Origin of the sequence: Cobetia sp. MC34, from assembly GCF_018340035.1 — a bacterium.
In the GTDB taxonomy this organism is placed as follows: Bacteria; Pseudomonadota; Gammaproteobacteria; order Pseudomonadales; family Halomonadaceae; genus Cobetia; species Cobetia amphilecti.
Map to the genome: position 1 here is coordinate 1 of NZ_JADPPY010000016.1, position 83,119 is coordinate 83,119.

General features: G+C 62.4%; 73 protein-coding genes and 4 pseudogenes. 39 read left to right on the forward strand and 38 right to left on the reverse strand.

Annotated features, from left to right (window positions below; translation table 11 throughout):
* Positions 1–126: 126 nt before the first annotated feature.
* A pseudogene (locus tag IZU87_RS10230) lies at positions 127–906 on the forward strand (EAL domain-containing protein).
* 331 nt (positions 907–1,237) lie between these two features.
* On the opposite strand, the gene IZU87_RS10235 reads toward IZU87_RS10230, so the two are convergent.
* From IZU87_RS10235 to IZU87_RS10245, 3 genes are all read right to left on the reverse strand, one after another.
* Positions 1,238–1,477 (reverse strand): hypothetical protein, encoded by a 240-nt coding sequence (locus IZU87_RS10235; RefSeq protein WP_159055708.1) that lies wholly within the window; start codon positions 1,475–1,477, stop codon positions 1,238–1,240.
* A gap of 143 nt (positions 1,478–1,620) precedes the next feature.
* Positions 1,621–1,830 carry a hypothetical protein gene (locus IZU87_RS10240; protein ID WP_131432200.1) on the reverse strand — a complete coding sequence of 70 codons (210 nt, stop codon included), beginning with the start codon at positions 1,828–1,830 and terminating at the stop codon, positions 1,621–1,623.
* A gap of 52 nt (positions 1,831–1,882) precedes the next feature.
* Positions 1,883–2,323 (reverse strand): arsenate reductase/protein-tyrosine-phosphatase family protein, encoded by a 441-nt coding sequence (locus IZU87_RS10245; RefSeq protein WP_043336039.1) that lies wholly within the window; start codon positions 2,321–2,323, stop codon positions 1,883–1,885.
* Positions 2,324–2,685: 362 nt separating this feature from the next.
* Between IZU87_RS10245 and IZU87_RS10250 the strand changes: the two genes are divergently transcribed.
* On the forward strand, positions 2,686–4,068 hold the full coding sequence (locus IZU87_RS10250; protein ID WP_213114428.1) for an NAD-dependent succinate-semialdehyde dehydrogenase: 1,383 nt from the start codon (positions 2,686–2,688) through the stop codon (positions 4,066–4,068).
* Between the two features lie 219 nt (positions 4,069–4,287).
* On the opposite strand, the gene IZU87_RS10255 is transcribed toward IZU87_RS10250, so the two are convergent.
* Positions 4,288–5,337, reverse strand: coding sequence for a cation diffusion facilitator family transporter (locus IZU87_RS10255; RefSeq protein ID WP_213114429.1), 1,050 nt, complete (start codon positions 5,335–5,337; stop codon positions 4,288–4,290).
* Between the two features lie 189 nt (positions 5,338–5,526).
* Between IZU87_RS10255 and IZU87_RS10260 the strand changes: the two genes are divergently transcribed.
* The 4 genes from IZU87_RS10260 (at position 5,527) to IZU87_RS10275 (ending at position 9,127) form a co-directional block, all read left to right on the forward strand.
* Complete coding sequence (locus tag IZU87_RS10260) at positions 5,527–6,456, forward strand: DMT family transporter (protein WP_131432204.1); 930 nt, start codon at positions 5,527–5,529, stop codon at positions 6,454–6,456.
* Between the two features lie 95 nt (positions 6,457–6,551).
* On the forward strand, positions 6,552–7,658 hold the full coding sequence (locus IZU87_RS10265; protein WP_213114430.1) for an endonuclease/exonuclease/phosphatase family protein: 1,107 nt from the start codon (positions 6,552–6,554) through the stop codon (positions 7,656–7,658).
* An 87-nt stretch (positions 7,659–7,745) separates the two neighbouring features.
* Positions 7,746–8,510 carry a YiiX/YebB-like N1pC/P60 family cysteine hydrolase gene (locus IZU87_RS10270; RefSeq protein ID WP_213114431.1) on the forward strand — a complete coding sequence of 255 codons (765 nt, stop codon included), beginning with the start codon at positions 7,746–7,748 and terminating at the stop codon, positions 8,508–8,510.
* Between the two features lie 116 nt (positions 8,511–8,626).
* On the forward strand, positions 8,627–9,127 hold the full coding sequence (locus IZU87_RS10275; RefSeq protein ID WP_213114432.1) for a YehS family protein: 501 nt from the start codon (positions 8,627–8,629) through the stop codon (positions 9,125–9,127).
* Between the two features lie 89 nt (positions 9,128–9,216).
* Here IZU87_RS10275 and IZU87_RS10280 read toward each other — a convergent pair whose 3' ends face one another.
* From IZU87_RS10280 to IZU87_RS10300, 5 genes are all read right to left on the reverse strand, one after another.
* Entirely contained in the window at positions 9,217–9,552 is a 336-nt protein-coding gene (locus IZU87_RS10280) for a metalloregulator ArsR/SmtB family transcription factor (RefSeq protein ID WP_283248893.1), read from the reverse strand.
* 27 nt (positions 9,553–9,579) lie between these two features.
* Positions 9,580–9,993, reverse strand: coding sequence for an arsenate reductase ArsC (locus IZU87_RS10285; protein WP_107334619.1), 414 nt, complete (start codon positions 9,991–9,993; stop codon positions 9,580–9,582).
* Positions 9,994–10,278: 285 nt separating this feature from the next.
* Positions 10,279–11,295, reverse strand: coding sequence for a substrate-binding domain-containing protein (locus tag IZU87_RS10290; protein WP_107334618.1), 1,017 nt, complete (start codon positions 11,293–11,295; stop codon positions 10,279–10,281).
* 510 nt (positions 11,296–11,805) lie between these two features.
* Positions 11,806–12,669: a PA4780 family RIO1-like protein kinase gene (locus IZU87_RS10295; protein WP_054557253.1), complete on the reverse strand. Its 864-nt coding sequence runs from the start codon at positions 12,667–12,669 to the stop codon at positions 11,806–11,808.
* 148 nt (positions 12,670–12,817) lie between these two features.
* Positions 12,818–13,903 carry an NAD(P)-dependent alcohol dehydrogenase gene (locus IZU87_RS10300; RefSeq protein WP_192839212.1) on the reverse strand — a complete coding sequence of 362 codons (1,086 nt, stop codon included), beginning with the start codon at positions 13,901–13,903 and terminating at the stop codon, positions 12,818–12,820.
* Between the two features lie 329 nt (positions 13,904–14,232).
* Between IZU87_RS10300 and IZU87_RS10305 the strand changes: the two genes are divergently transcribed.
* The 3 genes from IZU87_RS10305 to IZU87_RS10315 all read left to right on the forward strand — a co-directional run bounded on the left by IZU87_RS10305 (position 14,233) and on the right by IZU87_RS10315 (position 16,727).
* Positions 14,233–14,421 (forward strand): PFL_1563 family small protein, encoded by a 189-nt coding sequence (locus tag IZU87_RS10305; protein ID WP_084589604.1) that lies wholly within the window; start codon positions 14,233–14,235, stop codon positions 14,419–14,421.
* Positions 14,422–14,626: 205 nt separating this feature from the next.
* Positions 14,627–15,184, forward strand: coding sequence for a LabA-like NYN domain-containing protein (locus IZU87_RS10310; protein ID WP_213114433.1), 558 nt, complete (start codon positions 14,627–14,629; stop codon positions 15,182–15,184).
* A 190-nt stretch (positions 15,185–15,374) separates the two neighbouring features.
* Positions 15,375–16,727 carry an MFS transporter gene (locus tag IZU87_RS10315; RefSeq protein WP_213114434.1) on the forward strand — a complete coding sequence of 451 codons (1,353 nt, stop codon included), beginning with the start codon at positions 15,375–15,377 and terminating at the stop codon, positions 16,725–16,727.
* A gap of 160 nt (positions 16,728–16,887) precedes the next feature.
* On the opposite strand, the gene IZU87_RS10320 is transcribed toward IZU87_RS10315, so the two are convergent.
* Complete coding sequence (locus IZU87_RS10320; RefSeq protein ID WP_213114435.1) at positions 16,888–17,658, reverse strand: UTRA domain-containing protein; 771 nt, start codon at positions 17,656–17,658, stop codon at positions 16,888–16,890.
* Between the two features lie 654 nt (positions 17,659–18,312).
* Between IZU87_RS10320 and IZU87_RS10325 the strand changes: the two genes are divergently transcribed.
* The 7 genes from IZU87_RS10325 to IZU87_RS10355 all read left to right on the forward strand — a co-directional run bounded on the left by IZU87_RS10325 (position 18,313) and on the right by IZU87_RS10355 (position 25,361).
* Positions 18,313–19,401: an ABC transporter substrate-binding protein gene (locus IZU87_RS10325; protein WP_225996643.1), complete on the forward strand. Its 1,089-nt coding sequence runs from the start codon at positions 18,313–18,315 to the stop codon at positions 19,399–19,401.
* A gap of 92 nt (positions 19,402–19,493) precedes the next feature.
* Positions 19,494–20,327: an alkaline phosphatase family protein gene (locus tag IZU87_RS10330; RefSeq protein WP_213114436.1), complete on the forward strand. Its 834-nt coding sequence runs from the start codon at positions 19,494–19,496 to the stop codon at positions 20,325–20,327.
* Complete coding sequence (locus IZU87_RS10335; protein WP_213114437.1) at positions 20,327–21,175, forward strand: ABC transporter permease; 849 nt, start codon at positions 20,327–20,329, stop codon at positions 21,173–21,175. Before IZU87_RS10330 ends, IZU87_RS10335 begins: the two co-directional genes overlap by 1 nt.
* On the forward strand, positions 21,159–22,139 hold the full coding sequence (locus tag IZU87_RS10340) for an ABC transporter permease (protein WP_213114438.1): 981 nt from the start codon (positions 21,159–21,161) through the stop codon (positions 22,137–22,139). The genes IZU87_RS10335 and IZU87_RS10340 overlap by 17 nt, the downstream gene beginning before the upstream one ends.
* Complete coding sequence (locus tag IZU87_RS10345) at positions 22,139–23,326, forward strand: ABC transporter ATP-binding protein (RefSeq protein ID WP_213114439.1); 1,188 nt, start codon at positions 22,139–22,141, stop codon at positions 23,324–23,326. The genes IZU87_RS10340 and IZU87_RS10345 overlap by 1 nt, the downstream gene beginning before the upstream one ends.
* Positions 23,319–23,993, forward strand: coding sequence for an HAD family hydrolase (locus tag IZU87_RS10350; protein WP_213114440.1), 675 nt, complete (start codon positions 23,319–23,321; stop codon positions 23,991–23,993). Before IZU87_RS10345 ends, IZU87_RS10350 begins: the two co-directional genes overlap by 8 nt.
* A gap of 162 nt (positions 23,994–24,155) precedes the next feature.
* Positions 24,156–25,361: a GAK system CofD-like protein gene (locus tag IZU87_RS10355; RefSeq protein ID WP_213114441.1), complete on the forward strand. Its 1,206-nt coding sequence runs from the start codon at positions 24,156–24,158 to the stop codon at positions 25,359–25,361.
* Between the two features lie 112 nt (positions 25,362–25,473).
* On the opposite strand, the gene chrA is transcribed toward IZU87_RS10355, so the two are convergent.
* From chrA to IZU87_RS10375, 4 genes are all read right to left on the reverse strand, one after another.
* A complete protein-coding gene (chrA, locus tag IZU87_RS10360; protein ID WP_213114442.1) occupies positions 25,474–26,751 on the reverse strand; it encodes a chromate efflux transporter in 1,278 nt (425 codons plus the stop codon).
* 263 nt (positions 26,752–27,014) lie between these two features.
* Entirely contained in the window at positions 27,015–28,334 is a 1,320-nt protein-coding gene (gene arsJ, locus IZU87_RS10365) for an organoarsenical effux MFS transporter ArsJ (RefSeq protein WP_213114443.1), read from the reverse strand.
* A 1-nt stretch (position 28,335) separates the two neighbouring features.
* Positions 28,336–29,385: an ArsJ-associated glyceraldehyde-3-phosphate dehydrogenase gene (locus tag IZU87_RS10370; protein WP_213114475.1), complete on the reverse strand. Its 1,050-nt coding sequence runs from the start codon at positions 29,383–29,385 to the stop codon at positions 28,336–28,338.
* 114 nt (positions 29,386–29,499) lie between these two features.
* A complete protein-coding gene (locus IZU87_RS10375) occupies positions 29,500–29,904 on the reverse strand; it encodes a metalloregulator ArsR/SmtB family transcription factor (protein ID WP_249330531.1) in 405 nt (134 codons plus the stop codon).
* A 461-nt stretch (positions 29,905–30,365) separates the two neighbouring features.
* On the opposite strand from IZU87_RS10375, the gene trxA reads away from it, so the two are divergent.
* Positions 30,366–30,689: a thioredoxin gene (gene trxA / locus IZU87_RS10380; RefSeq protein WP_054557199.1), complete on the forward strand. Its 324-nt coding sequence runs from the start codon at positions 30,366–30,368 to the stop codon at positions 30,687–30,689.
* 200 nt (positions 30,690–30,889) lie between these two features.
* Complete coding sequence (locus tag IZU87_RS10385; RefSeq protein ID WP_213114444.1) at positions 30,890–32,008, forward strand: L-dopachrome tautomerase-related protein; 1,119 nt, start codon at positions 30,890–30,892, stop codon at positions 32,006–32,008.
* A gap of 110 nt (positions 32,009–32,118) precedes the next feature.
* Here the strand turns inward: IZU87_RS10385 and IZU87_RS10390 are convergent, their stop codons facing one another.
* From IZU87_RS10390 to IZU87_RS10425, 7 genes and pseudogenes are all read right to left on the reverse strand, one after another.
* On the reverse strand, positions 32,119–33,525 hold the full coding sequence (locus tag IZU87_RS10390; protein WP_213114445.1) for a nuclease-related domain-containing protein: 1,407 nt from the start codon (positions 33,523–33,525) through the stop codon (positions 32,119–32,121).
* A 248-nt stretch (positions 33,526–33,773) separates the two neighbouring features.
* Positions 33,774–34,664 (reverse strand): LysR family transcriptional regulator, encoded by an 891-nt coding sequence (locus tag IZU87_RS10395; protein ID WP_131432217.1) that lies wholly within the window; start codon positions 34,662–34,664, stop codon positions 33,774–33,776.
* A gap of 415 nt (positions 34,665–35,079) precedes the next feature.
* Positions 35,080–35,700 (reverse strand): annotated as a pseudogene (locus IZU87_RS10400) (trimeric intracellular cation channel family protein); the annotation flags it as partial.
* Between the two features lie 206 nt (positions 35,701–35,906).
* The gene (locus tag IZU87_RS18045) at positions 35,907–36,062 is read right to left on the reverse strand and encodes a helix-turn-helix domain-containing protein (RefSeq protein WP_339927136.1); all 156 of its coding nucleotides are present in this window, start codon (positions 36,060–36,062) and stop codon (positions 35,907–35,909) included.
* Positions 36,063–37,169: 1,107 nt separating this feature from the next.
* Positions 37,170–38,404, reverse strand: a pseudogene (locus tag IZU87_RS10415) (GGDEF domain-containing protein).
* Positions 38,405–38,613: 209 nt separating this feature from the next.
* Positions 38,614–40,035, reverse strand: coding sequence for a sodium:solute symporter family protein (locus IZU87_RS10420; RefSeq protein WP_249330536.1), 1,422 nt, complete (start codon positions 40,033–40,035; stop codon positions 38,614–38,616).
* 74 nt (positions 40,036–40,109) lie between these two features.
* Complete coding sequence (locus IZU87_RS10425; RefSeq protein ID WP_213114449.1) at positions 40,110–40,382, reverse strand: hypothetical protein; 273 nt, start codon at positions 40,380–40,382, stop codon at positions 40,110–40,112.
* 437 nt (positions 40,383–40,819) lie between these two features.
* On the opposite strand from IZU87_RS10425, the gene IZU87_RS10430 reads away from it, so the two are divergent.
* The 5 genes from IZU87_RS10430 (at position 40,820) to dkgB (ending at position 45,127) form a co-directional block, all read left to right on the forward strand.
* Positions 40,820–41,803 carry an MFS transporter gene (locus IZU87_RS10430; protein ID WP_502711607.1) on the forward strand — a complete coding sequence of 328 codons (984 nt, stop codon included), beginning with the start codon at positions 40,820–40,822 and terminating at the stop codon, positions 41,801–41,803.
* Positions 41,766–42,002 (forward strand): hypothetical protein, encoded by a 237-nt coding sequence (locus tag IZU87_RS18145; RefSeq protein ID WP_502711608.1) that lies wholly within the window; start codon positions 41,766–41,768, stop codon positions 42,000–42,002. Before IZU87_RS10430 ends, IZU87_RS18145 begins: the two co-directional genes overlap by 38 nt.
* 108 nt (positions 42,003–42,110) lie before the next feature.
* A complete protein-coding gene (locus tag IZU87_RS10435) occupies positions 42,111–43,025 on the forward strand; it encodes a TIGR03571 family LLM class oxidoreductase (RefSeq protein WP_213114450.1) in 915 nt (304 codons plus the stop codon).
* Positions 43,026–43,145: 120 nt separating this feature from the next.
* A complete protein-coding gene (locus IZU87_RS10440) occupies positions 43,146–44,156 on the forward strand; it encodes an alcohol dehydrogenase catalytic domain-containing protein (protein ID WP_213114451.1) in 1,011 nt (336 codons plus the stop codon).
* Between the two features lie 164 nt (positions 44,157–44,320).
* A complete protein-coding gene (dkgB, locus tag IZU87_RS10445; protein WP_213114452.1) occupies positions 44,321–45,127 on the forward strand; it encodes a 2,5-didehydrogluconate reductase DkgB in 807 nt (268 codons plus the stop codon).
* A gap of 120 nt (positions 45,128–45,247) precedes the next feature.
* Here dkgB and cydC read toward each other — a convergent pair whose 3' ends face one another.
* From cydC to ltnD, 12 genes are all read right to left on the reverse strand, one after another.
* On the reverse strand, positions 45,248–47,035 hold the full coding sequence (cydC, locus tag IZU87_RS10450) for a thiol reductant ABC exporter subunit CydC (RefSeq protein WP_213114453.1): 1,788 nt from the start codon (positions 47,033–47,035) through the stop codon (positions 45,248–45,250).
* Positions 47,032–48,855, reverse strand: a complete 1,824-nt coding sequence (gene cydD, locus IZU87_RS10455) for a thiol reductant ABC exporter subunit CydD (RefSeq protein ID WP_349305178.1) — start codon at positions 48,853–48,855, stop codon at positions 47,032–47,034. The genes cydC and cydD overlap by 4 nt, the downstream gene beginning before the upstream one ends.
* Positions 48,842–49,840, reverse strand: a complete 999-nt coding sequence (gene cydB / locus IZU87_RS10460; RefSeq protein ID WP_153635973.1) for a cytochrome d ubiquinol oxidase subunit II — start codon at positions 49,838–49,840, stop codon at positions 48,842–48,844. The genes cydD and cydB overlap by 14 nt, the downstream gene beginning before the upstream one ends.
* 4 nt (positions 49,841–49,844) lie before the next feature.
* Entirely contained in the window at positions 49,845–51,251 is a 1,407-nt protein-coding gene (locus tag IZU87_RS10465) for a cytochrome ubiquinol oxidase subunit I (RefSeq protein WP_054557186.1), read from the reverse strand.
* A 617-nt stretch (positions 51,252–51,868) separates the two neighbouring features.
* Positions 51,869–53,062 (reverse strand): GGDEF domain-containing protein, encoded by a 1,194-nt coding sequence (locus IZU87_RS10470; protein ID WP_213114454.1) that lies wholly within the window; start codon positions 53,060–53,062, stop codon positions 51,869–51,871.
* Entirely contained in the window at positions 53,059–54,432 is a 1,374-nt protein-coding gene (locus tag IZU87_RS10475) for a GGDEF domain-containing protein (protein WP_213114455.1), read from the reverse strand. Before IZU87_RS10475 ends, IZU87_RS10470 begins: the two co-directional genes overlap by 4 nt.
* 299 nt (positions 54,433–54,731) lie before the next feature.
* Entirely contained in the window at positions 54,732–56,108 is a 1,377-nt protein-coding gene (locus IZU87_RS10480) for a GntP family permease (protein ID WP_131432235.1), read from the reverse strand.
* Between the two features lie 163 nt (positions 56,109–56,271).
* Positions 56,272–57,267, reverse strand: coding sequence for a D-erythronate dehydrogenase (denD, locus tag IZU87_RS10485; protein ID WP_213114456.1), 996 nt, complete (start codon positions 57,265–57,267; stop codon positions 56,272–56,274).
* Between the two features lie 83 nt (positions 57,268–57,350).
* Positions 57,351–58,163: a 2-oxo-tetronate isomerase gene (otnI, locus tag IZU87_RS10490; protein ID WP_153635987.1), complete on the reverse strand. Its 813-nt coding sequence runs from the start codon at positions 58,161–58,163 to the stop codon at positions 57,351–57,353.
* A gap of 38 nt (positions 58,164–58,201) precedes the next feature.
* Positions 58,202–58,855 carry a 3-oxo-tetronate 4-phosphate decarboxylase gene (gene otnC, locus IZU87_RS10495; RefSeq protein ID WP_153635988.1) on the reverse strand — a complete coding sequence of 218 codons (654 nt, stop codon included), beginning with the start codon at positions 58,853–58,855 and terminating at the stop codon, positions 58,202–58,204.
* Complete coding sequence (otnK, locus tag IZU87_RS10500; protein WP_153635989.1) at positions 58,852–60,204, reverse strand: 3-oxo-tetronate kinase; 1,353 nt, start codon at positions 60,202–60,204, stop codon at positions 58,852–58,854. The genes otnC and otnK overlap by 4 nt, the downstream gene beginning before the upstream one ends.
* Complete coding sequence (gene ltnD / locus IZU87_RS10505; RefSeq protein WP_213114457.1) at positions 60,204–61,142, reverse strand: L-threonate dehydrogenase; 939 nt, start codon at positions 61,140–61,142, stop codon at positions 60,204–60,206. The genes otnK and ltnD overlap by 1 nt, the downstream gene beginning before the upstream one ends.
* A 161-nt stretch (positions 61,143–61,303) precedes the next feature.
* Here ltnD and IZU87_RS10510 point away from each other — a divergent pair, with 161 nt between their 5' ends.
* The 5 genes from IZU87_RS10510 to IZU87_RS10530 all read left to right on the forward strand — a co-directional run bounded on the left by IZU87_RS10510 (position 61,304) and on the right by IZU87_RS10530 (position 66,141).
* Positions 61,304–62,341, forward strand: a complete 1,038-nt coding sequence (locus tag IZU87_RS10510) for a LacI family DNA-binding transcriptional regulator (protein WP_213114458.1) — start codon at positions 61,304–61,306, stop codon at positions 62,339–62,341.
* 280 nt (positions 62,342–62,621) lie between these two features.
* The gene (locus IZU87_RS10515) at positions 62,622–63,557 is read left to right on the forward strand and encodes a beta-keto acid cleavage family enzyme (protein WP_213114459.1); all 936 of its coding nucleotides are present in this window, start codon (positions 62,622–62,624) and stop codon (positions 63,555–63,557) included.
* Entirely contained in the window at positions 63,554–64,507 is a 954-nt protein-coding gene (locus IZU87_RS10520; RefSeq protein WP_176494133.1) for an L-carnitine dehydrogenase, read from the forward strand. Before IZU87_RS10515 ends, IZU87_RS10520 begins: the two co-directional genes overlap by 4 nt.
* Complete coding sequence (locus tag IZU87_RS10525) at positions 64,507–64,974, forward strand: thioesterase family protein (RefSeq protein WP_213114460.1); 468 nt, start codon at positions 64,507–64,509, stop codon at positions 64,972–64,974. Before IZU87_RS10520 ends, IZU87_RS10525 begins: the two co-directional genes overlap by 1 nt.
* Positions 64,975–65,094: 120 nt before the next feature.
* Positions 65,095–66,141, forward strand: coding sequence for an alpha/beta hydrolase (locus IZU87_RS10530; protein ID WP_213114461.1), 1,047 nt, complete (start codon positions 65,095–65,097; stop codon positions 66,139–66,141).
* A gap of 156 nt (positions 66,142–66,297) precedes the next feature.
* Here IZU87_RS10530 and IZU87_RS10535 read toward each other — a convergent pair whose 3' ends face one another.
* The gene (locus IZU87_RS10535) at positions 66,298–67,203 is read right to left on the reverse strand and encodes a hypothetical protein (RefSeq protein WP_213114462.1); all 906 of its coding nucleotides are present in this window, start codon (positions 67,201–67,203) and stop codon (positions 66,298–66,300) included.
* A gap of 126 nt (positions 67,204–67,329) precedes the next feature.
* Positions 67,330–68,286 carry a GlxA family transcriptional regulator gene (locus IZU87_RS10540; RefSeq protein WP_213114463.1) on the reverse strand — a complete coding sequence of 319 codons (957 nt, stop codon included), beginning with the start codon at positions 68,284–68,286 and terminating at the stop codon, positions 67,330–67,332.
* A gap of 818 nt (positions 68,287–69,104) precedes the next feature.
* Here IZU87_RS10540 and IZU87_RS10545 point away from each other — a divergent pair.
* From IZU87_RS10545 to tdh, 7 genes and pseudogenes are all read left to right on the forward strand, one after another.
* A complete protein-coding gene (locus IZU87_RS10545) occupies positions 69,105–69,491 on the forward strand; it encodes a BCCT family transporter (protein WP_349305179.1) in 387 nt (128 codons plus the stop codon).
* Positions 69,491–69,688, forward strand: a complete 198-nt coding sequence (locus IZU87_RS10550; RefSeq protein WP_249330532.1) for a BCCT family transporter — start codon at positions 69,491–69,493, stop codon at positions 69,686–69,688. Before IZU87_RS10545 ends, IZU87_RS10550 begins: the two co-directional genes overlap by 1 nt.
* A 718-nt stretch (positions 69,689–70,406) precedes the next feature.
* Positions 70,407–71,983: pseudogene (locus tag IZU87_RS10555) on the forward strand (BCCT family transporter).
* 365 nt (positions 71,984–72,348) lie between these two features.
* Positions 72,349–73,872, forward strand: coding sequence for a BCCT family transporter (locus IZU87_RS10560; protein ID WP_213114465.1), 1,524 nt, complete (start codon positions 72,349–72,351; stop codon positions 73,870–73,872).
* Between the two features lie 457 nt (positions 73,873–74,329).
* The gene (locus IZU87_RS10565) at positions 74,330–75,841 is read left to right on the forward strand and encodes a Na+/H+ antiporter NhaC family protein (protein WP_213114466.1); all 1,512 of its coding nucleotides are present in this window, start codon (positions 74,330–74,332) and stop codon (positions 75,839–75,841) included.
* A gap of 124 nt (positions 75,842–75,965) precedes the next feature.
* Positions 75,966–77,204 (forward strand): glycine C-acetyltransferase, encoded by a 1,239-nt coding sequence (locus tag IZU87_RS10570; RefSeq protein ID WP_213114467.1) that lies wholly within the window; start codon positions 75,966–75,968, stop codon positions 77,202–77,204.
* A complete protein-coding gene (tdh, locus tag IZU87_RS10575; RefSeq protein WP_213114468.1) occupies positions 77,201–78,226 on the forward strand; it encodes an L-threonine 3-dehydrogenase in 1,026 nt (341 codons plus the stop codon). Before IZU87_RS10570 ends, tdh begins: the two co-directional genes overlap by 4 nt.
* 15 nt (positions 78,227–78,241) lie before the next feature.
* Here tdh and IZU87_RS10580 read toward each other — a convergent pair whose 3' ends face one another.
* Positions 78,242–79,183 (reverse strand): LysR substrate-binding domain-containing protein, encoded by a 942-nt coding sequence (locus tag IZU87_RS10580; protein WP_213114469.1) that lies wholly within the window; start codon positions 79,181–79,183, stop codon positions 78,242–78,244.
* A 131-nt stretch (positions 79,184–79,314) separates the two neighbouring features.
* Between IZU87_RS10580 and IZU87_RS10585 the strand changes: the two genes are divergently transcribed.
* From IZU87_RS10585 to IZU87_RS10600, 4 genes are all read left to right on the forward strand, one after another.
* Complete coding sequence (locus tag IZU87_RS10585; protein ID WP_213114470.1) at positions 79,315–79,767, forward strand: DoxX family protein; 453 nt, start codon at positions 79,315–79,317, stop codon at positions 79,765–79,767.
* A 61-nt stretch (positions 79,768–79,828) separates the two neighbouring features.
* Positions 79,829–80,554, forward strand: a complete 726-nt coding sequence (locus IZU87_RS10590) for a pirin family protein (protein ID WP_213114471.1) — start codon at positions 79,829–79,831, stop codon at positions 80,552–80,554.
* A gap of 293 nt (positions 80,555–80,847) precedes the next feature.
* Entirely contained in the window at positions 80,848–81,288 is a 441-nt protein-coding gene (locus IZU87_RS10595; protein ID WP_213114472.1) for a YkvA family protein, read from the forward strand.
* Between the two features lie 175 nt (positions 81,289–81,463).
* Positions 81,464–82,147, forward strand: a complete 684-nt coding sequence (locus IZU87_RS10600) for a hypothetical protein (protein WP_213114473.1) — start codon at positions 81,464–81,466, stop codon at positions 82,145–82,147.
* Between the two features lie 212 nt (positions 82,148–82,359).
* Here IZU87_RS10600 and IZU87_RS10605 read toward each other — a convergent pair whose 3' ends face one another.
* Positions 82,360–82,662, reverse strand: coding sequence for an EamA family transporter (locus IZU87_RS10605; RefSeq protein ID WP_287024219.1), 303 nt, complete (start codon positions 82,660–82,662; stop codon positions 82,360–82,362).
* A gap of 77 nt (positions 82,663–82,739) precedes the next feature.
* Positions 82,740–83,119: transposase (locus IZU87_RS10610; protein WP_249330533.1), on the reverse strand; the 380-nt coding region annotated here is incomplete at its 5' end.

The window sequence follows — 83,119 nt, forward strand, 5'->3', positions numbered from 1 at the left end:
GGGCGGCGAGGGCTACCTTGGCTTTGAACTCACTGCTGTACTGTCGACGTTTCCTGCTCATGATCAAGCTCTCCTGGTCGGTCTGATCAGAGCTTAGCGCCTGGTCCGAATTCCGGGGACCACTTCATCGAAGAACAACGGCTGGTGCTTTATCAACAACCGATTGTCAGCACCCTCGCCACTGCAGAGCCTACCAACGAACTTCATTACGAAGTACTAGTACGCTTGAAAGGCAGGGAAGGAGCCATCATCTCTCCGGGCGCCTTTCTGCCTGCGGCGGAGCGTTATGGCCTGTCAGCCGCCATCGATGAACATGTTATTCGCCAATATCTGAGCTAGCTCGCAGCGCACCCTGCGCATGCCCAGCGACTGACCATGGTGTCACTCAACCTCTCCGGGCACTCCATCAGCAGTCCGAGCTTTCGCGACCTGCTGGTCACGATGGTCCGCGACAGTGGCATCCCGGGTGACAAGCTCTGTTTCGAAATCACCGAATCCGTCGCCATCACGCGGCTGGGCGATGCGCGCGCCTTCTTCGAGGCTCTCGGCGCACTCGGCTGCTCCTTCGCACTGGATGACTTTGGGAGTGGGGTATCGTCCTTCGGCTACCTGAAAAACCTGCCCGTCGACTTCCTGAAGATCGATGGCGCCTTCATACGCGACATGGACACCAACCGCGTCTCTTACTCCATCGCCCGCGCCATTGCCGAGGTAGCGCGTGAAATGGGCATGAAAACTGTAGCCGAATTCGTAGGTAGTCCGGAGGTACTCGCCTCCGTCGCCACCATCGGTGCCGATTTTGTGCAGGGCTATGCGCTGGGCATGCCGGAACCCCTCGAGGCAATCGCTATACTCTCAAATACCGACGATGATCAAGAGAAGCGACATGCTGACGACCCGGCCTAAAGCACGGTCTTACGGGCCCGTGATGGCTAGACGCAGCCTCTTGCTCCTAAAGCTGGCTAAATCCGCTGGCTGAACTAGAGCAAGCTGAGCCAAGGGCTTGCCGAATCAAGGCGGAGCGCTCCATAGAGCAAAGCGCGGTATTCCCTCGAGACCACACAACCCCCTCTTTCCAAAGCCCTCTCCAGAGCCAGACCAGAGAAGCCCAGTCTCCAAGCGGCAAACGCCACTCGGAGGCTGGGCTTCTGTTCTCTTATTCAAAATTCAGGGTGCAGGAAGGAGAATAGCGGTGTCAGAAACCTGATTCGCGACGCCAGACTCCCACCACTTCACGCTAGGTGCGGCTCAACAGGCTGCGCGGCTCAGTCTCGACGTTGACCATGCCCCGCCGGCCAGGCATCGAGAGTGTCAGCGCCTGGGAAAAGTCCACTGGCTCAAGCGTGACTCGATAGAGGCTACGCATCAGTTCCAGCTGCCCTTCCTCGCCCTCGCGAACCTTCAAGTCCCCACCATCGGGCGAGGCCATTTCCGGCTGCTCAAGCACCGCGACTGCCTGAGGTTCGACGCTGACCACGCGCATTTCCAGCCGCTTGCCTACCGGCGCCAGCGGATAGAACCAGCAGTGGCACCTTCATCGACGCGCAGCACCTTTTCCTCTTCCATCCGGGCCGTCAGGGTCACCTGCCGGGGATTGCGCAGCGTCATCACCCACTCCCCTTAACCGACCCAGCCCCCTTCTCTCAAGGCAGGATTTAGCGAGTGCACCTTGCCGGCGAATGCCGCCTCCAGCTGACCGGTCGCCTGCTCGGCTTGCAGCGCGCGGCCCCGTTGGCGCTGCACGTCCAGATCAGCCTGCACCACTGGGCTATCCTGCAGCAGCCTGCGATCCAGACCACTGGCGGAGCGACACCAGCCCAGCTGCTCCACGCGATGCTCGGCGGGGAAAATCCATAAAATATTTTTAAAAACAGAATATTGATTACATCAGTTTCTTGACCCACAGCGCAGCCGCTTCCACCAGCTTCTGGTGCGCATGGCGGAAGGCCTCTTCGCTCTTGCGATAGGGATCGGGAATCTCTTCCCCCTGGCCGCCAGCCAGCCAGCGGCCGAACAGCATCGTCTTGCCACTGACCTGCGGTGCCATCTGGTTGATGGCGCGGCGATGGCCATCGCTCATGACCAGAATCAGGTCTGCAGCCGTCAGCATCTCGACCGACACCTGGCGCGCTCGATGCTCATCTACCTCGAGCCCTGACTCGACGGCGAAGCGTGCTGCCGTGGGTTCGACCGGGTGATCGACCAGTGCGCCCACACCCGCCGAGTGCACCGTCTTGCCAGGCAACGCCTGCTTCAGCAGTGACTCGCCGACCGGACTGCGACAGATATTGCCGGTACATACCACCAGAATATTGTTGAACACGCTGACTTCCTCTTCCTTGTGACGCTTGCACTCATGTTGATGGCCCGGCACGCGGCAAGCTTGGCCCCGCACGGACGTCAGACGCCCATTGTCGCATGCTGGCAGCCTGTTCGGCAGGTTCACATTTGACCGCTTCGCGATCGACCACTGATGACACCTGTGGCTTTTCAATGGACAACAGCGTGCTCATATGGCAACACTGAGGTGACCCGACGCAATAGCCCCCAGCCCCTTGAAGATCTCAGGCAATATCGCCAAGTCCTGGTGTGTAGCCAATGAAGTGACTGGCTCAAGGGCCGATCTCGATCCCTCGCGATCCCCATTCAGTCACTTGCTGAACCAGCACCCACCAGGGAGGCAAGATGAGCAACAAGACACTGACCGCATCCAACCCGGCCAATGACAAGGTTCTCAAGGAATACGCCATGCTGAGCAAGGAAGAGGTTCAGCAGAAACTGGAGCAGACGCACAAGGCGTACTCGAGCTTCAGCCAGACCACCGTGCAGGATCGTGCGCAGCGCCTCACCGTTCTGGCGGACCTGATCGATGAGCATCAGAAGGAAATTGCCACGCAGATCGCTCATGAGATGGGCAAGCCCTATGATCAGGGCATCAGCGAGACGCAGATTTCCTCCAGCATCGCGCGCTTCTATGCCGACAACCTGCCCAAGCTGATGGAAACCGAGCAGCGTGATGTCGATGGTGCCGTGCGTGCCAAGATCGTCAAGGACCCCATCGGCGCCGTCCTCGGCGTGATGCCGTGGAACTATCCGCTCTATCAGGTCATCCGTTTCGCAGCTCCGGCCCTGGCGGGCGGCAATGTCTGCCTGATGAAGCACGCCTCCAATGTCCCGGGCTGCGCCGATCTGATCACCCAGCTGTTCCACAAGGCCGACTTTGAAGAGGGTATCTTCACCTGGTTGCCGGTGGGCTCGGAGATGATCGAAGACATCATCAATGATCCCGTTGTCCAGGGCGTCACCCTGACCGGCAGTGAAGAGGCGGGTCGCAAGGTCGCCGAGCAGGCAGGCGCAGCGCTCAAGCCAAGCGTACTGGAGCTGGGTGGTATCGACCCACTGATCGTGCTGGATGATGCCGACATCGAGCGTGCGGTGGATCTCGCCATCGCCGGGCGTTTCGACAACACCGGCCAGAGCTGCGCCGCGTCCAAGCGCCTGATCGTCGACAAGTCCCTCGCCGAGGACTTCTCCAAGCGTCTGATCGAGAAGGTCAAGGACATGCGCATGGATGATCCGATGAGCGAAGGGGTCGATATCGGTCCGATGTCTCGCAAGGACCTGCGCGATGGCCTGCATGACCAGGTCCAGCGCGCCATCAAGTCAGGTGCCAAGCTTGAGTGCGGTGGTGAGATTCCGGATCGCGACGGTGCCTGGTATCCGCCGACGGTGCTGACCAATGTCACCCAGGGTAATCCGGCCTTCAATGAAGAACTGTTCGGGCCGGTCGCCTCCGTGGTGGTCGCCGACAACGAAGCGCATGCCATCGAGCTTGCCAACGACTGCCCCTATGGCCTGGGCAGCACCGTGGTGGCCAAGGACGACGAACGGGGTGAACGCGTCTCTCGTCAGCTGCAGGCCGGCATGAGCTTCGTCAACCGTCCGACCACGCCCTGCGCCCAGCTGCCTTTCGGTGGCGTCAAAGGCAGTGGCTATGGCCGTGAGCAGAGCGAATATGGCTTCGGTGCCTTCATGAACATCCGCACCGTCTATGTCGCTGAGCACTGAGTCGCTGAGCACAGACTCGTTGCGCGTCAAGGCGTAACGTGATGCCAGCGACGCTGAAGAGCTGAAGAGCTAAAAAGACTGCAGCGGATGATTCACTCCAGTCCCTTCGCTGCAACGAACAACGCCCCGCTTTTCAGCGGGGCGTTTTGCGTCAAGGGTTCGCAAGCTCTGCCTTGCGATATTCCCTCCCTCAACCAGCGCGCTGATCGCACTATCACATCAGCGCGTCACGCAGCCCTGCGGGCATGCCTCGCCTTCCAGCTGAACCGTGACGTGCGAGATGTCATGGCCGTCGCGCAGATAGTCCTGAACACGCTCCAGCACATCGCCGGGCACGCTGGTGGCGGCCACGACGACATGCAGACTGGCAATCGGTGATTGTGGCGTCAGCCCCCAAAGATGCAGGTCATGTACGCTCTCCACGCCTTCAAGCGCCAGGACGCCCGCCTGGATATCGGCGTGATCGAGCTGCTCAGGCGTGCCTTCCAGCAAGGTGTGCGCCGAACGCTTCACCAACGACCAGGCGCCGCGCAATATCAGTACCGCCGCGAGCACTGACAACAGTGGGTCAGCCTGATTCCAGCCAGTGGTCATGATGATCAGCGAGGCGACAATGGCCGCCACCGAGCCGAGCAGGTCCCCCATTACGTGCAATACCGCGCCGCGCAGATTGAGGTTGTCCTGGTCGCCCTGATGCAGGATACGAAATGCCGCGATATTGACGACCAGCCCAAGTACGGCGATGGCCAGCATCGGCCCCGCCAGTACTTCGGAGGGCAGCCAGAGCCGCTTGATGGCGGCCACCACGATCGCCGCCCCGATCACCAGCAGGGTCAGGCCATTGACGAATGCGGCCAGCACCTGAAAGCGCGCATAGCCGAAGGTCAGCTTGCGGGTCGCCGCCCGATGCCCGAGGCGAAATGCGCCCCAAGCCAACGCCAGCGAGACCGTATCACTGAGCATGTGTCCGGCATCCGCCAAGAGGGCCAGTGAGCCCGCGACCAGCCCGCCGACCACTTCCGCCAGCATGAAACCGCCCGTCAGATACATCGCCAGCTTGACGCGTCGCTCGCTGTCGGCTGTTACCTCAGGCGCATGATCATGGTGGTGCCCGTGGTGATGATCATGTGAGTGGCTGTGCGAATGGCCGTGTGAATGGCCATGCGAGTGCCCGTCTGAAGGGTCGGAGCCATGAGAATGATCGTGAGCGTGCTGCCCGGAAGGCTCATGCGAGGGTTCGCGAACCTCATCTTGCGGTGTCGATGCCATTCAACCTCCGGCCATCTAATGAAAAAAGAAACGTGTCTGCATGATGCGCAGCGTAACATCGAAAGTCGCGCGGCTTTCAAGACGCATTGGCGGATTTTCGCGTTCCGATAAAGGCCAGCAGCCACTGCGCCAGCTTGATAGGATAGTTATCACTTGCGAAGCAACGAATAAAGGATTCCCGCCTTCCCCATGAGCCTCTCCTCCGAGACGACCCCTTCCCGCTCGCCCCTCAAGGCCGATCTGCTGCTCCTGCTGGTCACCATCATCGCCGCCGCAGGCTGGATATTCTCCAAGGAGGCAATGGCCGGCATGCCTCCTCTGCTGTTCATCGGCAGTCGCTTCCTGCTTGCGGGGCTCATTCTGGCCATCTTCGATGCGCGCTCACTGGGCCAGCTGTCCACCGCGCGCAAGCTGCGTGCCAGCGGCGTCGGAGTCCTGTTCGGGGGCGCCATGGCCTGCTGGTCACTGGGGGTCGCACTGTCTGATCAGCTGGGCGTGATCGCCTTCATCAACAGCTTCGGCATCCTGCTGGTGCCGGTACTCGCACGACTGCTGTTCAAGGACAGACCGCCGCTGAGCACCTGGATCGCACTGCCCACCGCCCTGCTCGGTTTCGCCCTGCTCGGCATGGGCCAGCCCGGCGCGACCGATGGCTTCACCATCGAGCCCGCCCAGTGGCTCATCTTCGGCGCCGCCTGCCTGTTCGCTCTGGTGTTCAACTTCAATTCACGCCTGGTGCGCAATATCCCGGCCCTGCCGCTGACGGCCATCCAGCTGATGACCACCGGCGTCACCTGCCTGATACTCTCGGCACTTAGCGAGAGCTGGCCCGCCGGCATCAGTCTCGACATCCTGAGCTGGTTCCTGGCCAGCACCCTGATCGCCAGCACGCTGCGCTTCTTCCTGCAGATCTACGCACAGGGCCTGACCACCCCCAGCCATGCCTCGGTCATCCTGATGCTGGAAGCGGTCTGGGCCGCCCTGATGTCGGCCGCCTGGTTCGGTGAGCGCATGACCCTGATCCAGATGACCGGTTGCGGCCTCATCTTCACTGCCCTGTTGATCAATCGCTGGCAATGGATCTCACGCCTGTGGCGTCAGCGGCGGGTTGCCTCGTGAGAACAGCGTCCTGACTTGAGTGTCAGGCATGTCGCCACCATGTCTGACGCTTGAGCATTCGACTTCCCGCCCCATTCTCTGCCACCGGAGCCACCATGATCCCCACGCTACTCGGCGTACTGACGCTGCTGATGGCAGCCTTCACCCTGCTGCCACTGACGCGTATTCGCCATTGGTCGGTGCGCATCATGGACTTCCCCCGTCTGCAGCTGGCCGCCTTGTGGGCGATGTTGTTGATCGCCGACCTCGCGGTGTCCCAGCTTGCCTTCGGGCTCAGGGTGTCACTGGCCGTGATCGCCGTGGCCGGGCTTGTCTATCAGGCACACTGGATCGTGCCCTATACCCGCCTCTTTCCCTGCGAGTCCGCGCGTACCAGACAGCACGACCGGCAGCGTCAGGTCCGCCTGCTCGCCGCCAATGTCCTGACCAGCAATCACGATAGTGACAAGCTGCTGGCCATCGTCGAACGCGAACAGCCCGACGTGCTGGTGACGCTGGAATCCGATGACTGGTGGCAGCAGCGGCTCGACGTGCTCGAGGCGGATAGCGAGCAATACGGCTATACGCACACTCTCAAATGCCCGCTGGACAACCTCTATGGCATGCATGTCTATTCACGCCTGCCACTGCATGACGCCAGCATCGACTACCTGGTCGAAGAGGATGTGCCGTCGATGCATGCGCAACTGGAGCTGGCCAGCGGTGACCGCGTGCGAGTGCACTTCCTGCACCCGGCGCCGCCCAGCCCGACCGAGAATGACGAGTCATCCGAGCGGGATGCCGAGCTGATCATCGTGGCGCGCAGCGTCGCCGACAGCCAGCAACCGGTGATCGTCACCGGTGACCTCAACGACGTGGCCTGGTCTCGTACCACGCGCCTGTTCCGCAAGCTGTCCGGCCTGCTGGACCCCCGCGTCGGCCGCGGCATGTTCAATACCTTCCACGCCAACATTCCCCTGCTGCGCTGGCCACTGGATCACCTCTTCCACAGCGAGCATTTCAGTGTGGTGCGCGTGGCGCGCATGGAAGCCTTCGGCTCCGATCACTTCCCGCTGCTCACCGAACTGGCGCTGACGCCCGCCCAGGACACCGACGAGACACTCGATGCCCCGGAGCCGGACGCCGACGACCAGGCCGAGGCCAGCGAGACCGCCAGTGACGAGAATGTCAGCCAGCAGGACGTGCCGAAACCGGGTCGCTGAGCCCGACATGCCTGAGGTGGCATTTGGCTGAATTCTCCAAAAGGTCCCAGACTGGCTGATGAGGGTTGAGCCATACGGGAGGCAGGCATGCGAGGACTCGACTGGCTGGGCACGCGGCTGGCGCGTCATCTCACGGCGCCGGGCAAGCTGCCGGCGCATCGCGCCACGTCATCACCGGAAAAGCTGGCTGCCACCCTGCGGCGCGGCGATGTCCTGCTGGTCGAGGGCTCCTCGCGTATCAGCACCGCCATTCGCTACCTCACCCAGTCGACCTGGTCTCATGCCGCGCTCTGCGTGCGCACGCCGCTGGACAGCAGAGGACGTCCGGTCAGGGGCGACTGTCTGTTGGAAGCGGACGTCACCGCCGGGGTGCGCCGCGTCCCCCTCAACCATTACTGGCATCAGCACACGCGCATCTGCCGCCCGGTCGGACTCACGGAGGAGGAGATCAGCGCGTTGATCGCCCATGCCGAGGCGCGGCTGGGCCATCAATATGACCTGCGCAATATCGTCGATCTGGCTCGCTATCTGATTCGCACGCCACCGGTGCCAAGCCGCTATCGGCGCCGCATGCTGGCACTGGGCAGCGGCGACCCGACCCGCGCGATCTGCTCATCGCTGATCGCCGAAGCCTTCCAGGCCGTGCGCTATCCCATCCTGCCAGACAGTGACGCCCTGCCCTCCAGCGACCCGGCATGCCTGCACTGCTATCAGGAGTTGCTGCATATCCGCCATCACAGCCTGTTTGCGCCCTGCGACTTCGATATCTCGCCCTACTTCGACATCATCAAGCCGACCCTGTGCGCCGGATTCGCCCCCCATCGCCTGCAGTGGAGCGAACCGCCCGCCTGATCTGGTATGCTGCGCGCCATCCGCGGCCTTGCTGGCCGGCACCTTGGCATCAGTTCTGCTGTGCCGACTGCGCCGCCTGCCGCCCTCTGACACTCTTCACGACCGGAACCACGCCCGTGACCAATAACGACATCATCCGTCGCCTCCGCTACGCGCTGAACCTCTCCGACACCGACATGATCAACACCTTCGCTGCCGCGGACCACGAGGTCTCACGCGCCCAGATCAGCGATTGGCTCAAGCGCGATGATGATGAGGCTCAGCAGCGCATCAAGGACATCGACCTGGCCAGGTTCCTCAATGGCCTGATCAACGTGCGTCGCGGCAAGCGCGAAGGCGCCCAGCCGGTGCCTGAAAAGCGTCTCGACAACAACGTGATTCTGCGCAAGCTCAAGATCGCCTTCGAGCTCAAGGATGACGACATGCTCGAGCTGCTGGCATTGGCCGGTTTCGAACTGATCACCAAGTCCGAGCTGTCTGCCTTCTTCCGCAAGCCCGATCATCGCCACTACCGCGAGTGCAAGGACCAGATCCTGCGCAACCTGCTCAAGGGCATCGAGCTGCGCCATCGTCGCCATGACCCGGAGACCGAGCAGCACGCCGTCGATCCGGTCTGATCAGACCCTGATGTGCTCTCAACAACAACGCCGCCCCGGAATCCGGAGCGGCGTTGTTGTATGACGGCAATGGCGATACCAACAGCGGCTCAGCATTCGCGGTTGGGGCGCCCTTCCATGGTGGCCAGGCGCGCCAGCAACGGCGCCATGCGGTGCTGACTCCCTTCCGCCGCCGCGACCAGCGCCGGCAATACCCAGGACGGCAGGCCAGGCATCAGACGGTAATAGACCCATTGCCCCTGGCGGCGGTCCAGCAGCAGACCGCAATTGCGCAACTGGGCCAGATGGCGCGACACCTTGGGCTGCGACTCCTGCAACACGTAGGTCATCTCGCATACGCAAAGCTCGCCTTCTGCATGGATAAGCAACATCAGCACAAGGCGTGTATCGTCGCTGAGGCATTTGAAAAGACGTGTCGGGGTCAGAAGAGACAATGCAGAATTCCACCTGATTCAATGATGTGAGCGTGCCGCCAACCACAGCTGCAAGCGCGTGCGAATTTCGTTCAAGGCGCGCCCATAGGACACCGCAGTATCCTGATTGCGCGGATCTTCTATATCCCAGAACAACAGCTCATCGGTCTGGCCATCCCACTGGCGACACTGCTGCTGCGCCTTCTGACACAGCACGATGACGGCATCGAAGGACTGAGAGCGGTAGCGATCGATCGACTCGCTCGCCAGACCTGAATTATCCACCCCGGCGCGCGCCAGAGCGTCCAACGCATGCTGTTGCGGGGCATCAGGCGCGACACCGGCACTGAAGGCGTCAAACTCGTCCCCCGCCATGTTACGCAGCAATGCCTCTCCCATCAGGGAGCGGGCAGAATTGGCATTGCACAGAAAAAGCACTCGCTGTTTGGACATGACTCATCTCCAGAGCTGCAATTTTACCTTACCATAGGGTCGCATATCAGAAGTACCGCGCTTGTATAACAAACTGATGTCAGTAGCCTTTCAGGCCTTGGCGCCCCAGCTTCAGATCACTTTCTGCAACAAACCCTGTAATAACACCTGCAACAGACCCTGCAACAGACGCGAACGGGCCAGCGCAGTGACCGGCAACTGCCAGGCACACCACGCCAGCCCGCGAAGATCGCCACTCGCTACGTTCACGATGCGCTCGACCGCCGCACCGCGTGGCTCACGTCATCAGCCCTGCAGGTCCGAAAGCGTCAGGGTCTTCCTGTCGGCGACGGCTTGACGCGCCGCCTTGCGCGCTTCTTCGTGCGCCGGAATCAGGCCGATGCCTTTCAGGTAGCCCAGGTTGCCGACCATCTTCTCGCTCATGAACAGGTCCGCGTAGTCATACATGACCGGCGCTTCTTCCGCATGCTGATTCTTGATGTAGAAGAACATGGTACGTGCGACCGGGTAGGTCTCTTCCGAGATGGCCTCGGGAGACGGGGCGATGCCGTCGATGGTCGCGCCGCTCAGCGAGTCTTCGTTCTCCTCAAGGAAGGAATAACCGAAGACGCCGAAGGCCTCGGTGTCTTCCGACAGCTTCTGCACGATCAGGTTGTCGTTCTCACCGGCCGGCACGAAGACGCCATCGTTGCGCACCTTGGAGTAGCCTTCGCCACCATAGCCGTCCATCTCTTCGGTGGCGGCTTCCAGCACCAGCTCCTCAAAGGAATCGCGTGTCCCGGAGGTGCTGGGCGGCCCATAGATGGTGATCTTGCGGTCCGGCAGGCTGGAATCGATCTGGTTCCAGCGGGTATAGGGATTGGCCACCAGCTTGCCATCGACCGGCACCTGGGCCGCGACCGCCAGCGCGATCTGCTCCAGCGTGAAGGCGGCTGGGTCGTTGGTGTTGGACTGCGCGAAGGCGATGCCGTCATAACCGATGAAAGCTTCGGTGATGTCGGTCACGCCATTTTCCTGACAGCGCTCGAATTCGGAGGCTTTCATGCGGCGCGAGGCGTTGGTGATATCCGGGGTGTTGCTGCCGGCACCTTCACAGAAGAGCTTCATGCCGCCACCGGAACCCGTGGCCTCGATGACCGGAGTAGGATGATCCGTGGTGACACCGAATTCTTCCGCCACATAGCTCGAGAAGGGATAGACGGTGCTGGAACCGACGATGCGAACCTGGTCACGTGCTTGTGCACTGGACACGATAGCCGCAGAGGCGATCACGAAAGCGAGCTGCTTGAGAGGGCGATTCATTGCGGTGCTCCGATGCATTGATTTATATGAATAAGCATATATTTGGTGGCGAAATCCCTCACGACTCCGCTACCCCGATTGGCGCGACACCCCGCCAATCGCCACATGCCAGTGATGAGAATCACCCTCGGCATGCTGAACACGTATCTCGATGACAGGCATGTCGTTAAATACGCATAGGCATATATGAGCATCATTTTATTGCAGGAGCGTGACATCTCCGCTGAGAATCCAGCCCCCGGGCTGCCTTGCCTCTCTATCCCTTCCTCTATCCCTTCCTCTATCCCTTCCCCTTTCGCCTCTCTGCTTTACCTTCGGCCGAGACAAGGCCCCAACAGAAATGGCCTGATCTCCCCAGCCACTCGTGGGAAGATCAGGCCATCGAAACAGCAGCGTGCGTGACAGGGCATCACTCGCTAGCGACTGGCGAGCCCCTCCTCAACGCTTCTGGCGGGAGCCCAAGGCCTGGCAAACGGCTAGCGGCCAGCAGTTAGCAGCTAAAGATTCCTGCTAGTCATCATCGCCCTCTTCGGCACTCTTCTGGCGCGCCTTGCGCTCCTGCTCTTCTTCCATGGCCGCCATGATGTTCTCGAGCAGCGCATCCACGTCCGGCGCTTCGGCGTCGTCCTCATAAAGGCCTGTTAGCTCGACATCCGGGTCCATGTCGCCGGCCTCGAACAATGCCCAGATCTCGTCGGCGTAGCGTGTCTGTGCCAGTTCAGGCGCGAACATCGCGTAGTAGGCGGTGATATTGGCAACATCACGCGCCAACATGCTCTTGGCATTGTTGTTGGCCGCGGCATCGACCGCCTGCGGCAGATCAATGATCACCGGGCCATAGTCATCGACCAGCACGTTGAACTCGGACAGGTCGCCATGTACCAGGCCGGCATGCAGCATGCGCACGATGTACTGCATCATCAGCGCATGGTCTTCCCGCGCCTGCTCGGCGGACATCGAGACATCATTCAGGCGTGGTGCCACATTGCCGTCGTCATCGGTGACCAGCTCCATCAGCAGCACGCCATCGAAGCAGCCGAACGGCTGCGGCACGCGCACACCGGCATCGGCCAGACGATACAGCGCATCGACCTCGGCATTCTGCCAGGCGGCCTCCTGCTGGTTGCGTCCGAAGCCCGAGCCCTTCTCCATCGCCCGTTGACGGCGACTGTTACGCACCTTGCGGCCTTCCTGATACAGCACAGCCTGCTTGAAGCTGCGCTGGGCAGCATCCTTGTAGACCTTGGCACAGCGAATCTCTTCTCCGCAGCGCACGACGTAAACCGAGGCTTCCTTGCCACTCATCAAGGGGCGGAGCACTTCATCGACCAGACCGTCATCTATGAGCGGCTGGATTCTCTTTGGCGTTTTCATCGCGTTCTTATACGCGTTTTGCGATACATCGGGAATCACCCTGTAGCAATTTTGTGACATACCTTACGACAAAACCCCCGCCAATGCGTCATTGGCGGGGGTTTCAGCATTCACTGACAGACTGCCTGATCGGCAGCAGCGCCAGCGCTTATTGGGCGTTCTTGAGGCTCTGCATGTCAATCACGAAACGATACTTGACCTTGCCTTCCTGCATGCGCTTCCAAGCATCATTGATGGTGTCGATGTCGATCATCTCGATATCGCAGCCAATATCGTGCTCGGCGCAGTAGTCGAGCACTTCCTGGGTCTCCGGCATGCCACCGATCAACGAGCCCGCCAGTACACGGCGCTTCATGACCAGGTTGCCGCCCTGCAGCGCGGGGTCCACTTCCTGCACCAGGCCGACGAGGATATGCGTGCCGTCGTACTTCAGGGTATTGAGGTAAGGGTTGAGATCATGCGGCACCGGCACCGTGTCGAGCAGGAAGTCGAAGGTCTCGGTGGCACCTGCCATCTGCTCGTCATCCGTCGAGACGATCACATGATCGACGCCATTCTCGCGCGCCTCCTCGACCTTGCTCTCGCTGCGGGTGAAGAGCGTCACTTCACAGCCCATCGCCTTGGCGAACTTGATGCCCATGTGGCCCAGGCCGCCCATGCCGATCACCCCGACCTTGTCGCCGGACTTCACGCCATAGTGACGCAGCGGCGAATAGGTCGTGACACCCGCGCACAGCAATGGCGCTGCCACTGCCGGGTCGAGCTTGTCCGGGATGGAGACCACGAAACGTTCGCTGACGACGATCTTGTCGGAATAGCCACCCTGGGTGAGGCTGCCATCGTGACGGTCCGGGCTTCCGTAGGTCATGGTCATGCCGTCGAGGCAGTATTGCTCGAGCCCCTTCTGACAGGCGCTGCATTCACGGCAGGAATCCACCATGCAGCCAACGCCGACCATGTCGCCCACCTTGTACTGACTGACGTCATTGCCCACCTGGGTCACCCGACCCACGATCTCGTGCCCCGGCACCAGCGGATACTGGGAAAAGCCCCAGTCATTGCGCCCGACGTGCAGATCCGAGTGACAGACACCGCAGTAGAGAATCTCGATGGCCACGTCATCCGGACGCGGCTGGCGACGCTCGAAGTTCCAGGGCGCCAGGTCTGCCGTCTCGGATGCCACGGCATAAGCGCGTGTCTGGCCGTCAAAATCACCGTTGGAAGGGCTTGTCATGGAGTCTCTCCTTGCTTGGCTGAGCGTCGGACAGCCTGACCATCAAAGATGATTCAGCGCCCGTAAAAGGATTCGCATGCCATGCGGCAATCGCGATCATGCCCACTGACCTCTTGCCGACAGCCCGACTTTTCAATGGCTTGGCCGCCCTGCATCACTGTGTTGGTCAGATCGCAACAGCGACCCACCAAGCTGCGCGAGGCTTGCAGACACAAGGAAAGCGGCGCAAAACATCAGGCTTCTGATTCCAAATTGACGCCATCAAGCAGCAAAGTTGCCACTGTGTTATCATGCACCTTCACCCCTCACGTCTTGGAACGGAGTCCCGCATGGCGAATACTCGTACTGCTGCAAAGAAAAAAGCACCGGCTGCTGTCGAAACCTCAGCCTCGCTTGAAGCTCAGATGCAGGCCTTCCTGGACCGTGGTGGCAAGGTGGATGTGATTGAATCCGGTGTCAGCGGCCAGGTCATTGGCGTCAAGCCGACCAAGCCGTCAAACCCTGCTGCCAAGAGCTGAGGCTTGCCCATCAAGCCTTGGTGCCCGAACGCGCTGCTCGCCTCACTCAACTGGCGTCTGCCATCGAGTCACTGACCGGTGAGAGCGTTGTTCATCGCTAGACCTCCAGCCGCTGCCCTGCATCATCAGGTAGCGGCCGGCTTCTTTCTGGGGAGAGGAAAATCACCTCTTGCCTACCCTTGCTCCTCCCGCCACGGCGACGCCCATGCCAGCCTCTACTTCGCGCGACAGCTCCCTCGACTCCCGCCAGCACAGCGTGCATGGCACTCGCGACGCGGATGGGGCACGCACACGCCTGGCCGTCTTCATTGATGTGCAGAACATCTACTACACCACCCGCGATACCTTCGGCCGGCAGTTCGATTATCGTCGCCTGTGGGCAGAGCTCGAGCGCCTCGGCTCGATTCAACATGCCTACGCCTACGCGATCGACCGTGGCGACCCCAAGCAGCAGCAATTCCAGCAGCGCCTGCGCGAGATAGGCTTCACGGTCAAACTCAAGCCCTTCATCCAGCGCGGCGACGGCTCGGCCAAGGGCGACTGGGATGTCGGCATCACCATCGACGTGATGGAATCCGCCCCCGAGGTCGATGAGATCATTCTCGCCTCCGGCGATGGCGACTTCGCCCTGCTGCTGGATCATGTCGCCACCCGCCACGCCATCACCACCCGCGTCTATGGCGTCGAAGCTCTCACCGCCCTCGCCCTGATGAAAAGCGCCCATCACTTCCGCGAAGTCGATGCGAGCCTGCTGATGCGCTGAAGTTTGCCAGGCGCTCCTCTCCCTTTTGATGAGCTAGTTTTCTGTCATGTCCCATCAGTCATGTCGCATCGGACATTACTGATGTCGCATTGAGCGTGATCGCCCTATACCGCGTGCCGCAGGATGACGCAGGGAGCTGTGCGCTGTTCAAGCCACACCTCTTCCCGATTCCTCTCAGGCGGAGCAAGACATGAACAACAACAAGACAGGCGGGACCGACAGCATCTCGCCAGCCACGCTGAGACGCGTGCTGGCAGCCTCTGCCATCGGCAATTTCATCGAATGGTTCGACTTCGCCATCTACGGCTTCATGGCCGTGATCATCTCGCAGCACTTCTTCCCGCAGGGCGACCCGACTCTGGCACTGATCCAGACCTTTGCCGTCTTTGCGGTGTCCTTTGCCTTGCGCCCCCTCGGCGGCATCTTCTTCGGCACCCTGGGGGATCGCATCGGGCGCAAGAATGTCCTGGCCATCACCATCATCATGATGGCCAGCGCCACCGCCTTGATCGGTCTGTTGCCGACCTATCAGAGCATCGGCATGCTGGCGCCGCTGCTGTTGACGCTGGCTCGCTGCGCTCAGGGTTTCTCGGCCGGCGGCGAATACGCCGGTGCCTGCGCCTTCGTGATGGAGCACGCCCCTGACGACAAGCGGGGCTGGTACGGAAGCTTCATTCCCGTCTCGACCTTCAGCGCCTTCGCCACAGCAGCAGCACTCGGTCTAGGCCTCAACAGCCTGGTATCGGAAGCCACCATGCAGGCATGGGGCTGGCGTGTCCCCTTCCTGAGCGCTGCACCACTGGGGCTGATCGGGCTTTACATGCGCCTCAAGCTGGATGACTCACCGGCGTTCCGCCTGATTCAGCAGGAACACAACGCCACCAGCGCCCCGCTCAAGGAAACACTGACCACCCACGGCAGCACCATCGTAAGCCTGATGGCCTTCATCTCTGCCACGGCGCTGTCGTTCTACATGTTCAGCACCTATTTCGCGACCTATATGCAGGTGGCGGGCGGCGCCACGCGCCAGACAGCATTGCTGGCAAGCCTGGGCGGCCTCATCGTCGCCGCATTGCTATGCCCGTTGGCCGGGCGGTATTCGGACCTTGTCGGGCGACGCAATACCATCATCACGGCGTGTGGCAGTCTGGCCATCGCGGTATTTCCCGCCTATTCGCTTGCCGCGAGTGGCACCTTGTGGGCGTCCATGCTGGGCGCTTCATTGATGGCGGTCGGTGCCGTGCTCTGCGGTGTCGTCACGGCCGCACTGCTCTCGGAGCAGTTCCCGACCCGGGTGCGCTATACCGCCTCGGCACTCAGCTACAATGTCGCCTACACCATCTTCGGCGGCACCGCCCCGCTGGTCGCCACCTGGTTGATCGACTTGAGCGGCAACAACCTGGCACCCGCCTGGCACCTGATCGCGATCGCCGCCGTGGCCCTGCTCGGTGGCCTGCGACTGCCGGAAACCCGAGGCATCTCGCTCACCGACATCCCGGAGACTCCCCGCAGGAGAGCGTCGAGCGTCATACCGGCCGCATGAACTGAGATCTCGTGACCACTGATGAAATCGGCCTGACAGACATGCCCCCTCAGCGATGACAAAACACCCGCCACAGCGACTGATTCTCGCCATGGCGGGTGTTTTCGTCTGGGCCACCAGCGGCCTGCCAGGCATTCAGGCTTCGCCGCGAACTTTCCAACTAGCTCTGTGGTGCGGCACTCAGCGTCAATTCGATGGCATCGTGGCGCCAGTGTTCATCATCGCAGTCCACCGCGCGGCCATTCTGATCGAAGTTGATGCGGGTGATGCGCTGCGCGGGGCTGCCCTGCGCGGCGTTCAGCGCGGCGGCGGCCTCAGCGTCGAACACCGTGGAGGCCAGCTCGAAGCTGACGCGACTGACACGAATGGCGTATTCATGCCGGTAGAGGTCGGTCAGGGAGTGGGCACCGAGGTCGAAATCGAGGATGCCCGGGAAACAGTCACGTCGCAGGTGATGGCAGACATGCAGCACGCGCCGCCCGTCGATACGCCGCACGCGAGTGATGCGATAGACCACTGAGCCCTCCGCAATCCCCAGCCGCCGCGCGATCACCGCGTTGGCAGCGACTTCTCCTGCCGCCAGTACCTCGGTGCTGGCCACCCGCTGCTGTGACTCGACCATGTCGCGAAATGGCAGGCACGCCAGCAAGTCATAGCGCAGTCGTGGCGGCGAGACGAACCAGCCCCGCCGATTCTCGCGATAGATACGCCCCTCCGCCTCCAGCTGCAGCAAGGTATCGCGCAGGGTGACCCGCGTCGTGGCAAAGCGTTCGATCATCTCGCGCTCGGAGGGCAGGCGCTGTGAAGCGCGTAGCGGCGCTGCCTCAAGATGGTTCAGTAGCCTGGCCTTGAGCCCTGCCACGGGGACATCCGTGTCAGGAGTTGCCGATGAAGCGGCGTCACTCTGGGGCTCAAGCGAAGATGAAGGCATGCGAAGTTCCTGAAAGGTAACGAAAGACAGCAATTTCTGGCGAGTCACTTGCATGACATCCAGAGCGTCCAGGATGGAAAGGGTCAGAGCGAAGCGATTTCTGTGGTCTAGTTCAGACGCCCCGTAAAGCTCAGTGCGACTTTTCAAGACACGCTTGTCGAGACACGCATGAGGAGAATAGTGGCATTGGCGTGACAACTCGGTGACAGCACAACTCTGGCTGCCACGCCAGGTCAGTCATCACGCGCTGACTCATGCCTTGCACGCCCTGCTTTGCACACTTATGGCTGTGGAAGATAGCGAGGACCGGGGCCCGCGGCAAGGCACGAAGAAGGCACGGAGAAGGTATGAAGGAGACAGAGCCAGAGCCGTCACCCCATGCCATGACAACGACATGTTGACGACACGCAACTGTCACAGGCGAGCGCTAGAGTCGATCGTGCCTTTCGAACTGAACTAGACCACACAGCCTCGGCTGTCTCGACACTTGCCTGAGCACTTGGCAGAGCACTGGTCTGATCAATGATCCGAGAACTGGCCTGAGCAATGACCTGAGCACCCGGATGTGCTCTCAGCGTGTCGACAGGGTACCTGATACCCGTCACGCCTTACCTTCAGAGCAGCGATTGTTCATCACCTACTGGGGAAATCTCCTTGAAGTCGATTGCCACTACCTCATCCCGCTCCACCGGCCTGCTGGTTTCCACCTGCATGGCCGCCCTGTTGGGCAGTGCCTCCGTCAGTGCCGCCGACATGCCGGCTGACCTTCTCGAGGCCGCTCAGTCCGAAGGCCGTGTCGATAGCGTCGGCATGCCGGACAGCTGGGCCAACTGGAAGGACACCTGGGCAGACCTCGAGTCGAAGTATTCCATCGCGCATAGCGATACCGACATGAGCTCCGCCGAGGAAGTCGCCAAGTTCAAGGCCGAGGGTGAGAACGCCACCGCCGATATCGGTGACGTGGGCTTCGCCTTCGGCCCGATCGCGGTACAGCAAGGCGTGACCCAGGCCTACAAGACCACGACCTGGGAGCAGATCCCGGAATGGGCCAAAGACAAGGATGGCCACTGGGTACTGGGCTACACCGGCACCATTTCCTTCATGATCAACAAGACGCTGGTCAGTGAAGATGAGCGCCCGACCTCCTTCGCCGACCTCGCCGAAGGTGACTACAAGGTGTCCGTCGGCGCCGTGGGCAAGGCCTCCCAGGCCAACAACGCCATTCTGGCCGCTGCCTTCGCCAATGGCGGCAAGGAATCCGACCTGACACCGGGCCTGGAAGTCTTCGCGGAGCTGGCGCGCCAGGGCCGTCTGTCACTGGCAGAGCCGAGCATCGCCAACCTGGAGAAAGGCGAAGTCGAAGTCGCCCTGCTGTGGGACTTCAATGCCTTGAACTATCGCGATCAGATCAACCGCGACACCTTCGAGGTCGTCATCCCGTCTGATGCCTCCGTCACCTCCGGCTACGCCACCATCATCAACAAGCATGCCGCGCACCCGAATGCCGCCAAGCTGGCCCGTGAGTACATCCTCTCCGATGCCGGTCAGCTGAATCTGGCCAAGGGCTATGCCCGTCCGATCCGCGCCGAGCACCTCACCCTGCCCGAGGATATCGCCGCCAAGCTGCTGCCCAACGAGCAGTACGCCAATGCACGTCCAGTTCAGGACTTCGCGGGCTGGGAAGCCAGTGCCAAGCAGCTGCCGCGTCAGTGGCAGTCCCAGGTACTGATCCACCAGCAGTAATCCCCGGCCTCTGCTTCACGCGAGCAGAGCGCGCACCATCCTGATAGACGGCATCGCCTTTGCGGTGCCGTCTTGAGCTTCACGGAGTCACCATGTCTCAGCGTGTCATTCTTATCGTGCTCGACGGCCTCAACCACGCCGTGGGTCATCATGCCATGGGCTATCTGAGTGCCCTGGTCGAGGCCGGCCGTGGCCAGTATCAATCACTGGACTGCGAGCTGCCGGCCATGTCGCGCCCGCTCTATGAATGCCTGCTGACCGGCGAGCTGCCTGTCAACTCAGGTATCGTCAACAACGGTATCGTGCGCCGCTCACGCGGCATCAGCCTGTTCGACCTTGCCAGCCAGCAAGGCAAGCGCACGGCTGCCGCCGCCTATCACTGGGTCAGCGAACTCTATGTCGCGGCCCCCTTCGTGCCGGCCCGCCATCGCTGGCTCGACAACCCGGAATCCGCCATCCAAGCGGGCATCTTCTACTGGCAGGATCATTATCCGGATGACCATCTGTTCAGTGACGCCGAAATGCTGCGCCTGCGTCACGACCCGGATTTCCTGCTGGTGCATAGCATGAACATCGACGATGCCGGCCATCGTCATGGCGGCGACACGCCGCAGTATCGCAATGCCGCACGGCATGCCGACGTCGCGCTGGCCGACTACCTGCCGGCATGGCTGGAAGCCGGCTATCAGGTGATGGTGACCGCCGATCACGGCATGAATGCCGACCGCTCACATTCCGGCCTGCTGGAAGAGGAGCGTCGCGTGCCGCTGTGGACCTTCGGCACCGCCTTCGCCAATGGCGTCGCGACAGATCTCAAGCAACGCGAGCTCTGCGGCACCCTGGCCACACTGCTGGGGCTTGAGCACAGCAAGGCGAGCAATCCGTCGCTGCTGGCGAGTCATGCTGCCACGCGAGGCCTCAAGTGATGTCTGCCGCCTTCAAGCGCCGCCTGACCAGCCCCGTCATGTGGCTGCTGCCGTTTGCGCTGATCTTCGGCGCCTTCCAGATCGCGCCGCTGGTGTGGGTGATGATCAGCGCCTTCAAGACCCCCACGGGCTGGGGGCTGGCCAACTTTCACGAGATCGCCTCCTCGGCCTTCTTCCGACAGGCCATCTGGCGCAGCCTCGAGATCTCCTTCATGTCCAGCGTGCTGGGACTGGCGATCGCCGCCGTGACCTGTCACAGCATGCACCGCTGTGGTCCGCGCTTGACGCGCATGATGATTGCCTTCACCAACATGACCAGCAACTTCGCCGGTGTCCCGCTGGCCTTCGCCTTCATCATCCTGATGGGCGCCAACGGCATGCTGACCCTGATGCTGGAGCGCTTCGGTCTGCTCGAGAACTTCAATCTCTACTCGCGCACCGGCCTGATCGTCATCTACACCTGGTTCCAGATTCCGCTGGGCATCCTGTTGCTATATCCCGCCTTCAGCACCCTGAAGACGGAATGGCGTGAAGCCGCCAGCCTGCTGGGCGCCAACCGCCTCGCCTACTGGCAGCACATCGGCCTGCCGGTGCTGTGGCCGTCCCTGGCAGGCACGCTCACCGTACTCTTCGCCAATGCCATGGGCGCCTACGCCACCGTCTATGCGCTGGTGAATACCAGCTACAACCTGATGACCATCCGCATCGCCAATCTGGTCTCCGGAGACCTGTTCCTGCAGCCAGAACTGGCCAGTGCACTGGCCCTGGTGCTGGTCGTCATTCTCGTCATCGTCACGCTGATTCAGCAATGGCTCATGCGCAGGAGCTACCATGTCACTTCCCGCTGAACTGCCCTATCGCCACGGCAAGCCCTTGCTGCCCAGCCTGATGGCGCGCCTGCGCCGCGTGAATGTCTATACCTTCATCGTCACCAGTGTCTTCGCACTGCTGGCACTGCCACTGATCGCGACGCTGTTCTACGCCCTGGCGACACGCTGGGGCGCCAGCCTGACTCCCGACGCCCTGACCGTGAAATGGTTTCTGGAACTCTGGACCACGCCGCGTTTTCTGGCGGCATTCGGGCGCTCGCTGCTGGTCGCCGTCGGCGCGCTGGCACTGTCGTTGCTGCTGATCGTACCGGTGGTGTTTCTCGCCAACACGCGCTATCCGCGCCTGGATAGCGTGATGAATGGGTTGATCCTGCTGCCCTTCGCCGTGCCACCCATCGTGTCTTCGGTCGGCCTGCTGCAGCTCTACGCAGGCGGCCCGCTGGCCATCGTCGGCACGCCGTGGATCCTGATCCCCACCTACTTCACCATCGTGCTGCCCTTCATGTACCGCGCCCTGGCCAACAGCCTGCGCGCACTGGATGTGGCGTCCCTGATGGAGGCCGCTCAACTGCTGGGGGCGAGTCCGCTCAAGGCGTTCTTCCTAGTCGTACTGCCCAATATTCGCGTCGGCATCCAGATTGCCGTCTTCCTGGCCTTCTCGTTCCTGGCTGGCGAATTCGTGTTTGCCAACATGCTGGTCGGCACCCGCTTCGAGACCCTGCAGGTCTATCTGAACAATATCCGCGGCGCCAGCGGCCACTTCACCAGCGCCCTGGTCATCACCCTGTTCGTGTTCACCCTGATCCTGACCTGGCTCGGCAATCATCAGCCCGCCGAGCAGGAGATGCCCGCGGATGACCCCGACGAGGCGCAGGCCACCGCCATGACCGACGGCTTGCCCGGCCCGGTGCCGAGCGCCGACCCCGAGCCGCGCCACACCACTCACCAGTCGTCAGACTCCGCACCCCGAGGGGACCGCTGATGCTTGCCATCGACACCGCCACCACATTCGATAGCCAGAGCGCCGGCGGCCTTCTGACCAGCGCCCTGCGCGAACGCGCCGCCGACCAGCACTACCTTAAGCTCAATGGCCTGGCCAAGAGCTTCGGCAAGACCCAGGTGTTCGCCGAGATAGAGGCCGAGATCGCGCGCGGGGAATTCATCACCTTGCTCGGCCCCTCCGGCTGCGGCAAGTCGACCCTGCTGCGCGCCATCGCCGGCCTCAATGATGTCGATGCCGGCCAGATCATCGTCGATGGTCACGACATCACGTCGCTGCCGCCGCAGCGTCGCGGCATCGGCATGGTCTTCCAGCACTATGCGCTGTTCCCCAACATGCGCGTGGCGGAGAACGTGGCCTTCGGGCTGCGCATGAAGAAGGTGCGCACGGAAGAGCGCGAGCGGCGTGTCAGCGAGGTGCTCAGACTGGTGGAGCTGACCGATCAGGCGCAGCGTTTCCCGCACCAGTTGTCTGGCGGTCAGCGTCAGCGTGTGGCGCTGGCACGCGCGCTGGTGGTCGAGCCGCAGATCCTGCTGCTGGATGAGCCGCTGTCGGCACTCGATGCACGTATCCGCCGCCATCTGCGTGATCAGATCCGAGATATCCAGAAGAGCCTCGGCCTGACCACCCTGTTCGTGACCCACGATCAGGAGGAGGCGCTGCTGCTGTCGGACCGCATCTTCCTGATGCATCAGGGGCGCATCCTGCAACAGGGCAATGCTGAGTCGCTGTATACCCGCCCGGTGGATGCCACGGCGGCAGGTTTCATGGGGCATTACAATCTGATCGGTCGCGAGCTGGCGCGCCCGCTGCTTGGCTACGAGAGCGACAGCCCACGCGTGGCACTGCGTCCGGAAGCGCTGTATCTGCAACCGGACACCAGCCCCCAGGGGCAGCAGGATGAATATGCCAACTTCCCGACCCAGCCCTTGCCGGACAATGCCGGCCCTGGCTGCCCGGGGGTGATTCGCCGCCACCAGCTGCTCGGCAATATCGTGCGCTACGAGGTGGACTGTCAGGGACTGCGCCTGAATGTCGATGTCCTCAATCGCAGCGCTCGGCAGTTACTGCCGCGCCATCTGCGCGTCATGCTGCACGCCGATCTGGATGAGGTTCAGGCGCTGGGCGGTAACGAGACCGCCGCCACGTCACAGGTGTCCCATGGATGACATCACAGGGCTTGCCATCTTCGATCTCGACGACACCTTGCTCGAGGGCGATGCCACGGGGCTTTGGACCGACTGGTTGATCGCGAAGAGCTGGATCGCCGATGGCGAGGAATATCGCGCGATCTGGGCACAACAGATGCTGGACTACGCGGCCGGTCAACTCGACATGGAGACTCACCTGACTCACCTGCTGGCCCCGCTGGCAGGTCGCGCCGTCAGTGAGGTCGATGCCGAGGTGGCACGCTTTCTCGATGCCGAGCTGATGCCGCGCCTGTATCGTGAGGGGCTGGAGCGAATTCACTGGCACCGTGCGCAGAACCATCAGGTCGTGATCATCTCGGCCTCGACGGCGCATCTGGTCGCCCCCCTCGCCGAACGTCTGGCGCTGGACGCGGCCCTGGCCACGGCCCTTGAGACCGAGCAAGGCTGTTACAACGGGCGAGCCTGTGGCATTCGCACCTTCCGCGAGGGCAAGCTCGCGGCACTCAAGGCATGGCAGCAGCAACATGCCAGCCACAGTGCCGTGGTGCCCAGCTGGGGCTATTCGGATTCACGCAATGATCTGGCCTTGCTGGAATTCGTCGATCACCCCTTCGCCGTCCACCCGGACCCGACCCTTGCCAGCCTGGCGCAACAGCGCGCCTGGCAGACACTACGTTGGCAATGAGGGAAACCAAACTGGCAACAAGAAACGCTGGGCTGGGATCGAGAGACTGGACTGGAGTCGAGAGTCCCTGCGCTGGAATTGAGAGAAAGTGCATAATAGGCGACGCTGGGCGTAAAAAAAGGCACTCTATGCCAAAAATGCAAGCATAAAGGAAGCCATGCAATGGCCAAGGTCAGGGTCAGTCGGACCGCACGTGTACCCGATCCCATGCGCGTCAGGCGCTATCTGAAAGCCCCCGAAGTCGGCCCACGCATGCTGTTCTTCAGTGGCGGTACCGCGCTGACCGGGGTCTCACGCACCCTGACCCGCTATACCCACCACAGCATCCATCTGGTGACGCCGTTCGACTCCGGTGGCAGCTCGGCCAAACTGCGCGACGCCTTCTCGATGCCCGCCATCGGCGATCTGCGTTCACGCCTGATGGCGCTGGCCGATGACAGCGTCCTGGGCCATCCCGACATCTATCGCCTGTTTACCCACCGCCTGCCACGTGAAGCGCGCCCGGAGATGTTACATGCCACGCTGCGCGAGCTGGCGGCCGGACGTCATCCGTTGACCATGGCGGTCGCGGAACCGATGCGCACCCTGATCTGCCATCAGCTGGGCTTTCTCATCGACGCCATGCCGGAAGGCTTCGATCTGCGCGGCGCCAGCATCGGCAATCTGATCATTGCCGGTGGCTATCTGAACCATCACCAGCAGCTGGATCAGATCATCTTCCTGTTCTCCAAGCTGGTGCACGTGCGCGGCACGGTGCGCGCCGTGGTCAATGCCGATTGTCATCTGGCGGTGACGCTGGAAGATGGCCGCGAGATCATCGGTCAGCATCGCATCACCGGCAAGGAAGTCGCGCCCCTCGACTCGCCCATCGCGCGCATGCGTCTGGCCGCGGCAGAGGGCGAACACCATGTGCCCGTGGTGCCGGAGCTGCACGCCAACAATCGCCAGTTGATCGAGTCGGCCGAGCTGATCTGCTTCCCTCCCGGCAGCTTCTACTCCAGCGTGCTCGCCAATCTGCTGCCCAAGGGCGTCGGGCGCGCGGTGCTGGCCAACCCCTGCCCCAAGGTCTACATCCCCAACTGCTGCCCGGACCCGGAACAGACCGGCAAGCGCATGGATGAGCTGGTCAGCGTGTTGCTCGACACTCTGTGTGCCGACCTCACCGGCCGCATGGAAGACTGCCCCACCGAGAACCTGCTAAACATCGTGCTCCTCGACAGCCAGCGCGGTGACTACCCGGGCGGCCCCTGCATCGAGGCGCTCGAGCGCATGGGCATCACCGTGATCGACACCCGCCTGATCAGCGAGCAGAGCGCGCCCTACTACGACAACGAGCTGCTGGTCACCGCGCTGCTGTCGCTGGTGTGACACCAGCCGCTCGGCCTGAAGTTGCTCGGCATGAGTTGCTCTGCAGAAAAAGAACGCCCCCGCCTGCCAACAGCAGACGGGGGCGTTCTTTTATCAGATACGACGTCGGGACTTAGATCACGCCACGCACCGCGCCGAGGATCACCATCCCCAGCACCAGCTTCCAGGGTGCCAGCGAGAAACGCGTCAGAGCGATGAAGGCGGCCAGCGCGATCACCAGGTCCGTGCGGCTCAGCACGCTGGTGGTCCATAGCGGGTCATAGAGCGCCATGCCCAGCACGCCCACCACGGTCGCATTGGCGCCGGCGAGCGCAGCGTGCGCCCCGGCGCGGGCGCGCAGACGCCCCCACAAAGGCGCCACACCGATCAGCAGCAGAATCCCCGGCAGGAAGATGCTCAATAGCGCAATGACGGCACCGAACAGTGCCGAACCTCCGCCCACCTGCGCCATGCCGGCCCCCAGCCAGGCGGCAAAGGTGAACAGCGGCCCCGGCATCGCCTGGGCGGTGCCATAGCCGGTGAGAAAGGTATCGGCCGCGATCTGGCCCGTCTCGACGGTGGAGGCCTCCAGCAGCGGCAGCACCACGTGCCCGCCCCCGAACACCAGCGCCCCGGCACGATAGAAGATATCGACCAGACTACCCGAGGCCACCAGGGGCAGGCCGATCAACAACACGAAGAACGCGACCAGGCAGTAGCGCGCCAGGCGCGTCGAGACCGGCAGTGACAGCCCCGCTGCCTGGGCTTGCTGGCGCACGGATGCCGCCTTGTCATCACGACACAGCAGGCTGCCGAGCACTGCGCCCATCGCGATCACCCCGACCTGCGCCCAGGCGACTTGCGTCCAAGCGCTCTGTGCCAGCGCCAGGCCCAGCATGGCCAACAGCGCCAGACAGGTACGCCTCAAGTCCGGGCACAGCTTGCGCGCCATGCCCCAGATCGCCTGGGCGACGACGGCCACCGCCACCAGCTTCAAGCCGTGGATCACCCCGGAGGCCAGCGGCCCTTCGAGGCTGCCCGCCACCAGTGCCAATACCAGCAACGCCAGCGCAGACGGCAAGGTGAAGCCGATCCACGCCAGTATCCCGCCCATCACGCCACCGCCACGCACCATGCCCAGTGCGAAACCGACCTGGCTGCTGGCCGGGCCCGGCAGGAACTGACAGAGCGCGACCAGCTCGGCGTAGGCCTTGTCACTCAACCAGCCTCGCCTGCGTACCAGCTCATCGTGGAAGTATCCCAGGTGGGCAATCGGGCCGCCGAAGCTGGTCAGCCCCAGCGTGAGGAAGGTGCGCAGCACTTCACTGCGCCGCGCCTTGTCGCTCGCAAGCGCAGCATCAGACGTCGCAGGGTCGCGCTCACGCTTTGCAGTTTCATCCGGATGTGACATGACGTTTCTCTTGGAGCGGAAAGGAAAGGATAACGACCAGAAATCCAGCAAGGGGCTTAGCAAAAGCTATACGAAAGAATTTTCACTTGCTGACGCTACGGTGACATCAGGTGAATGCGCAATGACCTGATCCTCTCACCCCTTGCATCACCCACCAGACTATCGCCGCCAGATGACAGGAAGCCCGCCCCATGGTTGGGACGGGCTTCCTGCATGAGGGCTTCCTGCATAAGGGCTTGGGTGTCAGGTGTCCGGCGAAGGCTTCAGTTGGCCGACGTCTCCTGAGTGGAGGCATGCTGCGTGTCCGAGGGCAATGCGATGGCCATCACCGCGCTCGCCGCCACCAGTGCCGCCGACCACCACAGGCAGGCTTCCAGACCATAGGCCTGATAGAGCCAACCGGACAACAACGTGCCCAGCAGGCGCCCCATGGCGTTGGCCATGTAATAGAAGCCGACATCCATCGACACGCCTTCACTGCGCGCGAAGCGCACGATCAGGTAGCTGTGCCAGCTGGAATTGACGGCGAAGATGACGCCGAACACCAGCAGACCGATGATCAACCACTCAAGGGGTGCCAGCCCCAACAGGATGGCCGCACTGCTGTCGCCACCCTGCTGCGCGTCCAGCGACATGCTCGCCATCAGCGCGGGCAACAGCGCCAGCACGCCGGCCAGCAGCACGGTCATCCAGCGCACGCCCGCATCACCGCTCAAGCGATGCGCGATCGGCCCGGTAATGTGCGGGGCCTGGGTCTGCACCCCGCCATAACCGATCACCCACGCGGCCATCAGGATACCGACCGTCCAGAAGTTCCAGCCATGTACCTCGGCCAGATAGACCGGCAAGGCGACCACGAACCAGACATCGCGTGCAGCGAACAGGCACATGCGCGCCGCTGACAGCACATTGACCGCCCGCGAGGTCGAGAACATCTCACGAAACGCCGGCTTGCGGCTGGCCTTTCTCTGCCCCAGCGATGCCGAGAGCTTGCGCAGTGACAGCACCAGCACCACGGCCAGCATGAGCCACATGGCCAATACCGTGCCCTGGAAGCCGATGAGACTGAGCGCCGCGCCACCGAGGAAGAAGCCCAGACCCTTGAGGGCATTCTTGGAGCCGGTCAGCAGCGCGACCCAGCGATACAGTGCGCTCTGCGATTCCGCCGCCTGCTGCCCCTTCGGCACCAGCACCTTGATGGCGCTCTTGGCGCTCATCTTGTTGAGGTCCTTGGCGATGCCCGACAGCGCCTGGGCGATCATCACCCAGACCACCGTCAGCATGGGCTCCGGCACCAACAGCATGCCAAGCGCCACCAGCTGCATCGCAAGCCCCGCATTCATGGTGCGATTGAGGCCGAGCCGCGCCCCCAGCCAGCCGCCGACCAGGTTGGTGACGACACCGAAGGCCTCGTAGAACAGGAACAGCAGCGCGATGTCCAGCGCCGAATAGCCCAGCGAATGAAAATGCAGCACCACCAGCATGCGCAGTGCGCCATCCGTCAGCGTGAAGGCCCAGTAATTCCCCGTCACCAGCAGGTACTGGCGCACCTCATGGGGCAGCTCTCGCAGGCGGGCAAGCATTTCAGCGCTCTCGTGTGCTGGCGTCGACCAGATCACCCAGGTCCACTTTCAGCGCCAGCTCTGCGGTGCGGTTTGCATAGCCCCACTCGTTGTCATACCAGGCGTACAGCTTGAGCTGGGTACCCGCGACGACCATGGTCGAGGGCGCATCGATGATGCTGGAGCGGGAATCGGTACGGAAATCGATCGATACCAGCGGACGTGTCTCGTAGCCCAGCACGCCGGCCAATTCACCTTCTGCCGCGCTCTGCAGCGCCTGATTGACCTCTTCCACCGTCACTTCGCGGTTGAGCTCGAACACCATGTCGGTCAGGGAGGCATTCGCCAGCGGCACGCGAATGGCGTGGCCGTTCAAGCGGCCTTCCAGCTCCGGGAAGATGGCGCTGATCGCCTTGGCGGAACCGGTGGTCGTCGGAATCAAACTCATGCCGCAGGCCCGCGCGCGGCGCAGGTCCTTGTGCGGCGCATCCAGAATCGTCTGGGTATTGGTGATGTCGTGCACGGTGGTCATGGAGCCATGACGAATGCCGAACTGCTCCTGAATCACCTTGATCACCGGTGCTAGGCAGTTGGTGGTGCAGCTGGCCGCCGTCACGATGCGATGCTCATCGGCGTTGTAGAGGTGATCATTGACGCCCATGACGATGTTGAGCACGCCCTCTTCCTTGACCGGCGCGGAGACCACGACCCGCGAGACGCCCTGCTCGAGATAGGCGTTCAGCACCTCGGTGCTCTTCTTCTTGCCGGAGGCCTCGATCACCACATCGCAGCCCGACCAGTCGGTATCACCGATCTCACGCTGGCTTGAGAATGCCGTGCGCTGACCATCGAGGGTGATGGAGTCCGCGTCACTGGTGATACCGGTGCCCGGCGACCACTGGCCATGCACGGAATCGAATTCCAGCAGATGGGCGAAGGTCGCGGCATCGCCACCCGGGTCATTGATACACACCACGTCCAGCACGATATCCTCGCGCAGCTTCCACAGCGCGCGCAGGGCGAGACGACCGATGCGCCCGAAGCCGTTGATACCGACGCGCAGGGCCGGCATGCCCTCCGGCACGCTGATGGACGAGGAATAGGACGGAGCGCTATGAGCAGGACACATGGGCATTTCCTTGAGAGTGTTCGAAAAGATTCGGCTAACGTTCTACGCCCTGTGCGTTCAGCAGCAGCGCACAGGGCGGTTGGGCATCGTCTCTAGCCACGCCACCCAGCGCGACACCTCGCGGGCGTTGGCCTGACAGAGGGTCGTGAGTATCTGATGGCACCAGGCCGGCAGGTCAGGTGCCAGGCGGTAGTGCACCCACTGGCCACGCCGCTGACTGGTCAGCAAGCCAGCATCTCTCAGCTGGGCGAGATGCCGCGAGACCTTGGGTTGGGAGATGGGCATGGCGCGCTTCTCCAGCAGCCAGATAAGCTCACAGACACACAATTCTTCCATCTGGGCTAATAGCTGCACGACGGTCAGGCGAGTGTCCTCGGCAAGGCACTTGAAGACCTGCAACGGTGTCAGGCAGGCCGCCATGTCTCCCACTCCATCAATAACGCCATTGGTTGACGGTTTCATGGCGATGTCCTCGCGTATGCCTGAGCCACCTTGCTCCCCTCCCGATTCCCTCTCCCGCCCCCCCTCTCACCGGCACCTGACGCATGGCAAGGCAGGTTGTCTGCCAGCCGGCTGAAGCGCGTAGACATATGAAATATCATATATGTGTTTTTCCATATATCAAGTGACACATGCATGACAGTTGGATGACAGCCGGCGCCTGAATCGATGGCAGCGATGGAGATCGAGTGGAGGGGGAATGGAGGACAAATGAAGCGCGATCAGAGTGTCGCTTGGCTCGGTGTACCAGCGGGTAGGCGGTCACACCATCGCCACTGTTGCGCAAACGGCACGCATATGTTGCCTGGCCTCAAAAGCGAATGCGCTTGCGAACAAAAGTCGAGCAGCGTTAGTGTGTGCCCATCAAGCACACCAAGTGCCCTTTTGAATCACGCATCCCTCGTGATGCACAGGAGAGACAAATGGCGGATTTCGCACAAGTCGTCGATAGCAACTACACCCAGGAAGTCATCGAAAGCGAGCAGCCGGTACTGGTCAAGTTCTGGGCACCGTGGTGCGGCCCGTGCAAGATGCTCGACCCGATCGTCGAATCCATCGCCGAAGAACAGGGTGATGCTCTCAAGGTCGTTGCCATCAATGTCGATGATGCACCGGACCTCGCCGCCCAGAATGGCGTCCGTGGCCTGCCGACCATCGCGCTGTTCAAGTCCGGCGAGAAGCTCGAAGCCCTGACCGGCGTCCAGCCGAAGGAAAACTTCGACGCCATGATCTCGCGTCACGCCTGATCGAATCGGCCGCTGGCCGCAAGGCCCTGACGCTGCAATGAAAACGCCCTCCATGAGGGCGTTTTTTTGGTCTGCACGGTGCTTTAGGTTACTCTATACCCATGATTTTTCAGGCAATTATCGTCATAGAGAAATTCCTGCCTTCAAGATATCGCTGACCGCGACAGTAACACCAGCATTACCACGACAAGGAAACATTGATGCCTGACCCCGTCCGTTCGACCCGACATCTGGGCATGGTCGCCCTGCTTACCGGCCTGCTGACGGGCTGCGCCAACGGCCATACGACCCTGCCGGCCACCACCTCAGCGCTCAAGGCCGGGCCTGCCTACGGTGAAATGCGCTCTGTCGCCGTCATGCAGATTCGCCCCGGCAATGTGGTGGTGACGCCCAATGGACAGGTCTTCGCCACCATCCACCCGATGGATGGGGATCACGACGTGCAACTGGCCGAGATCACCGGCCAGAACAGCTACCGCGCCTGGCCCTCCCCTGCCTTGCAGACGCATGCCGGCCGCTACAGCGACGCCACCATCGATTCCCCGCTGGGCATCTACCAGGATGGCCAGGGCGGTCTGTGGATCACCGACATGGGGCTGCATCTGGGCAAGACCCGCCTGTGGGGCTTCGATATTGCCTCGGGCAAGCTGATCACCAAGCTGACTTTGCCTGCGAACATCGCCCCCGAGGGCAGCTTCGTGCAGGACCTGGCGGTGGACCGCAGCCGTGGCGTGGCCTATCTGGCAGACATCGCCAATCCGGGCTTGATCACCGTCGACCTGGAGAGCGGCGAAGCCACCCGCTTCAGCGAGCACCCGGCGCTTGAGGCAGAACCCGGTGCCAAGCTCAAGATCGATGGCAAGGACGTCCAGTTCAATGGCAAGCCTGCTAAGGTCGGCGTCGACCCGATCACCCTGTCCGACGATGGCGAGACGGTCTTCTTCGGCGCCATGACCGGCCACAGCTGGTACAGCTTACCGGCCAAGCTGCTGCGCGAAGGCGCCGATCACGCCACCATCGCCGCTGCCATCACGCGCGTCGGCGACAAGCCCGTTTCCGACGGCGCAGATACCGCTGGGGGCATCCACTACTTCACCAACCTCAATCAGCATGGGCTGGATGTGTTGGGTGCCGATGGCAAACTGACGCCGCTGGTGCGCGATGAACGTCTCGACTGGCCGGATGGCGTGCGCATGGCGGCCGACGGCTGGCTCTATGTCACCGTCAATCAGCTCGACAGCACGCCGCCCTTCAATGACGGCAAGGATAGCGGCCAGGCGCCGTACCGTATCTTCAAGGTCTGGCCCGTCGACAACTGAGTCGATAATTGAATCGGCAATAGAGAGGTCGGTCGCGTCGACCCTCTGAATGACAACGCCCGCATTCCTTGGTCAGGAATGCGGGCGTTGTCTTTCTGCAAGGCACCACATCAGTCGGGCTGTCGGAATATCACGAACTCATGCTCACATTGCGGGCAATGCCCCGAGTAGACCGCCCCGGGCTTGCTCAGGCGTACGCTGTGATGCTCGCAGGCCGGACAGCCCTGCTTGAGTGATGTGTTGGCGTTGCAGACCTGACATTTGACGTAATAGCCGTAGGGGCCGTAACGCCCCAGCAGTGCATCTTTTTCCTGACATTTCTGGCACTGGACTCGCACTTCCTGTGGCGCTTGCGTGGCGGCGGAAGCATTCAAGCGTGCGGTAATTCTGTCGAGATGCTCGCTCAACTGTGGCGAGGCCAGACACGCTTCAGGCACTGGCGACCCGACAGGTGCCTCGGCTGGCGGCGCTGTTGTATCGGCTCTGGTTTCAGCTTTTGGCTTAGCGACGCTCTCGGCGCTTGCCTTCGCCTCATTGACTGCCGCGGCGGCGGGGATGGCAACTGCCACTGCACTCGAATCGCCTCCCTGCCTGGCCATGGCGCGCTGCTTCTTATTACAGCGCTCCTGGTCGTCAAGCTCATGACTGCCTGGCGCATTGTCGCCAATGCCATTGCCGCCATGAGCGCTGTAGCCCGCGCCGTTGTTACCGAGGTCTTTGTTGGCGAGGGCTTTGCTATCAGATTCGCGGATACTACCCTCATTGACCGCCCATCGACTCGCGGCACTGTCAGCGGCGTCTGGCGTCTTCGCTGCCGGCTGCGGGCGACGACTCACCTCGCGACGGACGGTCTCGACGGCATGCGCGCGACGCGAACGGGCGTCCTGCTTGAGCAGGAACTCGCTGACACGCTCAAGCTCATCCTTGGTGAATTCCAGACGCGTATCGAACAGCAAGGCACGCTTGACCATCGAACGCGCCCCGATCAGACCACTGACCTGCTCGTGGAGAAACTCCGGCTTCACCACCTGAGCCGAGGCCCCCTTGGCCATATCGTCACGGTGCACGATGGCATTGCTCGAGACGGCGCACAGCACTTTCCATTGTCGACCGGCAAAGCCGCCTTGCAGCCCCAGGGTCTTGTTCATCAAGTGAGTGCGATGCTCGATCAACAGGCGCTTGAGAATATCCTGCTGCAATTCCCCCTGACGCAGTGGTGACTTGAGCCCAGACCAATTGCCCCGATAGCTGCGCTGCCATTCACCTGCCGCATTGACCCTGACTTCACCAGTGATGCTTTTCGACTCGATGATGATGAAGCCGAAGGGATGCATGACCAGATGATCGATCTGGGCATTCTCCTCACCATGTTTCAGTCGCAGATCATTGAAGATCACGACCTCGGGGTCGTCCCCGAAGGCACGCCGTAGATGGAAGGCCACATCCTCTTCCTGGCGGTGACCATACCTGGCGCGCTCATCGTCGCCACTGTAGGCCTCCTTTTCCTTGGCTATCATCTGCTCGTCCCTGAAGCGCTGATTACATCCTTGTCAGCCCAATATATCGCTATTGCCCGTAAAATACGCCATGCAACATGCGTCAATAAACAGTTTTCATCAAGAGATTATAAAGTTTATTTAAATCAGCCCGACTCCACTGCCATGCTTCAGGTGCGGGATAATCGTTAACACTCTGCGCCAGGACATACCCGCGCCACTTTACCCGCTGTTGTCAGGACAAGTCTGGGGCGCCAGACATCAGCCATTCACAGCGTCAGGCGGGTGGCGAGAAACTCGACGAAGGCGCTGATGCGCGGCGACAGCGTACTGTTGCGGTAATAGACCGCCTGGATCTGCTCGCGGGGATTGGGACTCTGGATCTGGCCGGGCAACACTTCCACCAGAGCGCCGGTCTTGAGGTCATTGCCCAGCATGAAGCGCGAGATCAGGGCGATACCATGCCCCGCCAGGCACAGCTGACGCATGACTTCGCCACTGGTGGTCGGCAGATGGGGTGTCGTGTCGAAGCCCTGTGGAGCACCCTTGAGCGGCCAGCGATTGAGACGACTGGGGGGCAGGAACCCCAGCAGCTGATGGGCCTGCAGCGCCGCGACACTGGACGGCACGCCATGCTCGGCCAGATAGGCAGGGCTTGCGACCAGATGCAGCGTGGAGCGCCCCAGCACCTTGGCGTGCAGCGTGGAATCATCCAGCTCGCCGATGCGGATGGCCACATCGGTACGCTGTTCCAGCAGGTTGATGATGTCATCGGCCGCTGACAGCTCCAGCGCGATGCCGGGATAGCTGCGTGAGAACTCCGCGACCAGCGGCACCAGCTGATGCAGCACGAAGGGGCTCGCGGCATCGACGCGCAGCCGGCCACTGGGCTGATCGCGCTGCTGCAACAGAGCCTCTTCGGCACTGCCGAGCAGCAACAAGCCCTCGCGCACGCGTTCGACGAAGCCGCGCCCCTCATCGGTCAGCGCCACGCTGCGTGTAGTGCGGTTCAGTAGCGGCGTTTCCAGCTCACCTTCCAGGCGCTGGATGGCCCGCGATACCTTGGCCACCGGAATGTTCAACCGATTGGCGGCGGCGCTGAAGCCCCCGCTATCCACCACGGCCAGTAGCAACTCGAGGTCATCCGAACGGCTGCGCATGCTGCGATCTCCTTGAAAGTGCAAGATGCATGGTCCCATGCATCTTTGCAGAAATCACAATAATCATCCGCATCATGATCGCTTCTGCAATATGGCTTGCCGATCAAATCACACAGCAAAAGGATGTCGCCTAGAGCCCACCACGGCGACGCTCGCCAGGGCGCAGCATCCTGACCCTTGCCTTGGGGGTGCGCCGCGGCAATGACGGAGGCGCCGGCGGTGTCTCCAGCTGACCCGAGGGCGAGACATCGCTGGCGCCGATCGAGCCGCCCAGCGTCGTCGCGAATTCCGAGCGCTGACGAGGCCTGCCATCAGGGGCGGCGTGCGCACCCTCGCGACTCTCCCCGCCCGTGCCCACTGCCCCCGACGGGGCCTGATCATGCCTCTGGCCACTGTCTTGCGAAGCCAGCGGGGGTGGCGGGATGATCACCCAGGCAAAGGTCGGCAAGGTCAGATGCCAATAGACCGCCGGCAGGCGAATCGCCAGTATCAGCAAGATGGCAGCTCCAGTGGCCCACGCCAGGCCAACACCCGCCTCGAGAAGCGCGATATAGAGAATGCCACCCGCCAGCGACGCCGAGGCGTAGATTTCCTGACGCAGCACCATCGGCACACGGCGCGCGAGCACATCACGGATCATGCCACCCGCCACGCCGCTCATGGTGCCCATCAAGACGGCCACGATGCCATCCACGCCCAGCATGCGCGCCTTGTGCGCGCCCAACACCGTAAACAGCGCCAACCCGAAGGCATCGGTGACCGGCAGGAAAACCCGCGTCAGGCGATGGATATAATGAAAACCGAGCGTCGCCACCATTACCGTCAACAGGATGACCCACAGATAGATCGGCTGCTCGACCCAGAACACCGGGCCGATTCCCAGCACGAGATCACGCAGCGTACCGCCGCCGATACCGGTCACGGCGCCCAGCACCAGCATGCCGATCGGGTCCATGCGTGAACGGCACGCCACGACGACACCGGTCAGGGCAAAGATCATCACACCGGCCAGGTCGAGCCAGGTTATCCAGTTCATTCTCGTGAAGCCTCCTGCAGTGCGCTGGCGTGCGCATGAAACATTGGCGTATATGCTTGTCGCGAACCGTGATGGCCTCTTCTGCCAAGCCGTCTGCTGCGATGGCGCAGCGGCGCAGCGGCGCGATCATACTCCCTTTTGCGGCTCTTTTTGTGCCCTCGACGTCATCCGCGCCGCCTTGAGGGAGCGGAGGATGATGACCCGCCTCAGGGCGTGGCCTGACCACGGCGCGCGGTCGCGCTGGGCGGCTCACCGAACCGTTGGCGATAGGCACGCGAGAAGTGCGCCAGATGCGTGAACCCGACGCCGAGAGCCGCCTGGGAAACGCTGCGACTGCTGTCGGCCAATAACGCACCGGGCATGATCCAGCCGCATGCCGAGATAGCGCTGCTTGGGCGTTTCCTCGAAGTGAGCCATGAACAGACGCGTCAGCTGGCGCTGGGATTGGCCGACCAGACGACAGATGCCGGGGATCGTCAGCACCTGGGCAAGATTGGCCTTCATCACAGCCAGCGCCTTGATCACACTGCGTGGCAGCGAATCGTCTCGAGTGCTGACAGCAGCAGGCGTGGCCAGATGCCCGCGCTGATGTACCAGTTGCCGCCCGACGGCGTCCGCCAGCGACGGCCCGTACAGAAACTCGATCCACACCAGCATCATGTCGATACTGGCCGCGCCGCCAGACCCCGTCAGCCGCTCGCCCTGCCATTCATAGTCGGCCTGACTGATCTCGAGATGAGGAAATTCCTCGCGGAAGGCCGGCACGCTCTCCCAGTGCAGGGCGACCCGATGACCGGCGAGCACCCCGGCGCGCGCCAGAATGAAGGGGGCGGTATCCAACCCTCCCAACCAGGCGCCGTGGGCTGCCAGGTGCCGAATCACGCCACGCGCCTGGCTGCCGACGCTGACTTCCGGCCCGTAGGATGACACCACCATCAAGCGCGTCTGCGCCCCACTCTGGCCACCCGACTGCGTCTCATTGACCAGAGACGACAAGGCGCCATCGACGTCGATGCGCACGCCATTGCTGGCCACGACAGCCTCGCCATCACTGGAAAGCAGACGCCAGGCGAACAGCGGCCGTCCGAAGCGATTGGCGACCCGTAGCGGTTCCAGCAGGCAGAACAACGTCAACATCGAGAAGCGCGGCACCAACCAGACATTCAGCGTGTGCTCGGCGGCCCCCGGCGCCAGCAGCGGCGGTGAATCCGGGCGCGGATACGGCGCAGAGAGAGGCTCCGGCGCCGTCGCTAGAGGAAGCATGCGGGATTGCGAGGGCCGTTCAGAGTGTTCAGACGGTTTTGACAATTCAGATCGTGCTGACAGTTCAGAGGATTCAACTGGTTCGGGTGGCGGTTCAGACATGTAGCAAATTTCATCAACTTGCGGCCATTTACCTCAACCTTACCCGTGTCAGGCACTTGAGGTAAGTGGCACGGGGTTGAAACCCGAGAACGGCCTAAGCGACGCTAGCCGGCGAAGGCTCGGCCCAGCGCTTGCGGATCCTGCTGAGCAAACAGCTCGCAGCGATCTCGTCCCGAGGCCTTGGCGCGATAAAGCGCCTCATCCGCCTGCTTGAGAATGGTCTCGAAGCTGCAACCCTGGCCGGTGCCTGCAGCAGAGACCCCGATACTGATGGTGACAATACCATGGCGTGAACTTCCCGCATGCGGTAGCGCCAGGTCGCGAACATGGCGGCGAATCTCTTCTGCGCGCGCCAATGCCTGTTGCGGCGTACAGGATGGCAGCAACACCACGAACTCCTCGCCCCCGAAACGCGCCACGATATCGACATCGGGGTGCACGCTTTCAAAGATGGCCGTCGCGATACGCTTGAGACATAGGTCCCCTTTCACGTGACCATAAGGTCGTTGTAGGACTTGAAATGGTCGACATCGATCATGGCCACGCCGTATTGAAGACGGCTGTCAACCTGCTTTCCGAGCAGCGAACTCACGAGACTGTCGAAGTGACGCCGGTTATAGACTTCGGTCAATGGGTCGATCGAGGCCAGGCGTCGGAACTCTTCATTCTTCTCGGTGAACTCCTCGACCCTGAGCTGCTCACGCAGCAACAGCAGGTAGGAAAGGCGCTCGGCCTTTTCGCTGCGCAGATTGGAAATGATCGAAAACAGCGTGATGGACAAAAACACCATCAACGCCATGAAACCCGCCGAGGCATAGGGCGCAGGATGGGCATTGACCAGATACAGCATCACGCCGAAATGGAAGGCCGAAGAGCACAGGGCATACCAGAAGCGCAGCTGAAACAGGACATTGCCCACCAGCACGATAAGGCCAAGTGCGAACAGATCGAGGAAGGAATGTGGCGAGACTGACAACTGGATCAACAGGGCGGTGAAGATCATCGCGAAGCACACCAGCGCAGTCATCAACATCTCACGCAATACCGGCGAAACACCCCGCTTGAGCATATAGATGCAGATCAGGGCGATGGGCGTCATGACCCCGACGCGAATGACGATGGCCTCCAGCATGTGATCGGGACGAAAGCGCCAGTCATTGAGCAGAAACAGCACATAGATACTGATCGTCACCGCGCCCATGCAGGCAAGCTTGTGACTGCGCGCGACATGGATATCGTGCTCGAAGCGCGCTTCTATCTCAGCGGGGAAATGCACTCCCAGACCGCCCTCTTGCTGTATCTGTCTGTCCACCTGCACCATCAGATCATTCATGCACATCCCCTCCCTTGAGGACAGCCAATTAATGATCTCACTCTATACAAGGCGACACGGATCAATAAGCGATCGGGCGCAAACGTGACAATCGTTCACAACCTTGTGAAATGCCTGTCCAAGCTCAATACAACTGCTTGATCTAGCCCAGCGCTCGACTATCAGAGCGGAGTGCCCCCCGACATCCCTCCGCTCACGATATTCCCTGCGCAATCTCAGCGCTTGAGACTCCAGGGAGCGGCGATGCGGAAGAAGCGCAACGTCACTGCCTCATCCACCGGCCGTGTCAGTAACGACACCAGCACGAAGACCGGCAGGTTGAACATCAGTCCCCAGAAACCGGCATGCAAGCCTAGGGGATGTGGCCACACGACGGTAAACAGCACCGTGACCACGAAGCCGGCACTGATGCCGCTGATGACACCTGCCGCCGAGGCACGTGGCCAGAAGAACATGCCCAGAAATGCCGGCAATACCTGAGAGGCAAAGCCCAGCCCGATCAAGAGAATCATCACCAGATTGCCCGGCTCCCAGATCGCCAGGGGTGCCACGATCAGGAACATCACCGGGAAGATCAGCCAGCGCGCCAGCTTGCCAGCGCGTTGGTCATCAAGCTTCAGGCCCGGCTGCAGCACATCACGACTCAGGCTCAGGGCTACCGAGTGAATGAAGGGCTCGCTGGAGGACATCGAGGCCGCCAGCGTGCCCGCGCCCAACAGGCCCACCAGCCAGACCGGCATGTTGGCCATCGCGTATTCGAGCACCACGGTGTCGGCGCGCGCAAGCTCCGGCAGGCTGTAGATACCGATGAAGCCGACCACCACCAGCGGCAGGATCACCACATAGTAGGTCGGCAGCCAGCTGGCACTGCGGCGGATGGTGCCGGCGGAGGCGGCGCTCATCCATTGGGTCCATACCGGCGGCATGAAGGACAGCATCGAGACGATGATCGAGGTGGTCCAGAAGCTGAAGCTCATGTCGCCCCCGGCACCGGGCAGACGCAGATACTCCGGATGGCTGGCCTCAAGACGCGTGAACACGCCACTGAAGCCCCATTCGCCGGTGGAGAGATAGGCCGCCCACAGGCCGATTGCCCAGGCAACGACCAGCATCAACACGCCCTGGAAGGCATTGGTGCGCCCGATGGCGCGCTGGCCGCTGACGAACAGATAGACGGCAATCGCGCTGAGCACCAGCAACACGCCAGCCCAGAGCGGAATGCGCCCGCCGCTCATCACCAGCAGAATGTAGGCCGAGCCGATGGTCTGCAGGACCGCATAGGCGATGGAGGCAATCGACATCACCAGCGCCGACAGCGCGCCTAGTAGAGGGCTCTGATAGCGGTCCGCGATCGCGCTTGCCTGGGTGACATGCCCGAACTGCTCGCCGAACTTCCACACCTTGGGGCCGAAGTACCAGGCCACCAGCGCCAGATAGGCCAGATAGATGGCGACATAGAACACCGGCACGCCCTTGCTGTAGGCCCAGCCCGGCGCGCCCATGAAGGTGTAGGCACTGACGCTGCCGGCGGCGATCAACAGATAGAGCGTCACGGGCCCCATCGAGCGCCCGGCGACCCCCCACTGCTCCAGCGTGTCCATGCGCCGGCCGCCCCGCGCGCCGAGACCGATGGCCATGGCGAGGACGACATACCCCAGGGTGACCAGCAAGGGCACGCTGTCATGCACGGACGAAAAGGCATGCGGATCGATCACGCGGCGCCTCCGTCTCTTTCGCCAGCGGACGTTTTCGACAGCGGGTCTGCGCCGTGGCGACGGCGCAACAGGCAATTGCCCAGCAACATCGCGCCACTGCAGGCGAAGATGATCAGGTAACTCCAGATGATCAATGACGGCATGCCCCACAACAGGGTCTGCTGGTTGATCCAGCCGATCACCGGCCAGATGCCCATCACGACCAGCAGCAGGAAGATCACCAGCAGGCTCCAGCCCCGCCAGGTCGAGGGCATGACGAGGCGCGGCAAGGAACAGGGAGTCTCTGCAGTCCGGGCATCAGGTTGAGAGGAAGACGGGGTGTCAGGCGCGGCCAAGACGATCTCCGATGTGAACAGGGAGTGAATGAAAATTCTCGGCGCGCAGTGTAGCCGCTGCGCCCCGCCCTGTGGAGTCACCCTTGTGAATCCCGCTGTTGAGTCGCCCGGTTGAGTCGCCCTGTCGAGCCCCCCTGTTGAATCACGCTGTTGAGTCACCCTGTGGCGCCATCTGGCATGAGATCGAGATGGCGACACAAGCTGACAGAGACAGAGACAGGCGCTGCAAGGATGGGGGGAAAGGACGTCGTCATCGGGAATCTTTCCGAAAACTGCAAAAGTCTTTCATCATTTCGTGCGTTTATCACAAAGGTATCTCACGGCAGACTGCACAGCATCCAAGACCCACCCATTGCTGATGGAGAACTGCCATGCCCCTTGCCCTGCTGGCGCTGACATTGAGCGCCTTTGCCATCGGGACCACCGAGTTCGTGATCGTCGGACTGGTACCCACCATCGCTCAGGACCTGAGCGTCTCTCTGCCTTCCGCTGGCCTGCTGGTCAGCCTGTATGCCGTCGGTGTCGCCATCGGCGCCCCCGTGCTGACCGCCATGACCGGCCGCTTCAATCGCAAGCTGGTACTGCTGGCCCTGATGGCACTGTTCATCGCCGGCAACCTGCTGGCCTGGCAGGCACCCAGCTATAGCTCGCTGATCACGGCGCGCATCCTGACTGGCCTGGCCCACGGGGTCTTCTTCTCCATCGGCTCCACCATCGCGACAAGCCTGGTGAGCAAGGACAAGGAAGCCAGTGCGATCGCCATCATGTTCACCGGCCTGACCGTGGCTCTGGTCACCGGCGTGCCGCTGGGCACCTGGATCGGCCAGCACTTCGGCTGGCGCGCCACCTTCCTTGTAGTCTCGGTCCTCGGCGTACTGGCATTGATTGGCAGCGCCATCCTGGTGCCCAACAATCTCAAGAAGAGCGTACCCGCCACCTTCGCCCAACAGCTCAAGGTTCTGACCCATCCGCGCCTGCTGCTGGTCTACCTGATCACCATCCTCGGCTACGGCGGCACCTTCACAGCCTTCACCTACCAGGCCCCGCTGCTGCAGGACGTCAGTGGCTTCAATGAAGGCGCCATCAGTCTGATCATGCTGGTCTACGGTATCTCGGTCGCCATCGGCAACATCCAGGGCGGCAAGCTGGCTGACCGCATGGGCCCGATTCGCGCCCTGACCCTGATCTTCGGTGGCCTGATCGTCATCCTCGGCGTGCTGACCTTCACTGCCGCCAACCCTATCACCGCCGTGATCACCATCCTGATCTGGGGGTGCCTTCGCCTTCGGCAACGTGCCGGGCCTGCAGGTCTACGTCGTGCAGCAGGCCGAACGCTTCGTGCCGCAGGCCGTTGACGTGGCCTCCGGCCTCAACATCGCCGCCTTCAACATCGGCATCGCACTGGGCTCCATCGTCGGTGGCCAGGTGGTCTCCGGGATGGCACTGACCGACACCGCCTGGATCGGCGCGCTGATCGTCACCGCCGCCCTGCTGCTGACCCTGCTGGCCGGCCGCCTCGACAAGCGTCACGCGTCTTCCATCGCGACCGCCTGATCCGCCGCGAAGCCTCCCGCCATCACGACGTGCCCCCGATTCCGACAGCTCAGCCTGCTGGTTCGGGGGCACCGTCGTCTACCCACCTGCTTGCTGAAGGAGTCCATCATGATCTCCCCGACCCGCCCGCTGGATCGTCTCACTCAAGGCCCCCTGACCCTGGGCGTCGAACTGCCCCTCGACAATGACTGGGTCCGCACTGACAGAGCCCCCTCCACGCCCTTCGGCGTGCCTGACATGCGCGCCCATGCCGAGCTGATCGGCCAGGTCGACAGGCTCGGCTTCCGCGCCGCCTGGTTGCGTGACGTGCCGCTGTTCGACCCCGCCTTCGGCGATGCCGGTCAGGTCTTCGAGCTGTTCACCTACCTGGGCTATCTGGCCAGTCACACAGACAACCTGCTGCTGGGCACTGCCGCCGCGGTGCTGCCGCTGCGCCAGCCGTGGCTGGTGAGAAAGGCCGCCGCCAGCGTGCAGGCCCTGAGCGAAGACCGCCTGCTGCTGGGCGTCGCCAGTGGCGACCGACCGGCGGAATACCCGCTGTTCGGCGAAGAGTTCGCGACCCGTGGTGCCGCCTTCCGTCATGCGGTGGATGTCATCAAGGGCCAGGCGGACGACGCCCTGAGCGAAGGTCAGGCCATCCTGCCTGCCGCGACGCGTCCGCCGCTGTTGAGTGCCGGGCTCTCCCAGCAGACGCCCGAGTGGATCGGTCGCGAGATGGACGGCTGGCTGGCCTACCCGGGCATGCCGGAGGACCACATCCGTCGCGTGGCGCTCTGGCGTCAGGTCGCCGGTGATAAACCTTACGTCAGTTTCATCCACCTCAATCTGGAAGAAGACCCGCACGCCCCGGTGCGTCGTCATCGCTTCGGGTTGTCGAGTGGCCGCCTTGCCCTCATGGAAGAACTGTCGGCCATGCAGGATGCCGGGGTGAATCACATCGGCTTCCACCTGCGTCGCAATCGCCGCCCGCTCACGGAAACCCTCGAGGAACTGGGGCGTGAGGTGCTGCCGCACTTCTCATGAGGGCGCAAGGGTTGCACTGACCTGCCCGGCTGACTGAGCGCACTGGTAAGCCGGGCGGGTCGCGCGACCTGCCCCCGCCATGGCGGAAAGGATTCACCGTTCACGCTGCAAGGAGATCCCATGTCAGATTCCACAGAGACCACCACCCAGCAAGACATCAGTCACAGCGCCACCCGGGCACCCGCCTGGGTATGGCAAGGCTCGGGCGAGCCTGAGGCGCTCGAGCAGTCAGAGGTGGACATCGGCGCCCCGGGAGACGACGAGGTACTGGTCGCCACGCGTGCCATCGGCCTCAATCCCGTCGACTGGAAGTTCATGGCAATGGACAGCGAGCTGTGGCAAGCCGGCCAGATTCCCGGCGTCGATGCCTCCGGCGAGGTGATCGCCTGCGGTGCCAATGTCAGTCACGTATCGCCGGGCGATCGCATCGCGGTCCACACCACCCTGGCAGGGCCAGGCACCTTCAGCAAACGCCTGCGTGTGCCGGCGCGCGCCGTGATGCGCCTGCCCGTCACCTTGGGCTTCAATGACGCCGCCGCCTTCCCATGCCCGGCACTGACCGCCTGGCTTGCCATCGACAAGCTGCCCATCAAGGCCGGGCGACGCCTGCTGATCACCGGCGCCTCCGGCAGTGTGGGCCGCTGGTTGATCCAGCTGGCCAGACAGCGCAACTTCCACGTCATTGGTGTTGCCTCCGAGAAGCGCCACGCGGACCTCAAGGCGCTGGGCGCCGACGAGACGCTTGCGGACGCCGAGCAGCTGGACGCGCCGGTCTTCGCCGTGATCGATACCGTCAATGGTGATCACGCCCACAAGATGACCCGCCACCTGGGGGCCAATGGCCACATCGTCTGCATTCAGGACCGTCTGGAGCAGGCGGCCGCGCCGGCCTTCGATCGCGCCATCTCGCAGCACGAAGTCGCGCTGGGTGCGCTGCACTGGGCGGGTGACGACGAGGACTGGGCACGCCTGGTCGCAGCAGGGGAAGGTCTTCTGGAAGCGATCGCCGATGGCTCCCTGAACCAGCCTGCGCCCTGTATCGAATCATTTACGGCGCTGCCAGCCTGCCTTGCCGAGCTGAAGCGTGGTGAGCGCCGAGCGCTGAAATTCGTGATTACCGCCAACGAGTAAGGTGCATGGCAAAGTCCACGCGACTGTTGCGTTAGTGTAAAAAAGCTAATGCAAAGTCGTGAGGTTGACGTCGCAGTATGCAAGCCTCATATAGGAAGGGCAAAAATGGATATGCGCCCATCATTCACGACTCAATACCGGGCGCGCTTAACAGGAGTTCTAGAATGTCGACTACCCTACCAAATCCCGGCTTTGGGACTTACCGTATTGAGGGCGAAACGCTCCGTGACAGCCTGAACACCGCGCTTGAGATCGGTTATCGTCACTTTGATACCGCGCAGTTTTACGGCAACGAAGCCGAAGTCGGACAGATCATCGCCGACAGTAAAGTGCCGCGCGAAGAGCTCTTCATCACCACCAAGATCTGGCATGACCGTTTGGTACCGGGTGACATGGAGAAAAGCGTCGAGGAAAGTCTTGAGCGCCTCCAAATGGACTACGTCGACCTACTGCTCATCCATTGGCCGTCGCCGAATGATGAAGTGCCGATGGAAGATTATCTGCCGGTACTGGCCAAGCTGAAGGCAGCGGGCAAGGCGCGCCACATCGGGGTGTCCAACTTCACCTGTGAACAGCTGGAACGTGCTGTGGGCATCGTGGGGCGTGACGAGCTGCTCACCAACCAGATCGAGGTCCATCCGTTTCTGCAAAACCGCAAGGTGATCGACAAGTGCCACGAGCTGGGCATCGAAGTCACTGCTTTCATGCCGCTGGCAGTCGGCAAGGTGATGGACGATGACACCCTCAAGGCCATCGCCGAACGTCATGACGCCAGCCCGGCGCAGATCGCCCTGGCATGGCTAAAGATGCAGGACATCGTCACCTTCCCGTCCTCCACCAAGGCGAAGAACATCGAGAGCAACTTCGAGGCCTTCTCCATGTCACTGACCGGTGAAGACATGGCGAAGATCGCCGAGCTGGATCGCGGTGAGCGCATCGCCAACCCGGATTTCGCCCCCGACTGGGACTGATGGACTGAGCCCAACTGACTGAACCTGATCGACGGGTCCAGTGACAAGAAAGCCTCCCGGGCACCCTGCCCGGGAGGCTTTTTCCGTTTCCCCCTGCCATGATTTGATCCCGATGGATGCTCAGCGATCCAGCCAGCAGACACGGGTCACGGCCTCGGTGCCGGGGCGTGGCGCCGCGAGATCATGCTCATGCAGCAGATAGATCACCGTCCTGCCCGCCAGCCAGTCAGCGAGACCCTGCGCGACGCGTTGCGCTGTCGTGGCATCCAGCCCCGAGAAAGGCTCATCCAGCAGCACGAGGCCGGGGTTGGTCAACGCCAGGCGCGCCAGACTGATGCGCCGGGCCTGGCCACCCGACACCTGACGACCGCCCTCACCAACGCGTGTCGCCAGCCCCTGCGGCAGACTCGCGACCCAGTCGGCGAGATCCACCGCGGCCAGCACCCGCCACAGCGCGGCATCATCGGCGTCGGCGGCCCCCAGTCGCAGGTTGTCAGCCAGACTGGCATCGAACAGATCGACCTGCTGGGTGAGGCAGCCGACGCCCTCGGCAATCGCCAGAGGCGCGTAGTGATGCACCTCACGGCCATTGAGCAACACCCGCCCGCCCTGCTCTTCAGTACCCCCGCCCTGCTGTTCATTGCATCTGATCTGCAGGCCGCGGGAGGCTAGGCTGGTCTGCCCGGTCAGCAGCGCCGCTAGCGTCGACTTGCCAGCGCCGGAGGCGCCACAGATCGCGACCTGCGCACCGGCTTCGACAGTGAGCGAGACGTTTGAAAATGCCTCGAACAAGGCGCCCGGATAGCGATAGCTGACCTGCTCCAGCGAGACGCTGATCGGCCCCGCTGACAGGCGAGCATCACCGTGCACGACACCCGCGGCGTGCTCGATATCGTTGAGGCGCTCCGCGGCGCCAAGCGTCGCCCCGGCCTGGCTGAAGGCCGTCGGCAGCCCCGCCAGCCCCTCACCCAGCGCCATCGCCGCGAGCGGCAGCATCACCAGCATCGGGCCGCTGAGCTGGCCATCGCGCAGGGCGAGCATGCCCATCGCTAGCAACAGCAACCAGGCGAGTCCGATCACCAGCACGGCCAGCGCATTGCCGACGGCACTGATGACCGCCAGCCGCCATTGGTCCGCCAGCAGACGCGCCTCCACCGCCTCCAGCTGCTCACGCACATGGCCAAGCGCCGCGTAGGCCTCGAGTTCGGCATGCCCGCGCAGCGCCTCCATCAGGCTGGAGCGCAATGCCTCGAGAGTGGTCACACGCCGACGGCTGGCCACCAGCCCCCAGCGTGCCTGCCCGAGTGTCAGCCACGCCCAGCCAGTCAACAGCAAGAGCGCCAGCCACGGCGTCGCGCCCGGTAGCCACACCAGCGTGATGCCAAGCAGCGCCACAATCAGCAGCAAGGCCATCACCGGAGGCGCCGCCAGACGCAGATAGAGCGCATCGAGGGTGTCAATATCCGCGGTCAGACGATTGAGCCAGTCACTGGAGCGCCGGGCTGCCAGCCGTGCGGGGTCCATGCTGACCAGCGAGGCAAAGGCACTGCCGCGCAGGCTGGCCAGCAGTCGCAGGATGGTGTCGTGATTGTAGAGACGCTCCAGATAGCGCGAGACGGTGCGCGAGACGGCAAACAGGCGAATCGCGCTGCCCGGCGTGTAGACATCCAGCACGGCGACGGCACCGGCAGCCAGCGCAGCCCCCGTCAATGCCGATGCCGTGATGAACCACCCCGAGACCGCCAGCAGCCCGAGTGCCGACAGCGCGGTCATTGCCATCAGCACCACGCCCAGCAGCAGTCGACGGCGGTAGCGCTCATGCACTCGCCACCAGGGCGCCAGCGCGGCCAGTGCCTCGCGCGTCGAGGGAGTGGAGCCAGGACCGAGAGTACGAGCAGGTCCGATCATGATGCGCCCTCCCCAGAATCCTGTGTCTCTCCAGTAGTGCCAACGACCCCATCACGGGTCAGACACAGCTGGCGCGTCGCCATGGCCCTCAAGGCCGGATGGTGAGTGGCGATGACCAGCGTGCGGCCTTCTTCGGCCAACACCTGGAAGCCGGCGATCAGGCGCTGTTCGGTGTCGGCGTCCAGACTGGCGGTTGGCTCGTCGAGCAACACCAGCGGCGCATCGCTCAAGAAGACCCGCGCCAGCGCCAGACGCTGAGCCTGGCCGCCGGACAGCCCGCGCCCGCCTTCGCCCAACGGGCTGGCGATGCCCTGCGGCAAGGCGGCCAGCACCTCGCCAAGGCCGGCGCTCGTCAGCGCCTGAACGATCGCATCATCACTGGCGTCTGGCGCGGTGATACGCAGGTTGTCGGCCAGACTGCCCTGCATCAGCAGCGGGCGTTGATCCATCCAGGCAAGGCCAGTGGTATCTCGGCGTAGGCATTGGCCTTCATCGGGGGCCACGAATCCTGCCATCAGTTGCAAAAACGATGACTTGCCGGCCCCGGACGGGCCGCTGATCACCAGCACCTCGTGGGCCTTCAAGGTGAGATCCAACGGGCCAAGCACCCTGCCCCGCCCGGGATGCGTCAGCGTGACGGCCTCCAGCTGCAACATCACATCGCCGGGCAGCGAGACACTGGCCGACGCCATCGTGGAGGCCTGACGCGCCGGGGCGACGGACGTGTCGAACAGCTCCAGCAGCGAGTCCGCGGCGGCCAAGGCCGAGGCGCGATCATGATAGTGCTGAGACAGGGTGCGCAGCGGCTGGAAGAACTCCGGCGCCAGCAGCAGGATCAGCAGGCCGCTGAACAGGGTCAACGACTGGGCGGGCCCGAAGGGAATGTCGCCCAACAGGCCGAAGCCGATATAGATCGCGACCACCGCGATCGACACCGACGAGAAGAACTCCAGTACCGCTGATGAGAGGAAGGCGAGGCGCAGCGTGCGCAGACTGCGGCGGCGATAATCATCAGCGACCAGCGTGACCTCCTGCGTGGCCTGCTCACCCAGGCCGAACAGCCGTAGTGTTGTGATCCCCCGGACGCGATCAACAAAGTGGCGCGACAGGCGCGCAACCGCGACGAACTGCTCGCGATTGAGCGACTCGGCCCCCATGCCGACCAGCGCCATGAACAACGGAATCAGCGGCGCGGTCAGCGCGAGCAGAATCGCCGCCAGCCAGTCCTGACTGACCACGATGGCCAGAATCACCAGCGGGCTGATCAGCACCAGGCGCAGCTGGACGTAGAAACGTGCGAAGTAGCCTTCCAACGCCTCGACCTGCTCGACCCAGCGCTGGGCCACATCGGCGCCATGAAACTGCGCGGCGCGCACCGGGCCTAATGCCTGCAGGTGATCCATTACATCTCGACGCACCCGCTGGCGCAGGCGCTGACTGGCTTTTTGGGCACATAGCTCCTGCGCGGCACTCAGCAAGGCACGCACCGCCAGCAGCGCCACCAGGCCGCCGAACGGCCACCACAGGCGAGCCAACGCCGCGGGCTGTTCGATTACCTGAGTGACCAGCCAGGCCAGCAGTACCAGTTGCGCAACCGTTGCCAGCCCCGCCAATGCGCCGCACAGCGCCGCCATAGCCAACAGGCGACGCTCGCGCGTCGCCTGTTGGCTGAGCCACTTGCCGGCAGCCTTGCGTCTGGCCTTGTCGCGCTCCTTGCCAGTGACACTGTCGTCGCTGACGCTGGCGCGCGCCGTGTCATTGCCAGCGGCGCTGGTCGGGGCCTCCTGCGCTGCCCCCTGCGTGAGGTCAGTGATAGCCACCGTCCTGCACCTTGCCGCGGAAGACCCAGTAGCTCCAGGCGGTATAGCCCAGCACGATGGGAATCACGAACAATACGCCGATCAGCAGGAACAGCTGCGCGCCCGGGTCTGACGCCGCATCCCAGATGGTGATGTCCGGCGGCACCAGATACGGCCACTTGCTGAAGATCAGCCCCAGATAGGTGAACAGGAACAGTCCCAGAGTCGCGACGAACGGCTGGCCCTCCAAACGCTTGCTGACGGCACGCCAGATGAAGGCCGCACAGCACAGCGCCAGCACCGGGAAGACCCAGAACATGCCGATATGATTGAACCAGCGCTCCCGCACGTATTCATCGACGAACGGCGTGTAGAGGCTGATGACCCCGAAGCCGACCAGCACGGCAATCAGCAACTTGGGCGTGATGCGATAGGCCCATGCCTGAACCTCGCCTTCACTCTTCAGAATGGTCCAGGTGGCCCCCAGCAGAGCGTAGCCCGCCACCAGCGCGAGCCCGGTGATCACCGTGAAGGGGGTCAGCCAGTCAAAGGCGCCGCCGACATAGACATGGCCTTCGGTGGCAAAGCCCTGGATATAGGCCCCGACCACCACGCCCTGACAGAAGGTCGCCACGTAGGAACCGCCACTGAAGGCGACGTTCCACCAATGCCGATTGCGCGTGGACTTGAAGCGGAATTCAAACGCAATCCCGCGGAAGATCAAGCCGGCCAGCATCAGGAAGACCCCCAGATACAGCGCCGGCAGCAGAATGGAGTACACCGCCGGAAACGCCGCCAGCAAGCCGGCCCCGCCCAGTACCAGCCAGGTTTCATTGCCGTCCCAGACCGGCGCGACCGAATTCATCATCACGTCACGGGCGTGTTCATCCGGGGCGAAGGGATAGAGGATGCCGACCCCGAGATCGAAGCCATCCATCAGGATGTACATCATGATGCCGAAGCCGATGATCAGCGCCCAGATCATGGTCAGATTGATCAGTTCCATGTGCTCAACTCCTTACCGTACGGCTGGCATCATCATCGAGACTCTCGTGCGCGGCGGACAGCGGGCGCATCGCGGTTTCGACATCGTCATGCGGCAGCTCGGGCTGCATGCCGCCACGGATGACGCGCGTCAGGTAGTAGCTACCGGTCACGAAGACCACCAGATAGACCAGGAAGTAGCCGATCAGCGTGGCCAGCACCATCCAGCCGGTCAGTGACGGCGTGACGGCCTCCTGCTGGGTCATCATCTCGTAGACCAGCCAGGGTGAGCGTCCAGCCTCGGTGACGAACCAGCCGGCCAGCACGGCGAAAAATGGCGCGATCGACATCAGACGCAGCGTCTGCAGGAAGGGGCGCGAGCGGTAGAGCTTGCCATCGCGACGCAGGAACAGGCCGATGAACGCCACCGCGATCATCACCAGCCCCACTGCCACCATCACGCGAAACGACCAGAACACGAACCACACCGGCGGCTGCATGTCGGGCTCGACCTCCTTGAGGCCCGGCACCACGCCATCGGGATCATGGGTCAGGATCAGGCTGGCCAGCTTCGGGATCGCAATCTCGAAGTGGTTCATCTGGGCTTCCTTGTCCGGCCAGGCGAACAGCAACAAGGGCGCGCCCGACTGGGTTTCCCAGTTGCCTTCCATCGCCGCCACCTTGGTCGGCTGATGCTCCAGCGTGTTGATGCCGTGCATGTCGCCCACCACCGCCTGCGCCGGCGCCAGCACCAGCAGCAGCCACATGCACATGGACAGCGCGCGCTTGTTGGCCTCGACATCACGTCCGATCAGCAGATACCAGGCACTGACCCCGGCCACCACAAAGCCACCGGTCAGGAACGAGGCGATCGCCATGTGCGTGAAGCGATAGGGGAAGGAGGCATTGAAGATGGCCGCACTCCAGTCATTCACGAAGAAGTGGCCATCAATGAAGTCGACGCCCGCCGGTGTCTGCATCCAGCTGTTGGAGGACAGAATCCAGAAGGAGGAGATGAAGGTGCCCAATGACACCATCAGTGCCGCGAACAGGTGGACGCCTTCCGGCACCTTGCCACGCCCGAACAGCAGTACGCCGAGGAAGCCGGCCTCCAGGAAGAAGGCGGTCACCACCTCATAGCTGAGCATCGGGCCGATGAAGTTGGAGGTGGCATAACTGAAGTTGCTCCAGTTGGTGCCGAACTGGAAGGCCATCACGATGCCGGAGACCACGCCCATCGCGAAGACCACGGCGAATACCTTCACCCAGAACGCTGCAAGGCGCTCCCAGGCGGCATTGCCTGTCTTGTAGAAAAGGCCATGCAACAAGGCCACATAGGATGCCAGACCGATGGTAAACACCGGAAAGACGGCATGAAATGACACGACAAATCCGAACTGTATGCGTGACAGGATCACGGGATCCAGTTCCATGGGCGACTCCTCAGGACTCCAGGGGTTGCACTCTGTTCATCCCGTTGTGGGACGCACAGTCGCAGAGATATCACGGTCAGGCCCGTGACGACAAGGCATACCACCAAACTCCATCGATCATGGCAGTCATCTTTCTACCAGCTGACCCAAAGAGCATAGAAAACACCAGGCTATCGTGCACGATGACGCTTTGCCGCAGGCCCAGCCATCCGATCAATCGCCATGGTGGTGATCGATCAGGCCCGCCATATTGCATGACAGCATCCACGTATTTTCCCCTCGGCATGCTCAGGCTTGCCATCTATATTTCGCCGCACATCCGCCTTTATTGACGTACATCAAGATAACCACACGTCGAGCCTCGAATACGACCAATGCCAGCGGCCGTCGGACGCGGTTTGTCTTGATTTCTGTCCTGCAGCGCACCTTGAACCAGCCAGGAATGTGCGCCCTGATGGCTGCATAAAGACAAGGCGCGCCCCCTTTCGAGAACGCACCTTGCTGTCTCCTTCTCCTTCTTTCCTTTTCTTCTCTCTCTTCTCTACTTACCTCTCTTGTCTCACTTCGTTCTTCTTTATGCCCTTTTCCTTGTGGCTTTGCCCCTTCGCGTCAGGAACTCACCGTATGACACAGTAATCGCGCCCCTGATGCTTGGCGTCATAGAGCGCCGCATCCGCCGCACGTACCAGGTCGGTCAGGTTGGTGTGCTGTTCGGCCTTGTAGCTCACCGCCCCGACGCTGACGGTCAGCACTTTCGCCACGGAGCTATCGGGGTGGATCAGTTTGAGCGCACGCACCTTGCGGCGGATGCATTCGGCACAGTCCCGCAATTGCCGCTCGGTCACTGACTCCAGCAGAACCAGGAATTCCTCGCCGCCATAGCGCACCACCATGCCCGGCTGCGGGCCGATGGCGGCCTGGAGCGCACCGGCAACCTGCTGCAGGCAGTGATCCCCTTCCACATGGCCATGATGGTCGTTATAGGTCTTGAAGTGATCGACGTCCACCATCAGGATCGCCAGACCGTCATCACGGGTCAGGCCCGCCCAGCGCTGGGCCAGATCCCGCTCCAGGTGACGCCGGTTGAAGACGCCCGTCAGCGCATCGCAGTTGGCCTCACGGGTAAGACGTTGCCCGGCAGCGCGCTTCTCCTCCAGCAACAGCCGCTCACGCTGGCGCAGCAACCACACCTGACGCTGATTGTGCTCGAGCTGATGGTTGGCCAATAGCGAGAGCCCCGTGGTGCTGACGAAGATCAGCATCGCCAGCAGCTCCAGTCCCTCCTGACCGGCAGGTTCCGACGCGATCACCCCGGCCATGATGAGCGTGCAGGTCAGCGACGCCGTCAGTGCCTGGTGGAAGCGCAGCCGAAAGAGAATGTTGCCAACCATGGGAAAGAAGCCGAACAACAGCGTATCGACATGCGAAAGCTCGGTGCGCGACAGCTGCAACAGGATGGCGCTGACCAGCATGGTGTTGATCACCAGCGGCAGCACCAGCATGGCCACCACGCAGACACCGCCCAGCCGCAGCATGGCGGCCAGTGCCAGGTCCTCACTGCGATGAATGGTGTCACTGATCAGGAAGGTGGCATACATCACGAAGGCGAATATGCCGGAATACAGCAAGCCACGCGTGCGCGAGACGCGCGTCTCTTCCACATACCGGGTCTCGAGGGCGTCGGGGAACATGAGCCGCCAGCGTGACGTGCCGCGACCGTCGATCAGCCCCTCGACGACGCCGCGTTCGGCGGCCATCGCCGCCGGCATCATCGCCTCGCGGCCGCCGGGGAGTCGCTTTTGACTTCTCATGACAAGCCCGCTCCGCCCATCGGCGGCCTGTGATCTGGCAACTCAGCCTTCTGTTCATCGTGCGGCACATTCTGCCGCTCACCGTGCTGCGCAGCCTGCCGCTCATCATGAAGGTCATCACGCAGGTCATCACTGGCCTGGGCGCGCGCCTTGCCATTACCGTTGCCACGTTGCACGCAGGTACGGTTGCGGCCATGTCGCTTGGCACGATAAAGCCCCTTGTCGGCCTGATCGACCCAGCGGCTGAAGAGCGTCTCGACCGCCATGTCACGCGTCATTTCATCTTCCATCCCCTCGCCCTCGAGCAGGCGCGACAAGGGGATGACGCAAAGCCCCACACTCAGGGTGACGACGCCGAGTTCCGACTCGCGGTGAGGCAGCTTGAGCGACTTGACGGCATAGCGCATTGCCTCGGCCAGACTGCGCGCATGCTCGAGATCACGCACGGCCACCAGGGCGGTAAACTCCTCGCCGCCGAAGCGAACTACGCTGGCCAACGCAGCCTCTTTCCCCTCGAGAGCACCGGCGATGCCAGCGCCTTTTTCCCTGTCCAGTGTTTCCTGCAAGGCCTGGGCAATCTGATACAGGCAGTTGTCGCCCGCGACATGCCCGTAGTGATCATTGAAAGCCTTGAAGAGATCGACATCCATCATCATCAGCGCCAGACATGGTAACGGTGGCACCGGATGGGACGCTGACACGCCGTTCTTCGCCTGCTGAGCATCGCCATGGTGCTGCTTTAGCACCTCGATCAGATGACGGCGATTGTAGGGCTGGGTCAGCGGGTCGAGACAGGCCATTTCCTGCAGCTCGGCATTGCGTGATTCCACATCCTGCAGGCGCAGTTGATCGATGGAGGTCATCAGATAGGCATGACGGGCCGAGAACTCGATGCGGAAGCTGGAGATCAGCGAAAACAGGCAGAACGCCATGAAGACGAAGACGATCGCGAAGTCCATATGGGCATAGGGCATCGCTACGCTCATCACGATGGCCATCCCCCCTGCCGACAGCACCAGAGCCGAGACGAAACGCAGCTGCATCAGGACGATACCGACCAGTGGCACCACGCCCAGCGCATAGAGTTCGAGGAAGCAGCGCAGGTGGTTCTCGCGAACCGCCAGCCACGCCGCCAGGCCGATCACGCCCCACAGTGTCGCGACCAGCAGCGCCTCGCGCCCGACGGGGCGACAGACCTCACTCTTGAGGACCAGCACGAGAATCGCGAGCGCGATGCAGACGTACAGGCGCAGCATCACGGCGAGATTCTCTGTCACCGGCATCGCGACCGGCGCATAGACGGTGTCATAGAGCACGAACATCAGCTGAAAGATGATCAGGCTCCAGCAGCCCATTACGGCACGACTCATGCGCCGACGATGCTCGAACTGTTCAAAGTCTCTCTCGAGTTCAGGGGCAAAGCTCAGCCTCGCAGGAGTCGTGGCACTCAGGTGTTGCTCCAATATTGCCATTCGTGAAGGCATGTCTGATTTCCCTTCGATCGCCCTGCTTTCTTTATTACATGCGCAGATGTTGAAAGCCACGCTGACGGAGATGCTCAAGCGCCGCATGTCCGTGTTGATACCTCGCTCATGAACGAAAATCCAACGAAAAAACCGGGCCTCGATGAGGCCCGGCGCTCCTGATAAAACAGACTGCTCTGGCTGGCTCAACCGACGATGGCGTTGAGCAGCAACAGGGTGATGATGGAAATGGCCCAGGCCAGCGTCGTCGGCAGGGTCAGCACCAGCATCTGATGCTTGGTGCTCTTGACGCCGAGCATGCGATTGACGACCCAGAAATAGCTGTCATTGAAGTAGCTGAAGAACATCGCGCCGATACAGGCGGCCTGCGCGGCCAGCACCATGTTGACGTCCGGCATGCCCATCAGGATCGGTGCGGAGATCGAGGCCGCGGTAATCATCGACACCGTGCCACTCCCCTGGATGAAGCGCACCAAGGTGGCGATGATGAACGGAATCAACAGCGGCTGAAGCCCCAGTGCCGCCACCTGCATGGCGATGTAATCGCCGCCGCCACTGGCACGCAGTACCGAGCCCAGCGCACCACCGGCACCGGTGACCAGCAGGATGATACCCGCCGTCTCGACGCCCTTTTCCAGATGATCGAAAACTTCCTGCTTGGGGGTCTTCGGCATCAGACCATAGATGGCGACCAGTACCCCGATGCCCACGGCGATCACCGGGTTGCCGACGAAGGCGATGGTGCTGGTGAGCGCATTGCTGGTATCGCCCATCACGGCACTGACCAGCGTATTGAGGAAGATCAGCGCGATGGGCAGGCCGATCGGCATGCAGGACATCAGCAGGGACGGCAGCTCAGATTCAGGCATCATGCTGTCGGTGTCATGCTTGACGCTACCTTCGAAACCACCCGGCTGGGCTTCCAGCATCGCCTCGATACGCGGGCCCATCAGGCGGGCATAGATCACCAGTGCAATCAGCGCCGGCGCGGTAATCACCAGGCCCCAGCCGATCATCAGACCGATGTCGACACCGAAGATACCGGCCACGCCCAGCGGGCCCGGAGTCGGTGGCACGCTCGAGTGGGTGATGATTAAGCCAGCCGCCAGCGCGATGCCCAGACCGATCACCGAACGTCCGCTGTTGCGCGCCAGTGAACGCACCAGCGGGTTGAGGATGACGTAGGCCGAATCACAGAAGATCGGAATGGAGACGATGTAGCCCGTCAGCGCCATCGCGGCCTCTTCCTTGTTCTTGCCCAGCAGATTGAGGATAGCGTAGGCCATGCGCTGCCCGGCACCGGTCACCTCCAGGATACGCCCCATCATCACGCCGAAGCCGATCACGAGACCGATGGTGGAAAGCGTCTTGCCGAAACCGGTGGTGATGGCACTGATGACCTCATTGGGCGGCATGCCGCCGATCAACCCCGCCAGTGAGGCGGCGATGATCAAGGCCAGCAAGGCATGCACGCGGGTTTTCAATACCAGATAGATCATGACGAAGATGGCGATGCCCAGGCCGATGATGACCTGTGGCCCCGCGACGGCGGCGTCTGTCATGGGGGGCTACTCCTGTAGTTTGTTATTGTGTGGCGCAAGGTATGCGGTGTCGGCGCTGCCGGCTGGCATGACGCCGATCGTTGTTATTGACGTACTGATGTGACGAGCAGCTCTGGCAAAGGTGTCTAGCGAGCTCGTCTTGGATAAGATGCCCAGACGCTGGCTAGGCGTTGGCGCTCTCATCGCGATACGCATTGAGAATCTCGTGCAGGTCGGCATCGCCGACGAAGCCCAGCGAACGCGCCTTGCGGGTGTCAAAGCGCGCCGGCCAGCTGCCGACGATGGCGGTGATACGCGGGTCAGGCTCATGCTTGACGAGTGCCAGCGCCTGCTCGCCGGCGACATCCTTGAGCGCCGCGAGCATTGACGCGACGCTGACGGTGATGCCCGGCAGCATGAAGCAGCGAGAGAGGCCGAAGTCCGCGCTCGCCACCTCCGCGCCCTTTAGCAGGGCCGCGACCACCCGACGGGGCGACATTACGAACATCTCGAGCTTGCTCGGTACCGGGCAGATGGCGGCTTCGCCATTGAGCGGTTCGCGCAGGATGGAGGAGGCGAAGCTCGAGGCTGCCGCATTGGGACGCCCGGGGCGCACGATGATGGTGGGCAGACGCAGCACGCAGCCATCCACCAGCCCGCGACGGCTGTAGTCATTGATCAGCAGTTCCGACATCGCCTTCTGGGTGCCGTAGGAGTTCTGCGGCACCAGCGCGGTCATGTCGCTCAGCGTCTCGGGAAGATCGCCTCCGTAGGCGGCGACCGAACTGGCCATCACCAGCCGGGTGTCGCGCAATCCACGCGCCGCGCAGCCTTCCAGCAGCAGGCGAGTCGCGTCGAAGTTGACGCGCATGCCGAGCGCCAGGTCCGCCTCGGCCGCCGAGCTGACCACGGCTGCCAGGTGATAGATCACCTGCGGCTCGCCCGCCAGGCAGCGATCAAGCACCTCGGCATCGGCGATATCGCCTGCCACGATCTCGATATCCAGCGAGGTGGCCGGTTCGACTGCCAGACATGACGCCGCCTCGGGACGTGGCGCCTCGATCTGATCCAACAGGGTCAAGCGTGACAATGGCTGCCCCTTCAGGCTGCCCGTGTCGATCAAGGCCTCGGTCAGGCGCTGACCGAGAAATCCGGCAGCGCCGGTAATCATGACGTGCATCGTGTGGACTCCTTGCTCGCCGCCTGGCATGACGGCTCATGACGTGTTGTCGTTATTGGCGTTTCTGCTGTCTTGAGTCGTGATCAGGCGGTGCCGGACTGGCCGTCGTTGAGCCCGAAGGCGCGCCCCCAGCCGAGGCCTGCGCGCGTCTCACCCCGCGGACGGTATTCACAGCCGATCCAGCCGTCGTAACCCAGACTCTCCAGCCGGTCGAACAGCGCCGGATAATGCACTTCACCGACATCCGGCTCGCGACGGTCCGGCACGCCGGCGATCTGCACATGGCCCATATGCGCGAACTGCGCTTCCAGATTGCGGATCAGATCGCCCTCGACGATCTGGCAGTGATAGAGATCGAACTGCACCTTGAGGTTGGCGGCGCCGACCTGGGCGAGAATCTCGCGTGCCTGCGCCTGACCACTCAGATAGAAGCCGGGCATGTCGCGCGGATTGATCGGTTCGATCAGCAGTGTCTTGCCGACCTTCTCAAGCTCGGCGGCGGCGTAACGCAGGTTGTGGATGTAGGTCTCGGTGCAACGCGCGCGCATGGCGTCATCCGCGCCCTGCGGTACCAGGCCCGCCATGGCATGCACGCGCGGACAGTCGAGCACCTGGGCATAGCGAATCGCCTCGGCCACCGAGGCCCGAAACTCCTCCTCGCGCCCCGGCAGACAGGTCAGGCCACGCTCACCGGCCTCCCAGTCGCCCGGCGGCAGATTGAACAGCACCTGCGACAGCTGGTGCTCATCGAGCCTTGCGCGCAATTCTTGCGGGGAATAGGCATAGGGGAAGAGATATTCGACCCCGCGAAAACCACTTTCGGCCGCAGCCGCGAAGCGATCGAGAAAGTCATGCTCGGTGAACAGCATGCTGAGATTGGCGGCCAATCGGGTCATGTCAGATCCTTGGATTTCACAGACGAAGACGTCATCACTCAGGGGCGCCCGAACCTGGCTTCGAGTTCCGCCACCTGTTCCGGGGTCATCCCACGTGGGTTCTTGCCCTGCAGCAGCAGGAACAGCTTGGCGGTTTCCTCAAGCTCTTCCGTGGCATAGACCGCCGCTTCCAGGGTCTTGCCGGCCACCACCGGGCCATGATTGGCCAGCAACACGGCGCAGTGCTTGCCGGCCAGGCCACGCACGGCATCGCCCAGCGCGGGGTCGCCCGGCATGTAGTAAGGCACCAGCGGCAACTTGCCGACCCGCATCACGTAATAGGCCGTCAGCGGAGGAATGCACTCGCAGGGATTCACGTCCGGCAGGCAGGACACGGCCACCGAGTGGGTCGAATGCAGGTGGACGATGGCACCCGACTGCGGGCGCTCGTCATACATGGCGCGATGCAGGAAGTGCTCCTTGGTCGGCGCGTCGCCATCGATCAACACGCCCTGGGCATCGAGGCGCGAGATGCGCGCCGGGTCCAGACGCCCCAGGCAGGCATTGGTCGGCGTCATCAACCAGCCGCCATCGTCCAGCCGCTGGCTGATGTTGCCGCTGGCCCCCATGGTCAGGCCGCGGTCGAACAGTGACTTGCCGTAGGTGGCGATCTGCTCACGCAACACGTTGATATCGTGCTGTGACTGACTCATGCGTTCTCCTCGCGAGGATTCATGGCATCCAGCACGTCGAATGCCCGGGTAAAGAAGTCTTCACCCCCGAAGTTGCCGGACTTGAGTGTCAGCGAGAGCATCGCCTCCGGCTGCGAGGGGCCGGCGGCCGGGTGCGGTGCCTGTGTCCAGGGCACACCGGGGTCGATCTGACCGCCGATACGCAGCTCACGGATGTCGAGCGCCGAGACCACCGCGCCGGAGGTTTCTCCCCCCGCCACCAGCAGGCGCCCGACGCCTTCCGCGACCAGGGTGCTGGCCAGACTGGCCAGGGCGCACTCGATGAGCTCACCGGCCTGCTTGACGCCCAGTGACGCCTGCGCCGCCTTGACACTTTCCGGCTCGGCCGAGGCGTAGATAAGAAATGGCTTGGGGTCCGTCGCCGCCAGTTGCTCACGGGCGAACTCCAGCGCCGCCTCGAAGTGGGTATCGCTCGCGTTGAGCTTGACGGGGTCCAGCGCGAAGGCAGCATGCTGCTGAGTGAAGTGCGCCACCTGCTTGAGCGTCATGCGAGAACAACTGCCGGACAGCACCATCGCGGCGCCCTGCGCCGGGGCCAGCACCGCTGCATCATCGATCGGCTCAAGCCAGCCCTTGCGGCGGTACTGGGCAGGCAAGGCCTGCGCGAGGCCAGAGCCACCGGTGACCAGCGCGTGATCGACCAGCGCCTCGGCCAGTACCTCGAGATCCTGCTCATCGAGGCTGTCACAGACCACATGACGAACGTTTTGATGGGCAAGCTCGTCCAGACGCTGACGGGCCTCCTGCGCGCCGCGGCACAGAGTGGCGTGATCGAGCAGCCCCACGCCATGCGGCGTCTGGCGTGACAGCACGCGCACGATGTCGGCATCGGTCATCGGGTTGAGAGGATGATGCTGCATGCCGCTGTCATTGAGCAGGCGGTCGCCGACGAACAGATGGCCCTGATAGACACTGCGTCCGTTGATGGGGAAGGCCGGCACGAAGGCCGTCTGCGTGGCAGACAAGGCCTCCAGCAAGGCATCGGCGACCGGCCCGATATTGCCCTCGGGCGTGGAATCGAACGTCGAGCAGTACTTGAAGAACAGCTGGCGCGCGCCCTGGGCTTTCAGCCATTCAAGCGCCGCGAGAGATTCACTGATCGCCTGATCCACCGGGCAGCTGCGCGACTTGAGCGCGACCACCACGGCGTCGACCTCAGTCAGATCCAGCCCGTTCGCCGCCCCTTCCTGCAGCGCGTCCTGGGGTACCCCGATCACCTGCACGGTGCGCATGCCGGCACGTACCAGGTTGTTGGCAAGATCCGTCGCGCCGGTGAAGTCATCGGCGATTCCGCCCAGTACGATCGGCATCACTGCGCTCCTTCATCATTCGCGGCCGGCAGGCTGAAGCTGCCGAGACGCTGATAGACCTTGATGACGGCCGAGTCGTCCTCGCGCCCGAAACCTGCGCCACTGGCGGCGGTGAACTGCTGCAGGGCACTACCGGCCACCGGCATGGCAAGCTTCAGCTCGCGCCCGGTGCTGTGCACGATGTTCAGGTCCTTGACGAAGATGTCGACGGCCGACAGTGGCGTGTAATCGCCCTTGAGTATGTGCGGCACGCGATTCTCGAACATCCAGGAATTGCCCGCGGAATGGGTGATGACGTCATAGAGGGTGTCGGGGTCGATCCCCATGCTCATGCCCAGCGCCATGGCTTCTGCCGCCGCCGCGATGTGCACGCCAGCGAGATGCTGGTTGACCAGCTTGACGCTCGAGCCCGGGCCGGCGCAGTCGCCCAGCCGATAGACATTGGCTGCCATCGCCGCCAGCACGCGTTCCGCCTTGACGTAAGCCGCTTCACTGCCGGAGGACATCACGGACAGCTCACCACTGCGTGCCTTGACGGCGCCGCCGCTGATCGGGGCGTCGAGCAGCTCCAGCTGCATGCCGTTCAGGCGGGTTTCCAGTTCACGTGCGAAGCTCGGCGCCACGGTGGCGCACTGGATCACCAGGCTACCCGGCGCGAGTCGCTCGGCCAGACCGCCCTCACCCTGCGCCCCGAGCAGCACCTGCTCAACCTGATCGGCATTCACCACGACCAGCACCACCACCTGACACTCGGCCGCCAGTTCCAGCGGCGAGGCAACGGCGCGGCCACCCGCCGCTTCGAACGCCTGACAGGCGGCGGGCGAGATATCACAGCCGATCACGTCCAGGCCTGCTTCCAGCATGGCGCGCGCACTGCCCATTCCCATCGCGCCGAGGCCGACAAGGCCGATCACCGGTGAAGTCGTTGCTGCTGTCATCTCGCATCTCCCGCGGAAGCTGTTCAAGCGCTGATCAAGGCGGCCTCATGCGGCACACCGATCAACACTTCGCTGAATGTTAGCGCTATCATGTTAGCGCTAACATCATTAATAGATTAGGCTCCAAGCCACGACAAGCGGCAAATGAGAAAACGCGACATATGTCTAATCCACCATCATCTCCCCGCCGCAACCGCAAGGGTGCCATGCAGCCGACCCTGAATGACGTGGCCCGGGAAGCCGGGGTCTCCTCGATCACCGTCTCGCGCTACTTCAATAGCCCCGACAGCGTGCGCGAAGCGACACGCGTCAAGGTCGAAGCGGCCATCGAGAAGGTCGGCTACGTGCGCAACATGATTGCCGGCAGCCTGGCCTCGGCCTCCAGTCGCGTGATTCCGGTGATCGTGCCCTCGTTGTCCAACGTGGTATTCATCGACGTGATCAAGGGCCTGCAGGACGAATTCGAGGCACACGGCTATCAGCTGCTGCTGGGCAAGACGGATTACGATCTGGCTCGGGAAACCCAGCTGATCCGTACCTTTCTGGGCTGGTCGGCCGCGGGCCTGGTGGTGACGGGGCTGCGCCATGACGATGCGACGCGCCAGATACTGGAGAACTGGAATCAGCCGATCGTTGAGATCATGGAGCTGGGGGAAGGGTTGGATCTGAACGTGGGGATGGATCATGTCGCCGCTGGGCGCGCCATGACCGAGCACCTGCTGGCACGCGGATATCGCACGATCCACTTCGCCGGTGCCGAGCTCGATCGCGACTATCGCGCGGCGATGCGCTATGCCGGGCACCGTGAGGCGCTGGCGGCGGCCGGCATCGAGGACGCCCCCCTGCTCGACCTGCCCGTGCGTCAACAGATGACCAGCGGTGCTCAGGCGCTTGAGCGTATCAAAGCGACATTCCCTGACTGCGACGCCATCCACTTCGCCAACGATGACATGGCCTGTGGCGCGATTCTCGCCGCCGCGCGGCTTGGGGTGCGCATCCCAGAGGATATCGCCATCGCCGGCTTCAATGGCCTGCCAATCGGGGAGCATGTCACGCCGCGCCTCACCACCATCGTCTCACCGCGGGAGCAGATAGGCCGTGTGGCCGCACGCAAGTTGCTGGCACGCATCAACGGTGACCCCGTCGGGGAACTGAGTCATGACCTGGGGTTCACGCTGCGGGTCGGTGACAGCACTTGAAGCCGCGAAGCTTCTCAAGGCGCAGTCCGGTTGACTCACGATTGAGGCCTCTCAAAGGTGCATTTACGTCATTCAGGGCGGGCTGGTACCCAGCCTCGTCAAAGTTGACGTAAAACGCAAAGTATCCGGCGCGTTCTGATCATCTCGCCGCCCCCAACTTCACGACACTGTGTTCAACAAAGGCGCAGAGGCAATGCGACCGGGGCGTGCAGGTTGACGTCTGGTGACATGGCCGCTGCGACTTACCGCAGACAAGTGTCCTGACACGTGAGGCTCGACGATGAATCGCAAGACTATCCTGACATGCGCCATCACTGGCGCGGGTGATACCGCCAGCAAGAACCCGAATGTTCCGGTGACGCCGAAGCAGATCGCCGATGACTGCATCGCGGCGGCCAAGGCCGGCGCCAGCGTGGCCCACATTCACGTGCGTGATCCGGAGACCGGCGGCATCAGCCACTCCACCGAGCACTTCCGTGAAGTCATGGACCGTGTGCGTTCAGCCGACACAGACATCGTCATGAACATCACCGCAGGTGGCGGCGGCGACTGGATTCCGGATGCCAACGACCCGACCCGTGGCGGCCCGGGCACCGATATCCAGACCCCGGCCGAGCGTCATGCGCCGATCCAGGAACTGCTGCCGGAACTGTGCACCCTAGACTGCGGCAGCCTGAACTTCGGCGACATGGTCTACATCAACACCGCTGACTGGCTGCGTGAGCACGCTCGTCTGGTGCAGGCCGCTGGCGTCAAGCCGGAGCTCGAATGCTTCGACCTGGGCCACGTCTGGTTCGCTCGCCAGCTGCAGCAGGAAGGCCTGCTCGACGACGACCTGCTGTTCCAGCTGTGCCTGGGCATTCCTTGGGGCGCGGAAGCCGACACCGAAACCATGCTGACCATGAAGAACAAGCTGCCGACCAACTCCAACTGGGCAGCCTTCGGTATCGGCCGCATGCAGATGCCGATGGTCGCACAGGCCGTGCTGCTGGGCGGTCACGCTCGCGTCGGTCTCGAAGACAACCTCTATCTGTCCAAGGGTGTGATGGCCACAAACGCTCAGCTGGTCGAGAAGTCCTCTGGCATCATCGAGAACCTGGGCTCCAGCGTGATGACCCCGGCCGAGACTCGCGCCTTCCTCAAGCTGCGTGATCCGTCCACCGGCAAGACCGCCGGCGACGTGGCAGCCCTCGAAACCGCAGGCGGTGTCGCATGAGCCAGTTATCTGTCGTAGGAACCGGTGTCATCGGCAACGGCTGGATCTCCCGCGCGCTGGCCAATGGCTGGGACGTGGTCGCCTTTGATCCGGCCCCGGATGCCGAAGCCCGCACTCGCGCCTTCGTCGAGAATGCCTGGCATGCACTGGAGAAGGATGGCCTGGCGGAAGGCGCTTCCGTCGATCGTCTGCGCTTCGCCGCGACCCTCGAAGAAGCTGTCGTCGGTGCTGATCTGATCCAGGAAAACGTGCCGGAGCGTCTGCCGCTCAAGCAGGAAATCCTCAGCGCTATCGATGCCGCGGCAGAAGAGCACGTGGTGATCGGCTCTTCCACCTCCGGATTCAAGCCGACCGATCTGCAACAGGACTGCAAGAAGGCGCCGGGCCGCGTCATCGTCGCCCACCCCTTCAACCCGGTCTATCTGCTGCCGCTGGTCGAGCTGGTGGGTGGCGAGCACACCTCCCCGGCGCTGCTGGAAGGCGCACGCGAAGACTATCAAGCACTGGCCATGCGTCCACTGATCGTGCGTCGCGAGATCGAAGGTCACATCGCGGATCGTCTGATGGAAGCGCTGTGGCGTGAAGCCCTGCACCTGGTCAACGATGGCGTCGCCACCACCGAAGAGATCGACGCGGCCGTCGTCTATGGCTGTGGTCTGCGCTGGTCGCTGATGGGCACCTTCCTGACCTTCCACCTCGCCGGCGGCGAGCCGGGCATGCGTCACATGCTCGAGCAGTTCGGCCCGGCCCTGAAACTGCCGTGGACCAAACTCGAAGCGCCGGAGCTGACCGACGAGCTGATCGACAAGGTCGTGGAAGGCTGCGAATACCAGGCAGCGGGTCGCCCGGTTGCCGAGCTGGATCGTCGTCGCGATGACTTCCTGGTCGAGCTGCTGACGCTGACGCGCAAGTACTGGCCGGAAGCCGAAGGTCTCGAGGGGCGTATCTGATGGACCTGCTCAAGATCACGGTGCCGCATGAGTGGGTCGACTACAACGGCCACATGAATGATGCCGAATACGCGCGTGCCTTCTCGATGGCGGTCGAGGCGCTGATGGAGCACGTGGGCCTGGATGCCGAGGGTCGTCGCGAACACGACCTGACCATCTACACCCTGGAGACGCACCTGTGCTACCTGGCGGAGGCGCACGAAGGCCAGACACTCAAGGTCAAGGTCCTGCTGCTGGATCACGACCCCAAGCGTCAGCACGTGCTGTTCACTCTGACCGATGCCGACGGCGGCGAGATTGCCACCAGCGAGCAGATGTTGATGGCGATGAGCATCAGTGGCGGTCGTCCGACCCCCTGCCCGGAAGCGGTGGCGGAGCGCATCGCCGCCCTGCCCCAGCCGGCAGGCGACGAGGACTGGCCCAAGGCGGCCGGTCGTCGTATCGCCATCCGCCGCAAGACGACCTGAGACGTGTGACAACCGATGTCCGCTTCGGATAACAAGTCGCTGATTTAGCGTCGAAACCCGCACCCTGCCAGTCTTCTGGCGGGGTGTTATTGTCTTGGGACACCCGCCGAGAGCCGACTCATGACCATGACGCCTTCCCCCATCACCTGTCGCGCCTTCATCGATGACTTCGCGCGCGGCATGGATGAAATGGTAGAGATGCCGCTGGCAGACGCCCGCAAGCGCTATGAACAACTGTGCCAGCAACTTGGTGCGCCGCTCGCCGAGGGCGTCACGACCCACGAGAATCATGTCGAGATCGCCGGCCGGGCAACGCCGCTGCGCCTGCGCCACTTCATCCCGGAGGTGGCACGCAAGGCAGACGGCAACCTGCCAGCACCGGTGGTGTTTCTGCACGGCGGGGCCTGGCAGATAGGCTCGCCCGAGAGCCATCAGGGCATCGCCTCCAGCCTGGCCGCCCAGCTGGGGCGTGAGGTGGTCAGTGTCGATTATCGCCTGCTGCCGGACGCCAACTATCAGGACGCACTGGCGGATTGCCTGGCGACCATCGAGCACCTCTCCGCCACTGTCGAACCGGTGGCCATCGTCGGTGACAGCGCCGGCGCTCGACTGGCGATGGATGTGGCGCGCCGACTCGATACCGAGATGCCCAACATCGGCCTGCAGGGCACGCGCATGCAAAGCCTCGGCACCCACGGCGCGGAAATGGAGACGGCCCACCATCAGGAGCATCCGGCCCCCGAGAAACCCACAAGCTATGTGCTGGGGCTGATCTACCCGCCGATGGACCCGGTCTTCGTGCTGGCCAAGGAGAACGAGTTCGCGCTGGGCTCGGATGCGCCGCTGCTCGGCCGCGATGAAGTGGTCAGCATGTGGCTGACCGTCGCCGAGGGCGACCGCTCCGCCAGCTACTCACCCTCGCCGGCCCACTCCCAGCAGCCACCGGCACGCCAGATCGAAGTGCTGGCCGCCGAACATGACCCGCTGACCCAACCGCTGGAGGCAGCGGTGGATGTCTGGCGCTGGCGCGGTGCCGATGTCGGCTATCGCAGTGCAAGCGGCATGGTGCATGCGGCGCTGCACGCGCATCATGCGCTCCCCGAGATGCAGCACGCTTGGCAGGCCTTCTGTGAAGCCCTCGACCGGCGCCTGTACGCCCTGGACTAGCGCAGCGCCTCAAGCACGCAAACGTCCAGCCACGAGAATCGTGACTGGACGTTTGCGCATCTGGACACAGACATAGCTGGTGACCGACATAGTTGACGGCAGATATAGCTGATGACTGAAAGGCCCGATGACCACCGCTCGAGCGTCAGCTGTCGCCTAAGTCTTCAGACTCGCCGGTGACATGAAACGCAGCTCGATGGCGACCGGGCACTGACGAATGCGCTGATGCCACTCCTGCTCCAGCCGCTTCCGCGTCATGTCCTGAGACGAATTCTCCGTCAGCACGACCACGACGATCAGTCTGAAATTGGCATCAAGGGTGCGGTCCGCCAGCAGCGCCTCGTAAAGCAGACTTTGCAGCACCGTCTGCGCTCTGGCGTAGTGCTTGAGCACCTTCACTTCGATGAACGTGAAGGGGGCACTTTCTCCCTCGAGCAGCGCATCGAAGCAGGCATCGGTCTCCCCGACACGCACATGACGCGTCATCGCGCCGCTCGCACTACCGCCCGCAGTGGAGGACTCCTGCATCTGACGCAGCACCGCATCCTTCAGCTGGGCCATTTGCTGGCGATGATGATCCAGATGCTCGGCACGCGATAACGACGTCTTCTCGTCGGTGCCGTCCTGAGGGCTTAACAACTGCGCAACATCGGCATCGTCGACGGCCTGGCCGCTATCCTCATCTGCGGCTGATACCTGAGCCTCGGCGTCTACTCCGTCCTGCTGCCAATCACTCTCCCCCAGCGACTCCTGCACCTCGCGAGTCAGACGCTGCTCCTGCTCGGCTGGCGATAGCGTGCGCATGAAGGAGCGGTCCTTGTCGTAATCCCCCGGCACATACAACTTGCCGTGATGATGGGTCACGAGTCGATAGAACACCGCCAGCACCAGCAGCGGAAACACCACGATGAAACCGATCAGCGGCCAACGCTCCGCCACCGTCAGCGTCTCGGCCGCCGAATTCAGCAACAGACTCGCGAAGCCATAGATCAACGAGATGAACAACGCGATGATCCCCAGCGGGTTTCGCGCCAACTGCCTGGCATATTTCATGAACTGCATACGCGCTCCATTCCTTGGGGCTTATAATGTAATGGAGGCGAGCAGCCTGATAATGCAAGAGGCCCGCCTCACCACTGCATCACGATTAACGTCAGCGTCATCACGCCGATGGCGACCAGCCAGGCCTCAGCGCGTCTGGCGCGGGGAATGCCCAAAGTGGTTGCGGTAGGCACGCGAGAAGCTGGAGCTGGAGGTAAAGCCGCTCGACAGCCCGACCGAGAGAATATCGAGGTCGGTTTCCTTGAGCAGATGCCGCGCGCGCTCCAGGCGCAGCCGCAGGTACCAGGCCCGCGGCGAGGTCGACAGCTCCTGCTCGAACAGGCGCTGCAGCTGGCGCAGCGAGACGCGACAGCGCTTCGCCAGCTCCTCCAGCGACAAGGGGGTGTCCAGGTTCTGCTCCATCAGGGCGACCGCATCGACCAGCTGGCGCTTGTGGGTGCCCAGGCGGCGCGCCAACGTCATGCGCTGCTGGTCGGTTCGTGTGCGCATGCGGTCGTGCACCAGCTGCTCCGAAACATCCACTGCCAACGCCGTGCCGTGCCGGCGGGCAATCACATCCAGTGCCATGTCCATCGCGGCTGCCCCACCGGCACAGGAAAAGCGCCGCGCGCCCAGCTCGAACAGCTCATCCGAGGTACTGATGGTCGGGAAGCGCTCACGAAACGCCGGCAGGCTTTCCCAGTGCAGCGTGACCCGCTCACCATCCAGCAGTCCTGCCGCCGCCAGCAGGAAACAGCCGGTATCCAGGCCGCCCAGCACACAGCCTCCGCCATCAAGACGATGCATCCAGCCCGTCAAGGCGCGATTGAGGTGCGACTCGGGTTCGAAACCACTGCATACTGCCAGCGAAGGCAGGGAGCGAATATCGAGAATGCTGTGGTCGGCGACCAGCGTCATGCCACTGGAAGACGTGACCGGCTGGCCATCCTCACTGATGAGCAACCAGCGAAACAGCGGCTTGCCACTGATGCGATTGGCGATGCGCAGAGGCTCCACGGCCGCGAAGAACGCCATCATCGAGAAGCGTGGCAGCAAGAGAAACCCGATGGTTTCCGGTAGCGGGCCGATGTAATCGAGTCGCATCGTGCAGTGGCTCCAGAGAGTGAGAAGGTGGATCCGCCCTGCCCGTCGGCTGAGCGCAAACAGCCTCAATGACGTCGTGAGGGCAAGCGCATGAGGTGCAGGCTCCACTCACGACCCTGCACCGCCGGAATGTTATCCCGAAAGCGCCCAGCAGATGGCCAACATTGTCGCTTTTGGGCAATAAAGAGTCGTATCACGTCAATAATATCATCGCATGATTTCTGCCTCTCGGACAGCCGCGATGCCCTTGCACGATAGCCCTTGCCAATGAGTCTGAGTGACCGAATGGGCTCGCTGGCGAACGCGCTCTTGCGACACAGCCAATTTTCCAGAAGCTGTAGCCATCAAAATCAACTCCATACATAATATATTGTAATACTTTGAGGGAGTTAGCGTCTTCCCGCGCCTCTCGACAAGCATTCACGCCTTCATCTCGTTGCCTTATCGACAACAATTTCCGCGACAGATGAACGGTCATTCCGCCGTGACCGCGACAGGGAACGCTGGCCCTACGACCAGCTCGAACAGGAGATATTGCGTGACCCCACCTCAGCATGACCCCGCCTCACCTGACAATTCCAGTACCAAAAACGCCAGCACCAAAAAAACCACCTCAGACGGCAGCGCCGCGGCAGTCGTCGGTTCTCAGCGCTACCATTCGCCGGACTTGAGCCTGCGCGTCGAGACCTCCGGCCCGCTCAAGGGCATGCACAAGGGCATGACCCTGACCTCCGCCGGCCTGCTACTGCTTTTCGTACTCGCCACCGGCCTGGCCCCCCGAGCTGTCCTCCAGTCTATTCGGCGCCGCGCGCGCCTGGATCGAATCCACCTTCGGCACCTATTACCTGGTGACTATCGTCGGTCTGATCGGCCTGTGCATTGCCCTCGTCTTCTCCCCCTGGGGCAAGCTGCGCCTGGGCGCGCCGGATAGCCGCCCTGAATTCTCACGCTTCACCTGGGTCTCGATGTTGCTTTCGGCAGGCGTCGGGATCGGCATCCTGTTCTTCGGCGTCGCCGAACCGATGTTCTACTTCGACAACTCCGGCGGCTTCGGCTACCCCAACAATCCGCACGCAGACCTCGCCGGCCATATGACGATGGATCACGCCCGCGCCGTAGACGCGCTTAAGGGTGATGAAAACCCGCTGCCGCGTCACCGCATCTTCTGGGGGTCTGCATCGGCTCCGTCGCGGCGGTGCTGCTGATGGCAGGCGGACTCAAGGCGCTGCAGACGGTCCTGATGGCTGCCGCCCTGCCGGTCAGCTTCGTGATCCTCGCCATGACGCTTGGCCTGCTGGTCGCGCTGGTCGATGAATCACGCAGCGTGATCACGTCGCGTCGTCAGCCGAAGACCGGCCCGCAAGCCACGCCGCGAGCGGTCAGCCAGACCAACGCGGGCTAAGGCCTCTGACAGCGATTTCGTGACGCAGGATTCCATGATGCAAGCGTAGAGAGGGCAGCGTGGCGCTCTCGGCACTTGCACTGGAATCACAGGCTCACTGGCCCGCATTTATTAGAATGTGTGTGATCACAGCATCAGCATCGCGTGACCTTAGCGTCACAATCGTGTCACCCATGGGTCACCAATGCCCGCTCAGACCAACACCTGAGCGGGCATTGTCATTTCTGGCGTCTTTTGCATGCTCTGTACGTCGTGTTGTGGCAAACAGGCGTCGCTTGCCTCCAACGCCCACACACCGCGCCTGACTAGTCTGGAAGGGGCGCAACTATCTGCCTGACAGCCGGTTGCATTGCTGACAGGACATTGACCGAAAAAATGCCCAGCCAAGCAAGCATCACGCACTCTGCGTTCTCGAAATTGGCCACCCCCGGCATTGGCCTGATCGTGAATACCATCCCTCCACTTCATCCACCGGCCTTACCCGTATCGATTCCGCTCTCAAGGCCTCAAGACACTCAGTCCGCGACAGGAGCGACAGCTCAAACATCAATTGAAACAACATCTTACACAACAACTACAACAATTCAGGAGTCTTCTCATGGCAGCGACAGACCATGATCCGCTCGGTGATCCCGCACGACACCCTTCGCAAGACAATGCCCTCACGGCACATCTCCAGGCGGAAACCAGCGGTCCGCTCAAGGGCATGCACAAGGGCATGACCCTGACCTCGGCCGGCCTGTTGCTGGCGTTCGTCGTCGGGGCCGGTCTCTCACCCGATGGAGCGGCCGCGATCTTCGGTGCCGCGCGCAGCTGGATCGAACATACCTTCGGCACCTACTACCTGGTGCTGGTAGTCGCGATGATCGCCCTGTCGCTGGTACTGGTGTGCTCGCCCTGGGGCAGCCTGCGCCTCGGCCCCAAGGAAAGTGTCCCGGAATTCTCGCGCTTCACCTGGATCTCGATGTTGCTGTCGGCAGGTGTCGGAATCGGCATCCTGTTCTTCGGAGTCGCGGAGCCGCTGTTCTATTTCGACAATTCCGGTGGCTTCGGCTATCCCAATAACCCGCATGCGGACCTGGCCGGCGCGACCGCCATGGATCACGCCCGCGCCGTCGAGGCGCTCAAGGTGGCTTTCTTCCACTGGGGCCTGCATGGTTGGGCGGTCTACGGCATCGTCGGCATGACGCTGGCATACTTCGCCTACCGCAAGAAACTGCCGTTGGCGCTGCGTTCAGCGCTCTATCCGCTAATCGGTGATCGCATCCATGGCCCGATCGGCCATGCCGTCGACATCATGGGCGTGCTGGGCTGCGTGTTCGGTATCGCCACCTCGCTGGGGCTGGGCGTCAGCCAGATCGCAGTGGGCCTAATCGCCTCACCGGACTGGATGCCGGCATCGGCACGCAGCTGGCGCTGATCCTCGCGATCAGTGCGATCTCCATCGCCTCGGCGGTGTCTGGCGTCAAGCGAGGTATTCGCTACATCTCGGAACTCAATATCGGCGTCTCGATCATCGTAGTCGGCAGTTTCCTGATCGGCGGCCCGACACTGTGGGTGATCTCACTGTTCGGCGAGACGCTACTGGCCTACCTGCGCGATGTCGTGCCGATGGGCTTGTGGGTGGCACAGACTCCGGGCGAAAGCAGCTGGCAGGAAGGCTGGACCATCTTCTACTGGGCGTGGTGGTTGGCGTGGGCGCCGTTCATCGGTCTGTTCATCGCCCGCATCTCCAAGGGCCGCACCCTGCGTGAGTTCATCCTGGGTGTACTGATCGCCCCGCCGCTGATCATCTTCATCTGGCAAGCGCTGTTCGATGGCACCGGTCTGTATCAGGAGCTGACAGCCAGCATGGGTGCCGGCAGCGGCGAGCTGATGACGCTGGTGCGCAACTGGAATCTGCCCGAAGCACTTTTTGCTACCGCCGATGCCTTGGCGGGTAACAGCGTGCTGAGCATCATCCTGTCGTCTCTGCTGATCTTTCTGTTGATCAGCTGGTTCGTCACCAGTTCGGATTTCAGCACCCTGGTGGTCACGACCATCCTGTCGCTGGGCGATGAAGAACCGCTGGCGCGCCACCGCATCTTCTGGGGCATCTGCATCGGACTGGTGGCCGGTACGTTGCTGATGGCGGGCGGGCTCAAGGCGCTGCAGACCATCCTGATGGCTGCCGCCCTGCCGATGAGCTTCGTGATCGTGGCGATGACGCTGGGCCTTCTGGTAGCGCTATGCCAGGAGTCCGGCATCGCCCTCATGAAACTCGGCAAGCCGAAGCCGGGCAGAGGCCAGGCCTGAGCTCGAGGCTGAGAGTAAGCCGGAACTTGTGTCAGTCCCCACATAAAGCCTCACTGACATGACATTTTCTGCCAGACCGGTCCTGCCAACCCCCCACTCGCCGAGCCATCTCGTCACAGGGGCGGCTCGGCGAGTCGCGTTGGGCAACACATCAAGCTCATGCCTGCCGATATCGCGCTGGAGTGGGCCGTCATGTCGCAATAAGCCAATTAGTTGTCGTGCATATCCAAAACTGCTTACCCAGTACGGATAGTCTTATGAGGTCCTTGCCATTCACAGGAGCTCAGCATCGGTCTCTTCAACGCGTCACCTCATCCCCGTATCACGTTGCCTGCCACGACAATAACAACATCAGGACTCGCACAATGACCCACCACTCGCCCTCTGCACAGCCTGCTTCCGAACAGTCCGTCTCTGGACAGTCAAATCATGAACAACAGAACGCGCACTCTGCTGACGACATCTGCGGACTGGGACACTCGGCCTGTGGCAAGGAGCAGTACCTGACCTCGATCGCGACCGTCTGCGTGATCGCGCTGCTGATCGCTGCCGCCGCCCTGTTTCCCGAAGGATTTCTGGCCAGTCTCGACCTGATCAAGGGCTCGGTGATCGGCAACTTCGGCTTCCTGTTCACCTGGCCGGCCTTTGCCATCTCGCTGCTGCTGGTCGCGGTCTGCTTTACCCCGCTGGGCAAGCTGCGTTTCGGCGAAGGCGATCCTGAATTCCATACCCTGAGCTGGATGGGTATGCTGTTCGCCACCGGCATGGGCATCGGCCTGCTCACCTGGGGCGTGCTGGAACCCAAATATCACACCGATGCCGGCCTGAGCACCGACATGGCGCTGCTCAACGCCTTCAATCACTGGGGCCTGCTCGCCTGGGCCGGTTATCTGGCCATCGGCGCGCTCTTCGCCCACGCCATGTACAACATGAAGATGGCCAAGCCCGCCGAAGAACTGCTGGGCAACGGCCTGTGGAGCAAGCTGAACCTGATCAGCCTCGTCGTTTCCACCGTCATCGGCCTGTCGCTGTCCTTCACCTACGCGACCACCCCGATCCAGCAGGGACTGGTCAAGCTGGTCGGCATCGAGTTCAGCCCGACCCTGATCATCTGCGTGCTGGCCGTGTGCGCCATCATCTCCTCCGCCTCGGGCCTCAAGCGCGGCATCAAGTGGCTGAGCAACTACAACACCCTGTTCGCGATCATCTTGATGCTCGGCGTGCTGGTGCTGACCGTGCCCGGCGATATCCTCTCCACCTTCGTGCGCCTGGTGCCGGAATACCTGCTCAAGTACCCCGCGATGGCCACCGATATCGGCCTGGGCGATCCGGAGCGCAAGACATGGCTGGCAGACTGGCTATATGCCTTCGAGGCGGCATGGTATGGCTGGTTCATCTTCACCGGCGTCTTCATCGCCCGCATTTCCAAGGGCCGCACCCTGCGTGGCATGGTGCTTGGCGTGATGCTGGTGCCGACCCTGTTCTCGTGCCTGTGGTTCGTGGTCTTCGGGCTCGGCAGTCTGAGCCTGGGCGTCGATGACGTGTTCAAGCTGATCGACACCATCGATAGCAGCGGCCTGCTGTCCCTGATCCTGACGCTCAACATCCTGCTGTTCTTCATCACCAGCGCCGACTCCGCAGGCCTGGTGTGCGAGATGCTGACCGTCAAACGCTCACGCGCCTTCTGGATCGTCTCCATGGCGGCACTGGCCATCGTGGTCAGCTGGCTGGGCGGCGATGTCTACAAGACCCTGCTGAGCCTGATCTCGGTCGCCGCCATCCCGGTCGCCTTCGGTATCTTCGCGCTGGTAATCGCCTTCGTGATCCGCGTACGCCGTGATCGCGCCACCCGCGCCGCCCCGGCACCGGCGCCACTCACCCAGCGCTGAACGCCATGGTGTGAGATGCGTCGCAGCGCGTACTGATGCGATGCATGACAACGCAATCTGTCCAACGCAATCTATCCAAAACACCGGCCCTGCCCTCAAATGAGGTGTAGGGCCGTGTCACGTCTGATGAACACCTTTTTTCTCTACCTACCAGGAACGACACGTCTTGCGCCTTCGCCGCATTGACAGTCCATCAGCATACACTGATAGGCTGAAATGACTGGCAGAACGCTGGATTTTCAGCGCTTCATGCTGGCAAGACATCAAACATCCACAAGCCTTGCTGGCGTTTGTATTGCTGACAAGGCCATGCAGACATCGCCATTGCGCTCAGGCATGTACCGAGTGCCCTCCGATGCAAGGTGAAGCAAGTGCCTTGCCATGCGGAAGATCGTCTTGCCCAGCGCCTGCCTAAAGTCGTCACCCAACAATCACAATGACGTAGACAGGTAATGACATGTCCCCGACTTCCCAGCAGGATCATGGGCAGCAGAACGCTGCTCACCCGCCCAATGACGCCTCACACGCAGCGCCTGACTCCCCTTCGCTGACATTCCGCTTCGGTGCCTGGGGCGCCGCCATCCCGTTGATCTTCTTTGTCGTCTGGGCAATCACGACCAGCGTGATGGGGCTGTCCTCTGAAATCGGCCTGGTCATGGGGGCACTGTTCGGGCTGACCCTCGGCCTGTTCTTCTGCACCAGTCGCTGGGAGGACTATGCCAACGGCCTGTTCGATGGGCTGACGCAGCCCATCGGGGTGGTCGCCATCGTCGCCTGGTTCTATGCCGGGATGTTCGCTCAGGTTCTGCAAGTCGGGGGACTGGTCGAAGGGCTTGTCTGGCTGGGCGGTATCTCGGACATGACCGGCGGCTGGTTCGTCGGGCTCACCTTCCTGCTCGCAGCCGTGTTCTCGACCGCTGTCGGGACTGGTTACGGCACCACGGTCGCCTTCTGCACGCTGATGTATCCGGCCGGCATCGCGGTGGGCGGTGACCCCACCCTGCTGTTTGCCGCGATACTGTCCGGTGCCATCTTCGGCGATAACCTGGCCCCGGTGTCAGACACCACCATCGTCTCCGCCACGACCCAGGGCGCGGATGTCCCCGGCGTGGTGAAAAGCCGCTTCAAGTACTCGATTGCGGCAGCCTTGCCGGCGCTGGCGCTGTTCGTGATCTTCGGCGGAAGCGAGCAAGGCGGCATCACCGACCCCGCGGCGGTTCAATCGATGCAGGAGGCCGCCGATCCAGCGGGGCTGATCATGCTGGCGCCCTTTGCACTGGTGCTGATACTGGCACTGCGTGGACAGCACCTGCTGACCTCTCTGACCTGGGGCATCCTGCTCGCCATTCCTGTCATGCTGATCGCCGGCACCGGCAGCCTGTCACAGATCATCGCCTTCGATGCCGAGGCCGATGGCGTCATGACTGGTGCATTGGTTCGCGGCGTCGAAGGTTACGTCAACATGGGCATCCTGATCCTGCTGATCGTCGGTGCCGCCCACCTGATGACCCTCGGCGGCACCATGGAGCATGTCACGCGCCTGCTGATGCGCTGGATCAAGCAATCGATGCGCCGCGCCGAAGTGGCCATCTGGGGCATCGTGGCGCTGCTCAACAGCGCCATCACCATCAATACCGCCGCCGAGATCGCGGCCGCGCCCTTCGTGCGTGCGCTGGGCACCCGCTACCGCATCCATCGCTATCGCCGCGCCAACATGCTGGACGCCGTGACCTCTGCGCTGGGCTACATCTTCCCTTGGGGGGCACCAGTACTGCTGGGCTGGTCGACGATCCAGTCCATGCAGGGCACCTATGATTGGCTGCCCTCCGTCTCGCCGACCGCCGTCTTCCCGTTCGTCTTCCAGGGCTGGTTCCTCGTGGCCATCATGCTGCTGGCCGCCGTCACCAGCTGGGGGCTGACCTTTGAAGACGAGGATGGCAACGAACTCAAGGAGCGTCCGGCCAGCTGAGCGCACGATCCGCACCACGCCGCTGACAGACCCCGACTACGCTGAAAGTCTGTGCCATCACGTTTCCCGCAGGCGCTCAGCGACCATCGGAAGCGAACAGGACCACGACAGACAGGAGCGACGCATGCCAGCAAGTTTCCACGACCACCTCAGCCGTCAGATCAATGAGCTGCATGAAGAAGGTCTCTACAAGCAGGAGCGCGAGATCACCTCGCCCCAGCGTGCCAGCCTGCGGGTCGCGGGCGGTGATGAACACGAGGGGCAAGGGTCGGAGGTGATCAACTTCTGCGCCAACAACTATCTGGGCCTGGCCGATAGCCCCGAGCTGATCGCGGCCGCGCAACAGGCGCTGGAGCGTGACGGCTTCGGCATGGCTTCGGTGCGTTTCATCTGCGGCACTCACCATCAGCACCGCGTGCTGGAAAAACGCCTCGCGGCCTTTCTCGGCATGGACGATGCCATCCTCTATTCCTCGTGTTTCGACGCCAATGGCGGCCTGTTCGAGACACTCTTCGGCCCTGAAGACGCCATCATTTCCGATGCGCTCAATCACGCCTCCATCATCGATGGCGTGCGTCTGTGCAAGGCAAGCCGCTATCGCTATGCCAACAATGACATGCGCGAACTCGAGGCCCGTCTCAAGGAGGCGGACGCCGCCGGTGCACGCTTCAAGTTGATCGCCACCGACGGTGTCTTCTCGATGGATGGCGTGATTGCCAACCTCAAGGGCATCTGCGAGCTCGCCAGACGCTACGACGCGCTGGTGATGGTGGATGATTCCCACGCCACCGGCTTCGTGGGGGCCAACGGGCGTGGCAGCCACGAATACCATGACGTGATGGATCAGATCGACATCATCACCACGACCTTCGGCAAGGCACTGGGCGGTGCCTCGGGCGGCGTGACAGCCGCGCGCGGGCCCATCGTCGAGTGGCTGCGCCAGCGCTCGCGCCCCTATCTGTTCTCCAACTCGCTGGCGCCGCCCATCGTGGCGGCGACCCTCAAGGCGCTGGACAAGGTCGAGGACAGCGCCGAGGCACGCCATCAGCTGTGGGAGAACGTCGAACGCTTTCGTCGTGGCATGCAGGAGGCAGGCTTCACCCTCGCGGGTGCCGGTCACGCCATCATTCCGGTGATGATCGGCGATGCACGCCTGGCGGGCGACTTCGCCAATCGCCTGCTGGAGGCCGGCATCTACGTGATCGGGTTTTCCTATCCGGTGGTGCCCAAGGGGCAGGCGCGCATTCGTACCCAGATCTCGGCGGCGCATACTCCGGAGCAGATCGAGACGGCCATTGCCGCCTTCACGCGCATCGGCCGCGAGATGGGCGTGATCGACTCCACGACGGGAGGTGATGCATGAAGGCGCTGGCCAAGCTCAAGGCCGAACCCGGGATCTGGATGACCGAGACGGCCGTGCCGGAAATCGGCCACAACGATGTGCTGATCAAGATCCGCAAGACCGCGATCTGCGGCACGGACATGCACATCTATCAGTGGGATGAGTGGTCGCAGGCGACCGTGCCGGTGCCGATGGTCACCGGTCATGAGTATGCGGGGGAGATCGTCGCACTGGGCAGCGAGGTGCTCGGCTACGAGATCGGCGACCGTGTCTCGGGCGAAGGGCACATCACCTGCGGCCATTGCCGCAACTGCCGCGCCGGGCGTCGCCATCTGTGTCGCAATACCGAGGGCGTGGGCGTCAACCGCCCCGGCGCCTTCGCCGAATATCTCGCCCTGCCCGCCTACAACCTCTTCAAGCTGCCGGATGAGATCAGCGATGACCTGGCGGCCATCTTCGACCCCTTCGGCAATGCCGTGCATACGGCGCTGGCGTTCGATGTGGTCGGCGAGGACGTATTGATCACCGGTGCCGGGCCCATCGGCATCATGGCGGCGGCGGTCATCCGCCATATCGGGGCTCGCCACGTGGTGATCACCGACGTGAATGACTATCGGCTGGCACTGGCCGAGCAGATGGGCGCGACCCGCACCGTCAATGTCAGCCGCGAATCCCTGAAAGAGGTGATGGCGGAGCTCGACATGCATGAGGGCTTTGATGTGGTGCTGGAAATGTCCGGCGTGCCCTCCGCCGTCGAGCAGATGCTCGATGTCATCAATCACGGCGGCAAGATTGCCATGCTGGGCATTCCGCCCGACGAGATGGCCATCGACTGGACCAAGGTCATCTTCAAGGGGCTGACCATCAAGGGCATCTATGGCCGCGAGATGTTCGAGACCTGGTACAAGATGGCCAGCCTGATCCAGTCAGGGCTGGATCTCTCGCCCATCATCACCCATCGCCTGGGCGTAGAAGACTTCCAGCAGGGCTTCGAGATCATGGGCTCCGGTCAGTCGGGCAAGGTGGTGCTCGACTGGGGCTGAGGGCGTCTGCTCAGTTTAGTCTCCACGCAAGTCAGTCGCCGCCTCGCGCGGCAACAGCCCGAAGGCCTCACCCATGCCGGGGGCGGCAAGGCGCTCGAGGAACCATTTGAGCGCCTTGCCCTGACGGCCACTGCGCCAGGCGAGCGAGAGATCGATCGGCGCGCGCTGCGTCTCCAGCTGAAGCAGTGCCAGACTGCCCTCCTCCAACTGAAGATGGATTCGATGGCGCGGCAGATAGCCGACCCCCAGCCCCTTGCGCTGGACCTCGATCTTCTGCGCCGTGGTCTTGACGATGATCTGGCTGCGGCCATCCAGCAAGCCGGAAGAATGACCGGGCAGACTGCGCGAACTGTCCGCCACGATCACGGTGGGATATTCCTGCAGCGCCTCGAAGGCAATCGGCTGCGCCAGCCGGGTCAGCGGATGATCTGCCGCCACGGCGAAGACCGATTCTATTGCGCCGAACCGCCGGCACGCAAGCCCCGACACCGGCGGCTCGCCGGGCGCGCCGATCACCAAATCACAGCGATTGTCATGCAGGGCATCCCAGGCACCCGCCATCACCTCCTCGCTCAACACCACCCGCGTGCGCGGCTGAATGGCCTGGAATTGCTCCAACAGCGGATAGAGCGCGTCCGGATCAAGAATGGTATCGACGCAGATACGCAGCTCGACCTCCCAGCCCGCTCCCGCCTGACGCGCCAGCGCCGTCATCTCCTCGGTGGCCAGCAGAATGCGCCGTCCATGCGCCAGCACCAGGTGGCCCGCATCGGTCAGCTCGGCCTTGCGCCGCGAGCGATCGAACAGCGGCACGCCCAGCTCTTCCTCCAGCTTCTGGACCGAATAGGAAATCGCCGAGGGCACGCGATGCAATGTCTCGGCGGCCGCGGCGAAACTGCCCCGCCGCTCGATGGCATCCAGCACGCGCAGGGCGTCGAGTGTGATGGGTGAAACCATGATTCAAAAATTCTGATCATTAAGACCAGAATCCTCCGTTATTTTTTTGATAAGCCGCATTCTATAGTAGCTCTATCGATCAAACACACTGATCTGAAAGACCTCATATCCCCTGATCACTGGAGCCACACATGTTCAAGTCCGCCCTCTCTCGCCTTATGACCACCGATTCCAGCCTCGCAAGCCTGGTGCTGCGTGTCCCGACCGGCATCATCTTCATGGCCCACGGTTCACAGAAACTGTTCGGCGCCTTCGGCGGCTACGGTCTGGAAGGCACCGGTCAGTGGATGGCCTCCATTGGTATCGAACCCGGCTATCTGATGGCGCTGCTGTCCGGCAGCGGCGAGTTCTTCGGCGGACTGGCGATCCTGATCGGCCTGCTGACACGTCCGGCGGCTGCCGTGCTGGCCTTCACCATGCTGGTCGCCATCCTGACCGTGCATATCGGCAATGGTCTGTTCGCGAGCAACAACGGCTACGAATACGCGCTGGCACTGCTGACCATCGCGGCGAGCCTGGCGATCACCGGCGGCGGCAAGCTGTCACTCGACCGTCTGCTGAGCCCGGCCAGGCACGATTCATAAGCCCGCTGAAGGCTGGCTATTCATCACTCAATGCGCGCCCGCACAGTCTCAGGAGGTTGCCATGCTCACGTTACGTCCCGGCAATGAGCGCGGCCATGCCAGGTTCGCCTGGCTGGAGAGCCGCCACAGTTTCTCCTTCGCCAGCTACTACGACCCGGCTCACATGGGCGTCTCCGTGCTGCGCGTGATCAACGATGACCGCGTGGCGCCGGGCGCGGGCTTCGACCCGCACTCGCACAGCGACATGGAAATCATCAGCTATGTGCTGTCAGGCAACATCGAGCACCGCGACAGCATGGGCTCACGGCACACCCTGGGGGTCGGCGAAGTCCAGCTGATGAGTGCCGGGACGGGCATCGAGCACAGTGAGTACAACGCCTCATCCCGCGAGCCACTGCGCTTTCTGCAGATCTGGATCACGCCACAGGCCAAGGGGCTGCCGCCGCGCTATCAGCAGCAGCCCTTCGCCGCCCGCGACGGCCTCACCCTGTTGATCGCACCACCGGCGCAAGCCGCGCCTGGGGTGCTGGTTATCAATCAGGATGCCCAGATGTATCGCATCGGCCTGCAAGGAGATGACGCGCAGCGCGCAGCACTGGAACTGCCACTGGACGCAAGGCGCCGCTACTATCTGCACGTGATCGATGGGACCACGAGCCTGAGCACGAGTGATGCGCAAAGTGTCTCGCTGGGCGCAGGTGACGCCGTGACGCTGGATCAGGCATCACGGCTCGCGCTGAGCGATGCCCACCGGCTGCATGCCCTGCTGTTCGACCTGCCCGCCTGAGCCGTTGATGCTGACCAATTCCTGATCGCCAAAAAAGACGCCGCCTCCTTGCCCAGTCGATACGGGTGAGGAGGCGGCGTCTTTCTGTCTGTCATTGCCAGCACGCAGCAGCTCAGAAAGCGCTCCACAGAATGACACATGGAGCGATTGCCGAAGTGACTCACAGAGCGATTCCCGGAGCGAACCATGGAACGACGCAACCCGTGTAAAGTCACATGATAGAGTTAGGCCCAAAGCGCAGGGTATGAAGCTGGCAGCCATTGCCGACACCTTCAGATGACGGAGACAGCGCCATGACGAATGAGACGATCATCGCCGCCGAGCCGCCTGAGACACTCAGGCTGCCAGCACCGGATCAGGTAGCGCAGATGGGCGATGGCAGCCGTCCACACCAGGAGCAGCTCGACGCCCATGCCGAGGACTACTCGGAGGCCGGCTTCTGGCGCAAGGTGAGCGGCGCCGCCAGAAAGGCCGGCAAGCGCGTGCTCAATCCCGCATTTCGCATGTATTTCGCCGCCCAGGACCCAGATACGCCTCTCTGGGCGCGCACCACCATCTATGGGGCGCTGGGCTATTTCATCTCGCCCATCGATGGTCTGCCCGATTTCACGCCACTGCTTGGCTACACCGATGACCTGACGCTGATGGCGGGTGCCGTCGCCATCGTCGCCGCGCATATCAAGCCGGAACATTCCGCGCGCGCGGAGACGACGCTCAAGCGCTGGTTCGATTGAGCTGGCGCCTCTTGCGAGTCTTCACATATACAAACGCAACAATATTAAACAAAAGTTAACAATGGTTGAAAGACGTTGTCTGACCCGTGTTTAGCCTTGTGACATGCGCATGTTACGGTGAGCGACAACTTCGCTACACCCGAGAATTCGTCATATGCCCGTCACTCGAATGCCCATGCCATTGATGAAACTCGCTAGCGCGGGCATTGCCCTCATGGTGATGGCCGGCTGTGTGTCGCGCGCGCAGATCGATGTCCCGAAGGTCACGCCGGTGGAGGCGCAGGCCTACCAGCACAAGGTGTTCTATTCCGACGTCTATTACAGCCAGCCACAGGCCAACCTGTTTTCTGGCGCTGCCCAACAGGCCATGCAACCACTGGGCAACATCAAGCTGTCGCGCATCTGTTCACCTGCGATGACCCACTTCAATCAATTGCTGCGTGAGCAATTGCCCGCGTCTTCGCGCATCACCCATGATGCACGTGCCAGCGACTACCGCCTGCAGGTTGAAATCCAGGCCCATGAGAATCGCGGCCCTGTCTATCTTGATTACCTGATCGCCCAGAACCTGACCAAGAATCTGCTGACCTTCGGTGTCGCCAATGAAGATTTCGATATCATTGCCGATTTCGATGTCCAGTATCGTCTCTACGACAAGAACGAGCAGTTGCTGTTCAGCAAGGATTACGCCGTTCAGGACTCCGTGTCGCACCAGGCAGGCAACTTCGACTTCGGAGATCGCATCTTCCTGCCGGCCCAGAACATGATGAAGAAGTACCTGCTATTGACGATGAATGACTTCTTCGTCAACGCCAGCCGCCCGAGCCCTGAACTTGCCGCCGTGATCAGCGATAGCTGACAGCGAGCCAGATCCAGTGCGCACTGGCAACACTCGACGTCATATACGTCACAACACGACAACGCCTCGCCAGTCATGCTGACGAGGCGTTGTCGTGTTTCAGGCCCCTTCATCCCTTCGCTATTGCCCTCGAGACTCACGCATCGTGTACCTCTCGGCATTCATCAGGATCGCAAGCAGAAGGAAGGCGTTGGTTCAGGGTTCACGAGATGTCATTGACCCGTCTGTTTCGCCTGCGCGTCTCTTGAGTTGTCCTTACGCAGCCCGAGCGGCATGCGTAGCAACACATCCAGGCGATTCTGCGCCAGGCTCAGCAGCGTGATCGCGAGCAGAATCAGCACCATGCCGCCTATCTGCATGGCATCCAGCCCCTGTCCCAGAATCAACAGGCCGTACAGGGTGGCAGTGATCGGCTCGATCATGGCGACGATGGAGGCGACCGAGGGCAAGCTATGACGCAATCCGGCAATATAGCAATAGAAGGACAGGCCACCGCCCACCAGCCCGAACAGGATGAAGACCCACCACTAATCGGCGAAGGGCACCGCAATCGCCTGTCTCATGTCCATGAACGGCACCATGATCAAGGTGCTCAAGCCCAGCGCAGGGCCTTGGAATGGTTTTTTTCTCGACGTTCCCGCTTACGCACTTCATCCAACGCCTTGGTGAACGTCTGCACGATAGGGAACCAGTCAACCGTCACTCGAGTATCAGGAAGATGTTCCGCAGTGCCATTGAGGAAAGCCGGAGACATGTCACACACGACTTCAACCACATTGCCCGGGGCGCCGCCATGTGCCTCTAGAAAGGCGCTGAACGCCTTGATTGTCTCTTTTCCACGCCCCTGGACAGCAAAGATCACCGGCTCTTGTTGGCGTTGCATATCGAGAAATACGGTGACGTAACGTTGCCCTCGACGTGATGCCGTTTCGTCTACCCCGACATTGGCAACCTGAGAAAGATCCAGGTCTC

What these genes read in the sequence shown, in the direction of transcription:
- IZU87_RS10250 (WP_213114428.1), top strand. Translation starts at nt 2,686, where the DNA reads ATGAGCAACAAGACACTGACCGCATCCAACCCGGCCAATGACAAGGTT.
- IZU87_RS10255 (WP_213114429.1), bottom strand. Translation starts at nt 5,337, where the DNA reads ATGGCATCGACACCGCAAGATGAGGTTCGCGAACCCTCGCATGAGCCT.
- IZU87_RS10260 (WP_131432204.1), top strand. Translation starts at nt 5,527, where the DNA reads ATGAGCCTCTCCTCCGAGACGACCCCTTCCCGCTCGCCCCTCAAGGCC.
- IZU87_RS10265 (WP_213114430.1), top strand. Translation starts at nt 6,552, where the DNA reads ATGATCCCCACGCTACTCGGCGTACTGACGCTGCTGATGGCAGCCTTC.
- IZU87_RS10270 (WP_213114431.1), top strand. Translation starts at nt 7,746, where the DNA reads ATGCGAGGACTCGACTGGCTGGGCACGCGGCTGGCGCGTCATCTCACG.
- IZU87_RS10285 (WP_107334619.1), bottom strand. Translation starts at nt 9,993, where the DNA reads ATGTCCAAACAGCGAGTGCTTTTTCTGTGCAATGCCAATTCTGCCCGC.
- IZU87_RS10290 (WP_107334618.1), bottom strand. Translation starts at nt 11,295, where the DNA reads ATGAATCGCCCTCTCAAGCAGCTCGCTTTCGTGATCGCCTCTGCGGCT.
- IZU87_RS10295 (WP_054557253.1), bottom strand. Translation starts at nt 12,669, where the DNA reads ATGAAAACGCCAAAGAGAATCCAGCCGCTCATAGATGACGGTCTGGTC.
- IZU87_RS10300 (WP_192839212.1), bottom strand. Translation starts at nt 13,903, where the DNA reads ATGACAAGCCCTTCCAACGGTGATTTTGACGGCCAGACACGCGCTTAT.
- IZU87_RS10305 (WP_084589604.1), top strand. Translation starts at nt 14,233, where the DNA reads ATGGCGAATACTCGTACTGCTGCAAAGAAAAAAGCACCGGCTGCTGTC.
- IZU87_RS10310 (WP_213114433.1), top strand. Translation starts at nt 14,627, where the DNA reads ATGCCAGCCTCTACTTCGCGCGACAGCTCCCTCGACTCCCGCCAGCAC.
- IZU87_RS10315 (WP_213114434.1), top strand. Translation starts at nt 15,375, where the DNA reads ATGAACAACAACAAGACAGGCGGGACCGACAGCATCTCGCCAGCCACG.
- IZU87_RS10320 (WP_213114435.1), bottom strand. Translation starts at nt 17,658, where the DNA reads ATGCCTTCATCTTCGCTTGAGCCCCAGAGTGACGCCGCTTCATCGGCA.
- IZU87_RS10330 (WP_213114436.1), top strand. Translation starts at nt 19,494, where the DNA reads ATGTCTCAGCGTGTCATTCTTATCGTGCTCGACGGCCTCAACCACGCC.
- IZU87_RS10335 (WP_213114437.1), top strand. Translation starts at nt 20,327, where the DNA reads ATGTCTGCCGCCTTCAAGCGCCGCCTGACCAGCCCCGTCATGTGGCTG.
- IZU87_RS10340 (WP_213114438.1), top strand. Translation starts at nt 21,159, where the DNA reads ATGTCACTTCCCGCTGAACTGCCCTATCGCCACGGCAAGCCCTTGCTG.
- IZU87_RS10345 (WP_213114439.1), top strand. Translation starts at nt 22,139, where the DNA reads ATGCTTGCCATCGACACCGCCACCACATTCGATAGCCAGAGCGCCGGC.
- IZU87_RS10350 (WP_213114440.1), top strand. Translation starts at nt 23,319, where the DNA reads ATGGATGACATCACAGGGCTTGCCATCTTCGATCTCGACGACACCTTG.
- IZU87_RS10355 (WP_213114441.1), top strand. Translation starts at nt 24,156, where the DNA reads ATGGCCAAGGTCAGGGTCAGTCGGACCGCACGTGTACCCGATCCCATG.
- chrA (WP_213114442.1), bottom strand. Translation starts at nt 26,751, where the DNA reads ATGTCACATCCGGATGAAACTGCAAAGCGTGAGCGCGACCCTGCGACG.
- arsJ (WP_213114443.1), bottom strand. Translation starts at nt 28,334, where the DNA reads ATGCTTGCCCGCCTGCGAGAGCTGCCCCATGAGGTGCGCCAGTACCTG.
- IZU87_RS10370 (WP_213114475.1), bottom strand. Translation starts at nt 29,385, where the DNA reads ATGCCGGCCCTGCGCGTCGGTATCAACGGCTTCGGGCGCATCGGTCGT.
- IZU87_RS10375 (WP_249330531.1), bottom strand. Translation starts at nt 29,904, where the DNA reads ATGAAACCGTCAACCAATGGCGTTATTGATGGAGTGGGAGACATGGCG.
- trxA (WP_054557199.1), top strand. Translation starts at nt 30,366, where the DNA reads ATGGCGGATTTCGCACAAGTCGTCGATAGCAACTACACCCAGGAAGTC.
- IZU87_RS10385 (WP_213114444.1), top strand. Translation starts at nt 30,890, where the DNA reads ATGCCTGACCCCGTCCGTTCGACCCGACATCTGGGCATGGTCGCCCTG.
- IZU87_RS10390 (WP_213114445.1), bottom strand. Translation starts at nt 33,525, where the DNA reads ATGATAGCCAAGGAAAAGGAGGCCTACAGTGGCGACGATGAGCGCGCC.
- IZU87_RS10395 (WP_131432217.1), bottom strand. Translation starts at nt 34,664, where the DNA reads ATGCGCAGCCGTTCGGATGACCTCGAGTTGCTACTGGCCGTGGTGGAT.
- IZU87_RS18045 (WP_339927136.1), bottom strand. Translation starts at nt 36,062, where the DNA reads ATGCCCGGTGCGTTATTGGCCGACAGCAGTCGCAGCGTTTCCCAGGCG.
- IZU87_RS10420 (WP_249330536.1), bottom strand. Translation starts at nt 40,035, where the DNA reads ATGGCCATCGGTCTCGGCGCGCGGGGCGGCCGGCGCATGGACACGCTG.
- IZU87_RS10430 (WP_502711607.1), top strand. Translation starts at nt 40,820, where the DNA reads ATGCCCCTTGCCCTGCTGGCGCTGACATTGAGCGCCTTTGCCATCGGG.
- IZU87_RS10435 (WP_213114450.1), top strand. Translation starts at nt 42,111, where the DNA reads ATGATCTCCCCGACCCGCCCGCTGGATCGTCTCACTCAAGGCCCCCTG.
- IZU87_RS10440 (WP_213114451.1), top strand. Translation starts at nt 43,146, where the DNA reads ATGTCAGATTCCACAGAGACCACCACCCAGCAAGACATCAGTCACAGC.
- dkgB (WP_213114452.1), top strand. Translation starts at nt 44,321, where the DNA reads ATGTCGACTACCCTACCAAATCCCGGCTTTGGGACTTACCGTATTGAG.
- cydC (WP_213114453.1), bottom strand. Translation starts at nt 47,035, where the DNA reads ATGATCGGACCTGCTCGTACTCTCGGTCCTGGCTCCACTCCCTCGACG.
- cydB (WP_153635973.1), bottom strand. Translation starts at nt 49,840, where the DNA reads ATGGAACTGATCAATCTGACCATGATCTGGGCGCTGATCATCGGCTTC.
- IZU87_RS10465 (WP_054557186.1), bottom strand. Translation starts at nt 51,251, where the DNA reads ATGGAACTGGATCCCGTGATCCTGTCACGCATACAGTTCGGATTTGTC.
- IZU87_RS10470 (WP_213114454.1), bottom strand. Translation starts at nt 53,062, where the DNA reads ATGAGAAGTCAAAAGCGACTCCCCGGCGGCCGCGAGGCGATGATGCCG.
- IZU87_RS10475 (WP_213114455.1), bottom strand. Translation starts at nt 54,432, where the DNA reads ATGAGTCGTGCCGTAATGGGCTGCTGGAGCCTGATCATCTTTCAGCTG.
- IZU87_RS10480 (WP_131432235.1), bottom strand. Translation starts at nt 56,108, where the DNA reads ATGACAGACGCCGCCGTCGCGGGGCCACAGGTCATCATCGGCCTGGGC.
- denD (WP_213114456.1), bottom strand. Translation starts at nt 57,267, where the DNA reads ATGCACGTCATGATTACCGGCGCTGCCGGATTTCTCGGTCAGCGCCTG.
- otnI (WP_153635987.1), bottom strand. Translation starts at nt 58,163, where the DNA reads ATGACCCGATTGGCCGCCAATCTCAGCATGCTGTTCACCGAGCATGAC.
- otnC (WP_153635988.1), bottom strand. Translation starts at nt 58,855, where the DNA reads ATGAGTCAGTCACAGCACGATATCAACGTGTTGCGTGAGCAGATCGCC.
- otnK (WP_153635989.1), bottom strand. Translation starts at nt 60,204, where the DNA reads ATGCCGATCGTACTGGGCGGAATCGCCGATGACTTCACCGGCGCGACG.
- ltnD (WP_213114457.1), bottom strand. Translation starts at nt 61,142, where the DNA reads ATGACAGCAGCAACGACTTCACCGGTGATCGGCCTTGTCGGCCTCGGC.
- IZU87_RS10510 (WP_213114458.1), top strand. Translation starts at nt 61,304, where the DNA reads ATGTCTAATCCACCATCATCTCCCCGCCGCAACCGCAAGGGTGCCATG.
- IZU87_RS10515 (WP_213114459.1), top strand. Translation starts at nt 62,622, where the DNA reads ATGAATCGCAAGACTATCCTGACATGCGCCATCACTGGCGCGGGTGAT.
- IZU87_RS10520 (WP_176494133.1), top strand. Translation starts at nt 63,554, where the DNA reads ATGAGCCAGTTATCTGTCGTAGGAACCGGTGTCATCGGCAACGGCTGG.
- IZU87_RS10525 (WP_213114460.1), top strand. Translation starts at nt 64,507, where the DNA reads ATGGACCTGCTCAAGATCACGGTGCCGCATGAGTGGGTCGACTACAAC.
- IZU87_RS10530 (WP_213114461.1), top strand. Translation starts at nt 65,095, where the DNA reads ATGACCATGACGCCTTCCCCCATCACCTGTCGCGCCTTCATCGATGAC.
- IZU87_RS10535 (WP_213114462.1), bottom strand. Translation starts at nt 67,203, where the DNA reads ATGCAGTTCATGAAATATGCCAGGCAGTTGGCGCGAAACCCGCTGGGG.
- IZU87_RS10540 (WP_213114463.1), bottom strand. Translation starts at nt 68,286, where the DNA reads ATGCGACTCGATTACATCGGCCCGCTACCGGAAACCATCGGGTTTCTC.
- IZU87_RS10550 (WP_249330532.1), top strand. Translation starts at nt 69,491, where the DNA reads ATGGCAGGCGGACTCAAGGCGCTGCAGACGGTCCTGATGGCTGCCGCC.
- IZU87_RS10560 (WP_213114465.1), top strand. Translation starts at nt 72,349, where the DNA reads ATGACCCACCACTCGCCCTCTGCACAGCCTGCTTCCGAACAGTCCGTC.
- IZU87_RS10565 (WP_213114466.1), top strand. Translation starts at nt 74,330, where the DNA reads ATGTCCCCGACTTCCCAGCAGGATCATGGGCAGCAGAACGCTGCTCAC.
- IZU87_RS10570 (WP_213114467.1), top strand. Translation starts at nt 75,966, where the DNA reads ATGCCAGCAAGTTTCCACGACCACCTCAGCCGTCAGATCAATGAGCTG.
- tdh (WP_213114468.1), top strand. Translation starts at nt 77,201, where the DNA reads ATGAAGGCGCTGGCCAAGCTCAAGGCCGAACCCGGGATCTGGATGACC.
- IZU87_RS10580 (WP_213114469.1), bottom strand. Translation starts at nt 79,183, where the DNA reads ATGGTTTCACCCATCACACTCGACGCCCTGCGCGTGCTGGATGCCATC.
- IZU87_RS10585 (WP_213114470.1), top strand. Translation starts at nt 79,315, where the DNA reads ATGTTCAAGTCCGCCCTCTCTCGCCTTATGACCACCGATTCCAGCCTC.
- IZU87_RS10590 (WP_213114471.1), top strand. Translation starts at nt 79,829, where the DNA reads ATGCTCACGTTACGTCCCGGCAATGAGCGCGGCCATGCCAGGTTCGCC.
- IZU87_RS10595 (WP_213114472.1), top strand. Translation starts at nt 80,848, where the DNA reads ATGACGAATGAGACGATCATCGCCGCCGAGCCGCCTGAGACACTCAGG.
- IZU87_RS10600 (WP_213114473.1), top strand. Translation starts at nt 81,464, where the DNA reads ATGCCATTGATGAAACTCGCTAGCGCGGGCATTGCCCTCATGGTGATG.